The sequence below is a fragment of the Agrococcus lahaulensis DSM 17612 genome (assembly GCF_000425105.1).
Lineage (GTDB): Bacteria > Actinomycetota > Actinomycetes > Actinomycetales > Microbacteriaceae > Agrococcus > Agrococcus lahaulensis.
Map to the genome: position 1 here is coordinate 20,289 of NZ_KE384305.1, position 89,165 is coordinate 109,453.

An 89,165-nucleotide genomic window follows, 5' to 3' on the forward strand; every position below is an offset into this window, starting at 1 on the left:
CCTTCCCGTTGATCGAGTAGCGGCCGAAGGCCGCGTATCGAGATCCGGCCGGCGTCTCGTTGCGGCGCCTGCGGCGCCTACTCGACGAGCGGGTGGGGTGGCGGCGTCTCGATACGGCGCCTGCGGCGCCTACTCGACGAGCGGAAGGGGGCGGCGGCTGCTCGACGAACGGAAGGGGCGGCGCCTGCTCGACGAGCGGATGGCGCGATGCCGCGCCTCAGCGCGGCGGCTTCGGGAGCGCGCGCACGCCCGAGAGCGACCACTTCGTGACCGCGCCGACCGTGCCGAGCTCGTCGCCGAGCCGCATCTTCGAGCTGCCGGTCGCGCGCTCGATGAAGTGGATCGGCACCTCCGCGATCGTGCCGCCGGCTTGCGCGACGCGCACCGCCATCGCGACCTGGAACGCGTACGCGTCCACCTGGATCGCGTCGAGGTCGATCCGCTCCAGGATGCGCGTGCGGTAGACGCGCAGCGAGCTCGTGAGGTCCTGCACGCCCGTCTGCAGCATGCTGCGCGCGTAGACGTTGCCGATGCGCGCTGCGAGCCGGCGCCGGAGCCCCATGTTGCGCACGTCGCTGCCCTCGACGAAGCGCGAGCCGATCACGAGGTCGACGCCGTCGGCCGAGACCCCGAGCAGCTCCGGGAGGTCGTCCGCGTCGTACGAGCCGTCGGCGTCGGTGATGACGACCCGGGTGGCGCCGCGGGACATCGCGAAGCGCATCCCCTCGATCACGGCGGAGCGGTAGCCGCGCTCGGTGCGGTGCACGACCATCGTGCCGGCGTCGCGCTTCGAGAGGCTGTCGGCGAGCTCGCCGGTGCCGTCGGGGCTGCCGTCGTCGACGATGACGAGCTCGGCGTGCGGCACCGATTGCCGCAGGCGCCCGACCGTCCGCTCGAGGCCGTCGATCTCGTTGTAGGTCGGCACGACGATCATGACGTCAGGCATGCGGCCTCCTCGCTGCTGTCCGGTTCGCGACCCCGAGGCCCGCGAGCGCGAGCGCGGCGCCGATGGTGAGCGCGAGGTCGATCCATGCTCCCAGACGGATGCCTAAGGTCACGGTCGTCGACAGCGGCAGGTCCGCGAGCATCGTGCCGGGCTCGTACTGCGGCAACCGGTCGATCTCGGCGCCGTCGGGGCCGATCATCGCGCTCGTGCCGACGGTGGAGATGTTGACGAGCGCACGGCCCGCCTCGGCGGCGCGCAGCTGCGCGATCGCGAGCTGCTGCACGTTCTCGGCCGAGCCCTCGCCGAAGTCGGCGTTGTTCGTCGGCGCGAGGATGATCTGGGCGCCGTGCTCGAGCACCATCTCGCGCGCGAGGCGGTCGTCGATGATGTCGAAGCAGATCGCGAGGCCCGCGGTCGTGCCCGCGATGTCGAACGCGTTCGCGCTCGACGGGTCGATCGAGTAGTCGCGCGGGATGTACTGCAGGAAGCCGAGCGCCTCGAGGATCGGCTCGAAGAACCCGCGCGCGGGCAGGTACTCGGCGAAGGGCACGGGGTGGCGCTTGCGGTACTCGGCGACGGCGCCCTCGCCCGGCTCGACCTGGATGAGCGCGTTGTACGTGTCGTCGCCGTCGCGCGTGATGGTGCCGGTCACGAGCGGGGCGTCGAAGCGCTGGGTCACGCGCTCGAGCGCCGCCATGGTCGCGGGCGTCTCGTCGGCGTACCACTCCGCGGCGTTCTCGGGCCACACGAGCAGGTCGACCTCCTCCCCCTCGAGCCCGCGCGTCGCGTCGAGGTGCTGCTCGAGGATCTGACCGGGCACGCGCGGCGCGAGCAGGCCCGCCTCGCTGTCGCCCTGCACGGCCCCGACCCGGATGCTGCCGGTCGGCTCGACGGGGAACCCCGGGATCGCGACGAGCAGGATGAGCGCGGCCGCTGCGATCGTGAGCCGGCGGCGGAGGATCGTGCGGTGATGCAGCACGAGCTGCACGAGGAGCGCCGAGGCGGCGGCGAGGAGGAAGGTGAGGCCCGAGAAGCCCACCCAGCTCGTCGTGTCGGCGAGCGGGCTCGCCGCTTGCGAGTGCGCGAGCCTCCCCCACGCGAAGCCGCCCCACGGCACGCTCGACGAGAGCGACTCGCGCGCCGTCCACACCGCGCCGAGCAGCACGGGCATGCCGGCGAAGGCGCCGAGCGGCCCTCGCATGCGCGGCTCGCCCCACCGCCACGCGAGCGCGAGCGCCATGCCGCCGAGCCCCCACCACGCCGCCATCCACGCCGTGAGGGCGACGAGCGGGACGAGGCCGAGGTAGACGGTGATCCACTGGATGTGGAGCAGGAAGAAGATGGCGCCGGTCGTGCAGCCGAGGCCGAAGGCGGCGCCGAGCGAACGCCCGCGCAGCGCGACGAGCGCGAGGCCGACGGCCGGCACGATGAGCGGCCACCAGCCGAACGGCTGGAACGCGAGGGGCATGATCGCGCCCGCCGCGATCGCGGCGGCCCACGCGGGGGCGAGCGGCAGCGGTGCGCGCGACCGCGACCGGCGCGCGGCCGCGGTCGTCTCCCTCGTCGCCGTCACAGCGCCGACCCCGACGCCTCGACGACGCCGCGGCGGATGCGGTCGACGGCCTCGTCGGCAGTGCGGCGCAAGCGCTTCGGCGCGACCTGCGCGAGCTGCTCGAGCACGTCGATCGTCTGCTTCGTCCAGCGCACGAAGTCGCCCGCGGCGAGCTCGGTGTCGCGCAGCACGCCCTCGAGCGGGTAGCCCCGCGCCCAGCGGTGCATCGCGAGCGTGAGCCCCGTCTGGAGCGGCATCGAGCCCGGCAGCCGGTGCGACTGCTCGAGGTCGTCGAGCTGCGCCCACAGCCGCTGGGTCGCGTCGAGGGCCTCGACGAACGGGCCCTTCGGCAGCATCCGCTCCGGCAGCATGCCCTCGTCGCGGCGGCCCTCGAAGACGAGCGCGCTGGCCATCGCCGCGAGCGCCGGCGCATCGAGCTGCGCCCACAGCCCGCGCCGCAGGCTCTCGGCGGTCAGCAGGTCGCGCTCGCCGTAGATCCGGCGCAGCACCTCGCCGGCCTGCGTGACGCGCTCGCCGTCGTCGGTCTGCTCGATGTAGCCGAGCTCGCGGAGGATCTCGGTGATGCGGTCGAAGGCCTGCGCGATCTGGCCCGTGCGGCGGTCGATCTGCCGCTCCGCCTTCTCGATGTCGCGGCGGAGCCGCCAGTAGCGCTCGCCCCAGCGCGCGTGCTGCTCGCGCTCCGGGCACGCGTGGCACGGGTGCGCGCGCAAGCGCCGCCGCACGCCCTGCAGCTGCCGCTGCAGCCGCTGGTGCTCCCCGTGGCTGAGCCCGGCGCGAGCGGCATCGCCCTCGAGGTCGCTCACCTCGCGCCGCAGCGCCGCGTACTCCGAGAAGTCGCCGAGGTGGCAGCGCATCGACTCCTCGTAGCCCGCGAGGCTCGCGCGCTGGTCGACGACCCGCCGCGCGAGCTGCACGACCGAGCGATCGGCCTGGAACTGCGCGAACGAGGTCTCGAGCACCTCGCGCGTGCCGGCGACGCCGAGGCGGTCGACGAGGTTGACCGCCATGTTGTACGTCGGCCGGAAGCTCGAGTGCAGCGGGTAGGTGCGCCGGGAGGCGAGCGAGGCGACCTCGACCGGCTGCAGCTTGCCGTTCCAGATGACGACGGCGTGGCCCTCGGTGTCGATGCCGCGTCGGCCGGCGCGACCGGTGAGCTGCGTGTACTCGCCCGGCGTGATGCGCACGCGCGCCTCGCCGTTGAACTTCTCGAGCTGCTCGAGCACGACGGTCCGCGCGGGCATGTTGATGCCGAGCGCGAGCGTCTCGGTCGCGAAGACGACCTTGAGCAGCCGCGCGCGGAAGAGCTCCTCGACGACCTCCTTGAACACCGGCAGCAGGCCGGCGTGGTGCGCCGCGACGCCGCGCTCGAGCCCGTCGAGCCAGTCCCAGTAGCCGAGCACCGCGAGATCGGCGTCGTCGAGCAAGCGGGTGCGCTCGTCGACGATCGCGCGGATCTCGGCGCGGTCCTCCGGCGTCGTGAGCCGCACGCCGCCCGAGACGACCTGCTGCACGGCCGCGTCGCAGCCTGCCCTCGAGAAGATGAAGTCGATCGCGGGCAGCATCTCGCGGTCGTCGAGCATCGCGATGAGGGCGACGCGGTCGACGCGCGCCGGGAAGCCGCCGCCCTGGCCCGGCCGGCGACCGCCCTTCGGCGGGCGGCGCGAGCGGTAGCGGTTGTGCCCGCCGCGATCGCGGTGCCCGTGCGCCGCGGAGTCGGCGAGGTCGGTGCCGCGCGCGAGCTCGACGAGCTCGCGGCCGGGCCGGTGCGTCTCCTCGCCCGCCTTGGAGTCGAACAGGTCGACGAGCCGGCCGCGGATGTGCACGTGCGCGTCGAGCGGCACCGGCCGGTGCTCGCTCACGATCACGCGCGTGTCGCCCCGCACGGCATCGAGCCACGCGCCGAACTCCTCGGCGTTCGAGACCGTCGCCGAGAGCGAGACGAGCCGCACGTGCCGCGGCAGGTGGATGATGACCTCTTCCCACACGGGCCCGCGGAAGCGGTCCGCGAGGTAGTGCACCTCATCCATCACGACGTACTCGAGCTCCGAGAGGTTGCGCCCCTCGTAGAGCATGTTGCGCAGCACCTCGGTCGTCATGACGACGATGCGGGCGTCGCCGTTGATCGAGGTGTCGCCGGTGAGGAGACCCACGGATGCGTTCCCGTAGACCTCGGTGAGCTCGCGGTGCTTCTGGTTCGACAGCGCCTTCATCGGCGTCGTGTAGAAGACGCGCCCGGTGGGCGCCTCCATGGTGATGCGGATCGCGAACTCGGCGACGACGGTCTTGCCCGCGCCCGTCGGAGCGGCGACGAGCACGCTCGAGCCGGCCTCGATCGCCTCGCACGCCTCCCGCTGGAACGGGTCGAGCCCGAACGGCATCGCGCGCGCGAACGCCTCGGTCGCCGCGCTCACGCTGCAGCTCCGCTCGACTCGAGCGCCGCCTCGCGCTTCGCGCGCCGGCGATCGACGAGGAGCGCGATGCCGGCGGCGGCGAAGTAGAGCACGACCATCGGCACGGCGATGATGAACATGCTGAGCACCTCGCCGGCCGGCGTGACGAAGGCGCCGAAGAGCGTCGCGGCGAGCACCGCCCAGCGCCAGCCCTTGATGATCGCCGCGCCGCTCAGGACCCCCGCGAGGTTGAGGAAGACGACGACGACCGGCAGCACGTAGGAGACGCCGACGGCGAAGACGAGCTTGAGCGAGAAGTCCCAGTAGTCGGATGCGCCGAGGAAGGCCGTGAACCCATCGGGCGTGAAGCCGACGAAGAGCCGGATGATGCGCGGCAGGACGAACCAGCCCGTCGCGCAGCCCGCGACGAAGAGCGGCACCGCCGCCGCGATGAAGCCGAGCACGTAGCGCCGCTCGATCCCCCGCAGCGCCGGCACGACGAACGCGAGCAGCTGCCAGATCCAGATCGGGCTCGAGAGGATGAGGCCGAGGAAGAACGCGATGCGCATCTGGACGTCGAGCGCCTGCGTGATGTTCGTCACGTTGAGCTCGACCGGGAGCCCCGAGGCCTGCAGCTCGTCGAGGGGCGCGCTGAGCAGCTGCAGGAGCGGCGCGGCGAGGAAGAAGCCGCCGATCGCCGCGAGCACGAAGGCGACGCCCGAGATGAGGAAGCGCCGCTTGAACTCGCGCAGGTGACCGGCGAGGCGCATGGTGGCCTCAGGGTTCGACTGGCGCCCCTTGCGGGCCATGCGCTACTTCCGGTCGGAGCTGGAGGCCTGGTCGTCGGTCTCGGAGGACGCGGGCGCGTCGGAGCCGTCGCCCTTGACCTCCTTCTTCAGGATGTTGACCGACTGGCCGAGGCTGCGCGCGAGCGCCGGGAGCTTCGAGGCGCCGAAGATGAGCACGACGATGATGAGGATGATCCACCAATGCGATGCCGCATTGTTGAAGAAACCGGGCATGATCGTCCTCCGCGCTCGTCCGACTCCCCTATCCTACCGTCTCCGGCCTATGCGTCCCCCAGCGCGGCGACCGCGAAGCGGTGCATCGCTCGCCGCAGGCTCGCCGGCGCGATGATCTCGGCGTCGCCGCCGCACGCGGCGACCGCGCTCAGCACGCTCGCCTCGCTCCACAGCTCGATGTCGAGCCGCACGCGGTCGCCGTCGACCGCGACCGGCTCGCTCGTGGCGTAGTCGGCGAGGAGCGCCGCCGCGGCGCGCGTCGCGACGATCTGCGCCGTGCCCGAGACGGGGCGCTCGAGTGCGGGCATCGCCTCCGGCCAGGGCAGCTCGGTGCGGTCGATCGACTCGATGCGGTCGAGCCGGAAGGTGCGCGCGTCCTGCCGATCGAGGTCGAAGCCGCGCACGAACACCTGGCCCTCGCGCAGCTCGAGGCGCGTGGGCGCGACGCTGCGCCGCTGCGAGCCCTCGCCGGGCTTGCGGTAGCCGATCGAGAGCACGGTCCGGGCACGGATCGCGTCGCGCACGAGCTGCGCCGCGCGCGGCACCTCGAGCCGGTCGACGGCGACGGTGTCGGCACCCCGCGACGCGGCGCCGCGCAGCTTCGCCTGCAGCGCCTCGACGCGCTCGGGAGCCGCGTCGGTGTAGCCGGCGACGAGCGAGAGCCCGGCGATGAGCGCGCTCGCCTCGCGCGGCGACAGCCGCACCGTCTCGTCCTCGAAGGCGGGGCGCATCGTCACCGAGATGACGTCCTGCTCCTCGAACGCGTCGAAGTCGATGTCGAAGCGGATGAAGTCGCCGGCGCCGTCGGGCACGCCCGACATGAACACGCGGCGCACGGCCTCGCGGATGCGCTCGTCCGCGACGCCGAAGTGCGCGGCCGCCTCGGCGACGGTGACCGAGCCGGATGCGGTGACGTACTGGATGAGGGAGAGCAGGAGCCCGATCCCGCGCTCCACGCGCGACGCGCTCATGCGGCATCCCCCTGGTCGGCGTGCGCGTCGCGCACGCGCTCGAGCCGGGATCGCACGAGCGCGCGCTGCTCCTCGGGCCAGACGACCTGCACGTCGGCTCCGAACGCGGCGAGCTCGTCGGCGAGTAGGTGCCGATCAGCGTGGTGCACGACGAGCAGACCGTCCTCCTCGGTCGTGCCGGGCCGATGGCGCAGCCGGATGTCGGCGTCGCTCCCCGGCACCGCGAGCACGCCGACCGATGCGCCCGCCCAGATCTCCTCGAGCTTCGCGATCGCGCCGCTCGCCGCGTCCGCCGGCACCTCGAAGGGCGTGCGCGCGGCGCGGTCCTTCACGGGCGAGACGATGCGCTGCATGAGGAAGGTGCGGGAGTCCTCCGCGTCGAGGTCGTAGCCCACGAGCATCCAGCGGCCGCGGAACAGCACGGTCGCCCACGGCTGCACCGTGCGGGTGCGCGGTGCGCGCTCGCCCGGCTTGAGGTAGTCGAAGACGACCTCGCGGCCCCGGTCGGCGGCGCGCTTGAGCGCTTGGAACGCGCTCTCGCGCGGCCGCTGCCGCGGCAGCAGCACCTCGGCGGCGGCGGGCTCCTCCGTGCGGCCGGGCGTGCGCTCGAGCGGGAGCCCGCCGCGGAACTCCGGGTCGGCGCGCAGCTTGAGCGCTGCGCGCTGCGCCTCCTCGGTGAGCCCGCCCTCGTGCCACACGCGCAGCGCGAGGTCGAGCAGCTCGCGCTCGTCGGCGTCGAACTGGAGCTCGGCCGGATCGCCGAGCACGCCGTCGAGCACGCGGTAGCGCGCCTGCTGGTTGCTGTCGTCGCCCGGGGGCTGCACGACGTCGATGACGATGCCGTGCTCGCGCAGCGCATCCTTGTCGCGCTCGAACATGCGCTCGAGCGCGTCGCCGGGAGGCTGGCCCTGGTAGCCGGCGACCCGCTCGAACAGCTCGTGCTTCGTGAAGCCGGCGCGCGCGTCGACGAGCGCGAGCAGCAGGGAGAACTGCCGCTCCTCGGCCTCGATCCTCGCCATCAGCGCGCGGGGGTCACTCGGCGGGGTCGACCCGGTCGAGGATGTCGATGACGAACAGCAGGTGCTGCCCCTCGCCGATCGACGCCGGCCTCGTGGCGGGGTCGTCGTAGCCGAGCTCCTGCGGGATGGAGACGACCACCTGGCTGCCGACCGGCTGGCCGACGACCGCGTCGACGAAGCCCGGGATGAGGTTCGCGTCGGAGATCGTCATCTCGGTGGGGCTGCCCTTCTCCCACGACGAGTCGAAGACCTCCTCGGTCTCCCAGATGATGCCCGTGTAGTGCAGCAGCACGGTGTCGCCCTCGGCGACCTCGGGGCCGGTGCCCTCGATGCTCTGCATGACGGTGAGCTCGGCCGGCGGGGGCGAGCCCGGGAAGGTCACGCCGGGCTGCCCGTCCGGCGCGAGCGCGATCGCGGGCATGCCCTGCTGGCCGGGGCGCGGGTTGCCCTCGGCGCGGCCGGGCCGCACGTCGCTCACGCCGAGAACGACGACGGCGGTGTCGGCGGGGGTGATGTCCATCGACTCGGACGCCGCGCCCGGGCCGAAGAGCTCGGCGATCGTGGTCGTGAGCACGACGTGGCCGCCGGGGGCGGCGCACGCGACGGCCTGCGCGAGCACCGAGTCGCCGCCGACGCTCAGCCGCAGCGGGTTCGCCGCTGCGGCGCCGGAGCCGCCGGCGTACGAGGTCGAGATGAGCTCGCCCGTCTTGCCCGAGTAGACGACGTAGTTCGTGTCGACCGTGTCGCCGTCGGCGGCGCGCTCACCCTCGCCGCCCAGCACCTGCGCCTGGTTGCCGTCGGTCACGAGCGGCACCTGGAAGCTCGCCTCGGGAGCGTCCCCGGACGCGTCGACCGAGACCTCGCCGGTCGCGGCGCCCGGCTGCAGCAGCGGCTCGCAGCCGTCGAGGCCGCCGGCGGGCGCCTGGCACGCGGTGAGGCCGGCCGCTGCGACGAGCAGCGCGGCGATCGAGAGGGGGCGAGTGCGCACGGCGAAGCCTTTCGAGGTGGGTGAATCGCGCTCAGTCTAGCGGCGGCGGGGCGCTCGACCCGGCCTCGCCCTCGCCGAGGATCGCCTCGGCCTGCCGCTTCGCGTCGCGTGCGGCGCGTCGCAGCCGCTTGTCGCTCGGCGTGCGATCGCCGAGCGCGCCGGGCGTCCACGCCTCGATGTCGGCCTCGGCGAAGTCGGCCTTCGCGGCGCGGCGGCGGAACGAGGGCAGCTCGACGCCGTCGGCGACGCGGCGCGCCGTCATGAGGAAGCCGGTGTGCGCGACCATGCGGTGGTCCGGGCGCACCGCGAGGCCCTCGACGTGCCAGCCGCGCACGAGGGTCTCGGTCGAGACGGGCGCGGTGAAGCGGCCGTCGGCGCGGATCGCCTCGACGGTGCGGGAGAGCTGCGTCACGGTCGCGACGTACGCGAGCACGAGCCCGCCGGGACGGAGGGCTCGCGCGGTCGCGTCGACGCACTCCCACGGCGCGAGCATGTCGAGCAGCACGCGGTCGGCCTCGCCATCGGCGACGTGCTCGGGCAGCGCCTCGGCGAGGTCGCCGAGCACGGTCTCCCAGTTCTCGGGCCGCTCGCCGAAGAAGCCGGTGACGTTCGCCTCCGCGACGTCGCGGAACTCCTCGCGACGCTCGAACGACACGAGCCGGCCGGTGCCGTGGAGCGCGCGCAGCAACCAGAGCGACAGGGCGCCCGAGCCGACGCCCGCCTCGACCACCGTGAGGTCGGGGTGGATGTCGGCGAAGCCGAGGATGTGGGCGGCGTCCTTCGGGTAGATGATCGCGGCGCCGCGCGGCATCGACATGACGTAGTCGTGGAGGAGGGGCCGGATCGCGAGGTACGGCGCCTCGCCGACGTGCACGAGCGAGCCGTCATCGAGCCCGATGAACGACTCGTGCGCGAGCGCGCCGTGCTGCGTGTGGAACTGCTTGCCCTCGGTCAGCACGATCGTGCTGAGCCGCTGCTTCGGTCCGGTGAGCTGCACGACGTCGCCCCACTGGAAGGGACCGGTCCTGCCCATCACGAGCGGGCCTCCGCGATCGCGGCGGCGAGGTCGGCGGGCGTCCGCCCAGCGAGCGAGGGCCAGTGCACGAGGCCGGGCACGCCCTGCAGGTCGACCGCGTGCGGCACGCCGATCGTGACGAGGCCGGCCGCGAGCGCGCTCGCCGCGCCCGTGCGCGAGTCCTCGATCGCGACCGCGTCGGCGGCGCCCACGCCGAGCAGCTCGAGCCCCCGCCGGTAGGGTTCCGGGTCGGGCTTGCCGCGCTCGCACTCGTCGCCCGCGACCGTCGCGTCGAACGGCGCTCCGCCGAGCGAGCGGGCGAGCGCCGCTTCGACGCGGTCGACGATCGAGCGCGTCGACATCGTCACGAGCGCGGTCGGCACGCCCTCGTCGCGGAGCGCGCGCAGCAGCTCGAGCGCGCCCGGCCGCGCGGGGAGGACGTCGTCCATCCACGCGAGCACCTCGCCCACGAGCCGGTCGACGATCTCCTGCTCCCCCATCGGCACGCCGCGGTCGATGAAGTAGCGCGCGCCGTCCCACAGGTCGGAGCCGACGAGCGCCTCGGCGTCGGCGGGCGTCCAGTCGACGCCGTGCTCCTCTGCGAGCCGCGCCTCTGCGGCCATCCACGCGGGCTCGGTGTCGACGAGCGTCCCGTCGAGGTCGAACAGCACGGCACCGATCGGTCGCGAGGGGGCTGGGGTCACCGCGCCAGCCTAGTCGGCCGGCAGTAGAGTGGGCGTCCGACGTGAGGAGGTGCCGGGCGTGGCACGAGGACCCATCGAGGGCCGCATCATGGTCGTCGCCTTCGAGGGCTGGACGGATGCCGGCGATGCGGCGAGCACCGCGGTGCGGCGGCTCGTCGAGGCGTGCGAGCTCGAGGCGTTCGACGAGATCGAACCCGACGAGTACGTCGACTTCGCGATGCACCGACCGGTCGTGCGCACGCTCGACGACGGCACGCGAGCGCTGCAGTGGCCCTCGACCATCGCCTACGCCCCCACACGCCCGTCGGCGCGGAAGGCGCTCGCCGCCGACGCCGGCCTCGACGTCTCGAGCGGCAACGAGGGCGAGGTGTTCGCGCTCGTCGGCGCCGAGCCGAGCCGGAACTGGGCCGCCTACGCGGCGGAGTTCCTCGAGATCGTCCGGGGCTGCGAGATCGAGGCGATCGTCTTCGTCGGGGCGATGCTCGCCGACGTGCCGCACACCCGGCCCATCGCGACCTCGATCTCGAGCGACAGCCGCGAGCTGCAGTCGCGGCTCGGCGTGCTGCAGAGCGAGTACGAGGGGCCGACGGGCATCATGACGGTGCTCTCCCTCGCGGCGCAGGACGCGGGCATCCAGACGGCCTCGCTCTGGGCATCCGTGCCCCACTACGTGCACAACGCACCCGCCCCGAAGGCGGTCATCGCCCTCCTCGACCGGCTCTCCGAGATGATCGACGTGACGATCCCGCTCGGCGACCTCATCGAGCAGTCGGGCGAGTGGGAGCGCGGCATCGACGAGATCACCGAGCGCGACGACGACATGCGCGCATACATCGGCAAGCTCGAGGAGCAGCGCGACGCCGTCGAGAGCCCCGAGGCATCGGGTGAGGCGATCGCCCACGAGTTCGAGCGCTTCCTGCGCGACGAGAACCGGCGCCCGCGGCCCGACCCGCAGGGCGACGGCGACCGCCCGGACGACGCGCCGCCCGTCTGACGCCTAGCGCGGCTCGACGGAGCGGAGATCGATGCCGAGCAGCGCGTCGATCGCGGCGAGGCTGCCCGCGTCCGCCGGGGCGCGCAGCGCGAACGCGTCGACCGCCTGGAGCGCCGCGGGCGTGTTGAGGTCGTCGTGCAGCGTCACGCGCAGCCACGGCACGACGCTGTCGTCGCGCGAGGGGTCGTCGGCAGGGATCGCCGCCCACTCGAGCCACCGGTCGAGCCGCGCCTCGGCGGCCTCGAGCTCGCCCGGCATCCACTCCCAGTCGGAGCGCCAGTGGTGGTCGAGCAGCGCGAGCCGGATCGCCGCGGGCCGCGCGCCCTGCTCGCGCAGCCGCGAGACGAGCACGAGGTTGCCCCGCGACTTCGACATCTTCTCGCCCTCGAACGCGACGAGGCCGGCGTTGAGGCGCACCTCGCTGAAGAGGTCGGCGCCGAGCGCGAGCGCGTGGTGGCCCTGCATCTCCTGGTGCGGGAAGCGCAGGTCGCGGCCGCCCGCAGCGACCGTGAAGGGCGCGCCGAGCTCCGCCATCGCGATGACGGTGCACTCGACGTGCCAGCCGGGCCGGCCGCGGCCGAGCGGCGAATCCCACGCGGGCTCCCCCGGGCGCTCGGCGCGCCACAGCAGCGGGTCGAGCGGCGAGCGCTTGCCCGGCCGGTCGGGGTCGCCGCCGAACTCGCGCGTGAGCTCGAGCATCGCCGCCCAGTCGGTGCGGCTGCCCGCGCCCATGGGGAACTGCCGCTGACGGCTCGAGTCGAAGAGCACGTCGACGCCCGGGGCGTCCTCGGCCGGGAGCGTGTAGGCGTCGCCAGTCTCGAGCATCCGCTGCACCGCCTCGGCGATCGGGGCGATGCGCTCGGTGACGGCGACCCACGAGTCGGGCGGGAGCACGCGCAGGGCCGCCATGTCCTCGCGGAAGAGCTGCTGCTGCGCCTCGGCGAGCTCTCGCCAGTCGACCCGGTCGCGCGCCGCGCGCTCGAGCAGCGGGTCGTCGACGTCGGTCGAGTTCATCGCCGTGCGCACCTCGAGTCCCGCGTCGAGCCACACGCGCGTGAGGGTGTCGAAGGCGAGGTAGGTGAAGGCGTGCCCGAGGTGGGTCGCGTCGTAGGGCGTGATGCCGCACGTGTACATGGATGCCGTGGGCCCGGCGGGCACGACCGCCCGGCCGTCGCGGCGCACGTCATGCACGCTCGGCCGCTCCCCCTCGCCGTGGCCGAGCTCGGCGAGGGAGGGCACCACGGGCCGCTGCCAGGAGCGCATCAGAGGGCCTCGATCCAGCCTGCCGAGAGGGCGATGAGGAGCACCGCGCCGAGCGCGATGCGGTAGATGACGAACGGCGCGAAGCTGCGGCGCGAGATCCACGCCATCAGCCAGCGGATGACGGCGAGCCCCACGACGAAGGCGACGGCGGTCGCGAGGATCGTCGGGCCCCAGCCGAGGCCGATCGACGAGGGCTCGGTGAACGCCTGGTACGCCTCGTAGAAGCCCGAGCCGAAGACGGCGGGCACAGCGAGGAAGAACGCGTACTTCGCGGCGGCGGGCCGCTCGTAGCCGAGCGCGCGGCCCATCGTGACCGTCGCGCCCGAGCGCGAGACGCCCGGGATGAGCGCGAGCACCTGCGCGACGCCGATGAGCAGGCCGTCGCGGTAGGTCGTCGTCTCGAGCGTCTTGGTGCGCTTGCCGAGCATGTCGGCGAGGCCGAGGATCACGCCGAAGACGATGAGCACCGTCGCGGTGATCCAGAGGCTGCGCAGCTGGTCGCGGATGAGGTCCTGGAAGAGCACGCCGGCGATGACGATCGGCACGGTGCCGATGATGACGAGCCAGCCCATCTTGACGTCGGGATCGTCCTTCGCGACCGTGCCGCGGAAGGAGCCGAACCACTTCGCGATGATGCGGGAGATGTCGCGCCAGAAGAAGATGACGACCGCGAGCTCGGTGCCGATCTGCGTGATGGCGGTGAACGTCGCGCCGGGGTCCTCCGCGCCCGGGAGCAGCTCGCCCGCGATGCGCAGGTGGGCGCTCGACGAGATGGGCAGGAACTCGGTGGCGCCCTGCAGCGCTCCGAGCACGATCGCGATCAGCCAGTCCATGGTCCCTTGGTCGGTAGGAGGTCAGTAGGTCAGCAGCAGGTCTTCGAGCACATCGGTGCCGAAGTCGAGGGCATCGAGCGGCACCCGCTCGTCGACGCCGTGGAACATCGCGGCGAAGTCGAGGTCGGGGGTGAGCCGCAGCGGCGCGAAGCCGTAGCCCGCGATCCCGAGCTCGGCGAGCGACTTGTTGTCGGTGCCGCCCGAGAGCATGTACGGCAGCACGGGCGCCTCGGGGTCGAAGCGGCCGAGCGAGGCGGCCATCGCGTCGACGAGCGCGCCGCCGAAGGGGTGCTCGATGCCGATGTCGCCGTGCACGAGCTCGATCTCGATGTCCTCCCCGACGAGGACCCGGATGGCGTCGATCGCCTCCCGCTCGCGGCCCGGCAGCGGCCGCACGTCGATGCGCGCCTCCGCGACGGAGGGGATGACGTTGTGCTTGTACCCCGCGTCGAGCATCGTCGGGTTCGCCGTGTGGCGCAGGCTCGAGCGCAGGAAGCGCGAGACGGTGCCGGTGCGCTCGGCGACCGCATCGGGATCGTCGTCGTCGACGCCGAGCAGCGCCGCGACCCGCGCGATGAGCTCGCGCGTCGTCTCGGTGAGCTCGACCGGGAACTCGTGCGCGCCGACCGCCGCGACCGCGGCGGCGAGCTTCGTCACGGCGTTGTCGCGCATGTGCTGCGAGCCGTGCGCGGCGGTGCCGCGAGCGCGCAGCAGGATCCACTGCAGCGCCTTCTCGCCCGTTTGCAGGAGGTAGGCGCGGCGGCCGCCGACCTCGATCGAGTAGCCGCCGACCTCGCTGATCGCCTCGGTCGCGCCCTCGAAGAGCTCGGGGTGGTTGCGCACGAGCCACTGCGCGCCGTAGGCGCCGCCCGCCTCCTCGTCGGCGAAGAACGCCACGACGAGGCCGCGGCGCGGGCGCCGGCCGCTCGCGAGGATGCGCTCGAGCGCGGCGAGGATCATCGCGTCCATCTGCTTCATGTCGACCGCCCCGCGGCCCCACAGCAGGCCGTCGCGGATCTCGCCCGCGAAGGGGTCGACGCTCCACTCGCTCGCGTCGGCCGGCACGACGTCGAGGTGGCCGTGCACGACGAGTCGCGGCAGGCTCGAGTCCTCGCCGTCGATGCGGGCGACGACGCTCGCGCGGCCCGGCGCCGACTCGAAGGTCTCGCTCTCGACGCCCATCGACGCGAGCACCGCGCTCACGTAGGCCGCGGCATCCGCTTCACCGGAGGAGCGTCCGCCGCCCCAGTTCTGCGTGTCGATGCGGATGAGGTCCCGCGCGAGCTGCACGGTGCGGGAGAGGCCATCGGTCACCGGTCAAGGCTAGCCGCCCCACGCGCCCGGGCCCGTGCACGCCGGGTGGTCAACGGGGCCCTCGGGAGCGTGCTAGAGTCATTTCTCGGTCCTGCAGAAGGAACCGACACCTGCGCGGGTGGCGGAATTGGCAGACGCGCTAGCTTGAGGTGCTAGTGCCCGTATTAGGGCGTGGGGGTTCAAGTCCCCCCTCGCGCACGAGAGAGGCCCGGAGCGATTCGCTCCGGGCCTCTTCCCGTTCCTGGGGGAAGACCCCCTCCCGCCGTCCGGTCGGCGCGGCTAGCGTGAGGCCATGGCCTCCATCTTCGACTCCATCCGCCGGGCGGGCTTCCGCCGCGGCCCGCAGCGGATCCTCGGCGGCATCTGCGGCGGCATCGCCGCGAAGACGCACATCAACGTGTGGCTCGTGCGACTCGTCACGCTGCTGCTGTTCGCGCTGCCGGTCGTCGGCTGGGGACTCTACGCGGTCGTGTGGGTGCTGACGCCGAACCACCGCGGCTCGATCCCGCTCGAGCGCTGGCTCGGGCGGGGCTGACTCAGCGCTCACTCGCCGGCGAGCAGTCGCGAGAGCACCGCTCGACCGAGCGCGGCGTGCTCGGCCCTGGGACTCCCGATCATCAGCAGCCCCTTCCAGACAGCCCAGCCGCGGCCACGAGCCCACGTCGCGTCGTCGACCGCCAGCTCACGGCGGAACGTCCTCGCGGCGGCGCCGCGCAGGTGCGTCCATGCGATGCCGGTGTCGCACGCCGTGTCTCCGACGCCGGCGCAACCGAAGTCGATGACCGCCGCAAGCCGCCCGTCCTGCACCAGGAGGTTCGCGGTCGCCACATCGCCGTGGAACCACGCAGCTCGGTCGGGCAGCGGAGCGGCGAGCGCATCGCGCCAGACGCGGGCCGCTCCCTCGCGCTCGCGTCCTCGCAGCCGCCTCAGCAGGTCGCCCACCTCGTCGTCCCAGTGGCTGAGCGGTCCGCCGCGGAACGCGCTGTGCGGCCCGGGCGGCGGCGCTCCCGCGGTCGCGGCGCTTCGCAGGCGGACGAGGAACGAGGCGAGGTCGCCCGCGAGACGCTCCCAGTCGTCGACGTTCGCGCGCGTGGCGGGAACGCCCTCGATCCAGCCGTAGATCGACCACGGGGCATGAAACTCAGCGGTCGCCCGCCCTCGGCCGAGCACGGCCGGGATGGGCAGCGGTACGACGGGCGCGAGGCGCGGCAGCCACGATTGCTCCTTCTCGACCTGTGGCACGTACTCGGGCGCGCTCGGCAGCCGTACGGTCATCGCGTCGCCGAGCCGGAACATCCGGTGGTCCTTGCCTCCGCGCTCGACGGGGCATAGCGGCAGCCGGCTCCAGTTCGGGAACTGCTCCTGGAGCAGCCCGCGGACGAGTCGGGCATCGATGCGGAGGTCAGTCACCGCCGGAGGGACCCGTGTCGTCGCGCTTGCGCTCTCGCCGCAGCATGCTCGCCGGGGCGACGGCGGCGGCGCCGAAGCGGTCGTGCACCGCGTCCATCGCGCGCTCCGCGCTCCCCCACGTCTCCGTGTCGTCCCACAGCAGCCCGTGGTCGGCGGCGTCCTGCACCGAGCTCGCCCGCACGCCGAGGAGCCGCACGGGCGGGAGGTCGCCGAGCGCGTCGAGCAGCGACCAGGCCGTCTCGACGAGCACGCGCGTGACGTCGGTCGCCTCCGGGAGCGTCCGTGAGCGGGTGATGGTGCGGAAGTCGTGGAAGCGGACCGTGAGCGTGACGGTGCGCGCCTGCACACCCGCGTCGCGGAGGCGCCGGCCGACGCCCGTCGCGAGCCGCAGGATCTCGCCCTGCAGCTCGGACCGGTCGACGACGTCGTGCGAGAAGGTGTGGTTGTGGCCGAAGGTCTTCTCGTGCCCGCGCTCGCGCACCTCGCGCGCATCCCGCCCCCACGAGAGCTCGTGCAGGTGGCGGCCGGTCGCCTCGCCGAACCACGCTTCGAGCCGCTCGAGCGGCGTGCGGGCGACGTCGCCGACGGTGTGGAGCCCGTAGCGCGCGAGCCGCTCCTGCTGCTTGGGCCCGACGCCCCAGATGGCGCTCGCGGGCTGCGGGTGGAGGAAGGCGAGCACGTGCTCGTCAGGCACGACGAGCAGCCCGTCGGGCTTCGCCCGGCCGGAGGCGAGCTTCGCGACGTGCTTCGTGCTCGCCGCGCCGACGGAGGCGACGAGGCCCGTCTCGGCGCGGATGCGGTGCCGCAGCGCGGGCCCGATGCGGTTCGCGCCGCCGGAGAGCCGCCGGAGCCCCGCGATGCCGACGAAGGCCTCGTCGATGCCGAGCCGCTCGACGTCGGGCGAGACGTCGTCGAGGATGCTCATGACGTGCTTCGAGAGCCGCGAGTAGAGGTGGAAGTCGGGCTCGAGCACGATCGCGTTCGGGCACAGCCGCAGCGCCCGGCCCATCGGCATCGCGGAGTGCACGCCGTACTTGCGCGCCTCGTAGGTCGCGGCGGTCACGACCGAGCGCGACGAGTCGTGGCCGATCACGACGGGGAGCCCCACGAGGTCGGGCCGGGCGAGCAGGGACGCGGAGGCGAAGAACGCGTCGAGGTCGACGTGCAGGATCGTCGCGGTCGAGTCGTCGACGTCGGGGCCCGAGACGAGCCGGTTCGACCCATCCTGCTTGCTCACGCATCCATCGTCCCACGCGGGGGTGACACGGCTCGGTCGACGGTGGTCGGTCGCAGGGCAGGATGGAGGGTATGCAGCACCCAGGCCTCGAGCACCCCTACACCCGCTACGTCGCGCTCGGCGACAGCTTCACCGAGGGCGTCGGCGACGAGGAGCCGAGCCTGCCGAACGGCGTGCGGGGCTGGGCCGACCGGGTCGCGGAGGAGCTCGCCCGCTCGCGCCCCGACCTCGAGTACGCGAACCTCGCGATCCGCGGGCGGCTGCTGCAGCAGATCGTCGACGAGCAGCTCGAGCCGGCGATCGCGCTCCAGCCGGACCTCGTGACGATCTCGGCGGGCGGCAACGACCTCATCCGGCCGGGCGGCGACCCCGACGCGCTCGCGGCGCGGCTCGACGAGGTCGTCGGCCGGCTCCGCGCGACCGGCGCCGAGGTCGTGCTCTTCAACGGCCCCGACATCGCGATGACCCCGGTGCTGCGCTCGATCCGCGGCAAGGTTGGCATCTACAACGCGAACCTGCACGGGGTCGCGGCCAAGCACGGCGCGGTGATCGCCGACATGTGGTCGGCGCGGCAGTTGCAGCAGCCGCAGATGTGGGCCGCCGACCGGCTCCACTTCTCAGCGCTCGGCCACCACGCGATCGCGATCATCGTGCTCGACGCGCTCGGCGTGCGGCACGCGCTGACGCCGATGGAGCCCGAGCCGCTGCCGCTGCGCTCGTGGCAGCGCATGCGGCTCGACGACCTCCACTGGGCGCGCGAGCACCTCGCGCCGTGGGTGCTCCGGCGGCTGCGCGGCCAGTCCTCCGGCGACTCCATCTCGCCGAAGCGGCCCACCGCGGCGCCGGTGCTGCTCCCCCGCGGCGACGAGGGCGATCGCGACTAGTCGAAGTACCAGCCGAGCACGGTGGGGGCGTTCGCGATGCGCCACCAGGCGTCCGGCGGCGCCAGCAGGCTCGCGGTGCGCACGGGCACGGTCGCGTCCCCGCGCTCGAGCCTCGCCTCGCCGACCGGCTGCGGCACCGCGCCCGCCTCGATCGCGTCGACGCTCGCGCTCCAGCCGGGGGCGTCGTCGGCGAACACGAGCGCGTCGAGCGGGCCGGTCGTCACGGCGCGCGTCGTCGCGCCCCACGGCGCGCGGTACTCGGCGACGACGGTGCCCGACTCGACAACCGTGCGGTTCGCGAAGTTCGGCCACACGCTCTCGAGGAGCGAGATCATCGCGGCATCGGTCTCGTCGGCGGCGATCGTGCCCATCACGACGCCCACGATGCGGCGCTCGTCGCCGTCGACCTCGCGGATCGCCGTCACGAGCAGGTTCCTGCCCCACACCTTGAGCGTGCCGGTCTTGCCGGCGTCGATGCCGTGCTGGCCGAGGATGCGGTTGGTGTTCGGAGCGATGCCGATGCCGGGGATGCGCACGGACTCGAGCTGCATGCTCGCGAGCACGACGGGGTCGTCGACGGCCATGAGCGCGATGCGGGTGAGGTCGCGCGCGCTCGAGACGGAGCGGGCGTCGAGGCCCGCGGGATCGGCGAGCACCGTGTCGTCGAACCCGTGCCGATCGGCCCAGGCGGCGGCGGCTGACTCGAAGCCGTCCATGTCGCCGAACGCCCAGTTCGCGAGCGACCAGATCGCGTTGCCGGCCGAGTCGACGAGCGACCACTCCACGAGGTCGCGCTGCGTCACCTGCATGCCGTCGAAGACGGGCGCGATGGGCGCGTTCTCCCGCAGCGCCCGCGCCTGCGCGGCGACGTCGTCGCCGTCGAGCGTGATGACCGCGCCTCGCGAGTCCGCCTCGATGGGGTGCGCGTCGAGCACGACGAGCACGGTGACGAGCTTCGCGACGCTCGCCATCGGGTGCGCATCCTCGCTCCCCCACGCCTCCCACGAGTCGGCTCCGCCGTCGATGCCGACGACGCCGTAGCCGGCGGCGCGCGCCGCCTCGGGCCAGTCGACCTGCGCGGCAGGCAGCTCCGCCGGAGCGGCCTCCACCGGCTCGCCGGCGACCGCGGGCGCCGGCGCCACGAGCACGGCGGCGGCGAGCGCGACCGCCGCGACGAGCGCGACGGCGAGGAGCGAGCGCAGCAGCACGACGAGCGGATGCGTGCGCCGAGCCGGCGCGGCGGCTCGCGAGCTCATCGCAGCGCCCACATGGCGACGGCCGCCGAGGCCGCGACGTTGAGCGAGTCGACGCCGTGGTGCATGGGGATGCGCACGACCCGGTCGGCGGCGGCGATCGCGCGCGCCGAGAGGCCCGGCCCCTCCGAGCCGAAGACGAGGGCGACGCGCTCCGCGGGCGCCGCCGCGTACGAGTCGAGGTCGACCGCGTCGTCGCGGAGCGCCATCGCGACGACCTCGAAGCCCGCGTCGTGGAAGACCGGGATGGCCGCCTCGAGGAAGTCGATGCGCGTCCACGGCACCTGGAGCACCGTGCCCATCGAGACGCGCACGCTCCGCCGGTACAGCGGATCGGCGCACGTCGAGGTGACGAGCACGGCGTCGCCGCCGATCCCCGCGACCGAGCGGAACGCGGCGCCGACGTTCGTGTGGTCCACGAGGCCGTCGAGCACCACGACGCGACGAGCGCGCGCGAGCAGCGCCGACGCATCCGGCAGCTCGGGGCGCCGCATCGAGGCGAGCGCGCCCCGGTGGAGGTGGAAGCCGGTGATCTGCTCGAGCACGCCCTCGTCGCCGACGAAGACCGGCACGTCCAGCCCGCCGACGAGCCGCTCGACGTCGGGGAGCCACCGCGGCGCGACGAGCACCGAGCGCGGCTCGTGGCCCGCACGGAGCGCGCGCTCGAGCACCGTCTGCGACTCGGCGATGTAGAGGCCGCGCTCGGGCTCGGTGCGGCGCCGGAGCGCGACGTCGGTGAGCCCGACGAAGTCCTCGAGCCGGGGGTCGGCGAGCGAGTCGATCGACACGATCCGCATGCGCTCCCAGCCTTCCCCCGTCGGGCTCGAGGATACCGGGGCTAGGGTGACGGCGTGCTCGACACAGCCATCGACCTGCTGCGCGGACGCCGCATCGCGGTGGTGACCGGCGCGGGCATCTCGACCGACTCCGGCATCCCCGACTACCGGGGCGAAGGCGCGCCGCCGCGCAACCCCATGCTGTTCGAGACCTTCCTCGCGAGCGTCGACGCGCGACGCCGCTACTGGGCCGGCAGCCACCTCGGCTGGCAGCGCTTCGCCTCGGTGCAGCCCAACGAGGGCCACCGCGCGCTCGCGCGGCTCGAGCGCGCGGGGCTCACGACCGGCATCGCGACGCAGAACGTCGACGACCTGCACGAGCGCGCGGGCTCGACGAACGTCACGCACGTGCACGGGCAGCTGCACACCGTCTCGTGCCTCGACTGCGGCACGACGTTCGACCGGCACCGCATCGCCGACGAGATCGAGCGGCTGAACCCCTGGATCCGGATGCCCGAGCAGGTGCGGCTGCAGCCGGACGGCGACGTCGAGATCGACGCATCGCAGCGCTTCGAGGTGCCCGCGTGCCCCGTGTGCGGCGGCATCCTCAAGCCCGACGTCGTCTTCTTCGGCGAGCTCGTGCCCGTCGACGTCTTCGCCGCGGCGCGCGACATCGTCGCGGCCGGCGAGGTCGTGCTCGTCGCCGGCTCGTCGCTCGTCGTGAACTCCGGCACGCGGCTGCTCGAGGTCGCGCGCCGCGAGGGCGTGCCGATCGTGATCGTCAACCGCGGGCCGACGAAGTGGGACGGCCGTGCGGCGGCGCGCGTCGAGGGCGGCACGAGCGAGACGCTCACCGCGATCGCCGACGCGCTCGGCGCGCCGGCCTGAGGCACGCGGCGTCCGCGGGTCAGCGCGAGCGCCCCCGCGGCGACGCGGCGGCGACCTCCGCGAGGAAGGCGCCGAGCCGCTCCGCCGAGGCGCGCCAGCTGAAGCGCGCGGCCTGCTCCAGGGAGGCGCGCGAGACGGCCGCCCACTCCCCCTCGAGCGCGCGCACGGCGCGAGCGAGCGCATCCGCGTCACCCACCGGGAAGTAGCGCGCCGCGTCGCCCCCGACCTCGCGGAAGATCGCGGTGTCGGCGACGACCGCGGGCACGCCGAGGCTCATCGCCTCGAGCAGCGGGATGCCGAAGCCCTCGTCGCGGGACGCGTGCACGAGCGCCGTCGCGCTCCGCAGCAGCTCGGCGTACTCGGCGTCGGTGACGCCGTCGTGGAAGACGACGGATGCGCCTGCCGCGAGCCGGGTGAGCCGCTCGCGCGTCGCGGGGTCGACGCGGCTGCAGAGGTGCAGCTCGTGCTCGGGCAGCAGGCGGGCGGCGGCGACGAGCGTCTCGACGTCCTTGTAGGGCATGAACGAGCCCATGTAGACGAGCCGCCGCGTGGGCGGCGCCGCGTGCGCGACGGGCTCGCCGAGGGGCGCGAACGCGTTCGGCACCACCGCGACCGGGCGGCGCGTGAGCCGGTGCCGCTCGATGAGGCCGCGGGTCGTCTCGGAGACGGTCGCGACGCCGTCGACGGCGTTCAGCAGCATCCGCTGAGGCGCGAACGAGCGGTGGTAGAGCCGCCACAGCAGCCGCACGGGCGCGGGCAGGTTCGGCGGCGGCGTCGGGTGGCGGTAGTAGATGAGGTCGTGCACGGTCGTCACGAGCGGCCACGCGCGGCCGATCGAGCCGATCGTCTGCATGGGCGAGAACGCCACGTCGGCGGGCACGCGCCGCAGCCGCCACGAGGCGAGGGGCTCGAGCGGGCCGGTCGGCGAGGGGCCGAGCACGTGCGGCAGGCGCGGGAGCATCGCGAGCTGTCGCTCATCGCTCACGAGCATCGTGACGTCGTGGTCGCGCGCGAGCTCGGCGACGAGCTCGGCCGAGAAGCGCGAGATGCCGTCGTGCCGCTCGAGGCGCACGTAGCGGCAGTCGAACAGGATCCGCATCAGCGCGCGGCGCCCTCGGCGAGGAAGCGGCGGATGACCGCGGCGGCCTCGCGCGGCCGCTCGTAGTGCACGAGGTGGCCGGTGCCGCGGAGCACCGCGAGGCGCGCGTCCGGGAAGCGCGCCCGCAGCCGGTGCTGCTCGCGCAGCGGCGTGATGTCGTCGCGGTCGGCGGCGATGAGCTGCACCGGCTGCGCGATGCGGGCGGCGACCTCGCTGACCGTGTGGCGGATGGATGCGTCGAAGGCCTCGAGCACCGACCGGCGCGAGGCGTAGCTCGAGAAGTAGGCGTCGTGCTGCCCGTGGATCCAGGCGCGCAAGCCCCCGTCGCGCGTCTTCGCCATGAACGCGCTCATGCCGCGCACGATCGGCGGCGCGCCGAGCAGCGTGAGGCCCGCGCGCTCGGGCAGGGCAGCCGCGACCCGGTAGTAGCCGAGCGCGAGCGCCGACCCGAGCCGATTGGGGCCCGAGAGCGCGGGCGTCGCGATGGGGTTGACGAGCACGATGCGGCTCGCGTCGAGCCCGCTCGCGGCGGCGTGGGCGACGACGATCGAGCCGAAGGAGTGGCCGAGCACGGCGGCACCCGGCGCCTCGCTCGCGACGAGGGCGCGGAGCCACGCGGCGTAGGCGTCGATGGATGCGGTGGACAGGGCATCCGACTCCCCGAAGCCTGGGAGGTCGGGGATGATGACCCGCATGCCGGGCAGGTGCGCGGCGATCGGCTCGAGCCCGTGGTGGTCACCGCGGAAGCCGTGCACGAAGAGGATCGGGGTCGCATCCGGCTCGCCGTACTCGAACAGCGCGGTGCGGACGCCGTCCACGTCGATCGCGCGCTCGCGCTGCGGGAGCGCGTCGAGCAGCGCCCGGTAGGGCGACGGGCGGGACGCGCGTTCCACTGGCACCGGTCGAGCCTACCCGCGGGTGTGGGCGGTGCGGGCTACCGTGGGCGCATGACGGAGACGAGCGTGCAGCTGCGGAGGCCGATCCTCCAGGTGAGCCCCGAGGCGCCCGATCGCTGGATCGACCGGCTCGCCGTCTTCGACCTCGAGACGACGGGCATCGATCCCGCGCAGTCGCGCATCGTCACCGCGTTCGTCGGCGTGCTCGATGCGAGCGGCGCCGTCATCGAGGGCCGCTACTGGATCGTCGACCCGGGCGTCGAGATCCCGGCCGCGTCGACCGCCGTGCACGGCGTCACGACCGAGCGGGCGCGCGCCGAGGGCGCGCAGGCGCCGATCGCGGTGCAGGAGATCCGCGACGAGCTCGCCCGGCACTTCGCCGCGGGGCTCGCGGTGTGCGCGTTCAACGCCGCCTACGACTTCTCGCTCCTCGCAGCTGAGTGCCGTCGGTACGGCATCGAGCCGCTCGACGCCCGGCCCGTCATCGACCCGATGGTCATCGACCGGCAGGTCGACCGCTACCGCCGCGGCAAGCGCACCCTCTCGGTCGCCGCCGAGGTCTACGGCATCGAGCTCGTCGACGCGCACGACGCGAGCGCCGACGCGATCGCGGCGGGGCGCCTCGCGCAGGTCATGACCGCCCGCTACCCCGAGCTGCGCATCGACCCGATCTCGCTCCACGAGCTCACCGAGCGCTGGGCCGACGAGCAGGCGGCGGGCTTCGAGGAGTTCAAGCGCCGCAGCGACCCCACGTTCAGCGCGGGCCGCGGCTGGCCGCTGCGCGCCTGACGGCCATGCTGCTGGCACGGAACGGCGAGGATGCTGATCGCTCATCGGCGCGGTACCGGCTGCTAGCGTCCAGCTCGTGACGTCTGCAGCGACTGCGGTCGAGTGGTTCCGGATCGACGAGGGCTGGGACCGGTCCCCGATCACCCCTGACCTGGCCGCGGAGCTCTTCGCCCAGCTCGGCACGACCGGGTTGGCGTCCTGGGCGCCGATCACCGGTGTCGAGGTCGTCATCGCCACGTTGAACGGGCGCGCGATCGGTTCCGGCGCCGCCGTCCCGGAGCTCGCAGCATCGGTCGCAGAGCGAACCGGTGCCGAGGTGCAGTGGGGTCGGTTCGCCGGAGGCCCGGACAGTGGCTCCGTCGCTGCCGCAAGGGACCGCGTCACGGGGGCCCAAACCCTGACGACGGCGATCTACGTGCTCCCCACGACGCTGAACGCACTGGGCGTCGATCGGTGGCTACCCACCGATCCCATCCACGCCATCGTGCCGAGCGCCGCAACGCACGTCGTGCTGGAAGGCCGGAGCGTCTTGCTCACTGACGATCCAGCGGCTTGGAACTGGGCGCCGTACGTGCGGCCCGTCGTCGCCGTCACCGCTCACGCGCATGGGTCGATTCTGGAAGTCTTCACGCCGAGCGGCTACCACGAGGGTTGGAAGCACCGCTGGCGCTCCGTGATCGCCGATCTCGATCTCCGCTGGTTGCATGTCCTCCCGTTCGGCGATCCCACGCTCTTTGGCCCCGAGCTGGCCGCGCTGCGTGCCGAACCTCGCTCCTGGCATGGTCTGCATGGCTCGAGCGACGCCACGATCGACCGTGTGCTCGCGGAGCTGGGCAGGAGCCAGGAGGACGCCGCGGCGCTTCGTGCTCTCGCGAGGGAGCCCTGGTCTGAGGCCCTCCCGCACCGACTGATCGGCATACTCGGGCTACCGGCATCCGCCGGAGAACTCCTGCACGAAGGTGCCCCTCCGGATGCCGAGCTCATGCCGATCGGGCAAAGGTGGTCATGGAGGTCGTTGCGACGAGGACGAGGTCGGGCTCTGATGACGTGATGTCTGCGCCTGAGCCGACGTCGTTGCGCGCTGACGAGCACGGAGCGGTGCAGGCTGCGGCGACACGACGGAGGGCGACGAGCCGAAGCCCGTCGCCCTCTCGTGCGTGCTGCTGCGATCAGCCGCCGAAGCCCTTGTAGCGGTTCTTGAACTTCTCGACGCGGCCGGCCGAGTCCATGATGCGCTGCTTGCCCGTGTAGAACGGGTGCGAGGCCGACGAGATCTCGACGTCGATGACCGGGTAGGTCTCGCCGTCGAGCTCGATCGTCTTGTCGCTCGTGATCGTCGAGCGCGTGAGGAACGTCTCGCCCGAGGCGAGGTCGCGGAACACGATCGGGCGGTAGTCGGGGTGGATCTCGGTCTTCATGGGTTTCCTTGGTCGCTCGGGCGCGGAAGTCTTCGGTCGGCGTGCGGGCCGACAGACGAGTGTATCAGGTGGGATCGGCTCTCGGGTGGCTCAGCGCTTCGCGCGCGCCGACCAGCGGCCGCCCTCGTGCGCGACCGCGAGCGGGATGCCGAAGGTCTCGGTGAGGCGCGCATCCGTCAGCACGTCGTCGAGCGGCCCCGCCGCGACGATGCCGCCCTCGCGCAGCAGCATCGCGTGCGTGAAGCCCGGCGGGATCTCCTCGACGTGGTGCGTGACCATGACGATCGCCGGCGCGAGCGGGCTCGAGGCGTACTCCTCGAGCGAAGCGAGGAGCGACTCGCGCGCGCCGAGGTCGAGGCTGCCGGCCGGCTCGTCGAGCAGCATGAGCTCGGGGTCGGTCATCACGGCCCGCGCGATCTGCACGCGCTTGCGCTCCCCGTCGGAGAGCGTGCCGAACGGTCGGGTCGCGAGGGCGCTGAGGTCCCACGCGTCCATGACCTCGGCGGCGCGCTCGAGGTCGAGCGACTCGTACTGCTCGCGCCACCGGCCGGTCACGGCGTAGGCGGCGGTGAGCACGACGTCGCCGACGCGCTCGGAAGCGGGGATGCGGCGCGCGAGCCCCGTGGCCGCGAGGCCGATCCGGGTGCGGAGCTCGAAGACGTCGACCTTGCCGATGCGCTCGCCGAGCACGTGCACCTCGCCGGAGGTGGGGTGCGTCGCGGCGGCCGCCAGCTGCAGGATCGTCGACTTGCCGGCGCCGTTCGGGCCGAGGATGACCCAGCGGTCGGCCTCGTCGACGCTCCAGGAGATGCGGTCGAGGATCCGGTTGCCGTTCCGGACGAAGGAGACATCGCGGAGCTCGAGCACGTTCGCCATGGCTTCGAGCCTATCGACCGGCGCGCTCGGCGATGACGCGCTCGTAGACCTCGCGCGTCTCGGCCGCGATGCGGTGCCAGTCGAAGTGCTCGGCGGCGCGAGCCCGGCCGGCCTCCCCCATGCGCTTCGCGGCCGCGGGATCCGCGACCATGCGCGAGAGCGCGTCCGCGAGGTCGGCGACGAAGCGGTCGGGGTCGGTCGGCGTGCCGGTGCCGTCCTGCACCTGGTCGATCGGCACGAGGTAGCCCGTCTCACCGTCGACGATGACCTCGGGGATGCCGCCGGTCGCGCTCCCGACGACGGGCGCGCCGCACGCCATCGCCTCGAGATTCACGATGCCGAGCGGCTCGTAGACGCTCGGGCACACGAACGTCGTCGCGTGGCTCAGCAGCACCCGCACGTCGTCCCTGGCGAGCACGTCGTCGATCCAGACGACGCCGCCGCGCGCCGACCGGAGCTCCTCGACGAGGCCCTTGACCTCCGCGAGGATCTCCGGCGTGTCGGGCGCCCCGGCGACGAGCACGAGCTGCACGTAATCGGGCAGCGAGCGGGCCGCGCGCAGCAGGTGCGGCAGGCCCTTCTGCCGCGTGATGCGGCCGACGAAGACGACCGCGGGGCGGTCGGGGTCCATGCCGAGCTCGCGCGCGCGATCCGCGTCGGGCAGCGGCGCCCACGCCTCGAGGTCGATGCCGTTGTGGATCGTGACGACCCGCTCGGGATCGAGGGCCGGGTAGGAGCGCAGGATGTCGGCGCGCATGCCGTCGGAGACCGCGATCACGCGGTCGGCGGCCTCGTAGGCGCGCCGCTCGATGTCGCTCGAGATGCGGTAGCCGCCGCCGAGCTGCTCGGCCTTCCACGGGCGCAGCGGCTCGAGCGAGTGCGCGGTGACGATGTGCGGGATGCCGTGCAGCTCCTGGGCGAGCCGGCCCGCCTCGTTCGCGTACCACGTGTGCGAGTGCACGAGGTCGGCGTCGGCGACGGCGTCGGCGATCTGCAGGTCGACCGCGAGCGTCTGCAGCGCGCCGTTCGCGTCGGCGAGCTCCGCGGGCACGTCGTAGGCGGTCACGCCCTCCTCGTCGCGCGGGGCCCCGAAGCACCGCACCCGCACGTCGATCGAGTCGCGGAGCGCCTTGACGAGCTCGGTGACGTGCACCCCCGCTCCCCCGTAGATCTCCGGCGGATACTCCTTCGTGAGCAGGTCGACGCGCATGCCCTCACAGTACGCCAGCGGCTCTCGACGATCATCCGGCTCCTGGTCAGCGTGCAGACAAGAACCGTAGGGTGAGCCCATGGACAAGAAGGTCTTCGGGATCGTGCTCGCCGGCGGCGAGGGCAAGCGGCTCATGCCCCTCACCGCCGACCGGGCGAAGCCGGCGGTGCCGTTCGGCGGCGCCTATCGCCTCATCGACTTCGCGATCTCGAACCTCATCAACTCGAGCCTGCGGCAGATCGTCGTGCTGACGCAGTACAAGTCGCACTCGCTCGACCGCCACATCTCGCAGGTGTGGCGCATGTCGTCGATGCTCAACTCCTACGTCACCTCGGTGCCGGCGCAGCAGCGCACCGGCAAGCACTGGTTCGCGGGCAGCGCCGATGCGATCTTCCAGTCGCTCAACCTCATCGCCGACGAGAAGCCCGACATCGTCGTCGTCGTGGGCGCCGACCACGTCTACCGGATGGACTTCCGCGACATGATCGACGCGCACATCGCCTCGGGAGCGCGCGCGACCGTCGCGGGCATCCGGCAGCCGCTCGAGCTCGCGCACCAGTTCGGCGTCATCGAGGAGGACGACGAGAAGGCGGGCTACATCCGCGCCTTCCACGAGAAGCCCGCCGACGCATCCGCCTTCGCCGTCGCCCCCGGCGAGGTGCTCGCCTCCATGGGCAACTACGTCTTCGACGCCGACGCGCTCGTCGAGGCGGTGATCGCCGACAACCGGCTCGAGGACTCGAACCACGACATGGGCGGCGACATCATCCCGTGGTTCGTCGAGCGCGGCGAGGCCGCGATGTACGACCTCAAGAACAACACCGTGCCGGGCGCGACCGAGCGCGACAAGTACTACTGGCGCGACGTCGGCACGATCGAGTCGTTCTTCGACGCGCACATGGACCTCATCTCGGCGCTGCCGATCTTCAACCTCTACAACCGCGAGTGGCCGATCTACACGCAGACGGTCAACGCGCCGCCGGCGAAGTTCACGAGGGATGCGTGGGGTCGCGCCGCCGACGTCAACGAGGCGATCGTGGGTGCGGGCTCGGTCGTGCAGGGGGCGAGCGTCGTGCGCAGCGTCGTCTCGCCGTGGTGCACGATCGACGCGGGCGCGACCGTGTCGGACGCGATCCTGTTCGACCAGGTGCACGTGGGCGCGGGCGCCGTCGTGCGGCGGGCGATCATCGACAAGGGGGTCGAGATCGGCCCCGGCGTGCAGATCGGCGTCGACCACGAGGCCGACCTCGCGCGCGGCTTCTCCATCTCCGCCTCCGGCATCGTCACGGTGCCGAAGGGCTCGACGATCCTGTGACGGCGGCACCGCTGCTCGTCGTCACCGACGTCGACTCGACGCTCATCCGCGACGAGGTCATCGAGCTGCTCGCGCGCGCGGTCGGGCCTGACGCCGAGCGGCACGTCGCGGCCGTCACCGAGCGCGCGATGCGCGGCGAGCTCGACTTCGCCGCCTCGCTCGCCGAGCGCCTGCTCATGCTCGAGGGGCTGCCGGTCTCGGTGCTCGACGCGGCCCGCGAGCAGGTGACGGTCACCGACGGCGTCCCGGAGCTCATCGCCGAGGTGCATGCGCGCGGCGGCCGCATCGCGGCGGTCTCGGGCGGCTTCCACGAGGTGCTCGACCCGCTCGCGGCCGAGCTCGGCATCGACCACGCGCGCGCGAACCGGCTCGAGGTCGCGGATGGGCGGCTCACCGGCCGCTCGATCGGCCCCGTCATCGACGGCGCGGCCAAGCGCGACACGCTCGAGTCGCTGCGGCTGAACCTCGGCGTGCCGCGCGAGCGCGTCATGGCGGTCGGCGACGGCGCGAACGACGTCCTCATGATGGAGGCGGCGGGCATCTCGGTCGCCTTCTGCGCGAAGCCGCTCGTGCGCGAGGTGGCGACCAACGCGATCGACGTGCCCGACTTCCGCGAGCTCATCCCGATCCTGCCGGGCTGAGGCGCCCGTGGCCCCTCCCGCCGAGCGCGTCGCGATCGTCTCCGACATGCACGGCAACCTGACGGCGTTCGAGGCCGTGCTCGCCGACGCGCGGCGGCGCGGGGCGGATGCGGTGTGGTGCGGCGGCGACCTCGTCGGCAAGGGGCCGCGGGGCCGGGCGGTCGTCGAGCTCGCGCGCGAGGCCTGCGATGTCGTCGTGCGCGGCAACTGGGACGAGGCGGTCGCGACCCCGGAGCGCTCGCCGTGGACGGCGCCCGCGTGGTACCGCGACGAGCTCGGCGCCGACGCCCTCGCGTGGCTCGCCGCGCTGCCGTTCCATCACGACGCGCTGCTGGGCTCCCGCCTCGTGCGCCTCTTCCACGCATCCGCCGACTCCGTCCACCACCGCGTGCGCTCGGACGCCGACGACGCGACGTACGACGCCATGTTCGAGGCGACGGATGCGACGGGTGCCGTGCCGCGCGCCGACGTCGTCGCGTACGGCGACCTGCACGACCAGTGGCTCGACATCCGCCGCGGCCGGTGGCTGCTGAACGTCGGCAGCGCCGGCAACGAGCTCGACGGCGACCCGACCGCGGCGTACGCGCTGCTCGAGGCGGGCGACGCCGGCGCTCTCTCGGTGCAGTTCGTGCGAGTGCCCTATGACATCGAGGCCGAGATCGCCGTCGCGCGCGCCGCCGGCATCCCGTTCCTCGAGCACTGGATCGCCGAGCTGCGCACGGGCGTCTACCAGCGCCGCGCCTGAGCGCCGCGGCCGCCGGACGTCGGCTAGTGGCCCATGCCGAGGCCGCCGTCGACGGGGATGACGGCACCGGAGATGTAGGCGGCCTCGTCGCCCGCGAGCCAGCGCACGACCCCGGCGACCTCCTCGGCGCTGCCGTAGCGCGCCGCGGGAATCGCCGCCTTGTACTCGGCCTGCGTCTTCTCGTCGAGCTCCGCCGTCATGTCGGTCGCGATGAAGCCGGGCGCCACGACGTTCGCCGTGATGCCGCGGGCGCCGAGCTCGCGCGTGATCGAGCGGGCGATGCCGACCAGGCCCGCCTTCGAGGCGGCGTAGTTGACCTGACCGGGCCCGCCGTAGAGGCCGACGACGCTCGAGATGAGGATGACGCGGCCCCACTTGGCCCGCAGCATGCCCTTCGAGGCGCGCTGCGCGACGCGGAACGCGCCGCCGAGGTTCGTGTCGACGACCGCCGCGAAGTCCTCCTCGCTCATGCGCATGAGCAGCGTGTCGCGCGTGATGCCCGCGTTCGCGACGACGACCTCGACCGGGCCGAGCTCCTGCTCGATGCGCGTGAAGGCTGCGTCGATCGAGGCCGCATCCGTCACGTCCGCCGCGACCGCGAGCGCGCCCTCAGGGCCCGAGCCGTCGCGCGAGGTGATCGCGACGCGGTGACCGACGTCGAGGAAGGACTGGGCGATCGCGCGGCCGATGCCGCGGTTGCCGCCGGTGACGAGCACGGTGCGAGGGGTCATGCGAGCCAGCCTAGAAGACCGGGCGATCCGAGGAGGCGGGGCGGCCCGAAAGACAGGGCTGGCGCAAAGGGCGCGCGCGTAGAGTGGTGAGGCCATGCGAGCACGGTCCGCGTCGATCACCGACCTCCCGATCTCCCCAGACGAGGATCGTGAGAGGCGCTTCCGCATGTACCTGTACATGATGCTGGTGCGCGTCGGCTGCCTCGGCATCTTCTTCGTCGTGCCCGGCTGGTGGAAGCTCGCGCCGGCGCTCGTCGCCGTGCTCATCCCCTACTTCGCGGTCGTGGTCGCCAACGTCTCGACGCACGCGCCCGTCGAGGTGCGAGAGGCCCCCAACGCGCTGCCCGCCGGGCCGTCCGGCGCGAGCGGCTACGCCGACGACGAGCGCATGTGGCGCGGCCCCGCTGCTCCGGATCCGCTCGCTGGCTCGGCTCCTGCCGACCGCGACGGACCTGCCGAGGGAGCCGGCCGATGAGCCTGCTCGGCATGCTCGACGGCGGCGCCGGCACGCCGGACCCGACCGCCGTGTGCTCCGCGGCCGGGTGCTCGGCCGCGGCCTCGCACGCCCTGCACTGGCGCAACCCGCGCATCCACGACGCCGACCGCGTGAAGACGTGGGCGGCGTGCGCCGAGCACCGCGAGAGCCTCGCCGCGTGGCTGCGCTCGCGCGGCTTCCCCGTCGTCGAGACCGCGTTCGGCGAGACGGTCGAGCGAGTCGCCTGATGCTCACCCTCCTCCGCCAGCCCCGCTGGCTCGGCTACGTCGCGCTGGCGACGATCTTCGCGGTCGCGTGCTGCCTCTTCGGCGTCTGGCAGTGGAACCGCCGCGAGGAGGCGCTCGCCGCGATCGAGCGGCTCGAGTCGAACTACGACCGCTCGCCCGTCGCGGTGGCCGAGGCCATCGCCGATCCAGCGGCGTTCGACCCAGCCAAGCAGTGGACGCCTGTCGTGCTCGAGGGCGAGTACCTGCTCGACGAGCAGCTGCTGCTGCGCGGCCGCTGGCGCGGCGGCGAGGTCGGCTTCGACGTCATCGCGCCGTTCCGCACGACCGATGGCACCGTCTTCGTCGTCGACCGCGGCTGGATCGACCAGGCCTCGGGCGCCGAGCGGCCCGTCACCGAGCCCGCGACCCCAGCTGGGCCGACGACCGTCGTCGCGCGGCTGCGCCCGAACGAGGGCGACATCCCCGGGCGCGGCGCACCCGAGGGGCAGATCGCATCCGTCAACCTCCCCGCGATCGCGGAGGGCATCGACGGGGAGGCCTACGTCGGCGCCTACGGGCTGCTCGTGAGCGAGGACGGCGATGCGCCGACCGACGTCGCGATCGCCACGCGCCCTGTGCTCGACGAGGGCCCGCACCTCTCCTACACGCTGCAGTGGTTCGTCTTCGCGCTCTTCGGCTACGCGGCCGTCGCGTGGGGCATGCGCGAGGAGCTGCGCGGGGACGCCCCGCCGCCGAAGCCGAAGCGCGAGCGGCGCTCCGACGCCGACGTCGAGGACGACATCCTGGACCGCGCCTGACGGCTCGAGGGAGATGCGGGTCAGTCGCGGACCGTCGGGATCGCCTGCGTCTTGAGGGACGGCACGCGCCAGTCGAGCAGCTCGCTCGCGATGCGCAGCGCGCAGACGACGAGCGCGATGCCGGTCAGCACCGCCCAGTGCCCCCAGCCGAGCCACTCGGCCGTCGCCGCGGCGCTCGAGCCGAGCAGCGCCGGCAGCAGGTAGAGCCGCGAGTCGCGCCGGAACACCGCGGGGATGTCGTTGGCGAGCGCGTCGCGCAGGATGCCGCCGCCGATGCCCGTGAGCATGCCGACGAACGCCGCGCCGACCGGGTCGACGCCGTGGTGCACGGCCTTGGTCGCTCCCGCCACGACGAAGATGCCGAGGCCGATCGCGTCGAAGATGAGCACGGGCCGGTCGAGCTTGTCCATCCACCGGTGCAGGAGGAAGACGGCGAGCGCGCCGAGCAGTGCGGCGCCGATCATCCACCACTCCTGCAGGACGGCGACGGGCGTCGCCCCGATCAGCAGGTCGCGCAGCATGCCGCCGCCGGTGGCGGTGACGACGGCGAGGCCCGCCATGCCGACGAGGTCCATGCGCTTCTGCACCGCGAGCAGCGCGCCCGAGATCGCGAACGCGACGATGCCGATCGCGTTGAGCGCGCCGCCGACCGCCGACAGCCAGCCGACCGGCTCATCGAGCATGCGGGTCCTCCCTCGCGCCTGCGGCCAGGCTAGGCCAGGCCGATGAGGTCGAGGTACTCGGGGCTCCAGAGGTCCTCGGTGCCGTCGGGCATGATGAGCACCCGCTCGGGGTCGAGCGCCTCGACGGCGCCCTCGTCGTGGCTCACCAGGATGACGGCGCCCTCGTAGGCGCTGAGCGCGCCGAGGATCTCCTCGCGGCTCGCGGGGTCGAGGTTGTTCGTCGGCTCGTCGAGCAGCAGCAGGTTGGCGCTCGAGACGACGAGCATCGCGAGCGAGAGGCGGGTCTTCTCGCCGCCCGAGAGCACGCGCGCGGGCTTGTCGGCGTCGTCGCCCGTGAAGAGGAACGAGCCGAGCACGCGGCGCGCCTCGGTCGAGGTGATGTCGGGCGACGCCGAGAGCATGTTCTGCAGCACGGAGCGCTCGACGTCGAGCGTCTCGTGCTCCTGCGCGTAGTAGCCGACGCGCAACCCGTGGCCGCGCTCGATCTCGCCCGTGTCGCTCTCCGAGACGCCCGCGAGGATCCGCAGGAGCGTCGTCTTGCCCGCGCCGTTGAGGCCCAGGATGACGACCCTCGAGCCGCGGTCGACCGCGAGGTCGACGGCCGTGAAGATCTCGAGCGAGCCGTACGACTTCGACAGGTCGCGCGCCATGATGGGCGTCTTCCCCACCGGTGCCGGCTTCGGGAAGCGCAGCTTCGCCACCCGGTCGACCGCGTGCTCCTCCTCGAGCCCGGAGCGCATCCGCTCGGCCCGGCGCGCCATCTGCTTGGCCGCGACGGCCTTCGTCGCCTTCGCGCCCATCTTCGCCGCCTGCAGCTCGAGCTGGCTCGCCTGCTTCTCGACGTTCGCGCGCTCGCGCTTGCGGCGCTCGGCATCGGCCTCGCGCTGCCGCAGGTAGAGCTTCCACGACATGTTGTAGATGTCGATGACCTGGCGGTTCGCGTCGAGGTAGAAGACGCGGTTGACGGTCTCCTCGACGAGCTCGACGTCGTGGCTGATGACCATGAGCCCGCCCGAGTAGCCCTTGAGGAACTCGCGCAGCCACACGACCGAGTCGGCGTCGAGGTGGTTCGTCGGCTCGTCGAGCAGCATCGTGTCGGCGCCCGAGAAGAGGATGCGCGCGAGCTCGATGCGGCGTCGCTGGCCGCCGGAGAGCGTCTCGAGGGGCTGGTCGAGGATGCGGTCGGGCAGCTGCAGGTTCGACGCGATCGCCGCGCCCTCGGCCTCGGCCGCGTAGCCGCCGAGCGCGAGGAAGCGGTCCTCGAGGCGGCCGTAGCGGCGCATCGCCTCGTCGGCGACCGAGCCGCCCTCACCCATCTGCTCGGTCGCGAGGCGCATGCCCTCGACGAGCTCGCCGAGGCCGCGGGCGTCGAGGATGCGTCGGCGCGCGGTCTGCTTCGGGTCACCCGAGCGCGGGTCCTGCGGCAGGTAGCCGATCTCGCCCGAGCGCTCGATGCGGCCCGAGAAGGTGTGGCCGTCGCGGTCGTCGCTCACGCCCGCGAGCACCTTCGTCATGGTCGTCTTGCCGGCGCCGTTGCGGCCGACGAGGCCGATCTTGTCGCCCGCGTCGATGCGGAACGAGACGTCGCTCATGAGGGTGCGCGGGCCCACCGAGAGCTCGAAGCCTGACACGGCGATCATGCGCGCGGGAGCCTCTCTGATGGGGATGGGGGTGGCGGGTCCGTCGAGCGGACCAGCCCACCAGCCTACCAGCGACCGGCGCGCAGCCTCAGCGCCAGGGACGGGCGAGCTCCCCGATGAGGTCGGTGAGCGCCGCCTGCAGCAGTGGGCCGAAGCTCACGCGGCGCGCGCCGCCCGCGCGCGTCGCCGCGAGGTCGCCGAAGATCGATCCGCGCACGGGGTGCGCGGTGACGTTGACGGGCAGCGAGACGCGCTCGAGGATCGCACCGAGGGCCGCCTTGCTCGGCGGCACCACCGGGTAGAGGCTGCGCGCGCCGGCCTGCTCCATGAGCTCGCAGCGAGCGATCGCCTCCTCGAGCGGGTCGCGACCGTGCAGGTGGGGGCGAGCGAACGCATCCGTGCGTGCATTGATGACGACGTCGACGCCCGCGGCGTCCGCGGCGGCGCGGAGCCCCGCGATGTAGTCGGCGTGCTCCTGCGGCTCGCGCATGCGGCCCTCGGCGTGCACGGTGTCCTCGACGTTGAGCCCGACCGCGCCGGCCTCGAGCAGCCGCTCGATGAGCTCGGCGGGCGGCGCGCCGTAGCCCGACTCCATGTCGGCGCTCACGGGCACGTCGACGGATGCGGTGATGCGCTCGATGCCCTCGAGCGCGTCGTCGAGGCTCATGCCCTCGTTGTCGCCCTGCCCGCGCGACTCGGCGAGTGGGTGGCTGCCGATCGTGAGCGCCTCGAAGCCGGCGGCGACGAGCGTGCGCGCCGACCACGCGTCCCACGCGGTCGGCAGCACGACGAAGTCGTCGTGCATGGTGAGGAGGGCGGTGGCCTTGCCGGCGAGATCGCTCATGCCGGGATCCTACGAGCCGCGGCCCTACAGTGGCTCCATGACCTCTGTCGCGCTCCCGCTCCCCCGCCGCACCGTTCTCGCCGACGCGCTCGTCGGTCACCGCTCGCTCATCAAGGACGTCCTGCTCGTCGCCGCCGGCATCACCGTCGTCGCGGCGCTCGCGCAGGCCGAGATCCCGATGTGGCCCGTGCCCGTCACGGGGCAGACGCTCGGGGTCATGCTCGTCGCCGCGTCGCTCGGCTTCCGCCGCGGCGTCGCCGCGATGGTCGGCTACCTCGCGCTCGGCGTCGCCGGTGCGCCGATCTTCGCCGGCTTCACGGGCGGCCTGCTCGCGGTCGGCAAGCCGAGCTTCGGCTTCATCATCGGCTTCATCGCGACCGCTGCGGTCGTCGGCTGGCTCGCGGAGCGGCGCTGGGACCGTCGCCCGCTGCTCGCGATCGCGCTCTTCGGCCTCGCGAGCCTCATCCCGTTCGCCTTCGGCATCCCCTACATGGCGGCCGTGCTCGCGGCGATGGGCACGCCCGTCGGGATCGCGGGCGCGCTGCAGCTCGGCTTCGTGCCGTTCATCGTCGGCGGCATCGTGAAGTGGGCGCTCGCGGCGGCGATCATGCCCGCCGCGTGGGCCGGCGCGCGCCGCATCGACCGCTCGATCGACTGACGACGACCGCCCGGGCTCGACGCCGCAGCGTCAGCGGTCGGCGCGCTCGACCCGCGGATCCGGCAGCAGCACCTCGACCGAGGGCTTCCGGCGCGCCCGCGCCCAGACGACGAACCCCCACACCGTGAACCCGCCGTAGAAGGCGTACATCGCCGCCGTCGCCCAGTAGCCGGCAGACAGCAGCAGCGGCACGCCGACGAGGTCGACGAGCACCCAGATGAGCCAGAACTCCGTCCAGCCGCGCGCCATCCCGTAGGTCGCGAGCAGCGAGCCGACGAAGGTCCAGGCGTCGGCCCACACGGGCTCGTAGGATCCGAGCGCCGCGAAGAGCGGCGTGAGGGCGACCGTACCGACCACGAGCACGACGCCGAGTCCAGTGCGCTCCCGCCACGTGGCCCAGCGCGGCACGATCTGCCCGTCGGCGGCGCGCGCCTGCCGCCAGCGCACCCAGCCGTAGACCGCGACCGCGATGAACATCACCTGCCGGCCGGCTTGGCCGAGCAGCGTGGGCAGGGTGTGGGCCGGGTCGAGGATCGCGCCGAGGAAGACCGTGAGCAGCAGCACGTTGCCGACGATGCCCACGGGCCACGCCCAGACGCGCCGCAGCATGCCGCCCACCGCGCTCGCGAGTCCGAAGGCGTTGCCCACGACCTCGCGCAGCAGCAGCTCCTGCCCTCCGCCCACGGGGATCGTCGCGCCGTAGATCGCGGCGAGCCAGTCGAGGTCCATCCCTCCAGCGTAGGTCCGCGCGAGGCTCGCGCAGCGCGTAGCGTTGGAGGCATGACCGACACGCAGACCGCACCCGCCGCCGACGAGGGCGATCGCGCGACCTTCGCCGCACTGGGCCTGCCGCCCGAGATCCTGCGCGCGCTCGACGACGTCGGCTACGAGACGCCCTCCGCGATCCAGGCCGAGACGATCCCGCTCCTGCTCCAGGGCCGCGACATCATCGGCCTCGCCCAGACGGGCACGGGCAAGACGGCCGCCTTCGCGCTGCCGGTGCTCTCGGCGATCGACGTCGCCCGGCGCGAGCCGCAGGCGCTCGTGCTCACCCCGACGCGCGAGCTCGCTGTGCAGGTGTGCGAGGCGTTCGAGCGCTACGCGGCGCATCTCGGCGGCGTGCACGTGCTGCCGATCTACGGCGGCCAGGGCTACGGCGTGCAGCTCTCTGCGCTCCGCCGCGGCGTGCACGTGGTCGTCGGCACACCGGGCCGCATCATGGACCACCTCGCGAAGGGCACGCTCGACCTCTCGAGCCTCACCCACGTCGTGCTCGACGAGGCCGACGAGATGCTCCGGATGGGCTTCGCCGAGGACGTGGACGAGATCCTTCAGCAGACGCCCGCGGAGAAGCAGGTGGCCCTCTTCTCGGCCACGATGCCGCGACAGATCCGGGCCATCTCGCAGCAGCACCTGCGCGAGCCCGCCGAGGTCACGGTGCGCGCGAGCACGACGACGGCCCCGAGCATCACCCAGCGAGCGCTCATGGTCTCGTACCAGCAGAAGCTCGAGGCGCTCACGCGCGTGCTCGAGGTCGAGCCGTTCGAGGCGGCGATCGTCTTCACGCGCACGCGCAACGAGACCGAGACGGTCGCGGAGCGCCTGCGCGCGCGCGGCTACGCGGCGACCGCCATCTCGGGCGACGTCGCCCAGCCGCAGCGCGAGAAGACGATCGAGCAGCTCCGCTCGGGGGACCTCGACGTGCTCGTCGCGACGGACGTCGCCGCGCGCGGCCTCGACGTGGAGCGCATCAGCCACGTCATCAACTACGACCTGCCGATCGACACCGAGTCGTACGTGCACCGGATCGGCCGCACCGGCCGCGCGGGCCGCACGGGCGACGCGATCAGCTTCGTCACGCCGCGCGAGCGGCGGATGCTGAGCGCGATCGAGAAGGCGACGCGCGGCACGGTCGAGATCATGCCGATGCCGAGCGCGGGCGAGGTGAACGCGACGCGCCTCGCGCGCTTCGACGACGCCATCACTGCCGCCCTCGGCGAGACGGAGCGCATCGAGCGCTTCCGGGAAATCATCGCGCACTACGTCGCGCACCACGACGCGCAGCAGGAGGACGTCGCCGCCGCGCTCGCCGTCGTCGCGCAGGGCGACACGCCGCTGCTGCTCGACGCGGAGGCGGACCGCGCGCTCCAGGCGCCCAAGGAGCGCGCCCGCGACCGCGATCGCGACGCGGGCGGCGACCGTCCCGAGCGCGGCTCGCGCCGCGGCCCGTCGGACGCGACGACCTACCGGCTCGCCGTCGGGAGCAAGCGCGGCGTGGAGCCGCGGCAGATCGTCGGCGCGCTCGCGAACGAGGGCGGCCTCGGTCGCGACGACTTCGGGCGCATCACGATCCGCTACGACTTCACGCTCGTCGAGCTGCCGGAGCTCTCCCCCGGTCAGCTCGAGCGGCTCTCGCAGACGCGCATCCTCGGCGTGCCGATCGACATCCGTGTCGACACCGGCCGTCGCGAGCGCGACGAGCGCGGTCCGCGCCGCGACCGCGACGATCGGGCGCCCCGCCGGGAGCGCGACGAGCGGCCGCCGCGCAAGCCGCGCCACGGGCGGGATCGGTGACCCGGGAGGCCACCGCCGACCCCTCGCCCGGCAGGCGGGCGAGCCTCGAGGTGCTGCGCGCCGAGGCTGCGGACGAGCGCTCGGTACTCGTCGAGGAGCGCTTGCGATCCGGTGAGGACCCGTGGGAGTTCATGTCGCAGCTGCCGAGCGTCGACGAGCTCGTCGTGCTGCTCCTGCGGTCTGAGCGGATCCTCCCGCCGCATGCCGTGCGCCCCGATCACGAGGTGAGCGACCGAGTGCTCCGGCGCATCGTCGACGACTACCCGCAGCTCGCGCCGACGGTCTGGTCGATGCTCGAGCCGGCCGAGCCGGAGCGGGCGTGGGCGCCGCGCGTGCGGCGCGACGCCGCGTGACCGCTGCCGGCTGATCGCCTCTCCGGTGGGATCTTCAACCGGAGAGCTGCTGGGGCGCGACACATATCGGCTCGCCCTACCGGCTATCCGGTTGAAGACCGCTCCGCCGCCTCAGACCGCGACGAAGGGGACGACCGTCGTGGTCGTCCCCTTCGTGCGCAGTGAAGCCGAGCTCGCTCGCTCCCGCTTGCGACGGCGCTAGGCCGGACGGTCCACTGGACCGTCCGGGTCCTGCTGCCTCGGCTCCGAGCCGACCTCGGCGGAAGCTAGATCGTAAAACCTAGCGCCCTCATCATCTCGCGGCCGTCCTCCGTGATGCGCTCCGGGCCCCACGGCGGCATCCACACCCAGTTGATGCGGAACTGCTCGACGATGCCGTCGAGCTTCTCGGCGATCTCCGACTCGATGACGTCGGTGAGCGGGCACCCCGCCGACGTGAGCGTCATCGAGATGACGAGCGCGTCCTGCTCGTCATCCCACGCGAGGTCGTAGACGAGGCCCAGGTCGACGATGTTGACGTCGAGCTCCGGGTCGACGACGTCCTTGAGCGCGTCGGTGACCGCGTCGAACTTCGCCGCATCGATCTCGACGAGTGCCATCAGACGCCTGCCTTGAGGTAGCGGTCGTAGCCCTCCTCCTCGAGCCGGTCGGCGAGCTCGCGGCCGCCCTGCTCGGCGATCCGTCCGTTCACGAACACGTGCACGTGGTCGGGCTGGATGTAGCGGAGGATGCGCGTGTAGTGCGTGATGAGGAGCACACCGAGGCCCGTCTCCCCCTTGATGCGGTTGACGCCCTCGGAGACGATGCGCAGCGCGTCGACGTCGAGGCCCGAGTCGGTCTCGTCGAGGACGGCGAAGCGCGGGCGGAGGAGCTCCATCTGGAGGATCTCGTGGCGCTTCTTCTCGCCGCCCGAGAAGCCCTCGTTGACGTTGCGCTCGCCGAACGACGGGTCCATGCGCAGCTTCTCCATCGCGCCGCGCACGTCGCCGATCCACTCGCGCACGCGCGGGGCCTCGCCGGAGATGGCGGTCTTCGCGGTGCGGAGGAAGTTCGAGACGGTCACGCCGGGGATCTCGACCGGGTACTGCATCGCGAGGAACAGGCCGGCGCGAGCGCGCTCGTCGACGCTCATCTCGAGCACGTCCTCGCCGTCGAGCGTGATGGAGCCGCCGTCGACGGTGTAGCGGGGGTGGCCCGCGAGCGTGTACGCGAGGGTCGACTTGCCGGAGCCGTTCGGCCCCATGATCGCGTGGATCTCGTCGGAGTTGATGGTGAGATCGACTCCGCGGAGGATCTCCTTGCTGCCCTGCTCGGTCTCGATCGAGACACGCAGGTCCTTGATGTCCAGGACGCTCATCGCGCTTCCTTCCTTCGCGGCTGCCGCCGCGCTACAGCTTCACGGGATTCTGGACGTCGACGAGCACGTCGTCGCCGTCGATGGTCACGGGGAAGACCGGCACCGGCTCGTAGGCGGGCAGGTTCTTCGGCTTGCCGGTGCGCAGCTCGAACTGCGAGCCGTGCGCCCAGCACTCGATGGCGTCGTCCTCGACGAAGCCCTCCGAGAGCGAGATCTCGCCGTGCGTGCAGGTGTCGCCGACGGCGTGGATCTCGCCGGCCGAGTCCTTCACGATCGCGATCGCGACGCCGTCGAGCTCGACGCGCACCGCCGAGCTCACGGCGACGTCGCCGACGCCGCATGCCCGCTGGGCGGTCATGCCCCCGCCTTCGAGGCGGGAGCGAGGCCGGCGCCGCGGCGCAGCTCCTCCTCGATCGCCTCGGCGAGCCGCTCCTCGATCTCGGGCACGCCGATCTTCTGCACGATCTCCATGAGGAAGCCGATCACGACGAGGCGGCGCGCCTCCTCCTCCTCGATGCCGCGCGACTGCAGGTAGAAGAGCTGCTCGTCGTCGAAGCGGCCGGTCGCCGAGGCGTGGCCGGCGCCGGCGATGTCGCCGGTCTTGATCTCGAGGTTCGGGATGCTGTCGGCGCGCGCGCCGTCGGTCAGCACGAGGTTCTGGTTCTTCTCGTAGCTGTCGGTGCCGGTCGCGTCCTGCCCGATGAGCACGTCGCCGATCCACACGGACCGCGCGCCCTCGCCCTGCAGCGCTCCCTTGTAGAGCACGTCGCCGCGGGTCTCGACGCCCTCGTGGAACATGAAGACCTGGCTCTCGATGTGCTGGCCGCTGTCGGAGAACGACAGGCCGAACATCTCGCCCTCGGCGCGGTGGCCCGCGAGGCGCATCGACGGGTTGACCCGCACGACGCCGCCGCCGAAGGAGACGACCATGTGCTTGAGGTACGCGCCGTCGCCGACGACCGCCTGGTGGGCCGAGGCGTGCACCGCGTCGTCCTGCCAGTCCTGCACCGAGACGAGGGTGAGCCTGGCGCCCTCGCGCACGATGATCTCGAGGTTCTGCGCGTAGCGCGCCGAGCCGGAGTGGTGCAGCACGATCGTGCCGACCGAGCCGGGCATCGCCTCGACGACGATGTGCGCGTTCGCGCGGCGCTCGGCGCCGGTGCCGTGGAGGCGCGCGATGACCGGCTGCTCCTGCACCTGGCCCTCCGGGAGGCGGATGTGCAGGGCGTTCTCGCAGCGCTTCCACGCGATCGCGCTCACGACGTCCTCGGGGCGGAACACCTCGCCGCGCGGGGCGGCGTCGTGGCCCGTCGACTCGACGAGCAGGCCGGCCGCCTCGAGCTCGGCGAGGCCGTACTCGATCGCGGGCTCGGCGCCCGTCTCGGTCTCCTCGTCGACGAGGAGCGGCGCGAGCCGCTTCAGGTCGGAGAGGCGCCAGTTGACCTCGCGGCCGGTCGGCGTGCCGAAGTCGGCCGGGTCGAACGACGTCGGCCGCTCGGAGCGGGTCTGGATCGGGACGAAGCGGTCCTCCGTCGCGAGGTGTGCGGGGGTGGTCTCAGTCGCGGTCATGTCAGCCGACGGATCCTTCCATGCTCATCTCGATGAGCTTGTTGAGCTCGAGCGCGTACTCCATCGGCAGCTCGCGCGAGATGGGCTCGATGAAGCCGCGCACGATCATCGCCATCGCCTCGGTCTCCTCGAGGCCGCGCGACATCAGGTAGAACAGCTGCTCCTCGCTCACCTTCGACACCGTCGCCTCGTGGCCGAGCACGACATCGTCGACGCGGATGTCGATGGCCGGGTAGGTGTCGGAGCGCGAGATCGTGTCGACGAGCAGGGCGTCGCACACGACGCTGTTCGCGGAGTGGTGCGCGTTCGCGTCGACCCGCACCTCGCCGCGGTAGCCGGAGCGGCCGCCGCCCCGCGCGATCGACTTCGAGACGATCGACGACGTCGTGTACGGCGCCATGTGGATCATCTTCGCGCCCGCGTCCTGGTGCTGGCCGGGGCCGGCGAACGCGACCGAGAGCGTCTCGCCCTTCGCGCGCTCGCCCACGAGGTAGATCGAGGGGTACTTCATCGTCACCTTGGAGCCGATGTTGCCGTCGATCCACTCCATCGTCGCGCCCTCCTCGGCGATGGCGCGCTTCGTCACGAGGTTGTAGACGTTGTTCGACCAGTTCTGGATCGTCGTGTAGCGAACGCGGGCGTTCTTCTTCACGATGATCTCGACGACCGCGGAGTGCAGCGAGTCGCTCGAGTAGATCGGCGCCGTGCAGCCCTCGATGTAGTGCACGTACGAGCCCTCGTCCGCGATGATGAGCGTCCGCTCGAACTGGCCCATGTTCTCCGTGTTGATGCGGAAGTAGGCCTGCAGCGGGATCTCGACGTGCACGCCCTTCGGGACGTAGACGAACGAGCCGCCCGACCACACCGCCGTGTTGAGCGCGGCGAACTTGTTGTCGCCCGTCGGGATCACGGTGCCGAAGTACTCCTCGAAGAACTCCGGGTGCTCCTTGAGCGCCGTGTCGGTGTCCATGAAGATGACGCCCTGCCGCTCCAGGTCCTCCTGGATCTGGTGGTAGACGACCTCCGACTCGTACTGCGCCGCGACGCCGGCGACGAGCCGCGCGCGCTCCGCCTCGGGGATGCCGAGCCGGTCGTACGTGTTGCGGATCTCCTCGGGGAGGTCCTCCCACGTCTGCGCCTGGCGCTCGGTCGAGCGCACGAAGTACTTGATGTTGTCGAAGTCGATGCCGGAGATGTCGGCACCCCACGTCGGCATGGGCTTCCGCTCGAACAGCTGCAGCCCCTTGAGCCGGCGCTCGAGCATCCACTCGGACTCGTTCTTGAGCGCGGAGATCTCGCGCACGACTTGCTCGTTCAGACCACGCTTCGCCGTGGCTCCAGCCTCGTCGGAGTCGTGCCAGCCGAACTCGTACTGACCCAGGCTCTCGAGCTCGGGCCGGTCGATCAGGACATCGGACATCGCTCCCCCTTCCATCCACGGATTGCAACCCAGCGGTGCTCCTCGGCATTCCGCGCGACTCGCGAACCGCCGCGGTCGGCCATACTTGAAGGGCCGTCGCACACGCCTCGCCGAAGACCGGCGCAGGGGTTCGGAGCCGATGGGCTCCCCACGATCCTACCGCGAACGGCATGAGAGGTGCACTGTGCTGGAGCGCTCACGCGGCCTGATGGCCGCGGCCTGGGCCACCCTGGTCTCGCAGATCGTCATCGTCGGCACAGGCGGCGCCGTGCGCCTGACGGGCTCGGGGCTCGGATGCACGACCTGGCCCAACTGCGAACCGGAGTCGTTCGTCCCCGTGCCCGAGCAGGGCATCCACGGGGTCATCGAGTTCACGAACCGGGTCTGGGGCGCGGTCGTCGTGGCGATCGCCGTCATCATGCTCGTGATGGCGATCCGCCGCCGGGTCGATCGCTCCATCGCATGGCTCGCCGGACTCGTGCTCGGGCTCAGCATCGCGCAGGCGCTCATCGGCGCCGTCGTCGTGTGGATGGAGCTGCGGCCCGACACGGTCGGGGTGCACTTCTTCCTCTCGGTCATCCTCGTCGCGCTCTCGGCGGTGCTGGTCTGGAAGGTCGTCGTCGGTCCGTCGGGGCCCCGCGTCGCGCCGCGCTGGCAATCGGCGCTCGTACACCTCATGACGTTCGCGCTCGTCGTGGTCATCGTGGTGGGCGTGCTCACGACCGGCTCCGGACCCCACGCGGGCGACGGCGGCGCGGCCAGGAACGGCCTCGACCCCGCGGTGATGCAGCACGTGCACGCGTGGCCCGGCTACGTGCTCCTCGCCCTGACGATCGCCGTCGTCGCCGTCGCCTGGCGGCGCGGGCCCCGGCTGCACCTGCGCTGGTCGCTCGCCCTGCTCGGCGTGATCCTCGTGCAGGTCGTGGTCGGCATCGTGCAGTCGCGGCTCGGGCTGCCGATCATGCTCGTCGGCATCCACATGGTGCTCTCGGTCGTCTCCGCGGCGATCGGCGCCGCGGTGGTGCTGTCACTGCGGCCGCCGCGGCCGGTCGACGAGCACGCGGCGCGCGCCGACGCGACGGCGGTCGTGCCGGCATGAGCGGCGACCGGCCCGTCGACGGCGCGCTCGGCGAGGTCGAGCACGGCGCGCGGCTCGGGGTGCTCGACATCGGCTCGAACACCGTGCACCTGCTGCTCGTCGACATGCGCCTCGGCGGCCGGCCCGTGCCGACGCGCTCGCACCGGCTGACGCTGCGGCTCATGCGCTACCTCGACGAGGACGGCGCGATCACCGACGAGGGCGTCGCGGCGCTCCTCGCCGCGATCCGCGAGTGCGTGGCGATCGCGCGCAGCGAGCCGCTCGACGACTTCGTCGTGATGGCGACGAGCGCCCTGCGCGAGGCCGCGAACGGCGAGGAGGTCGTCGCCCGCATCGAGCGCGAGGCCAAGGTGACCCTCGACATCCTCTCCGGGCCCGACGAGGCGCGGCTGACGTTCCTCGCGGTGCGCCGCTGGTTCGGCTGGGCGGCCGGGCGCATCCTGCTGCTCGACATCGGCGGCGGCTCGCTCGAGATCGCGATGGGCGACGACGAGGAGCCGGCGATCGCGCTCTCGGTGCCGCTCGGCGCCGGGCGGTCGACGGTCGGCTTCTTCCGCTCCGACCCGCCGTCGCTCGCCGACCAGCGGGCGCTGCGCATGTACGCGAAGGCCGTGCTCGACGACGCGGTCGCGCAGGTGCAGCCGTTCGGGCGGCCCGATCACGTCATCGGCTCGTCGAAGACGATCCGATCGCTCGCGCGGCTCGCGGGCAACGCGCTCCCCGGCATCGGCGACGGCGACCGCGCGGTGCTCACGCGCCGCCAGCTCGACGACTGGGTGCCGCGCATCGCGCGCATGGACGCCGCGTCGCGCACGGCGCTACCGGGCATCACGGCCGATCGCACCTTCCAGATCGTCGCGGGCGGCATCGTGCTGTCGGAGGCGATGCGCGCGTTCCGCGTGAAGGAGCTCGACGTGAGCCCGTGGGCGCTCCGCGAGGGCCGCCTGCTGCAGATGCTCGACCGCGTCTGACGCTCAGCGGCTCGCGATCGAGACGACGGCGCCGATGAAGGCCGGCGCCGCCGCGATGGTCGCTGCGCCGAGCAGCACGCGGCCGACGAGCACGCCGCGCCTCGAGCGCCGCGCGGCGACGAGCGCGGGCAGGGCGCGCGGCAGCGCCGCGACGACGAGCGCGCCGAGCGCGAGCACGATGCCGATCGGCAGCAGCACGACCGCCGCCGAGCGCGAGGACGGTGCCGCGGCGGCCGCTCCCAGCGCTCGACGCGAGCGCGCGGCTCGCCCGCCCCGCGATCGCGGCGAGCGCCGTGCCGTGCAGGAGCGCCAGGAGCGCGAACACGAGCACCGAGAGCCAGCCGGGGCCGAGCAGGTCGAAGTCGAGGTTGTCGGCGCGGAGCGGATCGACGAACGGCGAGCCGACGACGAGCAGCACGAGGCCGAACGCGGGGCCGGCGAGCCGGCCGCGCGGGAGCCACGGCGCCGCGAGCAGGTAGAGCGCGGCCGAGACGACCGCGATCGGCAGCGCGCCGAAGGTCGCGTACGCGAGCGTGCCCTCGAGGGTGATGTCGCCCACCACCGCCTGTCCCTCGGTGAACCGGCCCACCGCATCCGGCGAGGTGGCCGCGAGCAGCCGCATGGCGAGCCGCCCGCCCGCGCCGAGCACGAGCACGCCGGTCGCGACGCCGACGACCGTGAGGATCGCCGCCCATCGCGCGTAGTGCGCGAGCGCCGCGCGCCGCGGGTGCTCGGCGTCGACGCGCGGCCGCGCCGGCTCGACGAGCGGCTCAGCGCTCCAGGCGACGGCCATCGCGACGCCCGCGACGAGCAGGGCGCCGCACACGACGATGAGCAGCATGCGACCTCAGCTCGGTTCGGCGGAACTGAGCAGAACCTACTGCGCCGCGAGGCGCGGCGGTCAGAAGGGCAGCAGCGGGTCGACGCCGACCGCGAGGAAGATGAGCGTCAGGTAGGTGTTCGAGGCGTGGAAGACGCGCATCGCGCGCACCTCTCGCTCGCCCTTGATCGCGCGGTGGTAGAGGCCGTGCGACTCCCCCACGAACCACGCGCCCGCGAGCACCGCGACGCCGGTGTAGAGCCACCCCATCCCGCCGACCGGGATCAGCAGCAGGGTGCACGCGAGCGAGGCCCACGCGTAGAGGATGACCTGGATGCCCACCATCGGCCGGCCGCGCACGACCGAGAGCATCGGCACGTCGGCCGCCTCGTAGTCGTCGCGGTACTTCATCGACAGCGGCCAGTAGTGCGCCGGGGTCCAGAGGAACACGAGCGTGAAGAGGATCCACGCGGGCCAGTCGAGCGATCCCGTCACGCCGGCCCAGCCGATCACGACCGGGAAGCAGCCGGCGATGCCGCCCCAGACGATGTTCTGCTCGGTGCGGCGCTTGAGCAGCATCGTGTAGATGAGCACGTAGAAGCCGATCGCGGCGACCGAGAGCGCCGCGGCGAGCCACGTGGCGAAGACGCCGAGCACGAGTGTCGAGACGACCGCGAGCGTCCACGCGAAGACGCGCGCCTCGCGCACCGAGAGCGTGCCGGTCACGAGCGGGCGGTGCTGCGTGCGGTGCATGACGCGGTCGATGTCGCGGTCGAGGATCATGTTGAACGCGTTCGCGCTGCCCGCGCTCAGGAAGCCGCCGACGAGGGTCGCCACGAGGGCGCCGAGCGGCGGCACGCCGCCGGCGGCGAGGAACATCGTCGGCAGCGCCGTGACGAGCAGCAGCTCGATCACGCGCGGCTTCGTCAGCGCGACGTACGCGCCCGCCTTGACCTTGAGCGTCGCCCGACCGGGAGCCTCCGGCGCCGCGGGGGCCGAGACGCCTGACGAGGTCGCGTTCGACATGCAGCGGGGTCCTGTTCGAGTGATCGGGTGCGGGCGAGGGCCAACGGCCATCCTATCTGACTCGCGGCGTCACCTCGCGGGATCCGCCCGGGACGCGCATGCGCCCGCTCACTATGCTGAGGAGGACGCCCACCGCCCGCATCGCCGCGGCTCCGCGCCGCCGGAAGAAGGAGCCGCATTGGCATTCGAATGGACCACTGACGACCAGCGCGCCGTCGACACCGCCCGCCTGCTGGCCGCGGACGCCGTCGAGAAGGTCGGCAACGGCCACCCCGGCACGGCGATGAGCCTCGCGCCGGTCGCGCACCTGCTCTACCAGCACGTCATGGACCGCGATCCGGCTGACGACCGCTGGCTCGGTCGCGACCGCTTCATCCTCTCGGTGGGCCACTCCTCCCTCACCCAGTACGTGCAGCTCTACCTCACGGGCTCCGGCCTCGAGAAGAGCGACCTCGAGGCGCTCCGCACGTGGGGGTCGCTCACGCCGGGCCACCCCGAGTACCGCCACACGAAGGGCGTCGAGATCACGACCGGCCCGCTCGGCCAGGGCCTCGCATCCGCGGTCGGCTTCGCCTACGCGCAGCGCTTCGAGCGCGAGCTGCTCGACCCCGAGACGCCCGACGGCGAGAGCCCGTTCGACCACTACACGTACGTGATCGCCGGCGACGGCGACCTGCAGGAGGGCGTCACGAGCGAGGCCGGCTCGCTCGCGGGCCACCAGCAGCTCGGGCGCCTCATCGCCATCTACGACTCGAACGCGATCTCGATCGAGGACGACGTCGACATCGCGTTCAGCGAGGACGTCCGCGCGCGCTACGAGGCCTACGGCTGGCAGGTGCTCGAGGTCGCGTGGCGGCAGGGCGACAGCCCGACCGCCGACGAGTACGTCGAGGACGTCGAGGCCCTGCACGCCGCGATCGAGGAGGCGAAGGCCGAGACCGGCAAGCCCTCGCTCATCATCCTGCAGACGATCATCGGCTGGCCCGCGCCGACGAAGCAGGGCACGGGCAAGGCGCACGGCGCGAAGCTCGGCGCCGACGAGGTCGCCGCGGTCAAGGAGCTGCTCGGCTTCGACCCCGAGCGCTCCTTCCACGTCGACGACGCCGTGCTCGAGTACACGCGCCAGCACGCCGCGCAGCGCGCCGAGCACGCGCGCGACGCGTGGCAGCGCCGCTTCGACCTGTGGGCGAGCGCGAACCCGGAGCGCAAGGCGCTGCTCGACCGGCTGCTCTCGGGAGCCCTGCCCGAGGGCGTCGAGGATGCGCTCCCGACGTTCGAGGCGGGCACCGAGGTCTCGACCCGGGCCGCGTCGGGCAAGGTGCTCAACGCGCTCGCCGACGTGCTGCCCGAGCTGTGGGGCGGCTCCGCCGACCTCGCGGAGTCGAACAACACGACGCTCGAGAGCAAGGGATCCTTCGCGCCCGCCGAGCGCGCGACGACGTCGTGGCCCGAGGCCTCGCCGCGGGGCCGCACGATGCACTTCGGCATCCGCGAGCACGCGATGGCCGCGATCCTCAACGGCATCGTGCTGCACGGGCCGACGCGCCCCTACGGCGGCACGTTCCTCATCTTCAGCGACTACCAGCGCCCCGCGCTGCGGCTCGCGGCGCTCATGGGCGTGCACCCCATCCACGTCTGGACGCACGACTCCGTCGCGCTCGGCGAGGACGGGCCGACCCACCAGCCGATCGAGCAGCTCGCGACACTCCGCGCGATCCCCGGCTTCGAGATCGTGCGCCCCTCCGACGCGAACGAGACGGCATGGGCCTGGAAGACGATCCTCGAGCGGCGCGACCAGCCGGTCGGCATCGCCCTGACGCGCCAGAACATCCCGGTGCTCGAGCGCGGCGACGGCGACGCGACCGAGGAGACCCTCGCGCACGCCTCGAACGTCGCGAAGGGCGCGTACGTGCTCGTCGAGGCGGCCGGCGGCTCCCCCGACGTCATCCTCATCGCGACCGGCTCCGAGGTGCAGCTCGCGCTCCAGGCGCGCGATCAGCTGCAGGCCGACGGCGTCGCCGCGCGCGTCGTCGCCGCCCCCTCGCTCGAGTGGTTCGCCGAGCAGCCCGCCGAGTACCGCGAGTCCGTGCTGCCGGCCGCGGTGCGCGCGCGCGTCTCGGTCGAGGCCGGCTCGCCGCTGACGTGGCACCCGATCGTCGGCGACGCGGGCCGCTCGGTCGCGATCGACCACTTCGGCGCGAGCGCCGACTGGAAGACCCTCTTCCGCGAGTTCGGGATCACGGCCGAGGCCGTGGTCGAGGCGGCTCGCGCATCCATCGAAGCGGCTCGCTGAGCGGGCCGGCAGGAGGCAAGCACATGAACGAGAACACCCGGGCGCTCTCCGAGGCGGGCGTGAGCATCTGGCTCGACGACCTCTCGCGGCAGCGCATCGACAGCGGCACCCTCGCGGCGCTCATCACCGAGCGCGACGTCGTCGGCGTCACGACGAACCCGACGATCTTCGCGAACGCGATCGCGCAGGGCGAGTCGTACGAGGCCGCGATCCACGAGCTCGCGGCCGACGGCGCGGGCGTCGACGAGGTCATCACGGCGCTCACGACCCGTGACGTCGCGGACGCGTGCGACATCTTCGCCGACCTCTACGCATCCACCGACGGCTTCGACGGGCGCGTGTCGATCGAGGTCGATCCCGGCCACGCGCGCGACACCGAGGCCACCGTCGCGCAGGCCGCCGAGCTGCACCGCCTCGTCGACCGCGAGAACGTGCTCATCAAGATCCCCGCGACGCAGCAGGGCCTCGAGGCGATCGCCGCGACGATCGCGGCGGGCATCAGCGTCAACGTCACGCTCATCTTCTCGCTCGAGCGCTACCGCGACGTCATCAACGCGTACCTCACGGGGCTCGAGCGCGCGCAGCAGGCTGGGCGCGACCTGTCGAAGATCCACTCCGTCGCGTCGTTCTTCGTCTCGCGCGTCGACACCGAGATCGACAAGCGCCTCGACGCGATCGGCACGGACGAGGCTCGCGCGCTCAAGGGCAAGGCGGGCATCGCGAACGCGCGCCTCGCCTACCGCGTGTGGCAGGAGTCGTTCGGCTCCGAGCGGGCGAAGGCCCTGCTCGAGGCCGGCGCGAACACGCAGCGGCCCCTGTGGGCGTCGACGGGCGTCAAGGACCCCTCGCTCCCCGACACGCTCTACGTCACCGAGCTCGTCGCGCCGCACACGGTCAACACGATGCCGGAGAAGACGCTCGAGGCGGTCGCCGACCACGGGCGCATCGAGGGCGATCGCGTCTCGGGCCGCGGCGACGAGGCGGATGCGGTGCTCGACGCGCTCGAGCGCGTCGGCGTCTCCTACACCGAGGTCGTGGAGCTGCTCGAGACCGAGGGCCTCGAGAAGTTCGACGCGTCGTGGGCCGAGCTCGTCGAGACCGTGCGCGGTCACCTCGAGCAGGCGGGAGCGGGAGCATGACCTTCATCATCACGGCCTCGGGCGCCGCGCAGGAGGCGATCGACCGCGTCGTGCCGCAGCTCGTCGTCGACGGCGTCGCGGGGCGGCTCGTCTCGGGCGACGCGACGCTGTGGGGCGAGGCGGCCGAGGCCGAGGCCTCCGTGCGGCTCGGCTGGGTCGACGCCGCGGCGTCGAGCGCCGGCCTCGTCGACGACATCGAGGCGCTCCGGAAGCAGCTGCGGCAGCGCGGCGTCGACCGCATCGCGCTCGCCGGCATGGGCGGCTCGTCGCTCGCGCCCGAGGTCATCACGCGCACCGCGGGCGTGCACCTCACGGTGCTCGACTCGACCGAGCCGGGCCAGGTGCGGCGCGCGCTGCGCGACGGCCTCGCGCGCACGGCGCTCGTCGTCTCGTCGAAGTCGGGCTCGACGCTCGAGACCGACAGCCAGCGACGCGCCTTCGAGCAGGCCTACCGCGATGCGGGCATCGACCCGGTCGAGCGCATCATCGTCGTGACCGACCCCGGCTCCCCGCTCGACCAGGACGCGCGCCGCGCGGGCTACCGCGTCTTCAACGCCGACCCGAACGTCGGCGGGCGCTACTCGGCGCTCACCGCCTTCGGCATCGTGCCCTCGGGCCTCGCGGGCGTCGACGTGCGCTCGCTGCTCGACGAGGCGCTCGCCGCGCTCCCCGAGATCACCGAGGACGCCGACGACAACCCCGGGCTGCGGCTCGCCGCCGCGATCGCCGGCACGAGGCCGCTGCGCGACAAGCTCGCGTTCGTCGCCGACGGCACGCACATCGTCGGCCTCGGCGACTGGGCCGAGCAGCTCATCGCCGAGTCGACCGGCAAGGACGGCGTCGGCATCCTGCCGGTCGTGCTCGAGAAGGACGCGCCCGAGCTCTCCGCCGACCTCCCCGACCTGCAGGTCGTGCGCCTCGTCGGCTCCGCCCGCGAGGCGCAGCACGTCGAGCCGGGCGAGATCGAGGTCGCCGGCACGCTCGGCGCGCAGTTCCTCGTCTGGGAGTTCGCGACGGCCGTCGCCGGCCGGCTGCTCGGCATCAACCCGTTCGACCAGCCCGACGTCGAGTCGGCGAAGGTCGCCGCGCGCGGCCTGCTCGACGCGCTCGAGCCGCCGGCGGCTCCCGAGCACGTCGACGCGGGGATCGAGCTGCGCGGCACCGCCGGTGTCGTGCACGACTCGGTCGACGCATCCATCGACGCCCTGCTCGCCCAGCTCACGGGCGAGGGCTACCTCGCGATCCACGCCTACCTCGACCGCATCGGGCAGCCGCGGTTCGAGCGGCTGCGCGAGGCCTTCGCGGCGCGCACCGGCCGACCCGTCACGTTCGGCTGGGGGCCGCGCTTCCTGCACTCGACCGGGCAGTACCACAAGGGCGGCACGCCGAACGGGGTGTTCCTGCAGCTGCTCGGCCAGCCGCACGAGGACCTCGAGATCCCCGGTCGGTCGTTCACCTTCGGGCAGCTGCTGCAGGCGCAGGCCTCGGGCGACGCGAGCGTGCTCGCCGAGCACGGCAGGCCCGTGCTGACGCTCACGCTCGACGACCTCGACGAGGGGCTCGACCGGCTCCTCGCCGCCGCTCGCCGATGACCGTCGCGACGGCCGAGGCCGTCACGATCGCGGCGGGCCAGAACCCCCTGCGCGACCCGTCCGACCAGCGCCTCACGCGCATCCCCGGTCCGAACGCCATGACGTTCTTCGGCGTCACGGGCGACCTCGCGCGGAAGAAGCTGCTGCCGGCGGTCTACGACCTCGCGAACCGCGGCCTGCTGCCGCCGGGCTTCGGCCTCGTCGGCTTCGGCCGCCGGGACTGGGACGACGAGGCCTTCGCGCGCATGGTGCGCGAGTCGGTGCAGCAGCACGCTCGCACCGCCTTCCGCGAGTCGGTATGGCGGCAGCTCGCCGAGGGCGTCCGCTTCGTGCAGGGCGACTTCGACGACGACGCGGCGTTCGACCGGCTCGCCGAGGTCCTCGCCGAGCTCGACCGCACGCGCGGCACGATGGGCAACCACGCCTTCTACCTGTCGATCCCGCCGAACGCGTTCCCGCTCGTCACGCAGCAGCTCAAGCGCTCCGGCCTCGCCGAGGCCGACGGCGAGCGGTGGCGGCGCGTCGTGATCGAGAAGCCGTTCGGGCACGACCTCGCATCGGCGCGCGAGCTCAACCAGGTCGTCGAGTCGGTGTTCCCCGCCGACAGCGTCTTCCGCATCGACCACTACCTCGGCAAGGAGACGGTGCAGAACATCCTCGCGCTGCGCTTCGCGAACGCGCTGTGGGAGCCGATCTGGAACGCCAACCACATCGACCACGTGCAGATCACGATGGCGGAGGACATCGGCGTCGGCGGCCGCGCCGGCTACTACGACGGCATCGGCGCCGCGCGCGACGTCATCCAGAACCACCTGCTGCAGCTCTTCGCGCTCACCGCGATGGAGGAGCCGGTCTCGTTCGACGCCGCCGACCTGCGGGTCGAGAAGGAGAAGGTGCTGCGCGCCGCGCGCGTGCCGCTCCCCCTCGAGCACTCGAGCGCCCGCGGGCAGTACGACGCCGGCTGGCACGGCGGCACGCTCGTGAAGGGCTTCCTCGAGGAGGAGGGCATGCGGCCCGACTCCGCGACCGAGACCTACGCCGCGATCAAGCTCGAGGTCGACACCCGTCGCTGGTCGGGCGTGCCGTTCTACCTCCGCGCAGGCAAGCGCCTCGGCCGCCGGGTCACCGAGATCGCGATCGTCTTCAAGCGAGCGTCGCAGTACCTCTTCGAGGAGTCGGACATCCGCACGATGAGCGAGAACGCGCTCGTCATCCGCGTGCAGCCCGACGAAGGCGTCTCGATGCGCTTCGGCTCGAAGGTGCCGGGGCCGGGGATGCACGTGCGCGACGTGACGATGGACTTCGGCTACGGCCACGCCTTCACCGAGGAGAGCCCCGAGGCGTACGAGCGCCTCATCCTCGACGTGCTGCTCGGCGACCCGCCGCTCTTCCCCCGGCACGAGGAGGTCGAGCTCGCCTGGAGGATCCTCGACCCGATCGAGGAGCACTGGGAGGCGCAGGGCGGCCCGATCGACCAGTACGAGCCCGGCTCGTGGGGACCGCGGAGCGCGCACGAGCTGCTCGCCCGCGACGGACGGCACTGGAGGCGCCCGTGATCATCCGACTCTCCCGCACGACGACCGCCGAGGTGCAGCGGCGGATGCTCGAGATCCGCGAGGAGGGCGGCGTCGTCGCCCTCGGCCGCGTGCTCACGCTCGTCATCCACACGCAGATCGGCGCCGAGGAGGAGGCGATCCGCGCCGCCAACCAGGCCTCGCGCGAGCACCCGATGCGCGTCATCGTCGTCTCCCGCAACCCCGACCACGTGAACGCCGACGAGGAGCCGCGGCTCGACGCCGAGCTGCGGGTCGGCGCCGACGCGGGCGCGAGCGAGGTCGTGCTCCTGCAGTGCTACGGCGAGCTGGGCTCGCACCTGCTCGGCATCGTGCAGGGGCTGCTGCTGCCCGACGCCCCCGTCGTCGCGTGGTGGCCGAGCTTCATGCCCGAGACCCCCTCGGCGTCGCAGCTCGGGCAGATCTCGCAGCGCCGCATCACCGACTCCGGCAAGCAGGCCGACCCGCACGCCGCGATCCTCAGGCTCGCCGGCTGCTACCGGCCCGGCGACACCGACCTCGCGTGGACGCGGCTGACGAACTGGCGCGCGCACCTCGCGGCGCTGCTCGACCAGCCGCCGTTCGAGCCGGTGCACGGCGGCGTGGTCTCGGGCGACCTCGGCAACCCGAGCGTGCACCTCATGGCGGCGTGGCTGCAGCTGCGGCTGCGGGTGCCGATCGAGAAGGTCGAGGCAGGCGAGACGCCGACCGGCTCGAGCGGCCTCCACGCCGTCGAGCTGCACCGCTCGAGCGGCGAGTCGTCGCTCACGCGCGTGCGCGACTCCGTGGGGATCCTCCGCCAGCCCGGCCAGCCGGAGCACCACGTCGCGCTGTCGACGCGCGGGCTCGAGGACCAGCTCGCCGAGGAGCTGCGCAAGCTCGCACCCGACGACATGTACCGCCAGGTGCTCGCTTCGACTCTCGAGGAGGCAGCGTGAAGCCCGTCGTGCACCAGGACCGCGCCGCGCTCGTCGGGGCCGCGGCGGGATCGCTCGAGGCACTCATCGCCGAGCTCGTCGAGCGGCAGGGCCGCGCGACGATCGCCCTCACGGGCGGCTCGGTCGGCACCGAGCTGCTCGCGGCGCTCGCCGATCGCCCGATCGACTGGGCGCGCGTGACGCTGACGTGGAGCGACGAGCGCTTCGTCGAGGCCGACTCGAGCGAGCGCAACGCGATGCAGGCGCGCGAGGCGCTCATCGACCGCGTCGAGATCCCGAGCGCGAGCGTGCTCGAGCTCCCGGCCGCCGACGGCCGCTCGCTCGACGAGGCGGCGGAGGCGGCGACGGCGATGCTGCGCGAGCTCAGGCCCATCGACCTGACGCTCCTCGGCATGGGACCCGACGCGCACGTCGCCTCGCTCTTCCCCGGTCTGCCGGGCGTGCACGCCGAGGGGACGGCCGTCATCGCGGTGCGCGACTCCCCCAAGCCCCCGCCCGAGCGCTTGAGCTTCACGCTCGGGGCGATCAACGCATCCGATAGGGTCTGGCTCGTCGTCGCTGGCGAGGACAAGGCGGATGCCGTGGCGCGCGTGCTCGGCGGAGCCGACCTCGCCGAGGCGCCCGCCGTGGGCGTCGCGGGGCGGCTCGAGACGGTCATGCACCTCGACGCGGAGGCGGCTTCGCGGCTCTAGCCCGGCGACCGAGTGGCGCCCGCGGCGCCTGGGCGGCGCCTGCGGTGCCTGAGCGGCGGCTGCGGGCTCCCCTCAGTCGCGGGAGCCGCCAGTCAGACCCGGGAGGCGCCACTCGCATGCGGGAGGCGCCGATCAGCGCAGGCGGGCACGGGGATGCGAGAGCGGCCGCCCTGCCGGAGCAGGACGGCCGCTGCGTCTCGATGCCGATCGATCAGCGCGTCAGGCGCGGCCCTCGGCGGCGCGCAGCTTCTGCAGCGCCTCCTCGAGCAGCTCCGCCGCCTCCTCGGGCGTGCGGCGCTCCTTCACGTACGCGAGGTGCGTCTTGTAGGGCTCGTTCTTGGCGACCTGCGGCGGGTTGTCCTTGTCGCGGCCGGCCGGGAGCCCGGTCGACGGCGAGTCGATGACCTCGGGGATCTCGTCCTCGGGCAGGTCGGCCGCGAAGTAGCGGACGGTCTCGTTGCCCATCGCGTCCCAGTAGGAGACCGCCACGCGCTCGGCGTGGAAGCCCCGGTCCTGCTCGCCCATGGGGCCCGCGCCGACGCGCGAGCCGCGGATCGCACTGCCTCCGGAAGCCATCAGATCCCCGCGAACTTGGTGATGAGGCCGAGCACGACGATGGATGCGACCCACGTCAGGCTGACGGCGACGGTGATGGTGTTGAGGTTCCGCTCCGCCACGCCCGACGAGCCGAGCGACGAACCGACGCCGCCGCCGAACATGTCGGAGAGCCCGCCGCCGCGGCCCTTGTGCAGCAGGATGAACAGCGTCAGCAGCACGGATGTGACGCCGAGGATCACCTGCATGATGATCTGGAGAATCTCCACTAGCCCTCTTTCCGGTGTCGTGGCCCGGGCGACGCCCGTCCACGAGAAGTCCAACGAGCATCCTACCGCAGGGATTCCCGCGGCGGTCGGCTCGCGCGTCGGCGTCAGGTGCCGACGTGGTGCTGGAAGCGCGCGATCGCCGCGAACTCGGCCGCGTCGAGGCTCGCGCCGCCGACGAGCGCGCCGTCGACGTCGGGCTCGCGCATGAAGCCGGCGATGTTGCCCGATTTCACGCTGCCGCCGTAGAGGATGCGTGTGCTCGCTGCAGCCTCGTCGCCCCGCAGCTCCGCGATCGTCTGCCGCAGCGCCTGCGCGACCTGCTGCGCCTGCTCGGCGGTCGCCGCCTTGCCGGAGCCGATCGCCCAGACGGGCTCGTACGCGACGACGATCTCACCAGCGGCCGGCAGCTCGGCGAGCGCCTCGCGCAGCTGCTGCACCGGCACCGCCGACGCACCGTGCTGCTCGAGGTCCGCCTCCGTCTCGCCGACGCAGATGATCGGCGTCACGCCGTGGCGCACCGCGGCTGCGGCCTTGCGGCCGACGAGCGCGGAGCTCTCGCCGTGGTCCTGCCGGCGCTCGGAGTGCCCGACGATCGCGTACGAGCACTCGAGCTTCGCGAGCATGGATGCGGCGACCTCTCCCGTGTGCGCGCCCGAGTCGTGCTCCGAGACGTCCTGGGCGCCGAAGCGCAGCTCGAACTTCTCCGCGGACACGAGCGTCTGCACGCTGCGCAGATCGGTGAACGGCGGGAAGACGGCGACCTCGACGGCGGCGTGGTCGTGCCGCGCGTCCTGCAGCGTCCACGCGAGCTTCTGCACGAGCGCGATCGCCTGCAGGTGATCGTTGTGCAGCTTCCAGTTGCCCGCGATGAGCGGCGTGCGGTTCACCATCCGAGGACCTCCAGTCCGGGCAGTCGGGATCCCTCGAGGAACTCGAGGCTCGCGCCGCCACCGGTCGAGATGTGGCCGAACGCGTCGTCGTCGAAGCCGAGCTGCCGCACGGCCGCGGCGGAGTCGCCGCCGCCGACCACCGCGAGGCCGTCGGTCTCGGTGAGGGCCTGCGCGACCGCCTTCGTGCCGGCCGCGAACGCATCCATCTCGAACACGCCCATCGGGCCGTTCCAGAAGACGGTGCGGGAGCCGCGGATGGCCTCGGCGAAGGCGGCTGCCGTGTCCGGGCCGATGTCGAGGCCGATGCCGGCGCCGCCGAAGCGCGACGACTCGATCGCGTCGGCCGCGACCGTCTCGTGCTCGGCTTCGGCGGCGAAGCGCTCGGCGACGACCACGTCGGTCGGCAGCAGCAGCTCCACGCCGCGCTGCTCGGCGTCGTCGATGTAGCCGCGCACGCGCTCGACCTGGTCCTCCTCGAGGAGGCTCGAGGCGACCCCGAGGCCCTTCGCCGCCAGGAACGTGAAGAGCATGCCACCGCCGATGAGGAGGCGGTCGACGCGCGGCAGGAGGTGCTCGATGACGCCGAGCTTGTCGCTCACCTTCGAGCCACCGAGCACGACCGCGTACGGCCGCTCGGGCGACTCGGTGAGGCGCGAGAGCACCTCGAGCTCGCGCTGCACGAGCAGCCCGGCGGCGCTCGGGAGCGCTTGCGCGATCTCGAAGACGCTCGCCTGCTCGCGGTGGACGACGCCGAAGCCGTCGGAGACGAAGGCGTCGGCGCCGGCCGCGAGCTCCGCCGCGAACGTCGCGCGCTCGGTCGCGTCCTTGCTCGTCTCGCGCGGGTCGAACCGCAGGTTCTCGAGCAGCGCGAGCTGCCCGTCGGCGAGCCCGATTCGCACGCGCGCCGCGTCCTCCCCCACCGTGTCGGCTGCGAAGGCGACCTCCGCACCCAGCAGCTCGCCGAGCCGCTCGGCGACCGGCGCGAGCGAGTACTGGGGGTCGGGCTCGCCCTTCGGCCGGCCGAGGTGCGACATCGCCACCACCTTCGCGCCCTGCTCGAGCAGGGCGCGAAGGGTGGGCAGCGACGCGACGATGCGGCCCTCGTCGGCGATCCGACCGTCCGTGAGCGGCACGTTGAAGTCGCACCGGATGAGGACGGTCCTGCCGGTGAGGTCGCCGAGCGAGTCGAGCGTGCGCAGGGTCATCAGAGCTGCGAGCCCACGTGCTCGGCGAGGTCGACGAGGCGGCAGGAGTAGCCCCACTCGTTGTCGTACCATGCGGAGACCTTGACCTGGTCGCCGATCACGCGCGTGAGGCCGGAGTCGAAGATCGACGAGAACGAGTTGCCGACGATGTCGGCCGACACGATCGGGTCCTCGGTGTACTGGAGGTAGCCCTTGAGCGGGCCCGACTCCGCGGCCGCGCGGTAGGCGGCGTTGATCTCGTCGACCGTGAGCCCGTCGCGCGTCGTGATCGTGAGGTCAGTGATCGAGCCGGTCGGCGTCGGCACGCGCAGCGCGTAGCCGTCCAGGATGCCCTTGAGCTCGGGGATGACGAGGCCGATCGCCTTCGCCGCGCCCGTGCTCGTCGGGATGATCGAGAGCGCCGCGGCTCGCGCGCGCCGCAGGTCGCTGTGGGGACCGTCCTGCAGGTTCTGGTCGGCGGTGTAGGCGTGCACCGTCGTCATGAGGCCGCGCTCGATGCCGAAGGTGTCGTGGAAGACCTTCGCGAGCGGGGCGAGGCAGTTCGTCGTGCACGAGGCGTTCGAGATGACGTGGTCGGTCTCGGGGTTGTAGTCCTCGTGGTTGATGCCCATCACGAACGTGGGGGCGGGGCCCTTCGCGGGCGCGGAGAGGATGACCTTCTTCGCGCCGGCGGCGATGTGGGCGGATGCGTCCTCGACCTTGGTGAAGCGGCCGGTCGACTCGATGACGACGTCGATGTCGAGCTCGCCCCACGGGAGCTTCGACGGGGCCTTCTCCTCGAGCACGCGCAGCTGGTCGCCGCCGACCGTGATCGTGCCCTCGTCGAAGGTGACGGGAGCATCGATCGGTCCGGCGACGGAGTCGTACTTGAGGAGGTGGGCGAGGGTCTTGTTGTCGGTGAGATCGTTGACCGCGACGATGTCGATGTCAGCGCCCTGGGCAAGCGCTGCACGGACGAAGTTGCGGCCGATCCGGCCGAAGCCGTTGATGGCGACCTTCAGTGTCATGGTTTGGGGTTCCTGCCTGTCGGGTGGAGGGATCCCGGGCGCGTGCCCGGGGTCCCGGTCACGGGGTGACGATTCGCTAGCGGAGGATCAGACCGGAGGTCTGCGAGCGGGCGGCCTCGAAGCGCGCCTGCGCGTCCTGCCAGTTGACGATGTTCCAGAACGCCTTGACGTAGTCGGCCTTGACGTTGAGGTAGTCGAGGTAGAAGGCGTGCTCCCACATGTCGAGCATCAGCACGGGGTGCGTGCCGACCGGCACGTTGCCCTGCTGGTCGAAGAGCTGGAAGACGTTGAGCCGCGCGCCGATCGAGTCCCACGCGAGCACCGACCAGCCGGAGCCCTGGATGCCCGTCGCGTTCGCGCTGAAGTGCGCCTGGAACTTCGCGAAGTCGCCGAAGAACTCGGCGATCGCGGCCTGCAGCTCGCCCTCGGGCTCGCCGCCGCCGTCGCCTGAGAGGTTGTTCCAGAAGACGGTGTGGTTCGTGTGCCCGCCGAGGTTGAACGCGAGGTCCTTCTCGAGCTTGTTGACGTTGGCGAGGTCGCCCGCGTCGCGGGCCTCGGCGAGCTTCTCGAGCGCGGTGTTCGCGCCGTCGACGTAGGTCTTGTGGTGCTTGCTGTGGTGCAGCTCCATGATCTTCGCCGAGATGTGGGGCTCGAGCGCCGCGTAGTCGTACGGCAGCTCCGGCAGGGTGTAGACGGCCATGGCTGGCTCCTCTCTCGCGCACTGCGCGTGCGGATGGGTCGACCCGATCCTATCCACGCCGGCCTGATCGCGAGCAGGGTCTCGGCGAGCGGCTCAGACGTCGTCGATGTCGTCGGGCACCGCGTCCTCGGTGCTCGGGATGCCGCGCTCCTGCGCGGCGCGATCCGCCATCGCGAGCAGCCGCCGGATCCGCCCCGCGACCGCGTCCTTCGTCATCGTCGGCTGCGCGAGGTGGCCGAGCTCGTCGAGGCTCGCATCTCGGTGCTCGAGCCGCAGGCGTCCGGCGTACGCGAGGTGCTCGGGCACCTCGGGACCGAGGATGTCGAGCGCCCGCTCGATGCGCGCGCACGCCGCGACCGCCGCCTGGGCGCTGCGGCGGAGGTTGGCGTCGTCGAAGTTCACGAGCCGGTTCGCGGTCGCGCGCACCTCGCGGCGCTGCCGCAGCTCCGCCCACGCCTGCACGGTCTCGAGCGCCCCCATGGTCGTGAGCATCCGCGAGATCGGCTCGCCCTCGCGGATCACCACGCGGTGCGCGCCGCGGACCTCGCGCGACTTCGCGGGCACGCCGAGCCGGCCGGCCGCGCCGACGAGCGCCATCGCCGCCTCGTTGCCGGGGCAGGCGATCTCGAGCGCGGCCGAGCGGCCGGGATCCGACAGCGAGCCCTGCGCGAGGAACGCGCCGCGCCAGACGCCCGCGAGGTCCTCGAGCGAACCGGTGGTGACCTTGTTCGGGAGGCCGCGCACGGGCTTGCGCCGCGCATCCATGAGCCCCGTCTGCCGCGCGAGCGTCTCGCCCTCGGCGATGACGCGCACGAGGTACGCCCCGCTCGAGCGGCTCGACGACGACGAGATGCGGGCGATCTCGGCCTTGACGCCGTAGAGCTCGAGGATGCTGCGCGCGAGCCGGCGCGCCGCGGCCGCGGAGTCGAGCTCGCTCTCGACCGCGACGCGGTTCGAGATCACGTGCAGGCCGCCGGCGAAGCGCAACAGGGTCGCGACCTCGGCCGCCTTCGTCTGGGGTCGCGTCACGCGCACGCGCGCGAGCTCCTCCTTGACGTCGTCGGTGAGTGTCACGCCGGTTCCTCTCGTCATTCGCGTCCCAGATCCCTGTGCTTGACCGCGACCCGCACGCCCGGTTGCCCCGAGAGGCGCGAGGCGAGGTACTGCGCCATCGCGACGGAGCGGTGCTTGCCGCCGGTGCACCCGACGCCGAGCACGGCGTGCAGCTTGTTCTCGCGCGCGAAGCCGGCCAGCACCGGCTCGAGCGCCTCGACGTACCGATCGGCGAACTCGCGCGCCCCCTCCTGCTCGAGGACGAAGTCGGAGACGACCTCCTCGGTGCCGTTGTGGCCGCGCAGGTCGGGGTTCCAGAACGGGTTCGGCAGGAAGCGCATGTCGGCGATCAGGTCGGCGTCGACCGGCAGTCCGTACTTGAAGCCGAAGCTCATGACCGTGAGCACGACCTCGAGCTCGCCGCCCGGGGCGAAGCGCTCCCCCACGCGCGTCGTGAGCTGGTGCGGGTTGAGGCCCGTGGTGTCGAGGAGCTGGTCGGCCATGCCGCGCAGCGGCTCGAGCCGGTGGCGCTCCATGCGGATGCCGTCGAGGATCGTCCCGTCGCCCTGCAGCGGGTGCGGCCTGCGCACCTGCTCGTAGCGGCGCACGAGCTCGGCGTCGCTCGCCTCGAGGAACAGCACGCGCACGGAGTGCTCGTTGCGCAGCATCTCGACGAAGCGCTTCGCGTCGTCGAAGAGCACGCCGCCGCGCACGTCGACGACGATCGCGAGCTTCGCCTCGGTCGCGTCGCCCGCCGCGGCGGTGCGCACGAGCGCGCGGAGCATGCTCGGCGGCAGGTTGTCGACGACGAACCAGCCGAGGTCCTCGAGCGCGTTCGCGACCGTCGTGCGTCCTGCACCGGACATGCCGGTGATGATGACGATCTCTCTCGCGTTCACAGCCTGCCGTTCCTCACCCTCGCGTGTCGGCCTCCATCGTATCGGCGCGCAGAGCACGTGCGATGGCCTCGGCGAGCGCCGGGCCGACGCCCGGCACCTCGCGCAGCTCGTCGGGCGACGCGGCGCGCACGCGCTTCGCGGAGCCGAAGTGCTTGAGCAGCGCGCGCACGCGCGAGGGCCCGAGGCCGGGGATGCCGCTCAGCTGCGACTGGATCGCGCTCGAGCGCTTCTGCCGCTGGTAGCTGATCGCCACGCGGTGGGCCTCGTCGCGCAGCCGCTGCACGAGGTAGAGCGCCTCGCTCGAGCGCGGCAGGATCACCGGGAACTCGTCGTCCGGCAGCCACAGCTCCTCGAGCCGCTTCGCGATGCCGGCGAGCGCGACGCCCGTGACGCCCTGCTCGTCGAGCGCGCGCTTCGCCGCCTGCACCTGCGGCCGGCCGCCGTCGACGAGCAGCAGCTGCGGCGCGTACGCGAAGCGGGTCGACGTGGCGTCCGGGTCGCCCTCGACGAGGTACTTCGCGCGGCGCGTGATCACCTGATGGATCGAGTCGGTGTCGTCGGTCGTCTGCGCGATCGCGAAGCGGCGGTACTGGTCCTTCCGCGGCAGCCCGTCCTCGAAGACGACCATGGAGGCCACGACGCCCTGGCCGCCGAGGTGCGAGACGTCGAAGCACTCGATGCGCAGCGGCGCCTCCGCCATGCCGAGCGCCTCCTGCAGGTCGGCGAGCGCCTGCGAGCGCGTGACGTAGTCGCTCGTGCGCTTCGTGCGCGCGACCTGCAGCACGTGGGCGGCGTTGACCGTCGCGGAGTCGGCGAGCTTGCGCTTCTCGCCGCGCTGCGGCACCCGCACCTCGACGCGACCGCTCAAGCCGTGGTCGACGCGGCGGTCGGTGAGCCATGCCTCGACCTCGGCGACGCTGTCGGGCTGCTTCGGCAGCAGCACCTCGCGCGCGGGCGGGTCGCCCTCGTCGTAGGCGATGCGGAGGATCTGCGTCGCGAGCTCGCTGTCGTCGAGGTCGATCTCGGTGTCGACGACCCACGACTTCGTCCCCCGGATGCGTCCTCCCCGCACCGCGAACAGGTGCACCGCCGCGCTGAGCTCGTCGTGCACGAGCCCGAAGACGTCGGCATCCACGTGGTCGGAGAGCACGACGCTCGTGCGCTCGAGCACCGACTCGAGGGCGGCGAGCTGGTCGCGCAGTCGCGCGGCGCGCTCGAACTCGAGCCTCGCGCTCGCCCGCTGCATCTCCTCGCGCACGCGATCGACGAACTCCTGGTCGCCGCCGTTCATGAACGCGACGAGGTCGCGCGCGATGTCGCGGTGCTCGGCGTGGGTCACGCGCCCGACGCACGGCGCCGAGCACTTGCCGATGTCGCCCAGCAGGCACGGCCGACCCGAGCGCTCGGCGCGGTCGTACACCGACTGGCTGCACGAGCGCATCGGGAAGGCCTTCAGCAGCAGGTCGAGCGTCTCGCGGATCGCCCAGACCTTCGTGTAGGGGCCGAAGTAGCGCGCGCCGCGGATGCCGCGATTGCGGGTGATGAGCGCGCGCGGGACGTCCTCGCCCATCGTCACCGCGAGGTACGGGTACGACTTGTCGTCCCGGAACTGCACGTTGAAGGGCGGCTCGTACTCCTTGATCCAGGTGAACTCGAGCTGGAGCGCCTCGAACTCGCTCGCGACGATCGTCCACTCGACGCGGACCGCCGTGAGCACCATGCGGCGCGTGCGCTCGTGGAGCGCCTCGAGCGGCTGGAAGTAGTTCGAGAGCCGCTGCCGCAGGTTCTTCGCCTTGCCGACGTAGAGCACGCGCTCGTGCTCGTCGCGGAACCGGTAGACGCCGGGCGCGGTCGGGATCGTCCCTGGCGCCGGCTTGTACGGGACGGTGCGCGGCGCGCGTGCCGCGGTCATCGCACTCCCGCGCCCAGGATCTCCTTGAGGAACGCTCCCGTGTGGCTCGCCTCCACCTCGGCGACCTTCTCCGGCGTGCCGGTCGCGACGATCGTGCCGCCGCCCGAGCCGCCCTCGGGACCGAGGTCGATGACCCAGTCCGCGCTCTTGATGACGTCGAGCGAGTGCTCGATCGTCAGCACGGTGTTGCCCTTCTCGACGAGGCCGTCGAGCACCTCGAGGAGCTTCCGCACGTCGTCGAAGTGGAGTCCGGTCGTCGGCTCGTCGAGCACGTAGATCGCGCGGCCCGACGTGCGCCGCTGCAGCTCGGTCGCGAGCTTGACGCGCTGCGCCTCGCCGCCCGAGAGCGTCGTCGCCGACTGGCCGAGCCGCACGTAGCCGAGGCCGACGTCGACGAGCGTCTTGAGGTAGCGGTGGATCGACGAGATCGGCGCGAAGAACTCGGCGGCCTCCTCGATCGGCATCTGCAGCACGTCGGCGATCGACTTCCCCTTGTAGTGCACCGAGAGCGTGTCGCGGTTGTAGCGCGCGCCGTGGCACACCTCGCACTCGACGTAGACGTCGGGCAGGAAGTTCATCTCGATCTTGAGGGTGCCGTCGCCCATGCACGCCTCGCAGCGACCGCCCTTGACGTTGAACGAGAAGCGGCCGGCGAGGTAGCCGCGCGCCTTCGCCTCGGCCGTCTCGGCGAACAGGTTGCGGATCTTGTCGAACACGCCGGTGTAGGTCGCCGGGTTCGAGCGCGGCGTGCGGCCGATCGGGCCCTGGTCGACGTGGATGACCTTGTCGAGGTGGTGGAGGCCGGTCACGCGCGTGTGCCGCGCGGGCACCTGCCGGGCGCCGTTGAGCGCGTTCGCGAGCACCTTGTGGAGGATGTCGTTCACGAGCGTCGACTTGCCGGAGCCCGAGACGCCCGTGACCGCGACGAACACGCCGAGCGGGATGTCGACGTCGATGTGCTTGAGGTTGTTGGCGCGCGCGCCCTCGATGCGCAGCATCCGCTCCGGGTCGACCGGTCGACGCTCGGTCGGGGTCGGGATCGTCTCGCGCCCCGAGAGGTACTTCCCGGTGAGCGACGTCGGGTGCTCGAGCAGCTCATCGAAGCCGCCGGAGTGCACGACCTCGCCGCCGCGCTCCCCCGCCCCTGGGCCGATGTCGACGATCCAGTCGGCGGTGCGGATGGTGTCCTCGTCGTGCTCGACGACGATGAGGGTGTTGCCGAGGTCGCGCAGGGCCTCGAGCGTGCCGATGAGCTTGCGGTTGTCGCGCTGGTGGAGCCCGATCGACGGCTCGTCGAGCACGTAGAGCACGCCCGTGAGCCCCGCGCCGATCTGGGTGGCGAGGCGGATGCGCTGGGCCTCGCCGCCGGAGAGGGTCGCGGCCGCGCGCGAGAGCGAGAGGTAGCCGAGCCCGACGCGGATGAGGAAGTCGAGCCGCGCGCGGATCTCGCGCAGCACCGCCGCGGCGATCGTCGCCTCGCGCTCGTCGAGGTCGAGGCCCTCCATGTAGGCGTGCGCGTCGTCGAGGCTCATGTCGGAGACGGTCGCGATCGACGAGCCGTGCACGAGCACGCTCAGCACCTCGGGCTTGAGGCGCGCGCCGCCGCACTCGGGGCACGGCACCTCCCGCAGGAACTCGCCGTGCTTCGCCCGCACCCAGTCGCTGTCGGCCTCCTCGTGCTTGCGCTGGATGTAGGGCATGACGCCCTCGTAGCCCGTCGCGTACTTGAGCTGCCGGCCGTAGCGGTTGCGCCACTGCACCATGACGTTGCCCTCGGTGCCGTGCAGCACCACCTGGCGCACCTCCGGCTCGAGGTCGCGCCACGGGGTGTCGAGCGAGAAGCCCATCTCGCGCGCGAGGCCGGCGAGCAGCCGCTCGAAGTAGGTGTAGAGGCCCTTCCCCGACTGGGTCCAGGGCAGGATCGCGCCCTCGCGGATCGAGAGCGCCTCGTCGGCGATCACGAGCTCCGGGTCGGCCGACATCTTCGTGCCGATGCCGGTGCACTCGGGGCACGCGCCGAACGGCGCGTTGAACGAGAAGGTGCGCGGCTCGATCTCGGTGAGCGAGACCGGGTGGCGGTTGGGGCACGAGAGCTTCTCGCTGAACGTGCGCGTGCGCGCGGGATCGCTCGCCTCGAGGTCGACGTAGTCGATCGTCACGAGCCCGTCGGCGAGCCGCAGCGCGGTCTCGAGCGAGTCGGTGAGCCTCGAGAGCATGCCCGGCTCGGCGACCATGCGGTCGACGACGACGGAGATGTCGTGCTTGTTCTGCTTCTTGAGCGCGGGCGCCTCGGCGAGCTGCACGAGCTCGCCGTCGATGACCGCGCGCGAGTAGCCGGTCGCGACGAGGTTGCGCAGCAGGTCGGCGAACTCGCCCTTCTTCTGCTGCACGACGGGCGCGAGGATCTGGAAGCGGGTGCGCTCGGGCAGCTCCATGAGCTCGTCGGCGATCTGCTGGACGGTCTGCCGCTGGATGCGCTCGCCGCAGATGGGGCAGTGCGGCACGCCGATGCGCGCCCACAGCAGGCGCATGTAGTCGTGCACCTCGGTGATCGTGCCGACGGTCGAGCGCGGGTTGCGGTTCGTCGACTTCTGGTCGATCGAGACGGCGGGGCTCAAGCCCTCGATGAAGTCGACGTCGGGCCGGTCGACCTGGCCGAGGAACTGCCGCGCGTAGGCCGAGAGCGACTCGACGTAGCGGCGCTGCCCCTCCGCGAAGATCGTGTCGAACGCGAGCGACGACTTGCCCGACCCGGAGAGCCCGGTGAACACCACGAGCGAGTCGCGCGGGATGCGCAGATCGACGTCCTTGAGGTTGTGCTCGCGCGCGCCGCGGACGTGCAGCTCTGAAGTGCTCGTGGTGGTGGATGTCACCCAACGAGTCTACGAGCGGCCACCCACACGCGCCCCGGGCGTTCGCCGACGGCTCACTCGGAGATGCGCGCGATCGCGTCATCGAGCGCCACGCTCTCGCCCTCCGCGACGAGGTGCTCGAGAGCACCGGCGCGATCGGCCGCGACGCGCGTCTCGAGCTTCATGGCGTCGAGCACCGCGACCGCGCGGCCGGCCTCGACCCGCTCCCCGTCGGGGACGAGCCATCGCGCGAGCGTGCCCGGCACGGGGGCGCGCACCGTGCCCTCCGCCTCGGGCTGCTCGGCGCGGGAGGACGCCGGCTCGGCCCGCGCGGCGACGGCGAGCAGCGCATCCGGGAGCCCGAGCACGACGCGGCGACCGTCGACCTCGATCGGCACGCGCGTGAGCCCGCCCGCGGGCGCGATGGCGGCCCGCAGCTGCGGCTCGAGCCGCGGCATGAGCTCGTCCTCGATCCACTGCGTCGAGACGGCGAGGCCCTCGGTGGAGAAGGCCGGCTCGTCGAGCAGCGCCTCGGCGAGCGGCGCGATCGTCGCGACGCCCCGCACCTCGAGCTCGCCGAGCGCGCGGCGGAGCCGCACGAGCGCCGCGTCGCGGTCCTGCGCGTGCACGACGAGCTTCGCGACGAGCGAGTCGAAGGCCGCCTCGACCGCGTCGCCGGCCTCGACGCCCGCGTCCCAGCGGACGCCGGGACCTCCCGGCACCCGCAGCGACGCGATGCGACCGGGGCTCGGCAGGAACCCGCGGCCCGGGTCCTCCGCGTTGATGCGCAGCTCGATCGCGTGGCCGAGCGGCTCGGGGGTCGCGGCGATCGAGGGGCCGAGGCCCTCCGCGATGCGCAGCTGCTCGCGCACGAGGTCGACGCCCGTGACGGCCTCGGTGACCGGATGCTCGACCTGCAGCCTCGTGTTGACCTCGAGGAACGACGCGGTGCCGTCGGCGCCGAGCAGGAACTCGACCGTGCCGGCGCCGCGGTAGTCGACCGCGGCGCAGATCGCGCGCGCCGCCTCGTGGATGCGCTCGCGCTGCGCGCGCTCGAGGCGGGGCGCGGGCGCCTCCTCGACGAGCTTCTGGCCGCGGCGCTGGAGCGAGCAGTCCCGATCGCCGACGACCACGACGCCGCCGCGGCCATCGCCGAGCACTTGCGCCTCGATGTGGCGCGGGCGCTCGAGGTAGCGCTCGACGAAGCACTCGGCGCGACCGAAGGCCGCGGCGGCCTCCCGCGCGGCCGTCTCGAACGCATCCGCCACCTCGTCGATCGAGCGCGCGACCCTCAGCCCCCGTCCCCCGCCGCCGAACGCCGCCTTGATCACGATCGGCAGCCCGTGCTCGCGCGCGAAGGCGACCGCTTCGCCGGCGTCGGCGAGCGGCCCGTCCGAGCCCGGCACGAGGGGCGCGCCGACGCGCCGCGCGATCGAGCGCGCGGTGACCTTGTCGCCGAGCGCGTCGATGCTCTCGGGGGTCGGGCCGATCCACGTGAGCCCCGCGCCCTCGACGGCCCGGGCGAACGCGGCGCTCTCGGAGAGGAAGCCGTAGCCGGGGTGCACGGCGTCGGCGCCGGTCGCCCGCGCCGCCGCGAGCAGCGAGTCTGCGTCGAGGTAGGTCTCGGCCGCCGTCGAGCCGCCGAGCGCGACCGCCTCGTCGGCGTGCCGCACGTGCATCGCGTCGACGTCCTGGTCGGCGTACACCGCGACCGACCGGTAGCCCGCCTCGGCGCACGCGCGCGCGATGCGCACGGCGATCTCGCCGCGGTTGGCGATCAGGACCTTCTGCATGGCGACTCCTCGAGGTGGGTGGGCGGCCGCTCGACGCGGAACCGGATGCAAGCGCCCGGCGGCAGCTGCCCCGCGAGGTCGAGGTCGTCGTCGACGACGGCGCCGATGACGGGGTACCCGCCCGTGAGCGGGTGGTCAGGCAGGAAGAGCACCGGCTGGCCGTCGGGCGGCACCTGGATGGCGCCCGTCACGCAGCCCTCGCTCTCGAGCTCCCCGTCCCGCGCCCGCTCGAGCGCGATCGCGCCCGCGAGGCGGAGGCCCACGCGGTCGGAGCGCGGCGTGACCTCCCAGTCCTGCGCCTCGAGCGTCTCGAGCGCCGCGGCCGTGAACCACTCGGCGCGCGGGCCGAGCACGACGCGCAGCTCGACGGTCTGCCCGGCGCGCGGGAGCGGTGCGCGCGGGGCGCCCGTCGGCGCGACGGCCGTCGCGCCCGCCGCGGGCCCGTGGAGCGGCAGCTCGTCGCCCGCCCCGAGCGGGGCGGGGCCGAGCCCCGCGAGCGTGTCGCTCGAGCGGCTCTCGAGCACCGGGTCGAGCACGATGCCGCCGCGGATGCCGATGACGACGCGCAGCCCGTCCCGCACCGCGCCGATGCGCAGCTCGTCGCCGTCGTCGATCGCGACCGGGCGTCCCGGCTCGACCGGGATGGAGGCATCCGGGCGCTCGGCGTCGACGACGGATGCGTCGGCGAGCGCGCCCGTGAGGGCCACGACCGCGGGACCGCGGAAGCGCAGCGACGCGCCGCCGCCCGCGAGCTCGAGGCCCGCGTCGTGCGGCGGATTGCCCACCGCGCGGTTCGCCTCGCGCAGCGCCCGCCGATCGGCGGCCCCGGAGGCGGAGACGCCCTGCGCAGCCAGGCCGGGCCGACCGAGGTCCTGCACGAGCAGCTGCAGCCCGGGCCGCACGACCTCGAGCGCATGGCGAGCGCGCTCCGCGTCGCGAGGCGGGCGACGCTCGACCGGCGCGGCCTCGACGAGCTCACGGGCGGCGCGCGCGAAGCGCACCGCCGTGCCGGGCGCGAGCAGCGCCGGCGGTTCGCGCTCGAGATCCCACAGGACGGCGTCGGTGCGGCCGATGAGCTGCCAGCCGCCCGGACTCTCCTTCGGGTACACGCCGGAGTAGCGGCCTGCGAGCGCGACGGAGCCGGCCGGGATGCGCGTGCGCGGCGCGGACCGGCGAGGCACGTCGAAGCGCGGATCGTCCCCGACGAGGTAGCCGAAGCCCGGCGCGAAGCCGGTGAAGGCCACCCTCCACGCGGCGGCGAGATGGCGCTCGACGACCTCCTCGGGCGAGGCGCCGAGCACGCGCGCGACCTCGTCGAGGTCGTCCCCGTCGTAGCGCACCGGGATCGTCACCGAGCGCTCGCCGCCGTCGATCGCGGCCGTGGGCTCGATCGCGAGCAGCCGCTCGGAGAGCACCGCCGGGCGGATGAGCGCAGGGTCGAAGCGCACGAGGATCGTGCGCGCACCGGGCACGAGCTCGCGGACGCCCGGGAGCGCCGCCGCCTCGATCGCCGGGAGCAGCCGCATCGACTCGTCGAGGTCGGCGGACTCGAGCAGCAGCGCGGTGTCGGCCGCGGGCAGCACCCTCACCCGGTCACCTCACGCGCCGGCGAACGGCGCGATCGCGACGCCGGCCGCCTCGAGCGCCGATCGGGTCGCTCTCGCCATCGCCACCGCTCCCGCGCTGTCGCCGTGCACGCAGATCGAGTCGGCCGCGACCGCGACGTCGCTCCCGTCGACGGCGCGCACGACGCCCTCGAGGGCGAGCCGGGTCATCCGCGCGGCGACGACCGCGGGATCGTGCAGGACGGCGCCCGGCTCGGTGCGCGGCACGAGCAGCCCATCGGGCGCGTACGCGCGATCGGCGAACGCCTCCGCCGCCGTCGGCAGCCCCTCGCGCTCGGCGACTCGGAGCGCGACGCCGCCCGCGAGGCAGAGGAGCACGAGCGACGGGTCGACGGCTCGGACGGCGCGGACGACGTCCCGCGCCTGCCGCTCGTCGTGCGCGATCGCGTTGTAGAGCGCACCGTGCGGCTTGACGTAGGCGACGCGGCCGCCGACCGCGGTCGCGAGCGCCTGCAGCGCGCCCAGCTGGTACTCGACGTGCGCCTGCAGCGTCGTCGACTCGACGTCGACGGGCCGCCGGCCGAAGCCCTCGTAGTCGCGGTAGCCGGGGTGCGCGCCGATCGTGACCCCGTTCGCGACGGCCGCCTCGAGGGTCGCGCGGATGCCCTCGGGCGTGCCGGCGTGGAAGCCGCACGAGACGTTCGCGCTCGAGACGATGCGCAGCATCGCCGCGTCGTCCCCGACGATGCGATCGGGCGCGTTCTCCCCCAGGTCGCTGTTGAGGTCGATCGTGGGCATGGCGACATCCTCGGGCATCGGGCGGGTGGGCGTCGACTCGGGGCCGCTCGCTCCTCCTAGCTCGCCTGACGCATCTGCCGCAGGTCCCGCTTGAGGTCGTGCAGCTCGTCGCGCAGCCGCGCCGCGAGCTCGAACTTCAGCTCGCCCGCCGCCTCCGTCATCTGCGCCGTGAGGTCGGCGATGATCGCCTCGAGCTGCGAGGGTCCGTCGAGGCTCGAGCGGTCCTTCGCGAGCCGCGGCGTCGGCGCCCCTCGCCGGCCGCCCTCGAGCAGCTCGGCGGTGTCGGCCTGCTCGCGCGCGAGCACGTCGGTGATGTCGGCGATGCGCTTGCGCAGCGGCGTCGGGTCGATGCCGTGCTCGACGTTGTACGCGATCTGGATCGCGCGGCGGCGCTCGGTCTCGTCGATCGCGCTCTGCATGGAGTCGGTGATGCGGTCGGCGTACATGTGCACCTCGCCCGAGACGTTGCGGGCGGCGCGGCCGATCGTCTGGATGAGCGACGTCGACGAGCGCAGGAAGCCCTCCTTGTCGGCGTCGAGGATCGAGACGAGCGACACCTCGGGCAGGTCGAGGCCCTCGCGCAGCAGGTTGATGCCGACGAGCACGTCGAAGAGGCCCTGCCGCAGCTGCGTGAGCAGCTCGACGCGGCGGAGCGTGTCGACGTCCGAGTGCAGGTAGCGCACGCGCACGCCCGCCTCGGTGAAGTACTCGGTGAGCTCCTCCGCCATCTTCTTCGTGAGCGTCGTGACGAGCACGCGCTCGTCGCGCTCGGCGCGCACCCGGATCTCCTCGAGCAGGTCGTCGATCTGCCCCTTCGTCGGCTTGACGACGAGCTTCGGGTCGACGAGCCCCGTCGGGCGGATGATCTGCTCGACCACGGTGTCGGCGAGCGACATCTCGTACTTCGCGGGCGTCGCTGAGAGGTAGACCTTCTGCGGCGTGCGCTCGAGGAACTCGTCGAACTTGAGCGGGCGGTTGTCGAGCGCGCTCGGGAGCCGGAAGCCGTGCTCGACGAGCGTGCGCTTGCGGCTCGCGTCGCCCTCGTACATCGCCCCGATCTGCGGCACGGTCACGTGCGACTCGTCGATCACGACGAGGAAGTCGTCGGGGAAGTAGTCGAGCAGGCAGTGCGGCGGCTCGCCCTGCTCGCGGCCGTCGATGTGCCGCGAGTAGTTCTCGATGCCGGAGCAGAAACCGATCTGCTCCATCATCTCGAGGTCGAAGGTCGTGCGCATCCGCAGCCGCTGCGCCTCGAGCAGCTTGCCCTCGCGCTCGAGCACCTTGAGCCGCTCCTCGAGCTCGGTGCGGATGCGCTCCATGGCGCGGTGCATGCGCTCGGTGCCCGCGACGTAGTGGCTGCCGGGGAAGATCGAGACGGCGTCGTGCCGCTGGAGCACCTCGCCCGTGAGCGGGTGCAGGGTCGAGAGCGCCTCGATCTCATCGCCGAAGAGCTCGATGCGGATCGCGTGCTCCTCGTACATCGGGATGATCTCGATCGTGTCGCCGCGCACGCGGAACGTGCCGCGCGAGAAGGCGACGTCGTTGCGCTGGTACTGCATCGCGACGAAGCGGCGCAGCAGCGCCTGCCGGTCGATGCGCATGCCGACCTGCAGCGCGACCATCGCCTCGAGGTACTCCTCGGGGGTGCCGAGGCCGTAGATGCACGAGACGGTCGAGACGACGACGACGTCGCGGCGCGAGAGCAGCGCGTTCGTCGCCGAGTGCCGGAGCCGCTCGACCTCGGCGTTGAGCGACGAGTCCTTCTCGATGAAGGTGTCGGTCTGCGGCACGTAGGCCTCTGGCTGGTAGTAGTCGTAGTACGAGACGAAGTACTCGACGGCGTTGTGCGGCATGAGCTCGCGGAACTCGTTCGCGAGCTGCGCCGCGAGCGTCTTGTTGTGCGCGAGCACGAGCGTCGGGCGCTGCACCTGCTCGACGAGCCACGCGGTCGTCGCGCTCTTGCCCGTGCCGGTCGCGCCGAGCAGCACGACGTCGGTCTCCCCTCGCTCGAGCGCGGCTGCGAGCTCGCGGATGGCCTTCGGCTGATCGCCGGAGGGCTCGTACTCGCTCACGACCTCGAACGGCCGCACGGCACGCGTGGGTTCCATGCCTCCAGCCTAGGAGCGGCCGCCCACACCGTCGCTGTGGAGGCCCTCGCCCGCCTCTCCGCGGAGCCGGTCCCACAGCGCGTCGGATTGGGCGAGCGTCCGCTCGAGGTCGCCCGCGGTGTCGATCACGACGTCGGCGATCGCGAGCCGCTGCTCGTCGCTCGCCTGCGACGCGACGCGGGCCCGCGCATCCGCCTCGTCCATGCCGCGCAGCGCGACGAGCCGGCGGACGCGCACGTCGGCGGGAGCGTGCGCGACCACGACGAGGTCCCAGGGGTCGTCGGGCCGCGCCTCGACGAGCAGCGGCACGTCGTAGACGACGACGGCGTCGGGGTCGGCGTCGAGCGCGGCGCGGAAGCGGCGCGCCGACTCCCGTCCGACGGCCGGGTGGACGATGCCGTTGAGCCGCCGCCGCGCGGTCTCGTCGGCGAAGACGATCGCGCCGAGCGCGGGCCGGTCGAGCGAGCCGTCGGGCAGCAGCAGGTGCTCGCCGAAGGCCTCAGCGATCTCGCGCAGCACCGGCTCGCCGGGCTGCTGCAGCTCGCGCACGAGCGCGTCGGCGTCGATGACGACCGCTCCGCGCTCGGCGAGCCGGCCGGCGATCGTGGACTTGCCGGAGGCGATGCCGCCGGTGAGCGCGACGAGAGGCATGCTCCGAGTCTCGCACAGCGGTTGCTGAGCAGAACTCAAGCAATGCCTCCGCTGCTCCTGACGCAGCAGGGCAGACGTGCGGCGTACCGTCGTGGCGAACGGCACGAGGAGTCACGCTGAAGGGCCGAGGATGATCGCAATCCGCCGCATCGCCATCGCGGTGCTCGCGGTCGTGGGCGTCGCGCTCGCGGCCGGAGCTGTCGTCTGGGCGGCGGCGCTCAGCGGGCTCGCCCGGCCGGTCACCGTCACCACGTCCGCGATGCAGCCGAGCCTCGCCGTCGGCGACCTCCTCATCGCGACGCCGGTGCCGGTCGAGAGCCTGAGCCAAGGCGCGATCGTCGCGGTGCGAACGGGCCCCGAGGGCCCGCTCGAGCCTCGGCGCCTCGAGGCGTTCGAGCCGGGCGCCCGCGGCACGTGGACCCTCACGACGCGCGTCGATGCGATGGAGGGGACTGCGACCGAGAGCGTCGGCGCGCAGGCGTGGACCCCCACGCTTCGCGTGCCCCTCGCCGGCGGGGTCGTCATGTCGCTGCGCGAACCAGCGGTGCTGCTGCCTGCGCTCGCGCTCGTCGTGCTGCTGCTCGCCGTCGTCGCGCTCGCGCCAGCCCGCGCGAGGCCCGCGGCGCGCTCGCTCGCCGCCGGCGGGCGGGGAGCGCTTCGATGATGCGGGACGCGCGCGGTACATTGGGCGAGATCGCACCGGGTCGCGCGGTGCTGGATGCGGGAGAACCGATGCACGAGGACGTCGCGGTGGTCATCGAGGATGGCGAAGACATCCGTGAGCTGCTGGCCCAGGTGCTGACGCAGGGCGGCTTCACCGTCCACACGGCGGCCGACGGCCCCAGCGGCGTGGAGCTCGTGCGCCAGCACGACCCGATCGTCGTCACGATCGACGTGAACATGCCCGGGATGGACGGCTTCGAGACGGCTCGCCAGGTGCGCAGCCTCACGACCGCCTACATGGTCATGATCACCGCGCGCGGCGACGAGATCGACACGCTCGTCGGCCTGCAGGCCGGCGCCGACGACTACGTCGTCAAGCCGTTCCGGCCGCGCGAGCTGCGCGCCCGCATCGAGGCGATGATGCGGCGTCCCCGCGCGCTCGCATCGACGCATCCGTCGGCGCCGCGCCCGCCGCAAGCGGCTCCCGTGCCCCACCGCGTCCCCTCGGCGCCCGGCCAGGCCGGCGCTCCGCTGCTCGACGACGAGCCGGAGACGGCGATGCTCGAGCACCGCGGGCTGCGCCTCGAGCCCGGCGCGCGGGTCGTCGAGCTCGACGGCCAGGAGATCGAGCTGACGCGCAGCGAGTTCGACATCCTCCGGATGCTGCTGGGCTCCGGCCGCCGGGTCGTGAGCAAGCTGCAGCTCGCGGGCATGCTGCGGGGCGAGCGGGGCGAGCCTGACCACTTCCTCAGCGAGCACGACGCGCGAGCGATCGAGGTGCACGTCGCGAACCTCCGTCGCAAGCTCGGCGAGTCCCCGTCGGAGCCGCGCTGGATCGAGACGGTCCGCGGCGTCGGCTACCGCCGCACCGCCTGACCGCGGTCGGCGTCCTCCCCCTCGCCGTCCTCCCCCGCCACGACGACCGAGACGTCGTCGCTGCCCATCGCGCGCCGCGCGGCGGAGCGCGCCGCCTCGACCAGGACGTCGCGGTCGTAGCCGGTGATGCTCGTGAGCGCGACGCCCATGCCGATCGGCGGCACGACCGGCACGCCGGCGGTGCGGAGCTGATCGAGCATCGCGCGGTGCATGCGGGCGGCGAGCTGCCGCGCGTCGGCCGGTGACGACGGCTGGAACGCGAGCAGCAGCAGGCCGCGCTCGTCGCTCCCGAGCGCCGCGGTCGTCGGCGCGAGCCGCCGGACGGCAGCGCGGGCTGCCTGCCGGACGTGCTCGGCCTCGTCGACGCCGAACGCGGTCGAGATGCGCGAGAGCGCGTCAATGCGCACCGCGAGGACGGCGAAGAGCTCGCCGCGGCGGTTCGCGCGCATGAGCCGCCCGCCGAGCACGCGCGAGAACGACGGCGCGAGCAGCACGCCGTCGGGAGCGATCGCCATGAGCGAAGAGTCCTCGGTGCCGCGCAGCCGGACCTGCTCCGCGCGCAGCACCGAGGTCACGACGACGACGACGATCGTGAGCGCGATCGTGGCGATGCCGGCGACCCCGGCATCGGACCAGATGCGCAGGGGCTCGCCGCCGGCGCCTCCAGCGACGCCGGCGAGGAGCCGCGCGAGCTGGAAGACGGCGACGACGGCGAGCACGCCGCCGAGCGCTACCCCGGTGCGCGTGCGCCGGAGCGCGCCGCGCAGGGCCTCGGCTGCGCCGAGTCCGGCGAAGGCGGCGTTCGCGGCGAACATCACCCAGCGCGCCGACCAGCCCTCCTCGCCCGTGCCGACGAGCAGCACCGCGAGGAGCGCGAGCAGGGCGGCGAGCGCGACGATGAGCGCGACGCGACCGCTGCGACGGCCGTTGAAGACCCGGCAGCCGATCCACAGCAGCCCCATGCAGGCGACCCACGCGCCGTGGCCGACGCCGACGGGCCACGAGCCGACCCCGATGACCGCGTCGACGACGAACGCCTCGGTCGCGATCATCGCCGCGAGGAACCCGAGCGCCCACACGCGGCCGGCACGGTCGTCCTTGCGGACCATCGTCTCGAGCACGAACAGCCCGCCCGCGACGTGGACGACGAGCGCCGTGATGAGGATGACGGTGTCTGGATCGAGGGTCATGCGGTCGCTCCCGTGGTGCGTCGAGGCAGTCGGACGACGAAGGTGGCGCCGCTGCCCGGCTCGCTCTGGACGGTGATCTCGCCGCCGTGCGCGCGCACGAGATCCCGGCTGATCGACAGGCCGAGGCCGTTGCCCGTCGCCCTGCCGGAGGGCTGCGCGCGATAGCGGCGCTCGAAGAGCCGCGGCAGCGCGTCCTCCGCGATGCCGGGCCCGTCGTCGCGGACGACGAGCCACACGTGCTTGTCGTCGGCCGTGACGCCGACCTCGATGAGGCCGTCGCCCGTGTGGTAGTTCACGGCGTTGCCGACGAGGTTGTCGACGACCTGCCGCATGCGGTGCGGGTCGAACTCGGCCTCGGCAGCCTCGATGCCCGAGCTGTCGATGCGGATGTTGCGCTCTGCGGCGCGCGGCTCGAGCGCCTCGACCGACGCGAGCACGACCCGCGCGAGGTCCTCGCGCACGGGCCGCACGTCGAAGCGGCCAGGCCCGTCGGCGGTCGCGGCGAGGATGTCGCCGATGATGACGAGCAGTCGCGAGGCGTTGCGCTCGGCGATCTCGAGGCTCCGGCGCGCGCCGGGACCGACGTCGCCCGAATCGAGCGCGAGGTCGAGGTGGCCGAGCACGCTCGTGAGCGGCGTGCGCAGCTCGTGCGAGACCGAGGCGACGAGCTCGTCGCGGATGTGCACGGCCTGCTGCTCGGCCGTCACGTCGCGCGTGACGAGGATCGCGCCCACGTCGGCGCCGTTGATGTCGAACAGCCGGCGAGCAGTCGACAGCAGCGCGCGGCGCTGGTCGCCCGGCGGCCCCTGCCAGTGCAGCAGGTTCTCGAAGGTCTCGCCCCGACGAGCGCGAGCGACGGGCACGGCCCCGGGCTCGGTCGGCGTCACGCCGTCGGCCTCGAACAGCTGCGCGTCGTCCGCCGGCGTCATGAGCCGCGCGTGGGCGTCGTTCTCGACCGAGATGCTGCCGTCCGCGCCGATCCGCACGACGCCGAAGTCGACGGCGTCGAGCAGCTCGCTCACCGCATCCTCCTGCCGGCGCGCGCGCTCGACCGCGTGGTCGAGGTAGTCGGCCTGCTCGTCGAGCAGCGACCGCTGCGCCGCCGAGCGGCGCGCGGCGATGAGGGCGACGACGGATGCGGTCGTGAGGGCGAGCGGGCCCAGCACGTCGCGCAGACCGGTGCCGAAGTCGTCGGCGAGGAGGTGGGCGATCCAGAAGAGGAGCGTCGAGCCGCCCGCGCCGAGCACGAGGCCGGGCCAGCCGAGCACCGTCGCGAGCCACGTCGCCGGCACCATCCACAGCAGCCACGCCTCGCCGTCGTGGTACGAGAGCTGCAGCAGCAGCACCGCGACGAGGTCGCCGACCGGCACGATCGCGATCCACCGCACCGCCAGGCGGTTCCACGGCACGACGAGCGCGGCGATCGTGAGCGCGAACACGAGCAGCATGCCGCCGAAGAGCAGCTCGCCCTGCCGCACGTCGCCGACCGCGATCATGAGCGAGCTCGCGGTCAGTGCGGCGACGGCGAAGAGCAGCTGGTTGACGGCGGTCGCGCGCTCGCGGGTACGGTCAGGGCGCGCGCCGTCGGCGCGAGCAGTCGTGACCGCCGCCATCATGCTCTGACGCTACCGCGCACGAGCCGCTTCCCCCGCAACGCCCTGCGGCAGCGGGGGTGCCATCCCCGGACGACGGCTAGCTCGAGGCGGTCGCGGCCTCTGCCGGCACCGGCTCGACCGCGTGCATGTGCCACGCGCCGCGCCACCGCTCGACGCGGCCGGTCTCGTCGCGCTCGGCGATCGCCTCCTCGTGGCCGGACCCCATGCCGGTCGCCGCGGCGATCGTCACGCGATCGGCACTCCGCGGGGTGAGCACGTCGACCGCGGCGAGCGGGTCGGCCGCCGTCGGCGCGATGCCGAGCAGCCGCCCGCCGAGCTCGACGACGTCGAGCCGGCCCCAGATGCTCGCGAACGATCCCTCGAACGAGCGCGCGAGCGCGAGCTCCGCCTCGTCGGGCTCGGCCGCGGGCGCGAGCGCCGCCTGCACGATGCGGGCGACGCCGACGGCGAGCTCCTCCGCCGGCGCGTCAACCGCGTTCGCGAGCACGCTCACGACGACGTCGCGCTCGGCGTCGACGAGCGTGCGCGTCGCGTGCCCCGTCCACGCGCCGCCGTGCCCGTGCCACGTGCGCCCGTCGACCTCGCGCAGCATGAGCCCGAGGCCGTAGCCCGCCACCGCGCCGTCGCGACCCGTCGTCGACCACTGGCGCTGCCGCATCCGCCGCCGTCCCGTGGCGCTCAGCAGCCGGTCGTCGGCGTCGGCGACCGCGCGCAGCGCGTCCGAGAGCTCGGCGGCCGTCGAGACGGCCCCCGTCGCGGCGGCGAGCGCGCGCGACGACGGGCTGCCGAGCGGCGCGCGCTCGTCGCTCGAGTGCAGCGCCGAGTGGCCGGTCGCGAGCGGTGCAGAGGCGCCCTCGATGTCGGCGCTCGTCGCCTCGAGCCCGAGGGGCGTGAGCACGAGGCGCGCGAGCGCACGGGCGTACGGCTCGCCGGCGACCGCCTCGATCGCGAGGCCGAGCAGGCCGAAGCCGATGTTGGAGTACTTGAACTCGGCGGATGCGTCGAGACGGCGGACGCCGGACGTCGCGATCGCGAGCAGCCGGTCGGCGTCGGGGAAGTCATCGGCGAGCTGCCAGAACGCGACGTCGTCGCCGTCCCGGGTCGCTCCGCTGCCGTGCGAGAGGAGCTCCCGCACGGTCAGGGCCGCGGCGTCGGTGCCGGCGAGCGCGGGCACGAGCCCGCCGAGCGCGTCGTCGAGGCGGAGCGCGCCGTCGTCGACGAGCCGCATCGCGGCGATCGCGGCGAGCGACTTCGAGTGGGAGGCGATGCGGAAGCGGTGCGCGGCCGTGAGCGGCTCGCGCGTCGCCTCGTCGGCGAGGCCGTGGGCGCGCTCGAGCACGAGCTCGCCACCGATCCGCACGGCGACCTGCACGCCCGGCACGCGCAGGCGCCAGCGGCGGTAGGCCAGCCAGCGGTCGGCGTAGTCGAGGGCGTGCGTCATCGCGTCGTCGGCGGGCATGCCTCGATCCTGCCACCCCGCGGCGCGCCCCCGGGAACGCAGAGCGGGCCGCGCCCGAAGGCGCGGCCCGCTCTGGCGGTGCTGACTACTCCGCGGAGCCGGTGAGCTTCTCGCGGAGCGCGGCGAGCGCCTCGTCGTCGGCGAGGGTGCCGGCGCCCGAGTCGTCGGAGCTGCTGCCGAAGGACGATGCGCCCGAGGGCACGTCGTTCGAGGTGAGCTCGGCGTCGCGGGCCGCGGCGACCTGCGCCTTGTGCGCCTCCCAGCGCGCCTGCGCGGCCGCGTACTCGGCCTCCCAGGCCTCGCGCTGCGCCTCGAAGCCTTCCTTCCACTCGTTCGTCTCGGGGTCGAAGCCCTCCGGGAACTTGTAGTTGCCCTGCTCGTCGTACTCGGCGAGCATGCCGTAGAGCGCCGGGTCGAAGTCGGTGCCCTCGGGGTCGACGCCCTCGTTCGCCTGCTTGAGCGAGAGCGAGATGCGGCGGCGCTCGAGGTCGATGTCGATGATCTTCACGAAGACCTCGTCGCCGACCGCGACGACCTGGTCAGCCGTCTCGACGTGCTTCGCCGAGAGCTCCGAGATGTGCACGAGGCCCTCGATGCCGTCCGCGACGCGCACGAACGCGCCGAACGTGACGAGCTTCGTGACCTTGCCCGGCGCGACCTGGCCGATCGCGTGCGTGCGGGCGAAGATCTGCCACGGGTCCTCCTGCGTCGCCTTGAGCGACAGCGAGACGCGCTCGCGGTCGAGCTCGACGGTGAGGATCTCGACGGTGACCTCCTGGCCGACCTCGACGACCTCCGAGGCGTGCTCGATGTGCTTCCACGAGAGCTCGGAGACGTGCACGAGACCGTCGACGCCGCCGAGGTCGACGAACGCGCCGAAGTTGACGATCGACGAGACGACGCCCTTGCGGACCTGCCCCTTCTGGAGCGACTGCAGGAACTGGCCGCGCGAGGCCGACTGCGTCTCCTCGAGGAGCGCGCGGCGCGAGAGCACGACGTTGTTGCGGTTCTTGTCGAGCTCGAGGATCTTCGCCTCGAGCTCCTGGCCGAGGTACGGCGTGAGGTCGCGGACGCGGCGCAGCTCGATGAGCGAGGCCGGCAGGAAACCGCGGAGGCCGATGTCGACGATGAGGCCGCCCTTGACCACCTCGATGACGGTGCCGGTGACGACGCCGTCCTCGTCCTTGATGCGCTCGACATCGCCCCAGGCGCGCTCGTACTGCGCGCGCTTCTTCGAGAGGATCAGGCGACCCTCCTTGTCCTCCTTCTGGAGGACGAGCGCCTCGACGGTGTCGCCGACCTCGACGACCTCGGAGGGGTCGACGTCGTGCTTGATGGAGAGCTCGCGCGAGGGGATGACGCCCTCGGTCTTGTAGCCGACGTCAAGGAGGACCTCGTCGCGGTCGATCTTGACGACGGTGCCCTCGATGAGGTCGCCGTCGTTGAAGAACTTCAGGGTCTTCTCAACGGCGGCCATGAAGTCATCGGCCGAGCCGATGTCGTTCACAGCGACCTGCTTGGGAGCCGTGGTCGTTGCAGTGGTCATAGAGTTCAAGGTGCCTTTATGGGGGATGTCGGGCTGCGGGCATGAGGATGCCCATCCAGCGGTTCGGATTGATTGCGCCACACGAGTGGCCCGTCGATCCTACACGCGGATGGGCATCCCGGACAACCGCGCTTAGCCGCGCAGGACAGCCTCCCGCAGCGTGTCGAGGCCGACGCCGCCGATGTTGAGCACGCGCATGTGGAAGCGCTTGAGTTCGAAGGCGTCGCCCTCGGCGTCCTTCGCCGCATCGCGGATCTGCTCGAAGATGCGCTGGCCGATCTTGTAGGACGGCGCCTGGCCCGGCCAGCCGAAGTAGCGGTTGACCTCGAAGCGCACGAACGGCTCGTTCATGTTGACGTTCGACTTCATGAACTCGAAGGCGTAGTCGAAGTCCCACTCCCCCGTGCCGTCGAGGCGCGGCTTGCCGAGGTGCACGCCGATGTCGAGCACGACGCGCGCCGCGCGCATCCGCTGGCCGTCGAGCATCCCGAGCCGGTCGGCCGGGTCGTCGAGGTAGCCGAGCGACTCCATGAGCCGCTCCGCGTAGAGCGCCCAGCCCTCGGCGTGGCCCGAGGTGCCGGCGAACGCACGGCGCCACAGGTTGAGCTGCGAGCGGTTGTACGTCGCCTGCGCGATCTGCAGGTGGTGGCCCGGCACGCCCTCGTGGTAGACGGTCGTGAGCTCGCGCCACGTGTCGAACTCGGTGACGCCCTCGGGCACCGACCACCACATCCGCCCCGGCCGCGAGAAGTCGTCGGCCGGACCGGTGTAGTAGATGCCGCCCGTCTGCGTCGGCGCGATCATGCACTCGAGCGCCTTGATGGGCTCGGCGATGTCGAAGTGGCTGCGGCCGAGCTCCTCGATGGCGCGGTCGCTCGTCTCCTGCATCCACGCCTTGAGCGCATCGGTGCCGTGCAGCTTGCGGCTCGCGTCCTGGTCGAGGTGCGCGATCGCCTCCTGCACGCTCGCGCCCGGGAGGATCTCGTTCGCGATCGCCTCCTGCTCGGCGCGCATGCGGTCGAGCTCCTCGATCCCCCACGCGTACGTCTCGTCGAGGTCGACGGCGGCGCCGAGGAAGCGGCGCGACATGAGCGAGTAGAAGTCGCGGCCGACGGCGTCGACGGGGTTGGCGGATGCGGCGAGCTCGGTGCGCAGGAACTCCGCGAGCCGCGCGTGCGCCTCGGTCGCCTCCCCCGCCGCCTTCGCGAGGTCGTCGCGGAGCGAGGCGGGCAGCTCCTGCTCCCCTGCCTTCGCCGATGCGGCGAACTCGTGGAAGAAGCCCGTGCCGGGCGCGTAGTCGGCGAGCTGCTCGAGCACGTTGTCGATCTGCCGCGCCGCCGGCGTGTTGCCGGTCGCGATGCCGCCCCGCAGCGAGGCGATGTAGCCGTCGATCGCGGCGGGCACGTTGCGCATGCGCTGCGCGATCGTCGACCAGTCGTCCTCGCTGCCCGTCGCCATGAGGTCGAAGATGTCGCGGATGCCGGAGGCCGGGCTCGCGAGGTTGTTGAGGTCGCGGTCGCCCCAGCCGGAGGCGTGCACGTCGAGCTCGAGCTGCAGCTCGCGCGAGAGGTCCGTCTTCGTCACCCAGTCGACGTCGTCGACGGGCTCGGCGGCCTGGAGCGCGGCGAGCACCTCGCGCGCGAGCGCGGCATCGGCGTCGCGGCCCTCGGGCGAGTAGTCGCCGTAGCCTGCCTTGTCGCCCTCGAGGCCGACGTACACGTTGATCTCGGGGTTCAAGGCGGCGGCGCGGTGGACGTAGTCCTCCGCGATCCGGTCGATCTCGGTCTGCTGGCGCGACGGCGCGCCGACTCTCTCGTCAGTCATGCCGCAAGCCTACGCATCAGCGGAGGGCGGTCATGACCTCCCGCTCGAAGAGCTCGATGCCGTCCTGCTCGAAGGCGACCTCGGGCATGTAGGCGATGAGCGTGCCGAGTCCCGCCTCGCGGAGCGCCCCGACGTGGTCGACGACCATCTGCGGCGTGCCGACGACGGCCCCGCGGGTCGAGAAGCCCGTGCCGGCGTGCTCGGCCGCCATCGCCGAGTCGGCGCGCGCGTTCACCTCCTCGACGACGCGGCGCGCCTCGGCCTCGCTCTCGCGCACGACGATGTTGAGGTTGGAGGTGAGCCGCACCTCGGCCGGGTCGCGCCCCTCCTTCTCGAGGTGGCGCAGCAGCACGTCGCGCTTGCGCGCGAACTGCTCGGGACCGCCGCCGAAGTTCGTCGCGTCGGCCCACTTCGCCGCGTAGCGGAGCGTGCGCTGCTCGCCGCCGCCCGCGATCCAGGTGGGGATGCGAGGGCGGCCGTCGCGGCCCGTCTGGAGCGGCTGCGGCCGGCAGATGGCGCCGTCGACCGAGAAGGTCTCCGACTCGAGCGTCGCGCTGCCCTCGGCCCACAGGCGCTGGATGATCTGCACGCCGTCGCGGAGCGCCGAGATGCGCTCGCCGACGCCGGGGAAGCCGTAGCCGTAGGCGCGCCACTCGTGCTCGTACCAGCCGGCGCCGATGCCGAACTCGAGCCGGCCGCCCGAGATGACGTCGACGGTCGCGGCGACCTTCGCGAGGTAGGCGGGGTTCCGGTAGCCCATGCACGTGCACATCTGGCCGAGCCGCACGCGGCTCGTGCTCGCGGCGAGCGCGGCCATGAGCGTCCACGCCTCGTGCGTCGCCTCGTCGGTCGGCTGCGGAGTGGTGTGGAAGTGGTCGTAGACCCATACCGAGTGCCACGGGCCCGCGTCCAGGCGCTCCGCGACCTCGAGCATCCGCCCCCACTGCTCAGCGGGCTCGATGCCGACGAGGTCGAGGCGCCATCCCTGCGGGACGAAGAGGCCGAACTGCAGCGCGGAGTCGTTCACGAGCCCAGCCTAGGCCTCGGTCCCTGCCGGTCCCTGAGGGTCGGATGCCGTGGGCACGGCGGGCACGGACGCCGTCGGCTCAGTGCGCGGCGGCGTCCCAGTTCGCACCGACGCCGACCTGCACCTCGAGCGGCACCGAGAGCTCGGCGGCGCCGCCCATCTCGTCGCGCACGATCGCCTCGAGCGCCTCGCGCTCGCCGGTCGCGACCTCGAAGACGAGCTCGTCGTGCACCTGCAGCAGCATGCGCGAGCCGAGCCCCTCGTCGGCGATGCGGCGGTCGATCGCGATCATCGCGCGCTTGATGATGTCGGCGGCCGAGCCCTGGATGGGCGAGTTGAGCGCCTGCCGCTCGGCGTTCTCGCGCAGCACGCGGTTCGACGAGGTCAGGTCGGGGAACGGGCGGCGGCGGCCGAAGATCGTGGTCGTGTAGCCGTCGTCCTTCGCCTGCATCACGACGCCGCGGAGGTAGTCGCGGATGCCGCCGAAGCGCTGGAAGTAGTCGAGCATGAGCTGCTTCGCCTCGGCCTGCGAGATGCGCAGCTGCTTCGAGAGCCCGAAGGCGCTCAGCCCGTAGGCGAGGCCGTAGCTCATCGCCTTGACCTTGACGCGCTGCAGCGGCGTCACCTCGCTCGGGTCGACGCCGAAGATGCGGCTGCCGACGAAGCGGTGCAGGTCCTCGCCCGAGAGGAACGCCTCGATGAGGCCCTCGTCGCCCGAGAGGTGCGCCATGATGCGCATCTCGATCTGCGAGTAGTCGGCGGTGAGCATCGTCTCGAACTCGGGGCCGTGCACGAACGCCGAGCGGATCTCGCGGCTCACCTCCGTGCGCACCGGGATGTTCTGCAGGTTCGGGTCGTTCGACGAGAGGCGGCCGGAGGCGGAGCCCGTCTGGTCGTAGCGCGTGCGGATGCGACCGTCGTCCTGGATCGCCTTGAGCAGCGACTCGATGATCTGCGCGAGCTTCGAGGTCTCGCGGTGCTGCAGCAGCAGGCCGAGGAACGGGTGCGGGTTCGTCTCCTGCAGGTCGGCGAGCGCTTGCGCGTCGGTCGAGTAGCCGGTCTTCGTCGCGCGCGTCTTCGGCATGTCGAGCTCTTCGAACAGCACCGCCTGCAGCTGCTTCGGGCTGCCGAGGTTGACCTCGTGGCCGATCTCGGCGTAGGCGGCTTCGGCGTGCGCGGCCGCCTTCGCGCGCATGTCGTCGAGGATGCGCTGCAGCACGTCGCGGTCCATGTGCACGCCCTGGCGCTCCATGCGCACGAGCACGGGCATGAGCGGCAGCTCGATGTCGTCGAGCACGCCGAGCGTGCCGGGGTCGAGGCGCGGGCGCTGGGCGCGCGCGAGCTCGCCCGTGAGCCACGCGACGGTGCCGAGCTGCTCGGGCTCGACCTCGGGCACGAGCTGGTTCGGGTCGGGAGCCGGCAGCGTCGCGCCGAGCAGCGCCTCGGTCTGCCAGTCGAGCTCGAACGTCTTGGGCGGCGCGGTCGGGGTCTGCAGCCACGCGGCGACACGCGTGTCGTGCGCCGCGCCGCCGAGGCGGAGCCCGGCGCGCTCGAGGAGCTTGATGGATGCCTTGACGTCGTGGAGCGCCTTCGGGGCGTCCGACGCGAGCCACTCGACGAATCCGTCGTAGTCGGCCGTGCCGGCCTTGTAGGGCACGTAGGCGCTCGCGCCCTCGGTCGCGACGCCGAAGCCCGCGATGCCGCCGGCGCCGTCGGGGGCGATCGAGACGGCGACGGTGCCCTTCGCGCGCGAGAGCCACAGGTCGAGCTCCTCGTCGACGAGCTTCTGCACGGCGGGCGCCTGCACCTCCGGCTCGAGCGCGGCTGCCGGCTCGCCGGTGCCCTCCTGCTTGAGCACCCGGTCGAGCAGCGTGCGGAACTGCAGCCGCTGGAAGACCTCGCGCAGCTTCGCCTCGTCGACCGGGCCGCGCACGAGCTCGTCGAGCTCGACGCCGAGGTCGACGTCGGTCAGCAGCTGGTTGAGGCGGCGGTTGCGCTCGGCGCGCTCGCGCTGCTCGCGCAGGTTGTTGCCGACGACGCCCTTGATCTCGTCGGCGTGCGCGAGCAGGTTCTCGACCGTGCCGTACTGCGTGATCCACTTGACCGCGGTCTTCTCGCCGACCTTGTCGATGCCGATGAGGTTGTCGCTCGACTCGCCGACGAGCGCGGCGATCTCGGGGTACTGCGCCGGCTCGATGCCGTAGCGCTCGCGCACCGTCTCGGGCGTGTAGCGCTTGAGCTCGGAGACGCCGCGCACCGAGGGGTAGAGCAGCGTCACGTCGTCGTTGACGAGCTGGATCGTGTCGCGGTCGCCCGAGACGACGTAGACGTCCATGCCGGCCTTCGCGCCCTCCACCGACAGGGTCGCGAGGATGTCGTCGGCCTCGTAGTCCTCCTTCGAGAGGGTGCGCACGCCCATCGCGTGGAGCGCCTCCTCGAGCAGCGGCACCTGGCCTTTGAACTCCTTCGGCGTCTCGTCGCGCGTGCCCTTGTACTCCGCGTACTCGCGGGTGCGGAAGGAGTAGCGGGAGATGTCGAACGCGACCGCGAGGTGGGTCGGCCTGTGGTCCTGCAGCAGCTTGAGCAGCATCGACAGGAAGCCGTGGATGGCGTTCGTGTGTTGCCCTTCGCTGTTGACGAAGTTCTCGAGCGGCAGGGCGAAGAACGCCCGGAACGCGAGGGAGTGGCCGTCGACGACCATGAGGGTAGGCTTCGGATCCGACACGGCAGTCAGCCTAGCCGGGGCTGCCGACACCCCCGCCGAGCGAGGAGCGCGCGTGAGCCCGGAGCCGATCGAGCACGAGGTCGACGACGCGACGCGAGCCGTGCTCGCGCACCTCGAGGGGCGGCCGGGCGGCGAGCTCGCGCAGCGCATGCAGATCGAGTTCCTCAAGCTCTCGGCCGAGCACTCGGTCGCGCGTATGCCCGCGGAGGGCAGCCGGCAGCCGGCCGGCTTCGTGCACGGCGGCGCCTACTGCGTCATCGCCGAGACGCTCGGCTCGGTGAGCGCGAACATCCACGCGGGTGAGGGCCGCTACGCGGTCGGCACCGACATCAACGCGACCCACACGCGCTCGATCACGAGCGGATGGGTGACGGCGGAGTGCACGGCCGTCCACCTCGGGCGCTCCATGACGGTGCACGAGATCGTCTGCACGGACGACGAGGGCCGCCGCGCCTCGACCCTCCGCATCACGAACTTCATCAAGACCCGCTGACCCGCCCGCCCCGCTGAGTGGCGCCTCCCGCGCCTGAGTGGCGCCTTCCGCGCCTGAGTGGCGCCTCCCGCGCCTGAGTGGCGCCTCCCGCGCCTGAGTGGCGCCTCCCGCAGGTGAGTGGCGGCTGCCGCAGGTGAGTAGGGCCTCCCCGCCTGAGTCGCGCCTCCCCGTGCAAAACGCTGACCCTCCCTACGCTGCGGTCCACGAGCTGCAGCGCCGGTGGGCCGCCACGATCTCGCCGAGGATCGCCTTGCCGCCGTCCACCAGGTCGTCCTTCGTCACGACGATGACGTGCCAGCCAAGTGCCCGCAGCTTCTCGCGGCGGATGCGGTCTCGCTCCTGCTGCGCCGTATCCGTGTGGTGCTCGCCGTCGTACTCCACGGCGAGCTTGAGGTGCGGCCAACTGGCGTCGAGCCGAGCGACGAACAGACCGGTCGCGTCGAACACCTCGAACTGGAGCGTCGGCTCCGGCAGCGCGCCCATGATCATGAGACGCACGAGTGTCTCGCGCGGTGACTCGGAGCCGACCCGCACGAGGGCGACCGCCTGTCGTGCGCGGTGAAGCCCGCGCGCTCCCGGGTAGCGCCGCAGTGCATCCGTCAGGTCCTCGACGGTGAGCGGATCGCGACGCTTGGTCGAGACGAGCCAGTCGCCGACGGTCACGAGCTCCTCGAGACTCAGCAGCGAGGCGAGGTGCACGAATGTGTCAGCCCTCGACTCGACGCGCATCCCGTCGACCTCCTCGACCGCCGACTTGAGGCGGTGCCCGACCACGCCGGGACGCTGCATGCGGGAGCGGCCCGTCGGCGACGCGAGATGGACCCGACCCTCGCGCTCGAAGCGAGTGGGCAACGGCATGCCATGGACGCGTGCGGCGGTGGTGTGGGAGAAGAACTGGTCGTCCCCTGCGAGGACGCGCACTGCCTCGAGGAGCGCCTGATGCTCGTCGCCGACGGCCGCGGTGATTCGCGCGCCTCGCGCCGGCGCAGTGAACGCCATGGAGCGGAGCTCGGCAGCGGAGTACCCGCGCTCGAGTCCCTCCCGGATGGTGAAGCCGTGTGGACTGTGCATGCCGAGCATGCTGATGCCATCCGGCCGCTGGCGCTCGCCCGCCACCGTCGGCTGTGGAGAACATCGCGACGAGCGGATGTTCGCGGCGCCACTGGAACACCGAGTTCGCCACTCACGTGCGGGAGGCGCCACTCTGAACCGTCCCCGGTTCTCTGCCGCTCCTATGCGGGTGCCAGCACCGGGTGTGATGGCGTTTCGAGGTCAGCGTAGTACGCGGCCTCGAACTCCTCGGGAGGGACGTCGCCGAGGGTGGAATGCAGGCGCCTGGCGTTGTACCAGTCGACCCATTCAGCGGTGACCCATTCGACGTCCTCCAGCTGCTTGAGCGGACCGGTCCGGAAGGGCGAGTCGTCGCGAATCGCTTCGGTCTTGAACAGCCCGATCGTCGACTCGGCGAGGGCATTGTCATACGCGTCGCCGATCGAGCCGATCGACGCAGCGATGCCCTCCAGGGCGAGCGTCTCGGCGAAGCTCACG

The 89,165-nt window shown here is 72.7% G+C and carries 84 protein-coding genes and 1 tRNA gene; 27 read left to right on the forward strand and 58 right to left on the reverse strand.

Translation table 11 applies throughout. The annotated features are described in order from the left end of the window. Positions 1 to 217 precede the first annotated feature (217 nt). From H508_RS0113110 to H508_RS0113155, 10 genes are read right to left on the reverse strand one after another with little or no spacing between them, the layout of a single operon-like run. Positions 218 to 946, reverse strand: coding sequence for a glycosyltransferase (locus H508_RS0113110; RefSeq protein WP_026374390.1), 729 nt, complete (start codon positions 944 to 946; stop codon positions 218 to 220). Beyond that, positions 939 to 2,519 carry an apolipoprotein N-acyltransferase gene (gene lnt / locus H508_RS0113115; protein ID WP_051223469.1) on the reverse strand — a complete coding sequence of 527 codons (1,581 nt, stop codon included), beginning with the start codon at positions 2,517 to 2,519 and terminating at the stop codon, positions 939 to 941. The genes H508_RS0113110 and lnt overlap by 8 nt, the downstream gene beginning before the upstream one ends. Beyond that, complete coding sequence (locus H508_RS16445; RefSeq protein WP_084155347.1) at positions 2,516 to 4,897, reverse strand: DEAD/DEAH box helicase; 2,382 nt, start codon at positions 4,895 to 4,897, stop codon at positions 2,516 to 2,518. The genes lnt and H508_RS16445 overlap by 4 nt, the downstream gene beginning before the upstream one ends. Positions 4,898 to 4,926: 29 nt before the next feature. Continuing rightward, positions 4,927 to 5,718, reverse strand: coding sequence for a twin-arginine translocase subunit TatC (tatC, locus tag H508_RS0113125; protein ID WP_245569541.1), 792 nt, complete (start codon positions 5,716 to 5,718; stop codon positions 4,927 to 4,929). A gap of 3 nt (positions 5,719 to 5,721) precedes the next feature. Beyond that, positions 5,722 to 5,931, reverse strand: coding sequence for a twin-arginine translocase TatA/TatE family subunit (gene tatA / locus H508_RS16450; protein ID WP_035255203.1), 210 nt, complete (start codon positions 5,929 to 5,931; stop codon positions 5,722 to 5,724). 47 nt (positions 5,932 to 5,978) lie between these two features. Then, entirely contained in the window at positions 5,979 to 6,902 is a 924-nt protein-coding gene (locus H508_RS16455; RefSeq protein ID WP_051223471.1) for a helix-turn-helix transcriptional regulator, read from the reverse strand. Continuing rightward, the gene (locus H508_RS0113140; RefSeq protein ID WP_035255206.1) at positions 6,899 to 7,921 is read right to left on the reverse strand and encodes a helix-turn-helix transcriptional regulator; all 1,023 of its coding nucleotides are present in this window, start codon (positions 7,919 to 7,921) and stop codon (positions 6,899 to 6,901) included. The genes H508_RS16455 and H508_RS0113140 overlap by 4 nt, the downstream gene beginning before the upstream one ends. A gap of 13 nt (positions 7,922 to 7,934) precedes the next feature. Next, positions 7,935 to 8,909: an FKBP-type peptidyl-prolyl cis-trans isomerase gene (locus H508_RS16960; RefSeq protein ID WP_051223473.1), complete on the reverse strand. Its 975-nt coding sequence runs from the start codon at positions 8,907 to 8,909 to the stop codon at positions 7,935 to 7,937. Between the two features lie 31 nt (positions 8,910 to 8,940). Beyond that, complete coding sequence (locus tag H508_RS0113150; protein ID WP_026374394.1) at positions 8,941 to 9,942, reverse strand: tRNA (adenine-N1)-methyltransferase; 1,002 nt, start codon at positions 9,940 to 9,942, stop codon at positions 8,941 to 8,943. Next, a complete protein-coding gene (locus H508_RS0113155; protein ID WP_026374395.1) occupies positions 9,942 to 10,628 on the reverse strand; it encodes an HAD family hydrolase in 687 nt (228 codons plus the stop codon). The genes H508_RS0113150 and H508_RS0113155 overlap by 1 nt, the downstream gene beginning before the upstream one ends. Before the next feature lie 58 nt (positions 10,629 to 10,686). On the opposite strand from H508_RS0113155, the gene H508_RS16465 reads away from it, so the two are divergent. After that, positions 10,687 to 11,622 (forward strand): PAC2 family protein, encoded by a 936-nt coding sequence (locus H508_RS16465; protein WP_035255208.1) that lies wholly within the window; start codon positions 10,687 to 10,689, stop codon positions 11,620 to 11,622. 3 nt (positions 11,623 to 11,625) lie between these two features. On the opposite strand, the gene H508_RS0113165 is transcribed toward H508_RS16465, so the two are convergent. The 3 genes from H508_RS0113165 to H508_RS0113175 are packed head-to-tail and all read right to left on the reverse strand — an operon-like array spanning position 11,626 to position 15,032. Continuing rightward, complete coding sequence (locus H508_RS0113165) at positions 11,626 to 12,885, reverse strand: hypothetical protein (protein WP_026374396.1); 1,260 nt, start codon at positions 12,883 to 12,885, stop codon at positions 11,626 to 11,628. Further along, on the reverse strand, positions 12,885 to 13,718 hold the full coding sequence (locus H508_RS0113170; protein ID WP_026374397.1) for an undecaprenyl-diphosphate phosphatase: 834 nt from the start codon (positions 13,716 to 13,718) through the stop codon (positions 12,885 to 12,887). The genes H508_RS0113165 and H508_RS0113170 overlap by 1 nt, the downstream gene beginning before the upstream one ends. A 21-nt stretch (positions 13,719 to 13,739) precedes the next feature. After that, a complete protein-coding gene (locus H508_RS0113175) occupies positions 13,740 to 15,032 on the reverse strand; it encodes a M20/M25/M40 family metallo-hydrolase (RefSeq protein ID WP_026374398.1) in 1,293 nt (430 codons plus the stop codon). A 112-nt stretch (positions 15,033 to 15,144) separates the two neighbouring features. Here H508_RS0113175 and H508_RS0113180 point away from each other — a divergent pair. Together H508_RS0113180 and H508_RS0113185 are read left to right on the forward strand one after the other, a co-directional pair. Beyond that, positions 15,145 to 15,230 (forward strand) — tRNA-Leu (locus tag H508_RS0113180). A 94-nt stretch (positions 15,231 to 15,324) separates the two neighbouring features. Continuing rightward, complete coding sequence (locus tag H508_RS0113185; RefSeq protein WP_026374399.1) at positions 15,325 to 15,567, forward strand: PspC domain-containing protein; 243 nt, start codon at positions 15,325 to 15,327, stop codon at positions 15,565 to 15,567. An 8-nt stretch (positions 15,568 to 15,575) separates the two neighbouring features. Here the strand turns inward: H508_RS0113185 and H508_RS0113190 are convergent, their stop codons facing one another. Next, on the reverse strand, positions 15,576 to 16,442 hold the full coding sequence (locus H508_RS0113190) for an aminoglycoside phosphotransferase family protein (protein ID WP_026374400.1): 867 nt from the start codon (positions 16,440 to 16,442) through the stop codon (positions 15,576 to 15,578). Next, positions 16,435 to 17,679 carry a DNA polymerase IV gene (dinB, locus tag H508_RS0113195; RefSeq protein ID WP_026374401.1) on the reverse strand — a complete coding sequence of 415 codons (1,245 nt, stop codon included), beginning with the start codon at positions 17,677 to 17,679 and terminating at the stop codon, positions 16,435 to 16,437. The genes H508_RS0113190 and dinB overlap by 8 nt, the downstream gene beginning before the upstream one ends. 71 nt (positions 17,680 to 17,750) lie before the next feature. Here dinB and H508_RS0113200 point away from each other — a divergent pair, with 71 nt between their 5' ends. Further along, positions 17,751 to 18,563, forward strand: a complete 813-nt coding sequence (locus H508_RS0113200) for an SGNH/GDSL hydrolase family protein (protein WP_026374402.1) — start codon at positions 17,751 to 17,753, stop codon at positions 18,561 to 18,563. On the opposite strand, the gene H508_RS0113205 is transcribed toward H508_RS0113200, so the two are convergent. Beyond that, positions 18,560 to 19,819 carry a D-alanyl-D-alanine carboxypeptidase family protein gene (locus H508_RS0113205; protein ID WP_156906093.1) on the reverse strand — a complete coding sequence of 420 codons (1,260 nt, stop codon included), beginning with the start codon at positions 19,817 to 19,819 and terminating at the stop codon, positions 18,560 to 18,562. The two genes, H508_RS0113200 and H508_RS0113205, sit on opposite strands and share 4 nt — an antisense overlap. Continuing rightward, positions 19,816 to 20,613, reverse strand: coding sequence for a TrmH family RNA methyltransferase (locus H508_RS0113210; protein WP_026374404.1), 798 nt, complete (start codon positions 20,611 to 20,613; stop codon positions 19,816 to 19,818). The genes H508_RS0113205 and H508_RS0113210 overlap by 4 nt, the downstream gene beginning before the upstream one ends. Positions 20,614 to 20,667: 54 nt before the next feature. On the opposite strand from H508_RS0113210, the gene H508_RS0113215 reads away from it, so the two are divergent. Continuing rightward, entirely contained in the window at positions 20,668 to 21,480 is an 813-nt protein-coding gene (locus tag H508_RS0113215) for a Sir2 family NAD-dependent protein deacetylase (RefSeq protein ID WP_026374405.1), read from the forward strand. Between the two features lie 19 nt (positions 21,481 to 21,499). Here the strand turns inward: H508_RS0113215 and H508_RS0113220 are convergent, their stop codons facing one another. Next, entirely contained in the window at positions 21,500 to 22,579 is a 1,080-nt protein-coding gene (locus H508_RS0113220) for a glycosyltransferase family 4 protein (RefSeq protein WP_026374406.1), read from the reverse strand. After that, on the reverse strand, positions 22,579 to 23,478 hold the full coding sequence (locus H508_RS0113225; RefSeq protein ID WP_245569542.1) for an alpha/beta fold hydrolase: 900 nt from the start codon (positions 23,476 to 23,478) through the stop codon (positions 22,579 to 22,581). The genes H508_RS0113220 and H508_RS0113225 overlap by 1 nt, the downstream gene beginning before the upstream one ends. A 48-nt stretch (positions 23,479 to 23,526) precedes the next feature. Here H508_RS0113225 and H508_RS0113230 point away from each other — a divergent pair, with 48 nt between their 5' ends. Both H508_RS0113230 and H508_RS0113235 read left to right on the forward strand, forming a co-directional pair. Then, entirely contained in the window at positions 23,527 to 24,264 is a 738-nt protein-coding gene (locus H508_RS0113230) for an exonuclease domain-containing protein (protein ID WP_084155340.1), read from the forward strand. A 76-nt stretch (positions 24,265 to 24,340) separates the two neighbouring features. Continuing rightward, positions 24,341 to 25,315, forward strand: a complete 975-nt coding sequence (locus H508_RS0113235) for a hypothetical protein (RefSeq protein ID WP_026374409.1) — start codon at positions 24,341 to 24,343, stop codon at positions 25,313 to 25,315. A gap of 118 nt (positions 25,316 to 25,433) precedes the next feature. On the opposite strand, the gene H508_RS0113240 is transcribed toward H508_RS0113235, so the two are convergent. The 3 genes from H508_RS0113240 to glgA all read right to left on the reverse strand — a co-directional run bounded on the left by H508_RS0113240 (position 25,434) and on the right by glgA (position 27,768). Then, positions 25,434 to 25,682 (reverse strand): type B 50S ribosomal protein L31, encoded by a 249-nt coding sequence (locus tag H508_RS0113240; RefSeq protein WP_021009443.1) that lies wholly within the window; start codon positions 25,680 to 25,682, stop codon positions 25,434 to 25,436. Positions 25,683 to 25,772: 90 nt separating this feature from the next. Continuing rightward, on the reverse strand, positions 25,773 to 26,558 hold the full coding sequence (locus tag H508_RS0113245) for an ABC transporter ATP-binding protein (protein WP_026374410.1): 786 nt from the start codon (positions 26,556 to 26,558) through the stop codon (positions 25,773 to 25,775). A gap of 10 nt (positions 26,559 to 26,568) precedes the next feature. After that, positions 26,569 to 27,768 carry a glycogen synthase gene (gene glgA, locus H508_RS0113250; protein ID WP_026374411.1) on the reverse strand — a complete coding sequence of 400 codons (1,200 nt, stop codon included), beginning with the start codon at positions 27,766 to 27,768 and terminating at the stop codon, positions 26,569 to 26,571. A gap of 79 nt (positions 27,769 to 27,847) precedes the next feature. On the opposite strand from glgA, the gene glgC reads away from it, so the two are divergent. From glgC to H508_RS0113265, 3 genes are read left to right on the forward strand one after another with little or no spacing between them, the layout of a single operon-like run. Beyond that, positions 27,848 to 29,083 (forward strand): glucose-1-phosphate adenylyltransferase, encoded by a 1,236-nt coding sequence (gene glgC, locus H508_RS0113255; RefSeq protein ID WP_026374412.1) that lies wholly within the window; start codon positions 27,848 to 27,850, stop codon positions 29,081 to 29,083. Continuing rightward, complete coding sequence (gene serB / locus H508_RS0113260) at positions 29,080 to 29,724, forward strand: phosphoserine phosphatase SerB (RefSeq protein WP_026374413.1); 645 nt, start codon at positions 29,080 to 29,082, stop codon at positions 29,722 to 29,724. The genes glgC and serB overlap by 4 nt, the downstream gene beginning before the upstream one ends. A gap of 7 nt (positions 29,725 to 29,731) precedes the next feature. Further along, a complete protein-coding gene (locus tag H508_RS0113265) occupies positions 29,732 to 30,469 on the forward strand; it encodes a metallophosphoesterase family protein (protein ID WP_026374414.1) in 738 nt (245 codons plus the stop codon). Positions 30,470 to 30,492: 23 nt separating this feature from the next. Here the strand turns inward: H508_RS0113265 and fabG are convergent, their stop codons facing one another. Beyond that, positions 30,493 to 31,200 carry a 3-oxoacyl-ACP reductase FabG gene (gene fabG, locus H508_RS0113270; protein WP_026374415.1) on the reverse strand — a complete coding sequence of 236 codons (708 nt, stop codon included), beginning with the start codon at positions 31,198 to 31,200 and terminating at the stop codon, positions 30,493 to 30,495. A gap of 94 nt (positions 31,201 to 31,294) precedes the next feature. Here fabG and H508_RS16965 point away from each other — a divergent pair, with 94 nt between their 5' ends. Genes H508_RS16965 through H508_RS0113285 form a run of 3 tightly spaced genes read left to right on the forward strand, consistent with a single transcriptional unit; the run spans position 31,295 to position 32,720 of the window. Beyond that, positions 31,295 to 31,675 (forward strand): DUF3099 domain-containing protein, encoded by a 381-nt coding sequence (locus H508_RS16965; protein ID WP_084155341.1) that lies wholly within the window; start codon positions 31,295 to 31,297, stop codon positions 31,673 to 31,675. Next, positions 31,672 to 31,923 (forward strand): hypothetical protein, encoded by a 252-nt coding sequence (locus H508_RS16475; protein WP_245569543.1) that lies wholly within the window; start codon positions 31,672 to 31,674, stop codon positions 31,921 to 31,923. The genes H508_RS16965 and H508_RS16475 overlap by 4 nt, the downstream gene beginning before the upstream one ends. Then, complete coding sequence (locus H508_RS0113285) at positions 31,923 to 32,720, forward strand: SURF1 family cytochrome oxidase biogenesis protein (RefSeq protein WP_035255216.1); 798 nt, start codon at positions 31,923 to 31,925, stop codon at positions 32,718 to 32,720. The genes H508_RS16475 and H508_RS0113285 overlap by 1 nt, the downstream gene beginning before the upstream one ends. Before the next feature lie 20 nt (positions 32,721 to 32,740). Here H508_RS0113285 and H508_RS0113290 read toward each other — a convergent pair whose 3' ends face one another. From H508_RS0113290 to H508_RS0113300, 3 genes are all read right to left on the reverse strand, one after another. Beyond that, positions 32,741 to 33,403 carry a trimeric intracellular cation channel family protein gene (locus H508_RS0113290; RefSeq protein ID WP_035255219.1) on the reverse strand — a complete coding sequence of 221 codons (663 nt, stop codon included), beginning with the start codon at positions 33,401 to 33,403 and terminating at the stop codon, positions 32,741 to 32,743. Between the two features lie 29 nt (positions 33,404 to 33,432). Further along, positions 33,433 to 35,043: an ABC-F family ATP-binding cassette domain-containing protein gene (locus H508_RS0113295; RefSeq protein WP_026374418.1), complete on the reverse strand. Its 1,611-nt coding sequence runs from the start codon at positions 35,041 to 35,043 to the stop codon at positions 33,433 to 33,435. A gap of 88 nt (positions 35,044 to 35,131) precedes the next feature. Beyond that, a complete protein-coding gene (locus tag H508_RS0113300; protein WP_026374419.1) occupies positions 35,132 to 35,887 on the reverse strand; it encodes an isocitrate lyase/PEP mutase family protein in 756 nt (251 codons plus the stop codon). A 37-nt stretch (positions 35,888 to 35,924) separates the two neighbouring features. Between H508_RS0113300 and H508_RS0113305 the strand changes: the two genes are divergently transcribed. Beyond that, the gene (locus H508_RS0113305) at positions 35,925 to 36,545 is read left to right on the forward strand and encodes a biotin transporter BioY (protein ID WP_026374420.1); all 621 of its coding nucleotides are present in this window, start codon (positions 35,925 to 35,927) and stop codon (positions 36,543 to 36,545) included. A gap of 30 nt (positions 36,546 to 36,575) precedes the next feature. On the opposite strand, the gene pnuC is transcribed toward H508_RS0113305, so the two are convergent. Beyond that, a complete protein-coding gene (gene pnuC, locus H508_RS0113310; RefSeq protein ID WP_026374421.1) occupies positions 36,576 to 37,274 on the reverse strand; it encodes a nicotinamide riboside transporter PnuC in 699 nt (232 codons plus the stop codon). A gap of 51 nt (positions 37,275 to 37,325) precedes the next feature. On the opposite strand from pnuC, the gene H508_RS0113315 reads away from it, so the two are divergent. Continuing rightward, a complete protein-coding gene (locus tag H508_RS0113315; protein ID WP_026374422.1) occupies positions 37,326 to 39,119 on the forward strand; it encodes a DEAD/DEAH box helicase in 1,794 nt (597 codons plus the stop codon). Next, a complete protein-coding gene (locus tag H508_RS0113320; protein WP_026374423.1) occupies positions 39,116 to 39,472 on the forward strand; it encodes a hypothetical protein in 357 nt (118 codons plus the stop codon). The genes H508_RS0113315 and H508_RS0113320 overlap by 4 nt, the downstream gene beginning before the upstream one ends. Before the next feature lie 266 nt (positions 39,473 to 39,738). On the opposite strand, the gene H508_RS0113325 is transcribed toward H508_RS0113320, so the two are convergent. From H508_RS0113325 to sufB, 5 genes are read right to left on the reverse strand one after another with little or no spacing between them, the layout of a single operon-like run. Beyond that, positions 39,739 to 40,071: a metal-sulfur cluster assembly factor gene (locus H508_RS0113325; protein ID WP_021009460.1), complete on the reverse strand. Its 333-nt coding sequence runs from the start codon at positions 40,069 to 40,071 to the stop codon at positions 39,739 to 39,741. Beyond that, positions 40,071 to 40,829: a Fe-S cluster assembly ATPase SufC gene (gene sufC / locus H508_RS0113330; RefSeq protein ID WP_021009461.1), complete on the reverse strand. Its 759-nt coding sequence runs from the start codon at positions 40,827 to 40,829 to the stop codon at positions 40,071 to 40,073. The genes H508_RS0113325 and sufC overlap by 1 nt, the downstream gene beginning before the upstream one ends. 31 nt (positions 40,830 to 40,860) lie before the next feature. Continuing rightward, positions 40,861 to 41,187, reverse strand: coding sequence for a non-heme iron oxygenase ferredoxin subunit (locus tag H508_RS0113335; RefSeq protein ID WP_026374425.1), 327 nt, complete (start codon positions 41,185 to 41,187; stop codon positions 40,861 to 40,863). Next, entirely contained in the window at positions 41,184 to 42,398 is a 1,215-nt protein-coding gene (gene sufD / locus H508_RS16480) for a Fe-S cluster assembly protein SufD (RefSeq protein WP_051223477.1), read from the reverse strand. Before sufD ends, H508_RS0113335 begins: the two co-directional genes overlap by 4 nt. Position 42,399: 1 nt before the next feature. Then, positions 42,400 to 43,818 (reverse strand): Fe-S cluster assembly protein SufB, encoded by a 1,419-nt coding sequence (gene sufB / locus H508_RS0113345; protein ID WP_021009464.1) that lies wholly within the window; start codon positions 43,816 to 43,818, stop codon positions 42,400 to 42,402. Between the two features lie 208 nt (positions 43,819 to 44,026). Here sufB and H508_RS16485 point away from each other — a divergent pair, with 208 nt between their 5' ends. Beyond that, complete coding sequence (locus H508_RS16485) at positions 44,027 to 44,917, forward strand: COX15/CtaA family protein (protein ID WP_051223479.1); 891 nt, start codon at positions 44,027 to 44,029, stop codon at positions 44,915 to 44,917. Then, a complete protein-coding gene (locus H508_RS0113355; protein ID WP_051223481.1) occupies positions 44,914 to 45,888 on the forward strand; it encodes a Ppx/GppA phosphatase family protein in 975 nt (324 codons plus the stop codon). Before H508_RS16485 ends, H508_RS0113355 begins: the two co-directional genes overlap by 4 nt. Before the next feature lie 3 nt (positions 45,889 to 45,891). Here the strand turns inward: H508_RS0113355 and H508_RS0113360 are convergent, their stop codons facing one another. Next, complete coding sequence (locus tag H508_RS0113360) at positions 45,892 to 46,086, reverse strand: hypothetical protein (RefSeq protein ID WP_026374427.1); 195 nt, start codon at positions 46,084 to 46,086, stop codon at positions 45,892 to 45,894. Positions 46,087 to 46,789: 703 nt separating this feature from the next. Further along, the gene (locus H508_RS0113370; RefSeq protein WP_026374428.1) at positions 46,790 to 47,734 is read right to left on the reverse strand and encodes a heme o synthase; all 945 of its coding nucleotides are present in this window, start codon (positions 47,732 to 47,734) and stop codon (positions 46,790 to 46,792) included. A 178-nt stretch (positions 47,735 to 47,912) separates the two neighbouring features. Here H508_RS0113370 and tkt point away from each other — a divergent pair, with 178 nt between their 5' ends. The 6 genes from tkt to pgl are packed head-to-tail and all read left to right on the forward strand — an operon-like array spanning position 47,913 to position 55,941. Then, positions 47,913 to 50,027 carry a transketolase gene (gene tkt / locus H508_RS0113375; RefSeq protein ID WP_026374429.1) on the forward strand — a complete coding sequence of 705 codons (2,115 nt, stop codon included), beginning with the start codon at positions 47,913 to 47,915 and terminating at the stop codon, positions 50,025 to 50,027. 23 nt (positions 50,028 to 50,050) lie between these two features. Then, the gene (gene tal / locus H508_RS0113380) at positions 50,051 to 51,166 is read left to right on the forward strand and encodes a transaldolase (RefSeq protein WP_026374430.1); all 1,116 of its coding nucleotides are present in this window, start codon (positions 50,051 to 50,053) and stop codon (positions 51,164 to 51,166) included. Continuing rightward, positions 51,163 to 52,758: a glucose-6-phosphate isomerase gene (locus tag H508_RS0113385; RefSeq protein ID WP_026374431.1), complete on the forward strand. Its 1,596-nt coding sequence runs from the start codon at positions 51,163 to 51,165 to the stop codon at positions 52,756 to 52,758. The genes tal and H508_RS0113385 overlap by 4 nt, the downstream gene beginning before the upstream one ends. Beyond that, complete coding sequence (gene zwf / locus H508_RS0113390; RefSeq protein ID WP_035255225.1) at positions 52,755 to 54,314, forward strand: glucose-6-phosphate dehydrogenase; 1,560 nt, start codon at positions 52,755 to 52,757, stop codon at positions 54,312 to 54,314. Before H508_RS0113385 ends, zwf begins: the two co-directional genes overlap by 4 nt. After that, a complete protein-coding gene (locus H508_RS0113395) occupies positions 54,311 to 55,249 on the forward strand; it encodes a glucose-6-phosphate dehydrogenase assembly protein OpcA (RefSeq protein ID WP_026374433.1) in 939 nt (312 codons plus the stop codon). Before zwf ends, H508_RS0113395 begins: the two co-directional genes overlap by 4 nt. Beyond that, the gene (gene pgl / locus H508_RS0113400; RefSeq protein WP_035255228.1) at positions 55,246 to 55,941 is read left to right on the forward strand and encodes a 6-phosphogluconolactonase; all 696 of its coding nucleotides are present in this window, start codon (positions 55,246 to 55,248) and stop codon (positions 55,939 to 55,941) included. Before H508_RS0113395 ends, pgl begins: the two co-directional genes overlap by 4 nt. A gap of 219 nt (positions 55,942 to 56,160) precedes the next feature. On the opposite strand, the gene H508_RS0113405 is transcribed toward pgl, so the two are convergent. The 15 genes from H508_RS0113405 to coaE all read right to left on the reverse strand — a co-directional run bounded on the left by H508_RS0113405 (position 56,161) and on the right by coaE (position 74,198). After that, positions 56,161 to 56,517 (reverse strand): RNA polymerase-binding protein RbpA, encoded by a 357-nt coding sequence (locus H508_RS0113405; RefSeq protein WP_026374435.1) that lies wholly within the window; start codon positions 56,515 to 56,517, stop codon positions 56,161 to 56,163. After that, a complete protein-coding gene (gene secG, locus H508_RS0113410) occupies positions 56,517 to 56,765 on the reverse strand; it encodes a preprotein translocase subunit SecG (RefSeq protein ID WP_021009476.1) in 249 nt (82 codons plus the stop codon). Before secG ends, H508_RS0113405 begins: the two co-directional genes overlap by 1 nt. 104 nt (positions 56,766 to 56,869) lie before the next feature. Next, a complete protein-coding gene (gene tpiA, locus H508_RS0113415; protein WP_035255231.1) occupies positions 56,870 to 57,655 on the reverse strand; it encodes a triose-phosphate isomerase in 786 nt (261 codons plus the stop codon). Next, the gene (locus H508_RS0113420) at positions 57,649 to 58,860 is read right to left on the reverse strand and encodes a phosphoglycerate kinase (RefSeq protein ID WP_026374437.1); all 1,212 of its coding nucleotides are present in this window, start codon (positions 58,858 to 58,860) and stop codon (positions 57,649 to 57,651) included. The genes tpiA and H508_RS0113420 overlap by 7 nt, the downstream gene beginning before the upstream one ends. Continuing rightward, the gene (gene gap, locus H508_RS0113425; protein WP_026374438.1) at positions 58,860 to 59,867 is read right to left on the reverse strand and encodes a type I glyceraldehyde-3-phosphate dehydrogenase; all 1,008 of its coding nucleotides are present in this window, start codon (positions 59,865 to 59,867) and stop codon (positions 58,860 to 58,862) included. Before gap ends, H508_RS0113420 begins: the two co-directional genes overlap by 1 nt. A 76-nt stretch (positions 59,868 to 59,943) precedes the next feature. Continuing rightward, positions 59,944 to 60,567: a superoxide dismutase gene (locus H508_RS0113430; protein WP_026374439.1), complete on the reverse strand. Its 624-nt coding sequence runs from the start codon at positions 60,565 to 60,567 to the stop codon at positions 59,944 to 59,946. Positions 60,568 to 60,660: 93 nt separating this feature from the next. Further along, positions 60,661 to 61,641 carry a DNA-binding protein WhiA gene (whiA, locus tag H508_RS0113435; protein WP_026374440.1) on the reverse strand — a complete coding sequence of 327 codons (981 nt, stop codon included), beginning with the start codon at positions 61,639 to 61,641 and terminating at the stop codon, positions 60,661 to 60,663. 14 nt (positions 61,642 to 61,655) lie between these two features. Next, entirely contained in the window at positions 61,656 to 62,519 is an 864-nt protein-coding gene (rapZ, locus tag H508_RS0113440) for an RNase adapter RapZ (RefSeq protein WP_026374441.1), read from the reverse strand. 13 nt (positions 62,520 to 62,532) lie between these two features. Beyond that, a complete protein-coding gene (gene uvrC / locus H508_RS0113445; protein ID WP_026374442.1) occupies positions 62,533 to 64,431 on the reverse strand; it encodes an excinuclease ABC subunit UvrC in 1,899 nt (632 codons plus the stop codon). Then, positions 64,428 to 67,304, reverse strand: a complete 2,877-nt coding sequence (uvrA, locus tag H508_RS0113450; RefSeq protein WP_026374443.1) for an excinuclease ABC subunit UvrA — start codon at positions 67,302 to 67,304, stop codon at positions 64,428 to 64,430. Before uvrA ends, uvrC begins: the two co-directional genes overlap by 4 nt. Before the next feature lie 53 nt (positions 67,305 to 67,357). Further along, positions 67,358 to 69,076 carry an acetyl/propionyl/methylcrotonyl-CoA carboxylase subunit alpha gene (locus tag H508_RS0113455; RefSeq protein WP_026374444.1) on the reverse strand — a complete coding sequence of 573 codons (1,719 nt, stop codon included), beginning with the start codon at positions 69,074 to 69,076 and terminating at the stop codon, positions 67,358 to 67,360. After that, positions 69,061 to 70,665 carry a 5-oxoprolinase subunit B/C family protein gene (locus tag H508_RS0113460; protein ID WP_026374445.1) on the reverse strand — a complete coding sequence of 535 codons (1,605 nt, stop codon included), beginning with the start codon at positions 70,663 to 70,665 and terminating at the stop codon, positions 69,061 to 69,063. Before H508_RS0113460 ends, H508_RS0113455 begins: the two co-directional genes overlap by 16 nt. Before the next feature lie 9 nt (positions 70,666 to 70,674). After that, positions 70,675 to 71,439, reverse strand: coding sequence for a LamB/YcsF family protein (locus H508_RS0113465; protein ID WP_026374446.1), 765 nt, complete (start codon positions 71,437 to 71,439; stop codon positions 70,675 to 70,677). Between the two features lie 56 nt (positions 71,440 to 71,495). Beyond that, entirely contained in the window at positions 71,496 to 73,547 is a 2,052-nt protein-coding gene (uvrB, locus tag H508_RS0113470; RefSeq protein ID WP_026374447.1) for an excinuclease ABC subunit UvrB, read from the reverse strand. Between the two features lie 9 nt (positions 73,548 to 73,556). Then, complete coding sequence (coaE, locus tag H508_RS16490; RefSeq protein WP_051223483.1) at positions 73,557 to 74,198, reverse strand: dephospho-CoA kinase; 642 nt, start codon at positions 74,196 to 74,198, stop codon at positions 73,557 to 73,559. Positions 74,199 to 74,328: 130 nt separating this feature from the next. Here coaE and H508_RS0113480 point away from each other — a divergent pair, with 130 nt between their 5' ends. Further along, the gene (locus H508_RS0113480) at positions 74,329 to 74,862 is read left to right on the forward strand and encodes a hypothetical protein (protein WP_026374448.1); all 534 of its coding nucleotides are present in this window, start codon (positions 74,329 to 74,331) and stop codon (positions 74,860 to 74,862) included. Positions 74,863 to 74,930: 68 nt separating this feature from the next. Continuing rightward, the gene (locus tag H508_RS0113485) at positions 74,931 to 75,737 is read left to right on the forward strand and encodes a response regulator transcription factor (protein ID WP_026374449.1); all 807 of its coding nucleotides are present in this window, start codon (positions 74,931 to 74,933) and stop codon (positions 75,735 to 75,737) included. Here H508_RS0113485 and H508_RS16495 read toward each other — a convergent pair. The 7 genes from H508_RS16495 to polA all read right to left on the reverse strand — a co-directional run bounded on the left by H508_RS16495 (position 75,719) and on the right by polA (position 87,100). Continuing rightward, positions 75,719 to 76,927 carry a diguanylate cyclase domain-containing protein gene (locus tag H508_RS16495; RefSeq protein WP_051223485.1) on the reverse strand — a complete coding sequence of 403 codons (1,209 nt, stop codon included), beginning with the start codon at positions 76,925 to 76,927 and terminating at the stop codon, positions 75,719 to 75,721. The genes H508_RS0113485 and H508_RS16495 overlap by 19 nt on opposite strands. Then, positions 76,924 to 78,543, reverse strand: a complete 1,620-nt coding sequence (locus H508_RS16500) for a sensor histidine kinase (protein ID WP_051223486.1) — start codon at positions 78,541 to 78,543, stop codon at positions 76,924 to 76,926. Before H508_RS16500 ends, H508_RS16495 begins: the two co-directional genes overlap by 4 nt. Positions 78,544 to 78,619: 76 nt before the next feature. Then, positions 78,620 to 80,002, reverse strand: a complete 1,383-nt coding sequence (locus tag H508_RS16505; RefSeq protein WP_051223488.1) for a serine hydrolase domain-containing protein — start codon at positions 80,000 to 80,002, stop codon at positions 78,620 to 78,622. 85 nt (positions 80,003 to 80,087) lie between these two features. Then, complete coding sequence (gene rpsA / locus H508_RS0113505; protein WP_026374450.1) at positions 80,088 to 81,548, reverse strand: 30S ribosomal protein S1; 1,461 nt, start codon at positions 81,546 to 81,548, stop codon at positions 80,088 to 80,090. Between the two features lie 132 nt (positions 81,549 to 81,680). Then, positions 81,681 to 83,372: a DUF885 domain-containing protein gene (locus H508_RS0113510; protein ID WP_026374451.1), complete on the reverse strand. Its 1,692-nt coding sequence runs from the start codon at positions 83,370 to 83,372 to the stop codon at positions 81,681 to 81,683. Between the two features lie 16 nt (positions 83,373 to 83,388). Beyond that, complete coding sequence (locus tag H508_RS0113515) at positions 83,389 to 84,399, reverse strand: TIGR03560 family F420-dependent LLM class oxidoreductase (RefSeq protein WP_245569544.1); 1,011 nt, start codon at positions 84,397 to 84,399, stop codon at positions 83,389 to 83,391. Between the two features lie 79 nt (positions 84,400 to 84,478). Next, entirely contained in the window at positions 84,479 to 87,100 is a 2,622-nt protein-coding gene (gene polA, locus H508_RS0113520) for a DNA polymerase I (RefSeq protein WP_026374453.1), read from the reverse strand. Between the two features lie 76 nt (positions 87,101 to 87,176). Here polA and H508_RS0113525 point away from each other — a divergent pair, with 76 nt between their 5' ends. After that, entirely contained in the window at positions 87,177 to 87,617 is a 441-nt protein-coding gene (locus H508_RS0113525) for a PaaI family thioesterase (protein WP_425393468.1), read from the forward strand. A gap of 189 nt (positions 87,618 to 87,806) precedes the next feature. Here H508_RS0113525 and H508_RS16510 read toward each other — a convergent pair whose 3' ends face one another. Further along, positions 87,807 to 88,391: an endonuclease domain-containing protein gene (locus H508_RS16510; RefSeq protein WP_169514187.1), complete on the reverse strand. Its 585-nt coding sequence runs from the start codon at positions 88,389 to 88,391 to the stop codon at positions 87,807 to 87,809. Between the two features lie 458 nt (positions 88,392 to 88,849). After that, positions 88,850 to 89,165 (reverse strand): integrase core domain-containing protein (locus H508_RS0113535; RefSeq protein WP_026374455.1); only part of this gene is annotated, 316 nt, incomplete at its 5' end.

Excerpts from the sequence above, each read along its gene's own strand:
- H508_RS0113110 (WP_026374390.1), bottom strand. The coding sequence starts at position 946 with ATGCCTGACGTCATGATCGTCGTGCCGACCTACAACGAGATCGACGGC.
- H508_RS16445 (WP_084155347.1), bottom strand. The coding sequence starts at position 4,897 with ATGCCGTTCGGGCTCGACCCGTTCCAGCGGGAGGCGTGCGAGGCGATC.
- tatC (WP_245569541.1), bottom strand. The coding sequence starts at position 5,718 with ATGGCCCGCAAGGGGCGCCAGTCGAACCCTGAGGCCACCATGCGCCTC.
- tatA (WP_035255203.1), bottom strand. The coding sequence starts at position 5,931 with ATGCCCGGTTTCTTCAACAATGCGGCATCGCATTGGTGGATCATCCTC.
- H508_RS16455 (WP_051223471.1), bottom strand. The coding sequence starts at position 6,902 with ATGAGCGCGTCGCGCGTGGAGCGCGGGATCGGGCTCCTGCTCTCCCTC.
- H508_RS0113140 (WP_035255206.1), bottom strand. The coding sequence starts at position 7,921 with ATGGCGAGGATCGAGGCCGAGGAGCGGCAGTTCTCCCTGCTGCTCGCG.
- H508_RS0113150 (WP_026374394.1), bottom strand. The coding sequence starts at position 9,942 with ATGGGCAGGACCGGTCCCTTCCAGTGGGGCGACGTCGTGCAGCTCACC.
- H508_RS0113165 (WP_026374396.1), bottom strand. The coding sequence starts at position 12,885 with ATGCGCTCCTGGCAGCGGCCCGTGGTGCCCTCCCTCGCCGAGCTCGGC.
- H508_RS0113170 (WP_026374397.1), bottom strand. The coding sequence starts at position 13,718 with ATGGACTGGCTGATCGCGATCGTGCTCGGAGCGCTGCAGGGCGCCACC.
- H508_RS0113185 (WP_026374399.1), top strand. The coding sequence starts at position 15,325 with ATGGCCTCCATCTTCGACTCCATCCGCCGGGCGGGCTTCCGCCGCGGC.
- H508_RS0113200 (WP_026374402.1), top strand. The coding sequence starts at position 17,751 with ATGCAGCACCCAGGCCTCGAGCACCCCTACACCCGCTACGTCGCGCTC.
- H508_RS0113205 (WP_156906093.1), bottom strand. The coding sequence starts at position 19,819 with ATGAGCTCGCGAGCCGCCGCGCCGGCTCGGCGCACGCATCCGCTCGTC.
- H508_RS0113210 (WP_026374404.1), bottom strand. The coding sequence starts at position 20,613 with ATGCGGATCGTGTCGATCGACTCGCTCGCCGACCCCCGGCTCGAGGAC.
- H508_RS0113220 (WP_026374406.1), bottom strand. The coding sequence starts at position 22,579 with ATGCGGATCCTGTTCGACTGCCGCTACGTGCGCCTCGAGCGGCACGAC.
- H508_RS0113230 (WP_084155340.1), top strand. The coding sequence starts at position 23,527 with ATGACGGAGACGAGCGTGCAGCTGCGGAGGCCGATCCTCCAGGTGAGC.
- H508_RS0113240 (WP_021009443.1), bottom strand. The coding sequence starts at position 25,682 with ATGAAGACCGAGATCCACCCCGACTACCGCCCGATCGTGTTCCGCGAC.
- H508_RS0113245 (WP_026374410.1), bottom strand. The coding sequence starts at position 26,558 with ATGGCGAACGTGCTCGAGCTCCGCGATGTCTCCTTCGTCCGGAACGGC.
- glgA (WP_026374411.1), bottom strand. The coding sequence starts at position 27,768 with ATGCGCGTCGACCTGCTCACGAAGGAGTATCCGCCGGAGATCTACGGG.
- glgC (WP_026374412.1), top strand. The coding sequence starts at position 27,848 with ATGGACAAGAAGGTCTTCGGGATCGTGCTCGCCGGCGGCGAGGGCAAG.
- fabG (WP_026374415.1), bottom strand. The coding sequence starts at position 31,200 with ATGACCCCTCGCACCGTGCTCGTCACCGGCGGCAACCGCGGCATCGGC.
- H508_RS16965 (WP_084155341.1), top strand. The coding sequence starts at position 31,295 with ATGCGAGCACGGTCCGCGTCGATCACCGACCTCCCGATCTCCCCAGAC.
- H508_RS16475 (WP_245569543.1), top strand. The coding sequence starts at position 31,672 with ATGAGCCTGCTCGGCATGCTCGACGGCGGCGCCGGCACGCCGGACCCG.
- H508_RS0113285 (WP_035255216.1), top strand. The coding sequence starts at position 31,923 with ATGCTCACCCTCCTCCGCCAGCCCCGCTGGCTCGGCTACGTCGCGCTG.
- H508_RS0113290 (WP_035255219.1), bottom strand. The coding sequence starts at position 33,403 with ATGCTCGATGAGCCGGTCGGCTGGCTGTCGGCGGTCGGCGGCGCGCTC.
- H508_RS0113295 (WP_026374418.1), bottom strand. The coding sequence starts at position 35,043 with ATGATCGCCGTGTCAGGCTTCGAGCTCTCGGTGGGCCCGCGCACCCTC.
- H508_RS0113300 (WP_026374419.1), bottom strand. The coding sequence starts at position 35,887 with ATGAGCGATCTCGCCGGCAAGGCCACCGCCCTCCTCACCATGCACGAC.
- H508_RS0113305 (WP_026374420.1), top strand. The coding sequence starts at position 35,925 with ATGACCTCTGTCGCGCTCCCGCTCCCCCGCCGCACCGTTCTCGCCGAC.
- pnuC (WP_026374421.1), bottom strand. The coding sequence starts at position 37,274 with ATGGACCTCGACTGGCTCGCCGCGATCTACGGCGCGACGATCCCCGTG.
- H508_RS0113315 (WP_026374422.1), top strand. The coding sequence starts at position 37,326 with ATGACCGACACGCAGACCGCACCCGCCGCCGACGAGGGCGATCGCGCG.
- H508_RS0113325 (WP_021009460.1), bottom strand. The coding sequence starts at position 40,071 with ATGGCACTCGTCGAGATCGATGCGGCGAAGTTCGACGCGGTCACCGAC.
- sufC (WP_021009461.1), bottom strand. The coding sequence starts at position 40,829 with ATGAGCGTCCTGGACATCAAGGACCTGCGTGTCTCGATCGAGACCGAG.
- H508_RS0113335 (WP_026374425.1), bottom strand. The coding sequence starts at position 41,187 with ATGACCGCCCAGCGGGCATGCGGCGTCGGCGACGTCGCCGTGAGCTCG.
- sufD (WP_051223477.1), bottom strand. The coding sequence starts at position 42,398 with ATGACCGCGACTGAGACCACCCCCGCACACCTCGCGACGGAGGACCGC.
- sufB (WP_021009464.1), bottom strand. The coding sequence starts at position 43,818 with ATGTCCGATGTCCTGATCGACCGGCCCGAGCTCGAGAGCCTGGGTCAG.
- H508_RS16485 (WP_051223479.1), top strand. The coding sequence starts at position 44,027 with ATGGCCGCGGCCTGGGCCACCCTGGTCTCGCAGATCGTCATCGTCGGC.
- H508_RS0113355 (WP_051223481.1), top strand. The coding sequence starts at position 44,914 with ATGAGCGGCGACCGGCCCGTCGACGGCGCGCTCGGCGAGGTCGAGCAC.
- H508_RS0113370 (WP_026374428.1), bottom strand. The coding sequence starts at position 47,734 with ATGTCGAACGCGACCTCGTCAGGCGTCTCGGCCCCCGCGGCGCCGGAG.
- tal (WP_026374430.1), top strand. The coding sequence starts at position 50,051 with ATGAACGAGAACACCCGGGCGCTCTCCGAGGCGGGCGTGAGCATCTGG.
- H508_RS0113385 (WP_026374431.1), top strand. The coding sequence starts at position 51,163 with ATGACCTTCATCATCACGGCCTCGGGCGCCGCGCAGGAGGCGATCGAC.
- zwf (WP_035255225.1), top strand. The coding sequence starts at position 52,755 with ATGACCGTCGCGACGGCCGAGGCCGTCACGATCGCGGCGGGCCAGAAC.
- H508_RS0113405 (WP_026374435.1), bottom strand. The coding sequence starts at position 56,517 with ATGGCTTCCGGAGGCAGTGCGATCCGCGGCTCGCGCGTCGGCGCGGGC.
- tpiA (WP_035255231.1), bottom strand. The coding sequence starts at position 57,655 with ATGGTGAACCGCACGCCGCTCATCGCGGGCAACTGGAAGCTGCACAAC.
- H508_RS0113420 (WP_026374437.1), bottom strand. The coding sequence starts at position 58,860 with ATGACCCTGCGCACGCTCGACTCGCTCGGCGACCTCACCGGCAGGACC.
- gap (WP_026374438.1), bottom strand. The coding sequence starts at position 59,867 with ATGACACTGAAGGTCGCCATCAACGGCTTCGGCCGGATCGGCCGCAAC.
- H508_RS0113430 (WP_026374439.1), bottom strand. The coding sequence starts at position 60,567 with ATGGCCGTCTACACCCTGCCGGAGCTGCCGTACGACTACGCGGCGCTC.
- uvrC (WP_026374442.1), bottom strand. The coding sequence starts at position 64,431 with ATGACCGCGGCACGCGCGCCGCGCACCGTCCCGTACAAGCCGGCGCCA.
- H508_RS0113455 (WP_026374444.1), bottom strand. The coding sequence starts at position 69,076 with ATGCAGAAGGTCCTGATCGCCAACCGCGGCGAGATCGCCGTGCGCATC.
- H508_RS0113465 (WP_026374446.1), bottom strand. The coding sequence starts at position 71,439 with ATGCCCACGATCGACCTCAACAGCGACCTGGGGGAGAACGCGCCCGAT.
- uvrB (WP_026374447.1), bottom strand. The coding sequence starts at position 73,547 with ATGGAACCCACGCGTGCCGTGCGGCCGTTCGAGGTCGTGAGCGAGTAC.
- coaE (WP_051223483.1), bottom strand. The coding sequence starts at position 74,198 with ATGCCTCTCGTCGCGCTCACCGGCGGCATCGCCTCCGGCAAGTCCACG.
- H508_RS0113480 (WP_026374448.1), top strand. The coding sequence starts at position 74,329 with ATGATCGCAATCCGCCGCATCGCCATCGCGGTGCTCGCGGTCGTGGGC.
- H508_RS0113485 (WP_026374449.1), top strand. The coding sequence starts at position 74,931 with ATGCACGAGGACGTCGCGGTGGTCATCGAGGATGGCGAAGACATCCGT.
- H508_RS16495 (WP_051223485.1), bottom strand. The coding sequence starts at position 76,927 with ATGACCCTCGATCCAGACACCGTCATCCTCATCACGGCGCTCGTCGTC.
- H508_RS16500 (WP_051223486.1), bottom strand. The coding sequence starts at position 78,543 with ATGATGGCGGCGGTCACGACTGCTCGCGCCGACGGCGCGCGCCCTGAC.
- H508_RS16505 (WP_051223488.1), bottom strand. The coding sequence starts at position 80,002 with ATGCCCGCCGACGACGCGATGACGCACGCCCTCGACTACGCCGACCGC.
- rpsA (WP_026374450.1), bottom strand. The coding sequence starts at position 81,548 with ATGACCACTGCAACGACCACGGCTCCCAAGCAGGTCGCTGTGAACGAC.
- H508_RS0113510 (WP_026374451.1), bottom strand. The coding sequence starts at position 83,372 with ATGACTGACGAGAGAGTCGGCGCGCCGTCGCGCCAGCAGACCGAGATC.
- polA (WP_026374453.1), bottom strand. The coding sequence starts at position 87,100 with ATGGTCGTCGACGGCCACTCCCTCGCGTTCCGGGCGTTCTTCGCCCTG.